Origin of the sequence: Parasphingopyxis sp., assembly GCF_028279465.1 — a bacterium.
In the GTDB taxonomy this organism is placed as follows: Bacteria; Pseudomonadota; Alphaproteobacteria; order Sphingomonadales; family Sphingomonadaceae; genus Parasphingopyxis.
In genome coordinates this window covers 53,752-165,761 of record NZ_JANQNS010000003.1, presented here as the reverse complement: position 1 = coordinate 165,761, position 112,010 = coordinate 53,752, and the positions used below count along the sequence as shown (strand labels likewise).

Below are 112,010 nucleotides of genomic sequence, written 5' to 3'. Positions count from 1 at the left end.
AAGAGGTCGCCGCGCTCGAGGCGTACCGCCCCGCGCCGACCTGCTGCTGAAGCGAGGTTGAGCGATGTCCGACACGCCGCGCAGCGTGCTCTTCCTGTGCACGGGCAACTCCGCCCGCTCAATCCTTGCCGAGGCGCTGCTCAATCATAAGGGCGGCGACAGTTTCCGTGGGCTTTCGGCGGGCAGCCAGCCCAAGGGCGCGCCCCATCCGATGGCGCTCGAAACGCTGGAGCGCCATGGCTTCTCCACCGCGGGCCTGCGGCCCAAAAGCTGGGACGAATTCGCCGAACCCGGCGCGCCGCAGCTCGATTTCATCTTCACCGTTTGCGACAATGCCGCAGGCGAGGCCTGCCCGGTCTGGCCCGGCCATCCAGCGAGCGCCCATTGGGGGATCGCCGACCCAGCGGCGATCGAAGGCGATGGCCAGCGCGCCGCATTCGAAGAGGCCCTGCGCCTTCTCGAAATGCGCATCGACGCTTTTCTCGCGCTGCCGCATGATAGCCTCGACCGCGACGCGCTGACCGGGAAACTCGCCGATATCGGCAAGAGCGAAGGATCGACCATTGTCTGAAGACATGATCCGCGACGAGCAGCCGCGCGCCACGGACCATCCCGGTCTGCCGCGCCGCCTCGCCGCTGAAGCCATCGGCTCTTTCTTCCTGTTCTGCACGGTGATCGGCTCGGGCATCATGGGCGACACGCTGTCCGGCGGGAACGTCGCCATCGCGCTGCTCGGCAACACGCTCGCGACCGGCGCGATCCTGTTCGTCATCATCCTCGCGCTCGCGCCGCTCTCCGGCGCGCATTTCAACCCGGCGGTCACGCTCGTCGCCTTCATCCGCCGCGAACTGCCGGCGAGCGAGGCCTTGCTGTACGTCCTCGCCCAGCTTGTGGGCGGGATCATTGGCGTATGGGCCGCGCATCTGATGTTCGATCTCGACATCCTACAATTCTCAACGAAAACGCGCACGGGGACCGGCCAATGGGCTGGCGAGGCGATCGCGACCTTCGGCCTGATCTTCACGATCCTCGGCGCGGTCCGCTTCCGCCCGAGCTGGGTCGCCCCCGCCGTCGGCCTCTATATCAGCGCCGGTTACTGGTTCACGAGTTCGACGAGTTTCGCCAATCCGGCGATCACGGTCGCGCGCGGCCTCTCCGACACCTTCGCCGGCATCGCGCCGGCCGATATCGGCCCGTTCCTGATCGCCCAGTTCGCGGGCGCACTGGCGGCCGGGTTCGTCTGCGGATGGCTGTTCGCAGAGAATCCCGGCCGAGCGACATCAAGTCGTTAACCAAATTTTTCCACGATTCCCCTAAGACCGTCTCGAAGACGGAAAATCGGTACAAATCACAGGCTAAGCTCCGATTTCAGGGCAATCGTTGGGGAATGATCGATGCGTGATTTCGACTGGCTGGTGCCCAGCATAGCACTGACCATTATGTCCGGTCTGATCGCTATTCTGCTCATTCCAAGCTATTCGGGCATTCTTCCTGCCATAGCAGTCTTGCCGATCTGGGTTCTGGCGGCTTGCGTCCTGGTCGGCGGTTACGGCCTTGTCTCCATGATGCGGGCCGGCGTTGACAGCCCGGTCGCGCATGTCCGCGAGACGATTGCCCTGAACTGGCGCAGCTACAGCATTCCAGCCCTTGGGATCGTAATCGCCGGCCTGAACATGACTACCTTCATGTGGACGAAGCCGCTGCTCAACTATCTCGTACCCTTCTGGGCCGATCCGCTCCTCGCCGATATCGACTATTGGCTGTTTTTCGGCAACGATCCGTGGGTTTTCCTGACCTGGCTCAACACCATGCCGATGGCCTTTTTCTATCATCGCGGCTGGTTCGTGATGATGCTCATCGTACTGCTGCTCGTGCTGACCGCGCGGCCCTCGCCGCAGAAATCGGCGCTTATGCTGACCTATTTCCTCATGTGGTCGGTCATCGGCCCGGTCATTCACATAATGCTGCCCGCGACGGGCCCGATATTTTACGCGGATATGGGCTATGGGGACAGGTTCGCCGATCTTGGCGCCGTATCTCAAACCCGCGAAGTCGCCGCCTATCTGTGGAGCCTGTATTCGGTCCAGGGTTTCGGCGCTGGCGCGGGGATCTCCGCCATGCCCTCTCTGCACATCACGACGACCGTGTGGATGATTGTGGCGGTCCAGCAGATCGCACCGCGCTGGAATGTGCCGATTGCGGCGGCGGGTTTCCTTATTTTCCTGCTGTCGATAGCGCTGGGCTGGCACTATGCGGTCGACGGCATCGTTGGCGGTGCGGCCGCTTGGGCCTGTTACAAATTGACCTATGCCTTCTACAATTCCTGGCGCGGCTTGGGGCGCGGGAAGTCACTGGCAGTCGGTTAAGGCCCTTGCTTAGCGCTTTTCCCATTTTCGGCAGAGAAAGTCGTGTCGCCGCATGGGCGATGGGCATCACGGCCGCCAATTTTCTCGCAGTACTCGGCAGCGGCCTCGTCGATCCGCGCGAACAGCTGCAGCTGTTCAGCGTCTATCTGTTCGGCGCCACGGCACTCTGGCTGTTCATAGTGTGCCCGGTCTTCCCGATCATCTTGTGGGAAGGCCGGCCCCGGAACGGCGTGACGCGTTCGGCGTTTACAGTGCTCCGCGAAGGCCTTGCCAAGCGCCTGCACGGCGAGCGTGTTGTCGTGCTTTTCTGGCCGCCGCTACTGTTCGCGCTGCTGATATCGGCGTTCAACGCCTTCAAACAGAAAATCCTCGCGACCCAGCCCTTCGCCCACGACCCCTGGCTGGCTGAGGCCGATCGCTGGCTGTTTTTCGGACAGGATGGTTGGGTGCTGTTCCACAACTGGTTCGGATCGCCCACCGCTACCTGGTTAATCGACCTCTCCTACCATGCCTGGTTCGTGCCGATGTCGATCGGCGTGATCGCCTGCGCCTTTCTTGGACCGAACAGCTATCGCCTGCGCACCCAATATCTGCTGACCTATGTCTTCGTCTGGATCGGGCTCGGCACATTCCTTGCCTTCCTGCTGCCCTCGGCGGGTCCGTGTTTTTACAATCCACTGGTCGGGCCACATGAAAGCTATGCCGATCTGATGGCGATCATCCGCGCGCATGACGAAATGCTCGGCGCGGGCGGCGGCAACCTCACCGCACTGCACAGCATGGACGTGCTGCTCAGCGCCCGCAATGCGGAGGGGCTGGTGATCGGCGGCGGTATCTCGGCGATGCCGTCTGTCCATAATGCGCTGGCCGTGCTCTTCGCGCTCGGCGCCTATCGGATCAACCGTATCTTCGGCTATGTGATGGCCGCCTATGCCGTGCTTATCTGGGTCGGCTCGGTCTATCTCGGCTGGCATTACGGATCGGACGGCATCGTCTCGGCGATCGCGGTCGTGATCTTCTGGAAGGTCGCGGGCCGGATCGCCGATGCGCTGGACAAGCCCGCAGCCAAGCGCGCACGCGTTACGCCGGTCGCCCAACCGGAAATCGGCTAGTTACCGAACGTCCAGCGCCGGTTGAGGTAGAAGCTGACCCAGGGCGTCACTAAGATGATCGGGATCAGTGGCAGCGAGGGCGACAGCGCCCAGTGTATGGCGATCAGCCATACCCAGAAACTGTTGAGCGCGAAGCCCGCCAGATTGACGAGCAGAAAGAGGATCGACGCGCGCACCGGCCGGTCGCGCCGCCCATGGCCGGCAAAGCTCCAGCGCGAATGGACGAAAAAGCCGATGACGACGGTTGCCAGAAAGGCGGCCGTGTTCGCGATCAACGGATCGATGCCCATCGGCACGGCGGCCACCCAATAGACGCCCGAATAGAAGAGCGTGAGCCCGCCGCCGCTGATCGCATAGCGGACGATCTGGCGGCCGAGGTCGCTGGAAAACATCATGCCGTTCGACATCATGACCATGCGCCTTAAGACAAGATGGTTAACCTTTCTTCACTATGACCTCATCAGCCACGAAGAACTGTGCTTTCCCGAGAAGCCGTTAGTCCTGAGCTTGTCGAAGGGCGCTTCTCCGCCGATAGACGTCCTTCGACAGGCTCAGGACTAACGGACTGACCAATATCGAGGGGCGAATGACCGAATTTTCAGAAGATGGCTGGCTGGCGAAACGCTGGAAAGCCGGCGTGTTGGCCGTATGGCTTGCCGTCGCCATATTGATGATTTTCGCGAAACTGCCCGACATTGCCGCGCTCGCGCTCGGCGATACCGACGATAATTTGCGGCTGGCCCAGGTCCGCGCGCTGCTCGGCGGGCAGGCCTGGTACGATCTCACCCAATATCGCCTCGCCCCGCCCGACGGTGCGAACATCCACTGGTCGCATCTGCCCGACCTGCCGATCGCGGCACTGTTCCTGCTGCTCGAACCGATGCTGGGCAGCGCTTGGGCCGAGCGCTGGGCCGTCGCGCTGGCGCCGCTCTTGCCCTTCGCCATCGGGCTTTTCGCGCTGGCGGCGGTTGCGCGGCGGATCATCGATCCGGTCGCCTGGCCGCTGGCGCTGCTGGCGGCGCTCTGCGCGGGCGTGCTCGTACCGATGTGGATGCCACTCCGGATCGATCATCATGGCTGGCAGCTCGCGATGCTCGCCGTGGCGCTGGCCGGGCTCGTCGATCCGAAACGCGCGCGCGGCGGCGTGACCAGCGGCATCGCAACCGCCGTCTCGCTGACCATCGGGCTCGAGATGCTGGTCTTCCTCGCATTGATCGGGGCCGCGACCGCGCTCTACTGGGTGCGCGACCGGGCCGAGAGCGCGCGCATTGCGGCCTATGGCGCATCGCTGGGCGGCGGCGCGGCACTCGGCTTCGCGCTCTTCGCCTCGAACGCCAACCGCCTGCCCGTCTGCGATGCGCTCTCCCCGGTCTGGTTGTCGGCGGTGGCGGGCGCGGGCGCGCTGCTCGTGCTGCTCGCCGTTCTGCCGCTTCCTGACTGGCGCGCCCGGCTCGGGGCCGGCGCAGTGGCCGGCGGCGTGCTCGCCATCGCGTTCGCGCTGATCTGGCCCGACTGCCTGAGCCGGCCCGAAGGCGTGAGCGCGGAGCTGCAAGCGATCTGGCTCGACAATGTCCGCGAAGCCCGGCCGCTCTATCAGCAGTCGCTCGGCCGCGCGCTGATCATCGTGGCGCTGCCGTTGTCCGGCCTTGCCGGCTATGTGGTGGCTGCATGGCAAGCGCGCGGCGCGGCCGAACGGCTTTTCCCGCTGCTCGCGCTGACCGGCATCATGGGTATCGCGATCCTGCTGCTCTTCTGGCAGGTCCGCGTCGCGCCGGCGGCGCAGCTTCTCGCCGTGCCCGGTGCGGCGGTCATCGGCTGGCATCTGCTGCCACGCTGGCGGCGCTCCGGGATCATGCTCCTGCGCGTCGGCGGATCGCTGGCGGCCGTCGCCGTAATGACCGGGCTATGGATCGTCGTGCCTTCCGCGATGGTCCTCGAGGCCGCCGAGACGGAAGACGATCTCGCCGTCGTCGCGAACGGCGTGGACGGGCAAGATTGTCCATCTGCAGCCGCGCACGCGCCGATCGGAGACTTGCCGCGCGGCACGGTGCTCGCGCCCGTCGATCTCGGCCCGCGCCTGATCGTGATGACGCACCATGACGCGATCGCGGGCCCCTATCATCGCAACGGCCCGGCGATGCTCGATATCTTCCACGCCTTTCGCGAGGATGCGGAGCGGATGGCCGAAACGGTCGCGCGCTATGATGTCGATTATGTCCTGCTCTGCCCGGGTATTTCGGGCCAGAAGCTTTACGGTTCGGACGATCCGGAGAGCATGTATGCGCAGCTGATGGCAGATACGCCGCCCGATTGGCTCGAACGAATCGAATTGCCGGAGGATTCGCCGTTCAGGATGTGGCGGGTACGCTGATCCCGAACGCGCCGATCGTGCCGGTGATGATGAATTGCGCGGCGAGCGCTCCAAGGATCACGCCGAGCAGCCGCGTAATCACCGCTTCGGTCCGCTGACCCAAGAGCCGCATCATCGGGCCCGCCGCGAGCAGCGCGAGCAGAGTCATCAGCAATATCGTGGCCAGTGCGCCAAGCACGACCAGCGTTTCCTCAATGCCCGTGCTGTGCGCCTGGAGCAGCATCACCGCCGCGATCGTACCCGGCCCGGCGATCATCGGGATCGCCATCGGAAAGGCCGAGACATCCTCGATCTCCGGTGTGTCGATAATCTTCTGCGCGCGGTCCTCGCGGCGCTGGGTGCGTTTCTCGAACACCATTTCGAGCGCGATGAGGAACAGCATGATCCCGCCCGCGATCCGGAACGCATCGAGCGTGATGCCGAGCGCGCTCAAAAGCTGCTCGCCGAGCAACGCAAAGAAAACCAGGATCAGTGTCGCGATGAGAATCGCGCGATAGGCCATGCCGCGCCGCTGCTTCGGCGTCGCGCCGGTCGTCAGGCTTGCGAAGATCGGCGCACAGCCCGGCGGGTCGATCACCACGAAAAAGGTGATCAGCGCCGAGATGAACAGTTCGGTCACAGACCCGCCACCGGATCGAGCCCGGCCCGGGCGCGGGCCGCGACTAGCGTGTTGCGCAGCAGTACCGCGATCGTCATCGGCCCGACGCCGCCCGGCACCGGCGTGATCGCCTTCACATGATCGGCCTCGGCAAAGGCGACATCGCCAACGAGCTTGCCCTTCTTGCCCTCTTCAGCGGGCGGCAGCCGGTTGATGCCGACATCGATGACCACGGCGCCTGGCTTCAGCCAGTCGCCCTTCACCATCTCGGCCCGGCCGACCGCCGCGACCACGATATCGGCGCGGCGCACGACGTCGGGCAGATCGCGCGTCCGGCTGTGCGCGAGCGTCACTGTGCAGTTTTCGCGAAGCAGCAGCTGCGCCATCGGCTTGCCGACGATGTTGGAGCGACCCACCACTATCGCATCGAGCCCCGAAAGATCGCCAAGCTTGTCCTTCAAGAGCATCAGACAGCCCAAGGGCGTGCAGGGAACCAGCGCATCCTCGCCGACCGCCAGCCGCCCGGCATTGACGACATGGAACCCATCGACATCCTTGGCCGGATCGATGGCCGCGATTACGGCCTTGTCGTCGACATGATCGGGAAGCGGTAACTGCACGAGAATCCCGTCCACGGCATCGTCCGCGTTCAGTTTTTCGACGAGCGCGATCAGGTCGTCCTCGGACGTCGTATCTGGCAGGCGATGCTCGAAACTCTCCATGCCCGCCGCAACCGTCGCCTTGCCCTTGGAGCCGACATAGACCTGGCTTGCCGGATCCTCGCCGACCAGCACGACCGCAAGGCCCGGCTTACGTCCCACCGCTGCGACAAAATCCGGCACATGGGTGGCAACACGTTCGCGCAGTTTCGCGGCGAAAGCCTTGCCGTCGATAATCTCAGCCGTCATGTGCGCCCCCGTTTGCGCGGTTTTACGCCAAAAGCGCCTGATATTGCAGATCACCTATCAGGCTTAGCAGCAAGTTCAGCAACAGGAGTACGATAAGGGGCGAAAAATCTATGCCGCCGAAATCGGGCAAGAACCTTCTTATGGGGCGATAGAAAGGCTCGGTGATGCGATCAAGAAACTCGAATAATTGACTAATGAAGCCATTGTGGGTGTTGATCACGTTAAACAGAATCAACCAGCTCAAAATGATCTGGACGAAAATCACAATCATCAGCGCCCAAACCGCAAAACCGGCGATACTCAGTAATGCGTGAGCAAAATTAGACATTCGAGTTTTCCCTTACGAACCCTTGGGCCAGATAGCGATTGTGCCTTACCGATTCAACACACCTGCCTTTCGGTGTTTGTCGACTCCCGGAACAGGACAGTGATTGCCAAAGAGCCCTCCCCCTTTGATGGGGGAGGGTTTGGGTGGGGGTGATCCATCAGCTAGCGATTTCGTTAGCGGCGACATCACCCCACCCCTAGCCCCTCCCCATCAAGGGTAGGGGAACATGCGCAAATCATTTACTGGAGAGTCCTAAATCGCCCGTACCATCGTGCCCGCGCCACGCCGGGTGAAGATTTCGAGCAGCATCGCGTGCGGCACGCGCCCGTCGAGGATGACGGCCGCATCCACCCCGCCCTCGACCGCCTTCACACAGGTTTCGAGCTTGGGGATCATGCCGCCCGATACCGTGCCGTCCGCCTGCAATTGGCCGATCATGTCGGGCGACAGATCGGTGAGCAACGCGCCCTCTTTGTCGAGCACGCCGGGCACATCGGTCAGCAGGAACAGGCGCGCCGCGTTCATCGCGCTCGCCACCGCGCCCGCCATCGTATCGGCATTGATATTGTAGGTCTGACCGTCCGCATCGACGCCGACCGGGGCGATGACCGGAATCATCCTGGCATCCGAAATCGTATCGATCACCGTGCGGTCGATCACCGCCGGCTCGCCGACAAAGCCGAGATCGACGGCCTTTTCGATCAGGCTTTCGGGATCGCGCACCGTGCGCGTCACCTTTTCGGCGCGGACGAAACCGCCATCCTTGCCCGATATGCCGATCGCCCGGCCGCCGGCCTGATCGATCCAGCTCACCAGCTCCTTGTTGATCGCGCCGGACAGAACCATCTCGGCGATGTTCGCGGTTTCCGCATCGGTGACGCGCAGCCCTTCGACGAATTCGCTCTCCACGCCGAGCTTTTCGAGCATTGCGCCGATCTGCGGCCCGCCGCCATGGACGACGATCGGATTGATACCGACCGCCTTCAAAAGCACGATATCCATCGCGAATTCGCGCGCGGCCTTGGCATCGCCCATCGCATGGCCGCCATATTTGACGACGAAGGTCGCGCCGGCAAAGCGCTGCATATAGGGCAGCGCCTCGACGAGGGTCTCCGCTTTGGCGAGTTGCGCCGGATCGGGGGCATGATCTTCGGTCATGGATCGCACCTCTAAAGGCCGAACCGGCCTTTGCGCAATCAGAAAGGCCAGAGATAGATGGCCAGCGCGATACTCGAAAAGGTGAGCGCAAAGGCGATCAGCATGACCAACCCATCGCGCGCGGTGAGGCCGACACCGAACAGCAGGACCGTCGCGCCCGGCAGCGCGACGGCAAAAGGGATCAGCTCGAGCGGGATCATCGTCGCCGCGAGAAAGACGAGGCAGCCCGCCGCGCCGATCATGCCGATCCGTCCCGCCGCCCATTCGAGGCGCGGGCCGATCTGCCGGTCGATCCTGTCGAGCACGCCGCGCGCCTTTTCGCGAAAGCGGGCGGCCTTGGCCCGATCGAAGCCCGTATCGAGCAGCCGTTTCGGCAGCCAGGGATGATCGCGGCCGATAACGATCTGCACCGCCATCAGCACAATCGCCGCGCCAAGCACCGCTGGCAGGCCGGGAATCGAACCGATCGGCGAAATAATGACGAGCGCAAGAACTATGAGCACCGGACCGAAGCTGCGCGTGCCGAATTCATCGAGCAGATCGCGCAACCGGATCGTATCACCATTGCTCGATGCCAAAGCCTCGTCCAGCACATCGCCAAGCGGATGTTCAGGGGCGGGGCGCGGTTCGCTCATGATCCCGCCTTTAGCGCAGCCCTATTGCATTTCGCTGAACGCCGCCCGCAATTCGGCGACGAACAGGTCCGGCCGTTCCATCGCGGCGAAATGGCCGCCGCGCTCGACGCTGTTGAAATAGACGATATTTTTAAACCGCGTCTCCGCCCAGCGGCGCGAGGCGCGCATGATCTCGTGCGGGAACAGGCTCGCGCCCATCGGTATCTCTACGGGATCGAGATTGGGACTGCCGAAACTGTGCCAATAGAGCCGGCCCGAAGAGGCGCCGGCATTGTTCAGCCAGTAGAGCATGACATTGTCGAGCAGCCGGTCGCGCGAGAAGACATTTTCCGGATGCGCGCCATCGCCATCGTCGCAATCCGACCAGTCGTGGAATTTTTCGACGATCCACGCCATCTGGCCCGCCGGGGAATCGGCCAACGCATAGCCAAGCGTCTGCGGCTTGGTGCTTTGCTGTTTCGAATAGCCCGCCCCCTTTGCGCGGTAGAGCGCGAGGCGCGCCATTGCCGCCTGCTCTTCTTCGGTCGGGCTTTGCATTACCTCTTTTGGCGGGGCGGCGACGACCATGTTGACGTGGATGCCCTTACAGCCACCCTTATTTTGCGCGCCGATCGCCGATGTCACCATCGCGCCCCAGTCGCCGCCCTGGGCGTACCAGGCATCATAGCCGACAGCCGTCATCAGCGAGTGCCAGCTCTCGGCGACCTTCTCGACTGACCAGCCGGTCTCGGCCGGTTTGCCGGAAAAGCCGTAACCGGGCAACGAGGGGATCACGAGGTGAAACGCGTCTTCAGTCTTGCCGCCATGGGCCACGGGATCGGTGAGCGGTCCGATGCAATCGAGAAACTCGACCACCGATCCCGGCCAGCCATGGGTGAGGATCAGCGGGCGGGCATCGGCTTCAGGCGAGCGGATATGCAGGAAATGGATATCGACGCCATCGATCTCGACCAGATGGTTGGGATAGGCGTTGAGCGCCGCCTCGCAGCGCCGCCAGTCATAACTGTCCCGCCAATAGCCGACGAGTTCCTCGACATAGGCGAGCGGGATGCCTTGGTCCCAATCCTCGACCGTTTCTTTCTCGGGAAAGCGCGTGCAGGCGAGGCGGTCCTTGAGATCGTCCAGTTCGGCTTGCGGAATATCGATCGTGAAATAGCGGATCGGGCCGGTTTCCATGCTCATTTCCCCTTTATCGCTGTCACTACATGCCATTCGCGTTCGATCCCGTCATAACCCCCGCCCGGTCCGCTGGCGATGGCGAGATCGGCCCATTCGGCAGCCGTGCGGTAGTGCCTTCGAGCCAGTCGGCATGCGGGAAGTTAAAATAGCGGCCGAACCGGTCGCGCCCCTCCTCGCCGCCGCCCTTGTAACTCGCGACGAACACCCCGCCCCGGCGCAGCGCGCGATGGATGCGGCCGAGGATATCGGCGAGGCCCGCACGCGGCACATGCAGCAGGCAGGCATTGGCGAACACGCCGTCATAGCCCTCGATCACATCGAGTTCCGCGAAGCGCATGACGCGCACCGGCCGTCCGATCCGCGCTTCGGCCTTGGCGGCAAGCGCCACACAACCGTCAGTCGCCTCGACATCGAACCCGGCTGCAATCATCGCCGCGGAATCGCGCCCGCCGCCACAGCCCAGCTCGAGAATGTGCGCGCCCGGTGACAGGGCGGCGAGAAAGTCTGGCAGGTGCCGGCTCGCGCCCTGGTCGCCGCTCGCCGCATAAACGGGAGCCTCTTTCTCATAGAAAGCCAGCGTTTCCAGATCGTATGTATCTCTTGGCGTTTCGCTCACCGCGTCGGCTGCGGCGTATCGCCCGAATAATCGTAAAAGCCCTTACCCGTCTTCCGCCCAAGCCAGCCGGCTTCGACATATTTGACGAGCAGCGGTGCGGCCCGGAATTTGGGATCGCCGGTCCCCGCATAGAGCACATTGGTGATGTGCAGGCAGGTATCGAGGCCGATAAAGTCTGCAAGCGTCAGCGGCCCCATCGGATGGTTGAGGCCGAGCTGGCAGGCCGCATCGATATCTTCGATCCCAGCCACACTCTCGCCCAACGCGAAACAGGCTTCGTTGAGCATCGGCAGCAACACGCGGTTGACGATAAAGCCCGGCGCATCGTTGGCATGGACTGTGCGCTTGCCGAGCGCGGTTGCATAGTGCTCGACCCGCTCGACCGTCTTGTCCGATGTCGCTAGCCCGCGGATCACTTCGATCAGCCCCATCAGCGGGACGGGGTTGAAGAAATGCACGCCAATAAAGCGTTCGGCATCGGTGGACGCCTGAGCGAGGCGGGTGATCGAAATCGACGAGGTGTTGGAAGCGAGGATTGCGTCATGCCCCAATATCTTGCCGACTTCTTCGAAGATTTTCCGCTTGATATCCTCGCGTTCAGTCGCCGCCTCGATGATCAGGCCTGCATTCGCCATCGGCGCGAACTCGCCGACCGGCTCGATCCGCTCGAGCGCCACGTCGCGCGCCTGGGCTTCGAGCTTCTCCTTCTCGACCAGCCTGCCGAGCTGCCGGGCGATCCCATCGCGCGCCTTCTCCGCGACCTCGAGGCTGACATCCGACAGATAGACGCGATAGCCGGCCTGCGCCGAAACCTGCGCGATCCCCGCACCCATCTGCCCCGCCCCGATAACACCGACTGCCTGCATGATTATCCTTCCTTCTATGTGACGCCGGTCACTACCGCGCAGGCGCAGGATCGGCTAGAGTTTTGCGCATGATCCAAACGCTCCTCGCGCTCGCCGCCGCCGCGCAAAGCCCCGCCCATGCACACCCCCTACCGCTGACGCCCGAACCCGGCACCGTCCGCTTGTTCGGCGACTGGGCCGTGGGCTGCGACAATGGTTGGGCCTGCGAAGCGATCTCGCTGCCGACCGAAGACTGGGAAATCGGCAATGGCTATTCGATTACCGTCCGCCGGGCGGGCGGCGCGGACGGCTATCACCGTATCGGCATTCGCGCCTTCGAGGACGAGGCGCCGTCGACGATGACGCTCCTCGTGGACGGCGAATTTGCGGGCACGGCGACACGCAACGAGGGCGACGAACTCTATCATTTCGATCCGGCGAGTGCGCAGCGTCTGGCCGGGCTCATGGCGCGGGGCGGCGAGGCCGAGCTGCGCGATCCCGATGGCGGGATGATCGAAAGCATATCGCTTGACGGGTCCTATGCGGCGATACTCTTCATCGAAGACCGCCAGCAACGCGCCGGGACGGTGACCGCGTCGGCGGCCGTCGGCGACCAGCCCGCATCGTTGGTCCCCGAGCCGCCGTCCGTTACCACCATCCGCGCCATGCCCATCGCCGACCGATCCGGCGACACCGCCATGGCCCTGCCCGCCGATCAGGCGATGCGGCTGCACGAGGCGCGCGAATGCGACGGGTTCGACGAGGAACTACGCCGCAACGAGGCGATGGTTCTCTCAGACGCGCGCGATCTGATCCTGATTTCCTGCAGCCGGGGCGCTTATAACTTCAGCGATGTCGCCTATGTCCGCGACGCGGACGGCGCGGTGACGCCAGCGCAGTTCGACCGGGCCTTCTCTTGGGGCGAGAACCGGGAGATTCCGCTGCTCGTCAATGTCTATTGGAACGCGGACGCGAACGAACTCAGCACCTATGCCAAGGGCCGCGGGATCGGCGATTGCGGGACCGCCGAACGCTTCGTCTGGGACGGCGCGATGTTCCGCCTCGTCGAGCGCCGCGAAATGAACAGCTGCCGCGGCAGCCCGCACTGGATCACGGTGTACCGGGCGAATGTCGAGTGGGTTGAGCCTTAATCTGTCAGACCTTCGGCTTCGCCTCAGGCGCGGCACCAGCCCGCTCCCCCTCCCGGCCTCCCATTCAGGGTACACTCGTGGGAGGCCGGGAGGGGGAGCGGGCTGACGCCGCGATTTTCTGCTAGGAAAATTCTGACGAACTAAGGCGCCGTGACCTCGGGCCGCGCTTCGGCCAGTAGCAGCGCGAACTGATCCGCGTCGTCCGTCCATTCATGCGTCACCGTCCAGCCGCCCGCACGCAGCAGGATGCGGGCATCGCGCGGGCCGTATTTGTGGCTGTTCTCGGTATGGATCGTCTCGCCTTCGGCCATCGCGAAATCGCGCCCGGACACCGAAAATTCGACGTCGCGCGCCGCCTCGATATGCATCTCGATCCGGGCGAGCATGTCGTTCCACACAGCCTTGTGGCGAAATGTGTCCAAAGGAATATCGCCGTCGAGTTCCCGATTGATCCGTTCAAGCAGATTGAGATTGAACGCCGCCGTTACGCCCGCCGCATCGTCATAGGCGCGGACGAGCACATCCTCGCCCTTGATCCGGTCCATGCCGATCAGGAGTAGCGCGCCTTCGCCCAGCGTCTCCTTCATTGCGCGCAGGAAATCGACAGCATGGGGCGGGGTGAAATTGCCGATCGTCGAGCCAGGGAAAAAGCCGAGCTTGGGCAAATCGGCAATCGCCGCGGGCAGCGACACCGGGTGGGTGAAATCCGCCTCGACCGGATGGACGGGCAGATCGGGAAAATCGGCGCTCAACGCGTCCGCGGATTCGCGCAGAAACTCTCCCGAAATATCGATCGGCACATAGGCGGCGGGGGAAATCGCGTTGAGCAACAACGGCGTCTTCGCCGACGAACCAGACCCGAATTCGACCACCGCCTGCCCCGCGCCGATCGCGTCGCCAATCGCCGCCGACTGTCCGTCCAGGATCGAACGTTCGACGCGCGTGGGATAATATTCGGGCAGATCGGTGATCTCCTCGAACAGTTCCGAACCGCGCAGATCGTAAAACCAGCGCGCCGGAATGGCCCGCGGCCGCGCCTCGAGTCCGGCGAGCACGTCGCGGCGAAAGGCGGGGTCGACGCCCGCATCGGTTTCGGTATCGGCCATGTCAGAGATCCCGTGCGAGACGCAGACCCGCAAATTGCCAGCGCATATGCGGGTAGAAGAAATTACGGTAGCTGGCCCGGCTATGGCCGCGTGGCGTGGCGCAGCTCGCGCCTTTCAGCACATACTGCCCGACCATGAACTTGCCATTATATTCGCCGACCGCGCCTTTGGCCGCGCGGAAACCCGGATGCGGCTGATAGGCGCTTGCCGTCCATTCCCACACATCGCCGAACATCTGACGCAGCCCCTTGGCGGGACGGACCGCCGCGGGCCGCGGCTCCATAGCCGCATCGAGCTGATTGCCCGCAAGGCTATCGAGCGGCGCGGCGGCGGCTTCCCATTCCGCTTCTGTCGGCAAGCGATATCCCGTCCAGCGGGCAAAGGCGTCGGCCTCATAATAGCTGACATGACAGACCGGCGCGTGCGGATCGATCGGCTGCGCGCCGGCAAGGCCAAAGCGATACCATTCCCCGTCGTCGCGCGTGCGCCAGTAGAGCGGGGCAGCGATCCGGTTGTCCTGCACCCAGGTCCAACCATCGGAGAGCCAAAGCGCGGGGTCCGCATAGCCACCATCCTCGATAAACGCGATCCACTCCCCATTCGTGACCGGCCGGTCGGCCAATGCGTGGGGGTTGAGATAGACTTTGTGCCGCGGCCCCTCGCAGTCGAACGCGAAACCGGTGCCATCGCAACCGATTTCGGCCTCGCCGCTACGGCCCTCGATCCAGCCCAGTTCGCCCGCCGCATCCACCGGATCGGCTGGCCGCGCGGCGAACATGGCAGGCTCCAGCGGGTTTTCCGCGAAGAGATGCTGGATATCCATCAGCAGCAATTCCTGATGCTGCTGTTCGTGATTGAGTCCCAGTTCGATCAGCGCCCGCGTCTCGCCGTCCAGACTGGGCAGCGCGGCGAGCAGTGCTTCATCAACATACGCACGATAGGCGCGGACCTCTTCAAGCGACGGCCGCGTGATCATGCCGCGCCGCGCGCGCAACTGCCGTTCGCCCTCGGCCTCGTAATAGCTGTTGAACAGGAACGGCCATTCGGCGTCGAACAGTTTATAGCTATCGACATGATCGCGCAGCACGAAAGTTTCGAAGAACCAGCTTTCATGCGCGAGGTGCCATTTGGCGGGCGACGCATCAGTCATCGACTGAACCGTGGCGTCGGCATCGGAGAGCGGGGCGGCGAGGTCTGCGCTCAGTTGCCGGACGGAATTATAGGAAGACGCCAGATCGTCTTGCGTTGCATCGCCGTGTGATAGGCTATCGTCGAGCATGGACGGGCTCATAAACGCCTCCGCTTTGAGGGGCAGGAGTTTCACTACCGGAAAGTACGGCAATCCGCTCGCGCGCGATAGCGGCCGATCGTTCGAGCAGGCTCTCGAGCCCATCGCGGATCGATGCGGGAATATTGGGGCAGTCGAAATCGAGTGCCGTATAGTCGCTCGCCACTTGCTCCAGATCGAGCACGTCCAGCGCGTCGCGGCAGGCTTCAATCGCGCAGCCGGACCAGCCGCGCCGCTCGGCGAGCCGCATGAACAGAGCCGCCTCGCGCGCCTGGCCGATACATTCGAAGGGCAGCTGGTCTTCGAGCCCGACAAGCTGACGATAGGTGAAGATATTCTCTTCGCGATCGAGCAGGTTCACATCGCCAAAGGTCGCGATCATCGTTTCGCGATCGAGGAAGGCCGCATAGCCGAGCCAGACATAGAGGCATTTGGGGCAGGCGAGACACCAGGGCTTGGAGATGTTGCAGCTATGCGTGGCGGGCACCGCATCTTCGACGCCGGTCAGCGCAGCAAAGATCGTCACGTCATAGACCGGCTTCAGGATGCTGAAATAATCGAAATCGGCAATCAGATGGTCGCGGATATAGCCGTTGAGCAGCGCCTCGGCGGCGAAGGATTTGCCCCATTGATGGTTGATGTCCTCGCCATTCCACTCGACCTGCCCGGTATCGGCGCTGCGCTCATGCGCAAGGCAGATATAGCGATGGCCGTGCGCCAGCACGATCGGCAGCGCGGCGAAGATCGAACTCGGCGTCTCGGCCGCAGTTATGTGTTCGACGCCGAAATCGGGGCGAAGCTCGGTGACCGGCACATCGAGAAACTGATCGCTGACCCATTGTTTATGGCGCCGCCTCGGCGCGCCATGATCGAGCAGCCGGTCAATCAGCGCATGTTGTTTCGGCGCCGTGCCGTAAAAGGAGGCCGAATAGGCGAGACTGTCATAGGACACGCCGAGTTCACCCAGCAGACTCAGCGTAAGCAGGCTGTCCTTCCCGCCCCCGCAAAAGGCGAGATAGCAATCGTCGGGCAGGTCGCGCGCTACGGGTTCGGCGGTCGGAGCGGCGGGCTCGGGCAGCTCGGGCACGCGATAGTCGGTGATCCGGTTTTCATAGCGCCATTGCGCCCAGACGTTCTCAAAAATACTCGCCCAGAGCCGGTTGAAATCGGCATCGGCGAAATGGCCATATTTGCCCCAATCGATTCGCGCGGGCTTGAGGCTCGCAACTTTGTTCATCTCAAAGGCGGCAATGTGAAAGCCGAGCCGTTCGACGAAATCCGCACCGAACCGCGCGCGCAGATCGTCGAAATCGACGCTGTCATACCAGATGGCGGTGCTGAAGGAGAGATCGGCGATCCGATAGCGCGCTTCGACCGCATTTCTGGCGATGGCGATATCGGCGAGCAGAAGCGTGGTATCGGAGGTCGGCATGGGCGCTTCTGACTATGGCAAGAGCGGCTTATGTATCTGGCGTGCCATGGCTAATCAACTCGTCGCACCGGGTTCCCACAGGATATCGCCACTGCCCGCCGCATTGATCGCGCGGGCCATAACGAATAGATGATCGGATAGCCGGTTGATATAGGCGAGCGCCTGCGGGTTGAGCCGGTTCTCGCCAGCCGCCGCAACCGCCATGCGCTCGGCACGGCGGACCACGGCCCGGGCGAGCATAACGCCGGCAGCCACGGCATCGCCACCCGGCAGGATAAAGCTGGTCAGCGGCTCCAGCACCTCGTTCATGTCGTCGATTTCGGTCTCGAGCCGCGTCACCTGACCCGCGGTGATCCGCAGCACCATCTCCGAGGGCGCGAAATCATCATCCTCGGCGGCGGGCGTCGCCAGATCGGCACCCAGATCGAAGAGCTCATTCTGGATGCGCGCCAGCATCGCGCGATAGGGCTCCGCCGGCCCCTGCGCCATCACGACGCCGATTGCGCTGTTCGCCTCGTCGACATCGCCGATCGCCGCCATGCGTGCATCGGCCTTTGACACGCGCGAACCGTCGACGAGCCCAGTCAGGCCGTCATCGCCCGTGCGCGTGTAGATTTTGGTGAGCTTGACCATTGTCCGTCAGACTCGACCTTGTGGTCGAGCGCGGCACCGGCCCGCTCCCCCTCCCGGCCTCCCATTAAGTATACCCTGTGGGAGGTCGGGAGGGGGAGCGGGCCGGTGCCGCGCCTGAGCGTAGCGAAGGTCTGACAAACGAAACTCCTATCAACGCGTCAGCAACAGCAGCAGCACGACGATCGCGACCGCCACGCCCTGCATGATGATGCGGCCCTGCATCGCCTTGTTCTGCTTGACGCCCGACTGATTGATCCCCTCGCCCATCAGGTCTTCCTCGGTCGTCTTGAGGAAAGCGACGATGCCGCGGATGAGGAAGAATACGGTCGCGGCCATGGCCGCGATCAGGAGGATGGTGAGGAATATCTGCATGGCTTGAATATAGTGGCGATACGCGCGAAAGCCAGCCTGCTTGGCGTTTGGAAGAAATGCTGGGCTATATACGATACGATCATTGGCCGGCACAAAAGGGGGCCTGAATACACGGAAGTTACGCAATGAGTGATACAGAGGAACAAGAGCCCGGCCTAACGGACCCAAATATAGGAGCACGCCCACAACAACTGTTCGGGCTCGCTATGCTCAAAAAATTTGAGGATATAGCGACGGTATTCGATATCGGCGTTTTTCGAGGCACGCCCGAGCTCTATACCGTGTTCACTGAAAGCAAATTTGTTCTTGTCGACCCGATAAAGAACGACCGAATCCATGCTCTTGACCCGCCTGAAAATTCGATTTTCGTCAATAAGGCGCTGGGGGCTCAACCAGGCTCTATGCTGCTGCACGAAATGGGACCGAAGACGGGTTTCGTCGAGCGCACAAAACTCAGTCAGGGCGTACTCAGGGATGAATATGACGTCGAGGTCGTGACGCTGGATTCGCTCATCGAACAATATGCGCCGACGGGGTGGATTGGCCTGAAGATCGATACAGAAGGCTTTGAGGAGCAGATAATCAAAGGGTTGAACGAGCACGCACACCGCATTTCTTTCGTTATCTGCGAAGCGAGCATACGGAAGCGCTTTATAGGCGGATATGTGTTCAGCGAACTGGTCGCCGCGATGCATGAGCGAGGTCTGGAATTCTTCAATATCATCGGGAAGCTCAAGCGCCGGCCTACCTATTATGACGTGGTTTTCCTGAGGCGCGATCACCCCCTTTTCGACTGAAGCCCGGCGGCAAGGCCAACGCCATCGCCTTTCAACATTTCGGCGACCTTTTCACCTGACCAGCCCGCATCACGCAAGGCCGCCAGCGAACGAGCATCGTCGCGCTTGGCGAGCCGTTTGCCCGTCTCGTCCGCGATAAGCTCGTGATGCCGATAGCGCGGCACCGGCAGGTCCAGCAGATGTTGTAGCAGCCGGTGCACATGCGTCGCGGCGATCAGGTCGGACCCGCGGATCACATCGGTGATACCCTGCGCCGCGTCGTCGATGGTGACAGCGAGATGATAGGATGTAGGCACATCTTTGCGCGCCAGTACGACATCGCCATGGATTTCGGGCTGCGCCTCGACTTCCCCGGCCTCGGCATCGGTCCAATAAAGCGGCCCGGTCAGCGCAGCCGCGCGCGTCATATCGATGCGCCAGGCATGCGGTTCGTTGGCCAGACGGTGCGCGCGCTCCCCGGCATCAAGCCGGCGGCATGTACCGGGGTATAGAGGGCCATCCGGGCCATGCGGCGCGCTCGCGCTCGCAGCGATCTCGGTAGCAATATCCTTGCGCGTGCAGAAACAGGGATAGACGACGTCTCCCGCCCGCAGATCTTCCAGCGCCTTCGCATAGATATCGAACCGCTCGGACTGGCGTATCGGCTCCTCGTCCCATGTGATGCCGAGCCAGTGCAGGTCTTCTTCGATCGCAGCATAATATTCGTCGCGCACCCGGCCGGTATCGATATCTTCGAACCGCAGCAGAAACTTCCCGCCCTCCGCGCGTGCGGCATCGAACGCCATCAGCGCCGAATAGGCATGGCCGAGATGGAGCCGCCCGGTCGGGCTGGGGGCAAAACGTGTCGTGAAAACGCCGCTCATCCGCAAATTCCTGCATCCGGCTCTTGACCGCGAGTCGCGGCTAGTGTTGTCATCATGCCGTCACGTTAATCTGTCTAATGGCGTGGCAACAGATGGAAGAGCCGGAATGCCGGTTTCTTTCGTCCTGAGTGCGACAGGTCGAAGGGCGCTGGCTTTGCGGTTTGCAGAGCTGGAGACAAGTCGGCCCATGTATCATCCCGATCTTATCCGCCATCCGGATAGCTGCCCGGCGCTTGTGTTGAACGCCGACTATACGCCGCTTTCCTATTATCCGCTGAGCCTGTGGCCTTGGCAGACGGCGATCAAGGCGATGTTCCTCGAACGGGTGAACGTCGTCGAGAGCTACGAACGCGAGGTACACAGCGCTTCGCTGACGATGAAAATCCCCAGCGTCATTGCGCTTAAACAATATGTGCGGCCATCCGAATATCCGGCCTTTACCCGGTTCAATCTGTTCCTGCGCGATCATTTTACCTGCCAATATTGTGGCAGCACAGAAGATCTGACCTTCGATCACGTCATCCCGCGGCGTCTCGGCGGCAAGACGACCTGGCAGAATGTCGCAACCGCCTGCGCGCCATGCAATCTGAAGAAAGGCGGCCGCACGCCCAAACAAGCCAATATGCGCCTGACGGTAGCGCCCCATAGACCGACGACCTGGCAGCTACAGCAGCACGGCAAGCAGTTCCCGCCCAACTATCTGCATGAGACATGGCGGGACTGGCTGTATTGGGATGTCGAGCTCGAGGCGTAGTTAGCGCCCGCGCGCCCGGCGCGTCGCCGCGTGAAAATCGGGCGGTTTGTTCGCCAGCCAGTCCACAAATTTTGCGATTTCGGGATGCGTTCTCAGCGCTTCGGAATCCGCGCCGCAGCGCGTCAGCTCGGCATTGGTGAAATGGCGATGGATCGTACGATGACAGATTGGATGCACGGGCACGCGGTCGCGCCCGCCCTTGGATTTGGGAACCGGATGGTGCCATTCGACCCGGCGGCCGAGCGGTCGCTCGCACAGGAAGCAGCGCCCTGGCTCTTCCGTCATACCGCTTCGCTCACTCGACCGGCGTCACCGTGACATAGACGGACAGCCCGGGCGCAGGATCGTCCGGCACATCGCTGACATTGACACGCTGTGCGTCAGCCCGGCCGCGATTGGAGATGGTCTGGGGTACGCCGGGCGCCAGATAGAGGGTATCGGCGCGTCCGAGCAGCAGGGTCTCGCCGATCGTGAGGTCATGCGGGTCGGCGGAGCGCAGCTGGACGATCTCGAACTGGTCCTTGCCGGCCGGAGCATCGTCATCCCCCTCAATCCAGCTATCGACGTCGCGCGGGACATGCGGAACCAGCGGATCGAGCGGCCCGCCTTCGTCGAGCGCCGCATCGATGGCGCGCCGCCGCGCATCGCCGTCCGGCCATTTCGCCTTGATGTCGGGCCGTTTGTCGCGCAGCCGCCGGGCGATGGCGCCGAGCCGCGCGGGTAGCATCTGTTCGAGCCGCTGGCGCAGCGATTTGGCCATGCCGGCCGATGCGCCTCCCGTGCCGATGGCGACGATCACCGGATCGCGATCGACAATGGCCGGTAAAGTGAAATCGCACAGTGACGGGCGGTCGACCGCATTGACCAGAATGCCGCGGGCCTTCAGTCGTTCGACCGCCGCTTTCGCCGCTTCTCCATCGTCGAGCGCGACGACCGCCAGTGCGGCCGTTTCGTCTTCATCCACGATTTCCGCACCCGCCCGCTCGAGAATCCGGCGCTTGGCATCGGCCGCATCTCCGTCGCCGAGCAGGATAACCGGGCGGTTCTGCAGGCGGATAAAGACAGGCAAATTCTGCATGGGCGCGAACCATAGCAGGCCGATCGGGCGGGGCGAAGCGCTTTGTCGCGCCGCGTTGAGGGTTTGTTGGGGAAGGTTTTGTTTTTCAGAATTTTCCTAGCGGAAAATCGCGGCACCGGCCCGCTCCCCGTCCCGGCCTCCCAGTAAGTGTACCCTGTGGGAGGTCGGGAGGGGGAGCGGGCCGGTGCGACGCCTGAGCGAAGCGAAGGTCTGACAAATCAAATCCCGCCGATAAACGCCCGAACATCGTCGGCGATATCGGCATGGTCCAGCGCCAGCGCGATATTGGCGTTGATGAAACCCGATTTGCTGCCGCAGTCGAAGCGCCGTCCGCCGAATCGATAGGCGTGGAACGGCTGGTCGCCGATCATCTGCGCCATCGCGTCGGTGAGCTGGATTTCGTTGCCCGCACCGCGCTCCTGATTTTCGAGCACCCGCATCACTTCGGGCTGCAGGATATAGCGGCCCGGGATCATAAGGTTCGACGGCGCCGTACCTTGAGGCGGCTTTTCGACCAAGCCCTTCACCTCGACCAGCGCGCCCTTTTCCGCGCCGGGATCGACCACGCCATAATTGTGCGTCTGATCGTCGGGCACTTCATAGCCGCACACCACATTGCCGCCGACTTCGTGATAGGCATCCACCATCTGTTTCATGCAGCCCGGTTCGCCGATCATCAGCTCGTCGGGCAGGAAGATCGCGAACGGTTCGTCGCCGATAATATAGCGCGCGCACCAGATCGCATGGCCGAGACCAATCGGCTCCTGCTGACGGACATAGGCGACATCGCCGGGGCGGAACCGGGTGCCTTCGATGGCGTCGAGCGATTTGCCGCGGTTCGCCATCGTGGTTTCGAGCTCATGCGCGATATCGAAATGATCCTCGATCGCGGATTTGCCGCGGCCGGTGACGAAGATCATTTCTTCTATGCCTGCCTCGCGCGCCTCTTCGACCGCGTACTGGATCAACGGCTTGTCGACGACGGGCAGCATTTCCTTCGGAATCGCCTTGGTCGCGGGGAGAAATCGGGTGCCGAGCCCGCCAACGGGGAAAACGGCCTTGCGAACGGCTTTCATAGGGTGTCCCTTCGAAATTCGATACTGTTCGAGCGTCAAGCGATTACAAGACCCGGCGTGACGAAAATGCGCTAGCGAAGTTCCAACGGAAACAAAACCGTGCTGTCGGCATTCGCCCCATCGAATGCCGACTTTGCCGCTCAAAAAGCTCAGTCGTTCAGAAAATCCGGCACATGCTCGGCGTCGATCAGCCGTTCGGGCATGACGCGCTCGGCGACGACCGCAAAACGATCGCCATCGACCATCACCTCGGGCACAAGCGCGCGGCTGTTATAGGTGCTGGCCATCGTCGCACCGTAAGCGCCGGCGGTGCGGAATATGGCGAGATCGCCCGCCTGCACCGCGTCGATATCGCGGCCCATGGCGAAGGTATCGCCGCTTTCGCAGACCGGCCCCGCGATATTGGCCTCCATGCGGTCTCCGTCCGGTTCGACCGCCTCGAAATCATGATACGCATCGTAGAGCGCCGGGCGGGCGAGATCGTTCATCGCCGCATCGACAATCACGAACGGCCGGACAACGCCTGGCTTCACCCAGATGACGCGCGTCAGCAGCACGCCGGCATTGCCGACGATGACGCGGCCGGGCTCGAACATCAGGGTTACGTCCCAGTCTTTCGTCACGCGCGCGACCATTTCGCCATAATCGGCGGGCGTGGGCGGCACCTTGCCGCGTTCATAGGGTACGCCGAGCCCGCCGCCGAGATCGACGCGATCGATCTTGTGCCCCGCGCCGCGCAGATCGCCAACCAGCCCGCCGACCTTGGCATAGGCCCGCTCGATCGGCCCGAGATCGAAAATCTGACTGCCGATGTGAAGCGCCAGCCCCTGCATATCGAGCCCGTCCAGCGCGGCGAGGCGGGTGTATATCGCCGGCGCCTCGTCGATCGGGACACCGAACTTGTTTTCCTTCATGCCGGTCGAGATTTTCGCATGCGTACCGGCATCGACATCAGGGTTGATGCGCAACACCGCGGTCGCAGTCTTGCCGTTGGCGCGCGCGAATTCGGCCAGCGCCACGCCCTCCTCTTCCAGCTCGATATTGAACTGGCCGATACCAGCGTCCAGCGCTTCACTCAGCTCGGCACGCGTCTTGCCAACGCCGGAGAACACGATATCCGGCGCCGGAACGCCGGCCGCCAATGCGCGTTTCATCTCACCAACTGACACGATGTCGGCGCCGAAGCCCTGGCGCGACAGCACATTCAGCACGGCGAGATTGGGATTGGCCTTGATCGCAAAGGCGATATGCACGCGCGGCAGGCCGCGCAGCGCCTCGCGGAACACGCGCGCATGCCGCTCCAGCGTCGCCCGCGAATAGACATAGACAGGCGTACCGACCTCTTCGGCGATACGCGTCAGCGGCACATCTTCGGCATGCAGGGTGCCGTCACGGAGCTGGAAGTGGTCCATCGCTCAGCCCGGCGGCGGCAGATCGAACGGATCGTCTTCGCGCTCCTGCGAGCGGCGGAGCAATTCGTCGACGCGTTCGGGGCGCTGCTGGGTCGTCGGCTCGAGCAGGTCGTCCGTGGTCGGCTCGTTCTGCGCCATGGCCGGCGCCACCGGCATGCCTTCACCCTGCGCCGGTTGGAGCGGCTCGCGCCCGCCACAGGCAGCAAGCAGGAGGGCCGCCGCACCGATGAGTATCGCTTGTCTCATGCGCCTTGCTCCAACTGCGCCTTTGCCTCGGCGATCCGCGCCCGGACCTGATCGGGCGCCGTGCCGCCATGGCTCGATCGACTGGCAACCGATGCGTCGACGGTCAGCACATCATATACGCTTTCGTCGATCCGGCTGTCGATGTCCTGCAGCTCCGCGAGCGACAGGTCAGCCAGCGCCACGCCGCGCGCATCGGCCAGCTTGACCGCGCTGCCGACGATGTGATGCGCCTCGCGAAACGGCACGTCCGCCTCGCGCACGAGCCAGTCGGCCAGGTCGGTCGCCGTGGCGTGACCGCTTTCGGCCAGCGCGCGCATCCGCTCCGGTACGAATACCGTCGTCTCCACCATCCCGGTCATCGCGGCGAGCGACAAAGCGAGCAGGTCATGCGCCTCGAACACCGGCGGCTTGTCATCCTGCGTGTCCTTCGCATAAGCGAGCGGCAGGCCCTTCATCGTCATCACGAGCGCGGTCATGCACCCGGCGATCCTACCGGCATGGCCGCGGACCAGTTCGGCGGCATCCGGATTGCGCTTTTGCGGCATGATCGACGAACCGGTCGAATAGGCGTCAGGCAGCGTCACGAAACCGAAAGGCTGGCTCGCCCAGATCACGAATTCTTCGGCTAGCCGCGAAAGATGGAGCGCGCATTGCGTCGCGGCCATCAGATAGTCGAGCGCGAAATCGCGATCGGACACGGCGTCGAGCGAATTGTCCGTCGGCCGGTCGAAACCGAGCGCTTCGGCCGTTGCCTCGCGGTCGATCCCGAAACCCGTCCCTGCCAGCGCCGCGCTGCCCAGCGGACTCTCGTTGAGCCGCGCCCGCGCATCGGCGAAGCGGCTGCGGTCCCGCCGCGCCATCTCATAATAGGCCATGAGGTGGTGGCCGAGTGTAACGGGCTGGGCGGACTGGAGATGCGTGAAGCCCGGCATGATCGTCTCGGCATGCTCTTCAGCCCGTGTGACGAGTGCCTGTTGGAACGCCGCGAGCCCGGCATCGACCGCGTCGATCGCATCGCGCACCCAGAGCCGGAAATCGGTTGCCACCTGATCGTTGCGCGAGCGGGCCGTGTGCAGCCGCCCGGCCGCCGGGCCGATCAGTTCGGCCAGCCGGTTCTCGACATGCATATGGATATCTTCGAGATCGAGATTTTCCGGCACACCATCGGCTTCATATTCAGCGGCGATCGCCTGCAATCCTTCGTCGATAGCCTGCACATCCTCGGCTGCGACGATCCCCTGCGCCCCCAGCATCGCGATATGGGCGCGGCTCGCGGCGATATCCTGCCGCCACAAGCGCTTGTCGAACGGTATCGACGCATTTATCTCGCGCATGACCGCGGCCGGGCCTTCGGCGAAGCGCCCGCCCCACATCTGATTGGAATTGCCTGTGCGCTTGTTGATCGCCCTGCTCCTTGGCTCCGCGCCGCTTTTCGCCGCCTGCGATAGGCAAAGCGGCGATGCCTCGCAAGAAGCTGTATCCGCGCCCGGGATGAACGGCGCGCAGATGGAGAGCTATGGCGGCTCGGAGGAAATGGGGCGCGTGAGCGTCGAATATCGCGGCACGCCAGCGCCCGATCTCGCCTTCTCCGATCCCGATGGCGACACGATCCGCCTCTCCGATTTCGAAGGCCGGCCGCTGCTCATCAACCTCTGGGCGACCTGGTGTCCGCCCTGCATCCGTGAAATGCCGACGCTCGACGCACTCGCCGAACGCGAAGGGGATGCGCTCAAGGTGCTAACCATCAGCCAGGATCTGCAAGGCGCAGAGGTTGTCGAACCCTTTTTCGCGGAGAATGATTTCGACAATCTCGAACAATGGCTCGACGAGGAAAACGCGATGATGATGGCGCTGGCCGCCGATACGCTGCCGATCACCATACTCTATGATGCAGACGGCCAAGAACTGTTCCGCGTGATCGGTGGCATGGACTGGGCCGGCGAGCGCGCCGAGACGCTGATTTCCGGCGCGCTCGGCGAAGAGTGACGGAGAGCGCGCAGCCGCAGCGGTTCACCGACCGCGTCGTCGCCCTCGCCCATTCCGTCTGGGTGTTGCCCGCGCTTTTTCTGCTCGAAATCGCCGAGACGACTTTCGTGCCCTTTCCCTATGAGGCGGTGTTCATCGCCTTGTGCCTCGCCGCGCGCAAGCGGATCTGGCTCTTCACACTTATCACGGTGCTTGGCAGCGCGGTCGCCGGCGCGATCATGTATAGCCTCGGCGCCTATTTCGCCGCGCCGGTGAGCGAATGGCTCGGCGTCGCCGATACGGTCGAGGCTTACCGGGCGAATTTCGCCGAGCGCGGCGCATCGCTGATCTTCCTCGCCGGGACAACGCCGCTGCCGAGCTACCTCGTCAACTTCGTTGCCGGCGCGAGCGGCTATCCGTTCGCGGAATTTCTGACCCTCTTCACGGCCAGCCGCTTTCTGCGCTTCGCGATACTGGGTGGTCTGATCTGGTTGTTCGGCGAGCGCATTACGCGCGGCTGGGCAAAACTGCCGCGCCCGCTGCGGCGCATATTCTGGGTGATCCTGCTCGTAGCGGTTGTCGCCTGGACCGTGGTCAGCCTCAGCGGCTAGCCGCGTAGCAATTCGTTGACGCTCGTCTTCGACCGCGTTTTTTCGTCCACGCGCTTGATGATCACAGCGCAATAGAGGCTTGGCGCGGCATCGCCATCCACAGTGGTGCGATTGGGCGTCGAGCCGGAGACAACGACCGAATAGGCGGGTACGCGGCCGGTAAAGGCCTCGCCTGTATAGCGGTCGATGATTTTCGTCGAGGCGGTGATGAAGACGCCCATACCGAGCACCGAGCCCTCCTCGACGATCACGCCCTCGACGACTTCGGAGCGCGCGCCGATAAAGCAATTATCCTCGATGATCGTCGGGTTCGCCTGCAGCGGTTCGAGCACACCGCCAATCCCGGCGCCGGCGGAAATATGACAATGCTCGCCGATCTGCGCGCAGCTGCCGATCGAGGCCCAGGTATCGACCATCGTGCCGTCGCCGACATGCGCGCCGATATTCACGAAGCTCGGCATCAGCACGACATCCTTGCCAATATGCGCGCCCTGCCGGACGATCGACCCCGGCACCGCGCGAAATCCCGCCGCGCGAAACGCCTCTTCGTCCCAGTCGGCGAACTTGGACGGCACTTTATCCCACCAATGCCCGCCGCCATGCGATCCTTCGATCAGCTGCATATCATTGAGGCGGAAGGAGAGCAGCACGGCTTTCTTCAGCCATTGATGGACGACCCAGCCTTCGCCGCCCGCCCTGGTCGCGACACGCGCTTCGCCATTGTCGAGCATGGCGAGCGCCGCTTCGACCGCCTCACGCAATTCGCCGCCGGTATCCGCATCGACGCTCTCGCGCCGATCCCAACCCTCTTCGATAATTTTTTCTAGCTTCTTGCTCATGCCGCCTCCACCAGGTCGTTCAGCCACGGCGTCACTGCCGCTATTTCATAGTCGATATAGGCCGAATCATGGTCATGTGACCCGCTTTCCGATCCGTTATTCACCCAAACCGTTACCATACCCATAGTCTTGGCCGGTATCAGGTTGCGGGCCATGTCCTCGACGAACAGCGCCTTATCCGGCGCAATATCGAATGTGCGGCACATGGATTCATAGCCGCTCACCTGCGGTTTGGGCACATAATCGCAGGCATGAATGTCGTGGACGGCTTCGAAGCTTTCGCCGAGACCGAGCTTGTCGAGCACGCGCCGCGCATAAGGCTCGTCACCATTGGTGAAGACGAATTTGCGCCCCGGCAGCGTGCCGATCGCTTCGACCAAAGCGCGATCCTCGTCGATTACTTCAAGATCGATATCGTGCACATAATCGAGGAAATGCGAAGGCTCGACGCCATGCGCCTCCATCAGCCCCGATAGCGTCGTGCCGTGCGTATGGAAGAAATGCTTCTGGATGCGCCGCGCCTCGACCCGGTCCACATCGAGCAGCCCGGCGATATAATCGCCCATCTTCACGTCGATCTGTTCGAAGAGCCGGGCGCTCGCCGGATAGAGCGTATTGTCGAGATCGAAGATCCAGGTCTCGATATGGGACAGAATCGGCGGCATTTGGCGGTCCTAGGGCGTGTACCTACAGCTGAGACAGCTGCGGTTTGAAGCGAAATGGCTCAGTGCAAGAAGGAGAGGCGCAGGAATATGTCAATATTTCAAGTCTCTCCGACGCAGCAATGGGCCATTTCGATCAAATCCCAGAGGGACGCCCAAATGGCTTCCCTCTCGAACCGAAAGACGCTTGCAAAGGCAACCAGCCTTCGCTGCGCGCCTTTCGGCCCGACAGGTTCGCCATTTGGGCGCCGAAGCTGTCTCAGCTGTAGGTACACGCCCTAACCGACCTTACGGTTAGCGCAAAATGAATTTGGGCTTAAAGTTATTTCAAGCGCGGAGCGCCTACTGACCGAGTCGGCGTGGGGCGCCTGATCAGGTGATTCGCCAACATGCCAACCAAGACGCCCCTCCTCATTGCCACCAGCCTTCCTGTATTTTTGACCCTTGCGGCATGCGGAGGCGGCGGTGGCGGAGGGGCCGGCGTCAACTCGACCCCGGCACCGCCGACGGCGAACGCGCCGACGCCTCCGGCACCGCCATCACCCCCGTCGCCTGCGCCAACAGCACCCACGATCAGTGCGAACACGATGGAGTTCGGCCGGTCCGACGGGATTGCCCACGCCAACGCACAAACTGCCTATGCAGAAGGCGCTACGGGCGAAGGCGTGACTGTCGCCCTGCTCGATAGCGGCATCGACCGCGACAACGCCGAATTTGCCGGCCGGATCAGCGCGGCCTCCCGTGACGTTGCCGGCAATCGCGGCATCGACGACGAGGGCGGCCACGGAACATCCGTCGGCGCGGTGATCGCGGCCAACCGGAACGACAGTTCGATCGTCGGCATGGCGTTCGACTCGACCCTTCTCGTCCTGCGCACCGACGAACCGGGTAGCTGCGCGGCAGGCGGCGATGAAGGCTGTACGCACAACACGGGCGATCTTGCGGAAGCGATCGACATCGCCGTCCAGAATAATGCGCGGGCGATCAATATCTCGCTCGGCGGCAGCGGAACCAGCCGCAGCTTTCGCGAAGCCGTCGCCCGCGCCGCCAATGCCGGAATCGTGATCGTGATATCGGCGGGCAATGACGGCGATACAGCCGATGGCGCCAATCCCGATGCGCTGGCCCAGGTCGCGATGACCGCGGAAGCCAATGGCCATGTGATCATCGCCGGCTCGGTGGACCGGAACGATGCGATCAGCAGCTTTTCGAACCGCGCGGGTGTCGGCGAAGATTTCTATCTCGCCGCGCTCGGCGAGCGGGTCCGCAGTTTCGACGAACGCGGGCAGAATTTCCTCTATAGCGGCACCTCCTATTCCGCGCCGCAGATCACGGCTGCGGTTGCGTTGCTCGCGTCGGCTTTCCCCAATCTAACCGGCGCGGAGATCGTCTCCCTGCTCTTCCGAAGCGCGCGAGATGGCGGCGCGGCGGGCGATGACGATGTCTATGGTCAAGGCATTCTCGATCTCGCCGAAGCTTTCCGACCGCAGGGCCAGATGAGCCTCGCCGGAACCAGCGAACCGATCAGTATGGCGAACAGCATGACTCTCTCAGCGCCGATGGGCGATGCCCGGCAGCAGGGCGTCGGCGTCGTGATTCTCGACGGGTTCGACCGGGCCTTCGCGATCGATCTCGCCCAGACCGTGCGCCGCACGGCACCGCAGACGCAACTCGCCGACAGCCTCGCCGTCAATCGTGGCGGCAGTTTCGCAACAGCGGCCGGCAGCAACACAATTCTCGCCTTCAACATCGATGCCCGGGCGACCCAGACGCGAATCGCCCGGCTCGCACTGCGCGGCGAAGATGCCGAGCGCGCCCGCGTCGCGGCCGGGATGGTCGCTGCGCAGATCGACGCCGATACGCGCGTCGTCTTCGCTTTCTCGCAGGATGGCGACAGCGTCGGCGCGCGGCTCAACGGCCGGGTGCAGCCCGCTTTCCTGATCGCGCGGCCAGCGATCGGCGATAGCGGATTTGCAAGCCAGGCCGATACGAGCTTCGCCATGCACCGGCAGTGGAACGGGCTTGGCGTCACGATCATGGCCGAGCGCGGCCAGGCGCTGTCCCGGCACGATCCGGAACTCTTTGTTGCGCGCGATGACTGGCTGGAATCACGCTACACGCGCATCGGCATCGCCGCCGACCGGCAATGGGGCAGCGTGCGGCTCGACGGCGGGCTGAGCCTGCTCGATGAAAGCGCGACCTTTCTCGGCGCGCGGTTCAGCGAGGCGCTGGGCGGTGGGCAGGGCGGCCAGTCGCTCTTCGCGGATATCGCGCTACGCTGGAGCGGACCCAATGGCTGGTCGGTTGGCGGCGATATGCGCCATGGCTGGAGCTTCGCCAACGGATCGAACGCCATAATGCGCGGCGGTACGCTGCGGACCTTCGCCGCGTCGGCCGATATCTCGAAATCAGGCGTGATGACCGACACCGACCGGCTTTCGCTACGCATCGCCCAGCCGCTGCGCGTCTATCGCGGCGGGCTGAGCCTCAACCTGCCGGCTGCTTACGATTATGCCACGCTCGAAACGCGCTACGAGAACCGCTTCTTCAATCTCGCCCCCGAGGGCCGACAGATCGACATGGAAGCCGCCTATTCGCGCACGCTCGGCGCCGGTTGGCTCGCCGCCCATCTCTTTTATCGCCGCGACCCCGGCCATTTTGCCACGATCGGCGACGATATGGGCGGCGCGATCCGCTTCACGCTGGTTTTCTAGGCGACCAAGGGCTTGAAAATATTCGCCGCGGGGCTTGCCAACAACGAAAACCGCTCCTATCAGCCGCGTCCCCCGATCAAGTGACGGGTCAGACATCAACGGTCAGGGCTTACCCGCCCGCCCGCATAAGGCATCGCTGATGCCGCTATGTACGGATGCTGTCTTGTCGTGTTCGGTTGCTTTGTAGCTCATTTGGATAGAGCGCTAGCTTCGGGTGCTAGAGGAACGGGTTCGAATCCCGTCTCAGACTTGGATAGCTCAGTGGGTAGAGCACAAGATTGTTAATCTTGCTGTCGCAGGTTCGACTCCTGCTCCAAATTGGTCCTGCGAAGACCAGACAGACTGAAAATCTGTTTTGCAACTTAACGGGTTCGGGGATCGGCATGTGAAAGGCGCAAAACCTGCGCCTCGAAATCGCCTGCGGGCGATGGACGGGCAAGGGCGATGCGTCCGCCACCATGCCAACTGGCTCGGTTGGCCGTGAAGGTTGCGCCGTTCCGGGGTCGAGACGGACCTGGTTTTCGAACCGTCCCGATCCGCCCCGGATACTGCAACACCCGCTCCGGCCCGCCCGCCATGCGGCATGCCACCGGTCCCCGGATCTTTTTTGATTCGGGGAAATGTGACGTGAAACCAATGAAAGGAAAACGAGCGTGAGCTAGTTTTAAGATGGAGTAAGAATGATGTTGCGATTGATTGACAGCCTGATGGGGCGCAAGCGCGTTCTCATCGACGCAAACGAACGGGCGATTTACCTGCACAAGGGTGAAGTGCGCGGCATATTGGGGCCGGGGGAGCATGTTCTCCCGAACCGGCGCGGTATGCTGAAGCTCGAATGGCACAATCTGGTCCGTCCGGAACTCTATTCGGACTATGAGCAGATTCTGTTCGAGAAAGCACCGGAAGACGTAGCCGCGCATCTCACGATGCTGCGCACGTCCGCCACCGAGATTGCTGTCATCGAGCGCGACGGCGTTCCGTACGCCGTTCTTGCTCCGGACCGTAAGCTCGCGCTCTGGACCGACGCGGGACCGTGGAAGGCAGAGACCATCGACATCGGCGAAGACGCTGCCGTCGACGGTACGCTGCTGAAGCGACTGCAGAAGTCCGGCTTGCTGGCGGACGTCGCGGTGATCGAGGTGGATCGGGACAAGGTCGCGATCCTCAGCATCGACGGCGTACTTGTCGGGCAGCTTGGACCGGGAATTTACGGCTATTGGAAGGCGGGCCGCAAGATCAGCCACAAGCTGGTCGATGTGACCCGTCAGCCGCTCGACGTAACCGGTCAGGAAGTGCTGACGCGGGATCGTGTGACTTTGCGGATCAACATTTCCGCCGAGTATCGCGTGACCGACCCGGTCAAGGCGACCACCGAGGTGAAGGATTTCACCGATGCCTTGTACCGGGCCTTGCAGTACGCCTTCCGCAAGACACTCGGCGCGATGACGCTTGACCAGATCCTCAAACAGAAGGTGACGGTGAATGCCGAAGCGGCCGAGAAGGTGCGTGCTGACATGGCCGAAATCGGCTTGGAGGTCTCTGAAATCTCGCTCAAGGACGTGGTCCTGCCGGGCGATATGCGGGAACTGCTCAACCAGGTGGTTTCCGCGCAGAAAGAAGCCGAGGCCAATGTCATCCGCCGGCGTGAGGAAACGAATGCCACGCGTTCGCTTCTGAACACCGCGAAGGTGATGTCGGAGAATCCGGTGATGCTGCGGTTGAAGGAGCTCGAAGCTCTGGAGACCATCGCCGGGAAGGTCGACCGCCTGACGGTCACCAACGGCACCAGCGGCTTGATGAATGATATCGTCAAGCTGTCGGACGACGAGGCCGCATAGCGCGGCGCAAATGGGGAAGGGCGCGGTAGCGATGCCGCGCCCTTTCTTGCATCAGGCCTTCCGGGCCATCCTCACTCCGCCGGCGACAGGAGCAGGACTCTCAAGTCTTGCTCGGGCCGCCAGTTCGTGCGGCGCATCTCGAACTGGGTGGGGGAGAGGCGGTTGAGGCCGCTGCCGCAGAAGCTGACGATATTGCGCGGATCGCCCTTGTCGACGACCAGCCGGAATTCGCCGATCGGTGCGCGCCAATTGGCGCCGGTCGTCAGCACATAGCCGAGCGTGCGTTCGACGACATAGCCATAGTCCGAGCGCTGCATCATCCGACGCGCGCCGGCGAGGAAGTTCGCGTCCATGCAATATTCTGCGACCATCTCCTGGCCCCATTCGCTGGCGATGAAATCGGGATTGCCGATGGCCGACCCCGCCGTTCCGCCAACCGAAGGGCGATAGCGATGTTCGATCTCGAGATTCTCTCCCGCCGGAAAGACCTGCTCCCAATAATAGGTCTGCCGCACAGTCCAGAGCGGGCGGATGTAGCGCCGGGTTTCGCCGTTCCGTTCATAGCGGTTTACCTCGACCAGGCCCAGCGCTTGGAGACGATCGGCCTGCGGATCGCTGAGCCGCTCGAGTGCCTGTTCGAACGCCTCCCAATCCGCTTCGGGCGAGAGCGGCAAACCATATTCGGCAAGTATCGCGCTGTGGTCCGTCTCCCCGAGCATCGCCTTGCGCTCGACAGACATCTCGACCGTCTGGCCGGCGACTTCGGTCTCGAAGTCTGAGGGGAAGGTGTAATCGCCCTCATAGTCGAGGGCGAGTTCGGGCAGCGGAAAGGCGACAATGGTCGTCACATCCGCATCGGCCGTATTATGAAAAGTGTAGCGGACGCGGATTTGCTCGGTCGAAATGTACAGGTCTTCCGAGCGCATATCGATCGTGTCGCTCTGACGCAGCACGAGCCCGCCGGCCGTCAGCTCGGCGGTACTGTCATTGGCGAAGGCGGGGGAGGCGATGGCAAGAGCCAGCGTGGCGAATGGGATCAGACCATATTTCATGCCCAGCGCATTAGCAGCTTTTGCAACGCTCCGACTAGACGGTGAAGCTCTCGCCGCAGCCGCAGCTTCCGGTCGCATTGGGGTTGTCGAAGACGAAACCGGCGGTGAAATCGTCTTCCTTCCAGTCCATCGTCGAGCCCACGAGATAGAGCACCGATGCGCCGTCGACATAGAAATCGCCACCGGGCGTCGCGATCTTCTCATCCATCGGATTGGCCGTTTCGACATAATCGACCGAATAGGCGAGGCCCGAACAGCCGCGGCGCGGGGTCGAGAGTTTGACGCCGATCGCGCTTTCGGGGGCTTTCGCCATCAGCTCCGCAATCCGCGCCTCGGCGGACTCGGTGAGTGTCAGCGCAGTGGGAATTTCACGGACAGTAGTCGTCATCACAGCATCCCCAGTTCGAGTTTCGCTTCGTCGGTCATCTTACCCGGGTCCCAGGGCGGGTCCCAGACCAGATTGACCTCGGCATGGCCGACCCCGGGCACCGAGCCGACGCGCAGCTCGACCTCGCCCGGCATGGTTTCGGCGACCGGGCAATGCGGCGTCGTCAGCGTCATCGCCACCGCCGCCTCGCCATTGTCCGTAACCTCGACGCCGTAGATCAGGCCGAGATCGTAGATATTGACCGGGATTTCAGGGTCGTAAATTTCCTTCAACGCTTCGATGATATCGGCGCGCAGATCGCCGCTACCGGTATCCGCGTCGCTCTCGTCCGACGACTGGCCAGCGAGAAAGCCTTCGAGATAATCCTTCTTGCGTTCGAGCTTGGAAGCATCGCTTTCCGCCTCGGCCGGAGACGGCGCGGCGACATAGGCTTTCTCGTCCGCTGCATCGTCGACGCGAGCCTTGGCGGGCTTATCGACCGCATCGACCTCCTCGACCATGATTTTGCGTTCTTCGTCCATTCGAAGACTCCTTACCCGAATATCCGCGTGACGCGTTTGACGCCCGAAACGAGCGCCGTCACATCCTCGCTGCTGTTGTAAACGCCGAAGCTCGCCCGCGCGGTCGCGTCGACCCCGAGATAGGCCATCAGCGGTTGCGCGCAATGATGACCGGCGCGGATCGCCACGCCCTCTTCGTCGAGGATCGTGCCGATATCGTGCGGATGAACGCCCTCAATCCCGAAGCTGACGATGCCCGCGCTGTCGTCCGGCCCGAACAGGCGCACCGAGTTGATCTGCGACAGCGCATCGCGTGTTTCGGCAACGAGCGTCGCCTCGGTCGCGTGGATCGCATCGAGGCCGATGTCCGATACATAGTCGATCGCCGCATGCAGGCCGAGCGCGCCGACGATATGCGGGGTACCCGCCTCGAAGCGCTGGGGCGGCGGCGCATAGGTCGTGCCGGTGAAAGCAACCTTGTCGATCATAGATCCGCCGCCTTCCCACGGCGGCATCGCGTCCAGTATCTCGCCGCGCGCCCAAAGCGCGCCGATCCCGGTCGGGCCGTACAGCTTGTGCGCGGAAAAGACGTAGAAATCGCAGCCCAGCGCCTGCACATCGACGGGGAGGCGCGGCACGGCCTGGCACCCGTCGAGCAGCAGCTTCGCGCCGACGCCATGGGCGAGGTCCGCCGCACGGCGCACATCGAGCACCGAGCCGAGCACGTTGGAGACATGGGCGAGCGCGACGAGTTTGTGCTGCTCGGTCAGCATGTCTGCCATGGCTTCGAGATCGATCCGGCCATCTTCGGTCAGCGGCGCAACGTCGATCTCCGCGCCGACACGCTCGGCGAGCAGCTGCCAAGGCACGATGTTAGAATGATGTTCGAGCTGCGACAGCATGATCCGATCGCCTGCGCGAACGTTCAGGTTTCCCCAGCTATGCGCGACGAGATTGATCGCCTCGGTCGCGCCCCGCGTGAAAACGATCTCGCTGTCGGACGCCGCACCAATAAAGTCGGCAACCCGCCGTCGCGCGGCTTCATAGGCCAGTGTCATATCGGCGGAACGCGCATAGACGCCGCGATGGACGGTCGCATATTTCTCGCCATAGCCGGATGCGATCGCGTCGATAACGGCTTGCGGCTTCTGCGCCGTCGCCGCCGTATCCAGATAGCGCCAGCTATCGCCGAGCCCCGGGAAATGGGCGCGTACGTCTATCGGTGCAGGGGCGGTCATAACGTTCATGTGATCGCCTCCAGCACGGCCAGCGCCTTGGCTTCGATCGCATCATGCGCGGCTTCGTCTTCGAGGCTGACAAAGGCGTCTGCGATGAAGGCCTGGAGCATCAGCCGCCGCGCTTCAGCGGGCGGGATGCCGCGCGAGGCGAGATAGAAGAGCGCCTGCTTATCAAGCTCGCCGACCGTTGCGCCATGCGCGCATTTCACATCGTCGGCGAAGATTTCGAGCTCAGGCTTGGCATTCGCTGTCGCCGTCCGGTCGAGCAGCATGGCTTTCACCGATTGCGATGCATCGATCTTCTGCGCATCGCGCGCGACCGACACTTTGCCAAGGAACGAGCCGGTCGCGGTTTCGCCGAGCACGCTGCGCACGACCTGATTGCTCGTGCCGCCGGGCTCGATATGGCGAACGTCTGTCACGATTTCGAGCGTCTGGTCGCCAGTGCCGAGGATCGCCCCGCCCAGCTCGAAATGCGCGCCTTTGGCCAAGGTCACTTCAACGGCAATGCGGCCATAGTCGGCACCAATGGCCAAGCAGTGCAGTGCAAAGCGCGCATTCTTCTCCAGCCTGATCGCAAGCGTCTCGACCGCGACATTGGGGTCGCTGGCTTCGAGGATGAGCTGGCGGCTCGCGGACTCGCCAGCGGAAACGAGAATCTCCTCTCGTTTGCCGGCGATATCGGGCCAGACCGGCGCGAGCGCATCAAGATCGGCATAGCGCCACGCCTCGTCGCGACGGGTGGGAAGCTGGAGAGTCTCGGTCATGCCGCTTCCGCTATCGCCTCATAGCCCTGCTCTTCGAGCTGGTGCGCGAGGTCCGCGCCGCCCGTGCGGACGATGCGGCCATCGACCAGCACATGCACATAATCAGGCTTCACCACGTCGAGCAGGCGCTGATAGTGCGTGATCAGCAGCACGGCCTTTTCGGGCTTTCTCATAATCGTGTTGATCCCCTCGCCCACGGTGCGCAGCGCGTCGATATCGAGGCCGCTATCGGTTTCGTCGAGGATCGCGAGCTTCGGGTCGATGATGCCCATCTGGACCATCTCGTTGCGCTTCTTCTCGCCACCCGAAAAGCCGACATTGACGGCGCGCTTCAGCATCTCGGCATTCATCTTGAGCGCGCTCGCCTGTTCGCGCGCGAGCTTCAGAAAATCGCCGCCGGACAGCTCCTCCTGCCCCCGCGCCTTGCGCTGGGCATTGAGCGCCGTGCGCAGAAACTGGACGTTGGAAACGCCCGGAATCTCGACCGGATATTGAAAGCCGAGGAAGAGCCCGGCCGCTGCCCGCTCGTGCGGGTCCATATCGAGCAGGTCTTCGCCATCATAAGTGGCCGAACCCTGGGTGACCTCATAGCCGTCGCGGCCGCCCAGCACATAGGCGAGCGTCGATTTGCCCGCACCATTGGGCCCCATGATCGCGTGGATTTCGCCAGCCGCGATTTCGAGGCTCAGGCCCTTGAGAATTTCGGTTCCGCCGATTTCGGCGTGGAGATTGTCTATCTTAAGCATCAGTTTCCGTTTCTTCTTCGGTTGCTTCGTCCGCGGAATCATCGTCTTCGGACGGTTCGGCATCTTCTGCGGTTTCGGTTTCGGCTTCCGCTTCGCGTTCGGCACGCAGGACCGTCACCTCACCGGTAACCAGCGCTGCCAACGCCGTATCGGACTGCGCGACCAGCCGCTCGGCGCTGGCGCGGACCGTCGCCTCCGGTGCATCGGGATAGCGCGGCAACAGACTGAAATAGAAGGCGTTCACATAGGCGGCGCGCTGGCCCGAACAACGCAGCAATGCTTCCTCGCCGATCTGGTCCAGCGCAAAGCCCTGTTCCTCGAGCGCCGCGCCGGCTTCGGACGAGCAGAGCGAATAGGCGTTGAAGGCGACCGTAAGATCGGACGGCTCGGGCGCGTCTTCCTCGTTTGTGGCCGCCTCTTCGCTACCGTCTTCCGCGTCCTCATCTTCAGACGCTTCGTCCGCGTCTTCCGTCTCTTCCTCCGCGGTATCGGCATCGTCGTCGCCGGTCACCTCCTGATCGCCGAGCAGCGCGTCGATGGCGTCAAGATTGACTTCGCCATCCGCCTCATCCGCGGTTTGCGCGTACAGCGCCGACGGCGCAGCCAAAGCGACGCACGCGGCAAGAGAGGCAAAGCGCCGCATCAGCCGACACTCCCCTCAAGGCTGATGCCGAGCAGCTTCTGCGCCTCCACGGCGAACTCCATCGGAAGCTGCTGCAGCACCTCTTTCGCAAAGCCATTGACGATCAGCGCCACCGCCTCCTCTTCATCAAGGCCGCGCTGCTGGGCGTAGAACATCTGGTCGTCCGAAATCTTGGACGTCGTCGCCTCATGTTCGATCTGCGCGCTCGGATTCTTGACCTCGATGTACGGAACTGTATGCGCGCCACACTGGTCACCGAGCAGCAATGAATCGCATTGCGTAAAGTTGCGCACGCCTTCTGCCTTGGGCCCGACGCGGACGAGGCCGCGATAGGTGTTGTCGGACTTGCCCGCGCTGATGCCCTTGGAGATGATCGTCGAGCGGGTGCCTAGCGCATTGTGGATCATCTTCGTGCCCGTATCGGCCTGTTGATAGTTATTGGTGAGCGCCACCGAATAGAATTCGCCGATGCTGTTCTCGCCATTCAGCACGCAGCTTGGATATTTCCAGGTGATCGCACTGCCCGTTTCGACCTGGGTCCAGCTGATCTTCGAATTCCTGCCTTGGCACAGCCCGCGCTTCGTGACGAAATTATAGATGCCGCCCTTGCCCTCGGCATCGCCCGGATACCAGTTCTGCACGGTCGAATATTTGATCTCCGCATCGTCGAGCGCGACGAGCTCCACAACCGCCGCGTGGAGCTGGTTCTCGTCGCGCATCGGCGCGGTACAGCCTTCGAGATAGGAGACGTAGGAGCCCTTCTCCGCGACGATCAGCGTCCGTTCGAACTGGCCGGTATTTTCGGCGTTGATCCGGAAATAGGTGGAAAGCTCCATCGGACAGCGCACGCCTTCGGGAATGTAGACGAAGGTGCCGTCCGAAAAGACCGCCGAGTTGAGCGCGGCAAAGTAATTGTCGTGAACGGGCACGACCTTGGCCAGCCATTTGCGGACGAGTTCGGGATGCTCGCGGATCGCTTCGGAGATCGACAGAAAGATAACGCCGGCCTTGGACAGTTCCTCGCGGAACGTGGTCGCGACGGAGACGGAATCGAACACCGCATCGACCGCCACCTTGCGCGCGCCCTCGACCCCGGCGAGCACCTTCTGCTCCTCAATCGGAATGCCAAGCTTTTCATAGGTCCGCCGGATTTCCGGATCGAGTTCGTCGAGGCTTTTCAGCGTCGGCTTCTTCTTCGGCTCGGCATAGTAATACGCATCCTGATAATCGATCGGCGGAATGTTGAGCTTCGCCCAGTCCGGGCTTTCCATCTGCTGCCAACGGCAAAACGCCTTCAGCCGCCATTCGAGCATCCATTCGGGCTCTTTCTTCTTGGCCGAAATGAAGCGAACCGTGTCCTCGTTCAGCCCCTTGGGCGCGAAATCCTGCTCGACATCGGACGAGAAACCCCATTCATAGGTTTCCGCCTTTTTCGCGGCCTCGAAAGCCTCCTCGTTGCGGAATTTTTCGTCCTCGACGTCTTTGGTCTGGGTTTCATCGGTCATGCTGTGGCGCCTTCGGTCACGGGAGCGGGTGAAGAATGGGCGAGGCTCGCCAGGCTGACATTGTCGAGCGCACCGCGAACGGCGTTGTTCACCACGCCCCAATGCGGTTTGACCTGACAGGTCGGTTCGAGCGCGCAATCATGGCTGCCCTGCTCGACACAGGCCGTCATCGCGATCGGCCCTTCCACGGCCTCGATGATATCGGCGAGGGTGATGGCCGCAGCAGGGCGGGCAAGCTGAATGCCGCCGCCCGCGCCGCGGATCGATTTGAGCAGGCCGCTGCGCGACAGCAGATGCACGAGCTTCTGCGTCGTCGGCAGGGGAATACCGGTCTCTGCGGCAAGCTGGGTCGCGCTCGTGCGCGCGCCGCCGCAATGCTGTGCGGCCGCCTGCATCGTGACGACGGCATAATCTGCCATACTGGATAAGCGCATGCCCAATCCTTAATCGGAGTGATTCGTTCCGATTAGGCATTTGGGCGCAAAGCGGCTGTAAATCAAGGCTGTATTGGCGTGCAATCTATGTGTCGGAGACGATCTTGCTGACCTTGCCCGCGAGTTTCTTGCGCCGTTCCTGAATATCCTTGGTCAGCGTTTCGGGCGTCTTCTTCATCTTGCCGGGCGTAACGCCGGTGAATTCCTTGATCTCCCGGATCAGGTGCGACTGATCGTAAAAGGCGTCTTCCGGCGCTTCCCCCTCTTCGTCGCCATCCTCGCGTACGAGTAGCGCCGCCGCACGCAGCGCCCGATATTTGCGGGCCAGCAGCTTCGGCGGCGCGCCGTAGAAGCGTTTGGTCATCCGCTCGACCTGACGCTTCGAGAGGCCGGACTGTTCGATCAGATCGTTAATGTCGGGAGAGGCGCTTGCGGTGAGCCATTCATCGACCACCCGGGTAAACCAGATCGGCGAGGATTCGGCATCCTTCATCAGTTCGCGGGCAAAGTCCGAAGCGATTTCGACTTTCTCGGCCAACGTTTCCGCGGCGCCGATCGCCGCATGCGTGTCCATTACCCCATCGCCGAGCATGGACGCCGCATCGATCAGGCGATTGATATGGCTCTCCGCGTCGGCGCCCATCAGGCTACCCCAGCCGGCCGGCTGCAGTCCGATGCCGAATATCTCCGGCGCGCCCTTGATATGACCAACCGTCGGTCCTGTCGTGGGGCCTATGATGCTCACCGGTGCCGCATCGAAATATTCACCGGTGCAGAATTCATAACCGCCGCTGCCGCGCAACAGGAACCGTATCTGCGCGCGATCGGCGCGTTCGGTCGGCTTGCTCTCTTCGACCTCGGTCGCGAAATGATAAAAAGAGGAAACCAGATCCTGAAGATCGTCAGGTGGCGGTGCGAATTCCAGCGAGAATTTCGACAAATCGGTCAAGTTGTGCGCCCCGAAGCTGTTTGTTTTTTGCTTCTGGCACAGGGACTAGCGCAATTTATCGACAAAAAAAAGCGGCCCACGACAGTTTCCTGTCGGGGCCGCTAGTCTTAAGCCTCCCCGGGTGGGGAAGCTTCGGGTCGCACCACCTCATTAGGTGGGATCGGCCCGCCAGTATTGGACAGAATCGACATGGGCCGAATCAATCTCCGGCATTCACGCTCCCGATCCAGGCATCAACCTGTTCCTCGAGAATATCGAGCGGCACGGGGCCGGGCGCGAGCACCGAATCATGGAAACCGCGCCAGTCGAAATTCTCGCCGAGCGTATCCATCGCGCGCTGCCGCAATTCCATGATCTTGATTTTACCGATCGTATAGGCCGTCGCCTGGCCGGGATAGACGATATAGCGCTCGATCGCCTTGCGGATATCGCCATCGGGATTGGGCGTGTTCTCGCGCAGATAGACAATCGCATCCTCGCGCGACCAGCGCAGGTGATGCAGGCCCGTATCCACGACGAGCCGGCAGGCGCGCCACAGCTCCATCCCCAGCCGGCCGAAATCGGAATAGGGGTCGGTATAGAAACCCATATCCTTGCCGAGTTCCTCCGCATACAGGCCCCAACCCTCGGTATAGGCGGTAAAGCCGCCGAAACGCCGGAAGGACGGGATGCCCTCGGTCTCGACCTGCAGCCCGCGCTGCAGGTGATGGCCCGGAGCGGCCTCGTGATAGGCGAGCGCCTCCATTTCGGTGCGGGACATATCGCGCAGATTGTAGAGGTTCACATAATAGGTGCCGGGGCGGGACCCGTCAGGCGTCGGGCTTTGATAGAACGCCTTGCCCGCCGATTGCTCGCGAAACGCTTCGACCGGCTGGATCACCACATCGGCCCGGGGCAGGCGACCGAAAAATTCGGGCAGCCGTTCTTCCATTGCCGCCATCGTCGCCCGCGCATCCGCCAGATAGGCTTCGCGCGTCGGGTAGAAAAATTCGTCGCTGGTCCGCACATGCGTGAAGAATTCCTGCAACGTCCCCTCGAACTCGACCTGATCCATGATCGCCTGCATCTCGCCATGGATGCGCTCGACCTCGTCGAGGCCGAGCTGGTGGATCTGCTCGGCTGTCAGATCGGTGGTGGTATAGTAGTGCAGCCGTTCGGCATAATAGTCCGCGCCATTGTCGAACCGCCATATGCCGTCCTCTTCGGGCGCGTTCGCCTGCTGGCGTTCAAGCATGGCAATCAGCCGCTCATAGGCCGGGCCGACGGATTCGAGCAGTGCCGCGCGGCCCCGCGCGATCAGATCGGCTTTCGCTTCGTCGCTGATCTCAAGGCTGTTCACCTTGCTCTGCAGATCGGCATAGAGCGGTGTGTCCTCGCCTTCGGTAAAGGGCGCACCGGTGATGACGTTGCGCGCATCCGATATCACGTAAGGAAACACCCAGTCCGGCGGGAGCACGCCATTGGCTTCGCGCGCTTCGGCTTCTGCGATCAGCTGATCCATCGCCGGACCAAGCCCCTGAAGCCGGCTGATATAGGCCTCTGCATGCTCGGGTTCGGACACGCGATGGATGTTGATGAGGAACGCTGGCAACTGGCTCTGCGCACCATTCATCTGGTCGAAGATGTAATCATTGCCGCGAAACTGGAACGCGGCCGTGCTGCGCTCGGCCATGCGTTCGAAGAGCCGGTAGGACAGCCGCGACTGTTCGGTGAGATCGGCATCGGCAAAGCGCGCGCGCATCTGATCGCGCGCAGCGAGCAGCCGCTCCTGCTCGGCGACCGCATTGGCGTCGCTGAAATCGCCCCATTCGCCATAATCCTCGTCGCGAATGCCGCGAAAGGATTTCGTCAGCGGCGAAAATTCCAGTTCGGCCTGATCGAAGGCCTCGAAAAACTCCGCGAGCGCTGCATCGGCGTCCTCTGCCGCTTCGACTTCGGCGGCCTGCGCCCAAGCGGTTGGTGGAGCCACGGCGACGGCACCCAAGCCGGCAATCATGGCGCCGGTGGACAACAAGAATAGATGGCGCATGAGCGAACTCCGTTTTGGCTGTTTGGTGCCATATCTGGACGATGTTCGCGCTTTTGACCAGCCGGTCCGGCGCTGCCATAGCGCCGCGCATGGCGATCTACCCCATTATCCGGCCGATGGTGTTCCTGCTCGATGCGGAGCGAGCGCACAGCCTGACGATTGCCGGCCTGAAAGCTGCGCCATTGGGCCCGCCGCCAGCATCGCCCCGGGCGCTCGCGATCCGCGTCGCCGGTCTCGATTTCCCCAATCCCGTCGGGCTCGCCGCAGGCTTCGACAAGAATGCCGAAGTGGCTGACAAGATATTGGCGCTGGGTTTCGGTTTCGCCGAAGTCGGTACGCTGACGCCTTTGCCTCAGTCCGGAAATCCGAAACCGCGCATGTTCCGGCTCGTCATCGAACATGGCGTCATCAATCGGCTAGGCTTCAACAATAACGGCCAGGCGGTGGCGGCCAAACGGCTGGCGAAGCGGGACCGGACCCGCGGAATCGTCGGCATCAATATCGGCGCGAACAAGGATAGCGAAGACCGGATCGCCGATTACGAGACCGGCGTAAGGGTTATGGCGCCGCTGGCCGATTATCTGACGATCAACATCTCCTCGCCCAATACGCCGGGATTGCGCGCATTGCAGGACGAAGGCGCGCTCGACGCGCTGCTCGAACGGGCGATTGCCGCGCGCGCTCCGGACGGCCCGCCCATCTTTCTCAAAGTCGCGCCCGACCTCGAGCCGGCCGATATCGACGCAATCTCCCGGATCGCAATGGACCGAAGCATCGATGCGCTAATCGTCGGCAACACGACGATCACCCGGCCCGAACTTACATCCCGCCATGCCGCGGAAACCGGCGGGCTGTCCGGCCGCCCGCTCGCCCGGCTCGCGCGACAAAGACTCGGCGATTTCCGAGACGCGACGGGCGGCGAGATGCCGATTATCGCCGTCGGCGGAATCGATAGCGCGAAAGAAGCCTGGGCGCGCATTCGGGCCGGGGCCTCGCTTGTGCAGCTCTACACCGCATTAGCCTATCAGGGACCTAGCCTCGGCCGCGATATCGTGCGCGGCCTCGAAAGGCTGCGAAAGTGCGATGGCTTTGCATCGATCGCCGAAGCCATCGGCAGTGAAAGACGAACGGACTAGGCGGTCCCGGATTCCAAGGTTAGAAAGCGGCGCATGAAACGTTCCATTGTTCTTGCCTTCGCACTGCTCATGTTGCCAGTCAGTGCATGCGCGCAACCCGATACCGCCCCGGCAAGTGTTTCGCACAATGCAGAATCGCAGCGCATTCCGGGCGTCGTGTCGGCGGCCGATCCGCGCGCGGCCGAAGCCGGACAGGAGATTTTGCGGGCCGGGGGATCGGCAACGGATGCGGCCATGGCGATGATGCTGGTGCTTACCGTCGTCGAGCCACAAAGCTCGGGCATCGGCGGCGGCGGCTTTTTCGTGCGCCATGATGCGGAAAGCGGCACTGCGACGACGATCGATGGACGCGAAACGGCGCCTTCGACCGCGACTGCCGCGCTTTTCCTGACCGAGGATGGCGAAGAGATGGGATTCCGTCAGGCGGTGCCGGGCGGGCGCTCGATCGGCATTCCGGGCAATATGCGGCTGATGGCCGAAGCGCATCGGCGCTGGGGCCGGCTCGACTGGGCGCAAATCTTCGCGCCCGCGATCCGGCACGCGGAAGAAGGCTATACGGTCAACGCCCGCATGGCGCGCTTCCTCGGCTTCTTCTCGGAAATCTGGAACGACTTTCCCGATACCCGCGCCATCTATTGGGAAGACGGCGCGCCCAAGGAAGAGGGCGATATCGTGCGCAACCCGGCGCTCGCCGCCCTGCTCCGCCGTCTCGCAGACGAAGGCGCGGACGCGTTCTACAGCGGCGAGAATGTTGCGGCGATCCAGGCGGCGGCAGGGAACAGCGTTCATAACCCGACGGTCATTCCGACAGAAGACTTCACCAACTACCGCGCGATCGAACGCGCCCCGGTCTGCCGGGAATATCGCGTTTACCGCATCTGCGGCATGGGCCCGCCCTCTTCGGGGGCGACGACCGTGCTGCAGATCCTTGGCATGCTCGAACGGTTCGACATGGGCGCGCTCGGCGCTCAGAGCCCCGAAGCCTGGCATCTGATCGGCGAAGCGATGCGCCTCGCCTATGCCGATCGCGCCATGTATCTCGGCGATATGGATTTCGTGTCCGTGCCGGTCGAAGGCCTGCTTGCAGACAGCTATATCGCAGAGCGCTCGGCGCTGATTTCCAGCGATTCAGCGATCGGCACTTACGAAGCCGGCACGCCGCCCGGCAGCGAGGCGCGCACGGCCGGGCTCGACGGCGAAATTGCCGGCACCACCCATTTCGTCGCCGCCGACAGCAGCGGTAATGTCGTGACCATGACATCCACGATCGAAGGGCCGTTCGGCAGCCAGCTCGTCGCCAATGGCTATTTCCTCAACAACGAGCTCACCGATTTCGATTTCACGCCCGAACGCGACGGCGCGCCCGTCGCCAATGCCGTAGCCCCGGGCAAGCGGCCGCTTTCTTCCATGTCGCCAACGCTCGTCTATGACGCAGACGGTAATCTCGTGCTCGCGCTCGGCTCCGCCGGCGGGCGGCGCATCATCATGCACGTCACCAAGACCCTGATCGGCGTTCTCGATTGGGGCCTGCCCGTCGACGAAGCCATCGCGCTCCCCAATATCTATTTTGGCGGCGACAGTTTGCGGATCGAGCAGGATAGCTATCTTGCCGAGATGCAAACCGAACTCTCCCAGCGCAGCGGCCTGGTCGTCGCCTCAAACCTCACGTCCAAGGTCAATGCCATCCAATGGACCGGCGATGGCTGGCTCGGTGCGGCCGATCCGCGCAGCCCGGGCATCGCGCTCACCGAATAAACCCATCCCCAGGAACCGCTAAACCATGCGCCAACTCGAAATCTTCCCCAATCTTCTGACGATGTTTTTCACGCGCGTGCGCGAGAAGGGCGACCAACCCTTCCTCTGGCGGCATGGCGAAAATGGCTGGGAATCGATGAGCTGGCGCGAGGTCGCCGAACAGGCTTGCGCGCTCGCCGATGCGCTGCAGCGGCTTGGCCTGCAGCGCGGCGACCGCGTCGTGCTAGTCTCTGAGAACCGGCCGGAATTTTGCATCGCCGATCTCGGCATCATGGCCGCGGGCTGCATCGCCGTCCCCACCTATACGACCAATACCGAACGCGATCATACGCATATCCTGGAAGACAGTCGCGCAAAGGCCGTGATCGTCTCGACGCAGAAGCTCGCGAAAACTGTCACCAGCGCGGCGCTCAACGCGACCCACTGCAAATCGATCATCGGCATCGAACCGATGCGCATGGCGCAAGGTGGCGACGTGCAGTTTCACGACTGGTCCTCGCTGCTCGGCGCGGAAACGCCGGATATCGAGGCGCGCGCCGAAGCGTGCGATTTCGCGCGCGAAGACACCGCCTGCATCATCTATACGAGCGGCACGGGCGGCGCGCCGCGCGGTGTGATGCAGCATCATGGCGCGATCCTGCACAATTGCGAGGGCTGCGCCGCCGTCATTTCCGAGGATTTCGGCTGGAAAGACGAGGTGTTCCTCTCCTTCCTGCCCTTGAGCCACGCCTATGAGCATAGCGCCGGGCAGTTCTTCCCGATCGGCCTTGGCGGGCAGATCTATTATTCGCGTGGGCTCGACAAGCTCGCCGCCGATATTCTCGAGACCAAGCCGACGATCATGGTCGTGGTGCCGCGCCTGTTCGAAGTGCTGCGCCAGCGCTTGCTCAAGACGATCGAGAAACAGGGCAAGTTTCCCAACTATATGCTGCAAAAAGCGCTCGATATTGGCGAGAAGGATTATGCGGGTTCGGTGCCGCTCAGGGACAAGCCGATGGACGTTCTGCTCGACGTCATCCTGCGCCCCAAAATCCGCAAACGCTTCGGCGGACGGCTCAAGGCGCTGGTATCGGGCGGCGCGCCGCTCAATCCGGAAATCGGCATCTTCTTCCACTCGCTCGGCCTGACGCTGCTACAGGGGTATGGCCAGACCGAAGCGGCGCCCGTCATCTCCTGCAACCGGCCGAAAACGGGCCTCAAGATGGATACGGTCGGCCCGCCGCTTCCCAAGACGGAAGTGAAGATCGCCGAGGATGGCGAGATCCTCGTCAAGGGCGAACTCGTCATGCACGGTTACTGGCGCAACGAGGAGGAAACGGCGCGCGTTCTTAAAGATGGCTGGCTGCATACGGGCGATATCGGCCATATCGACGAAGCTGGACGGATCGCGATCACCGACCGCAAAAAGGATCTGATCGTCAACGACAAGGGCGACAATGTCGCGCCACAGCGGGTCGAGGGCATGCTAACGCTCGAACCGGAAATCTCGCAGGCCATGGTCGTCGGCGATCAGCGGCCGCATCTGGTCGGCCTGATCGTGCCCGATCCCGAATGGGTGCGCGAATGGGCGCAGGCAAATGGCGTGCCGAATGACGAGGTTGCGCTGCGCGACAATCCCGATTTCCATCGCGCCGTGTCCGCTGCCGTTGACAGGGTCAACAAGGGCCTGGCGGCGGTCGAGAAAGTCCGCCGGACGATCCTCGCCGACGAAGCATTTACGGTCGAGAATGACCAGATGACGCCGTCAATGAAAATCCGCCGACATGTGCTGCGCGAAATCTATGGCGAACGGCTCAACGCGCTTTATCGCCATTAGGCGTATCACGACCAATAAGAACGCTGCCGAACGACCGGCAGCCGGCGAGCTTACTTATTCTTCCCGATACGGCACAAACTCGCCCAACGCACAACTGCCAAATCCAGCTCCGCTCAACGGATCGCGCACCTGAACGAGCTCGCCGCTGCAAAGCTGGCTCGAGCCGTAACGCTGGCTGACGATCGTGCTCGTCGAACGTAAAGTCGGGCAAATCCCATTGAGGTCGTTCCGGTATACGGTGCTGCCGACCCGATAGAGGATCATCTGATTGCCGATGATCGACGATTGGGTATTGGGGCGCGTGTTGATGCAGGGTTGAGGATCGCCGGGCGTCTTTCCGTCCAGCAGGGCCGCCATCCGGCGCTGGTCGCGCTCGGAGAGGGACTCAGCGCCGGCTTCATGGGTTTCCATCGCATTGGCCGTGCATCCGGCCAGCAGGGGAATGGCAAACGCCATCGGTATCAGTCGAACCATCACAGTTCCTTTCGCTTTTCGCCCCCGAAATTTCAGCAATATCACAAAAGCGCCTAAAACGCATCTTTCGCGGCACGGCGCTCGGCCAGTTCTTCGGCCGAAGCGGCGCGCATGAACGGATTGGTCGCCCGTTCCTCGCCGATCGTGGTCGGCACGGTCGCCTCGCCTTTTGCGCGCATCGCAACCACCTGATCCATCCGCTCCGCGAGCGCTGCATTGTCAGGTTCCGCCGTCACCGCATAACGGCCATTGGCCTCGGTATATTCATGCGCGCAATAAACGCGCGTGTCGTCGGGCAGCGCTTCGAGCTTGCGCATATTGGCGTACATCTGCTCCGGCGTACCCTCGAACAGCCGCCCGCAGCCCATGGCGAACAACGTATCGCCGACAAAAGCCGCTTTCTCTGTCGGAAAATGATAGGCGATATGCCCCGCCGTATGTGCGGGCACATCTATCACCTCGGCTTCGACGTCCCCGAGCCGCGCCGTATCGCCCTCCTTCACCAGCCGGTCGAGCGTCGGGATGCGCGCCTGCTCGGCCTCCGGGCCGGTAATCGTGCAGCCACTCGCCGCCTTGATATCGGCATTGCCACCCGTGTGATCGGGATGCCAATGCGTGTTCCATATCTGCGTGATGCGCCAGCCGCGTTTTTCGGCTTCGGCGAGCACGGGATCGGCGACGGCCGGGTCGACGACCATCGTCTCGCCGCAGTCCGGCTCATGCACGAGCCAGACATAATTATCGGAAAGGACGGGAATACGGACGATTTCGAGCATTTCCGGGATGTACCGTTTTCTGGCGTGCAAGTCGAATATTAACCGCAATTCAAGACGCTAGCGCTAGCATCTCCGTCTATCATGGTGTCCCCGCGCCTTCTGACCTGGTTTTGCGCCCTTGCGGCAGCATTGGCGGCGTTCGTCCTTGTCGCAGCACCAGCGTCGGCGACGGCTCTCGGGCCGCGTGTCTGTACGGTAGCGACAGGCACCGACATCGATCTCGAAGCCGCGCTTCGGGCGGAGTCGGAGTGCCGAATCGCCGACGACTCCATTGCGGGGCCACGCATCTGGGCATTCGTCGATGTCGCGGACATCGTCGACCCCGCTGAAAATCAGATGCTGATCGTCGACCCGTCCAGCTTCGACAGCTTCGCCCTTTACTTGCAGGACGCGGACGGCAACTGGTCGGGCCGCCGGTACGGTCCCGAAGTCGCAACCGAGAACTGGCGCGCCGGGATGCGCTTCGCCCTCCCGATCGACACCGGCGGCGAGGCGATCGCGCGTATGGCGATATCGTTCGACCGGCCGCAGCTGTCCGCCAATATCTCCAACCTCGCGATCGAGAGCGCCACCGAAACCGAGACGCAGCATTATTATACGAGCCTGTTCTATGCGATCTTCATCGGCGTCCTCCTGCTGCCCGTGGTCTACAATCTCGCTTTCTTCATCGTCCTGCGCGAGAAGTTCACGCTCTGGCATATCGGCATGGTTTCGGGCGCGCTCGGCTACACGATGTGCTCAGGCGGCTTCATTCACTTTCTCTTTCCCGCGATGCCGCTCGATCTGCGCTGGTCGCTTAACCTGTGGAGCATCGCGCTCGCGATATCCTCGGCCTGCATGTTCTTCCGCAGCTTTATCGAGCCCGACAAGCTTTCGACGGCGCTGCGCAAAGGGCTGGTCCTGTCGGCCGGCATCATTCCGGCCATCACGCTGATCATCACACTTGGCGGCGAGGCGATCCGACCGATCGGCCAGGATATCTTTCTCCTCGGCTTTGTCCCCGCGCTCGTCTGTTTCACGCTCGGCATCGCCCAGGCTCTCGGCCGCGGCAGCCGGGCGGCGCGGTTCGTATTCGTCGCCTGCTGCGCGCTCATCCTTTCGATGGGCGAGCGCGTCTTGCGCGGCATGGATTTCTACGAAGGCCCGGCCTGGCTCGATTTCATCATCTACGGCACGCTTGCCTTCGAAATGGTCGTGACGGCCCTCGGCATCGCGGACCGGCTGATGATCATCCGGCGACAGCGGGACAGCGCGCGCGAAAGCGAGGCGGCGTTCGAGAAGCTCGCGCAAACCGACTATCTCACCGGTCTCAGCAATCGCCGCGCCATCATCACGCAATTCAACGAAGCGACCGGCTCGTTCGGCGCGCGCGGCTTCGCCCTGCTCGATCTCGATAACTTCAAGCGGGTCAATGACGAATATGGCCATGACGTCGGAGACCGTGTGCTGCAGGCCGTGGCCCAGATCATGCGCAACTGGAGCAGCCTGACCGCCGGGCGTATCGGCGGCGAGGAATTTGTCGCGCTGATCCATAGCGCGGACCCGCGCGACACGGCCGAGCGGTTGTGCACGGCGATCCGCGAAAGCGTTCACGAAAGCGTTCCGGAACTCAGCGATCCCGTGACCGTCAGTATCGGCCTCGTATCGATCCTGCCCGGCCAGACCTTCAACCAGGCCTATCGCGCCGCCGATAGCTGCCTGTACGAAGCCAAGGAACAGGGCCGGGATCGCGTCATCTCGCTCTGGAAGGCGCCGAAGATCGGCAGCAAATCGCGCGCCGCCGCCTGAGGCCCGTTACCACTCGCCGACATTCTCCATCGACGCCCAGGGCTCGGCCGGCGCTTTCGCCGACCCCTTCTGCAAAAGCTCTATCGATATCGAATCGGGCGTGCGGACAAAGGCCATGCGCCCGTCGCGCGGCGGGCGATTGATCGTGACGCCGCCGTCCATCAGCCGCTGGCAAATGTCGTAGATATCGTCGACCGCATAGGCGAGATGGCCGAAATTGCGACCGCCGTCATAGTCTTCCGGTTCGCCATCTTCAGGCGGCCAATTGTAGGTCAGCTCGATTTGCGCATCCTCGTCGCCGGGCGCGGCAAGGAACACCAGCGTGAACCGGCCGGCTTCGACGTCATAGCGCTTCAGCTCCTTCAATCCGAGCAGATCGAAAAAGGCGAGCGTCGCGTCGATATCCGATACCCGGATCATCGTGTGGAGATATTTCATCGGCATATGCCCTCTATTCGATCAACGGTTCGTCGCAAGTCAGCAACGGTTCATCTCTGACGCTGCATAGCGGTTTTCGATATCGGGTCGCACGATAGCCGCAGGCCGGTACGAGGAAAAGCGCCGGCATGCGCCCAATAAGGGGTGAGACCGATGACCGAAGACACAAACGACACACCGAACTGGACATGGCGTAACCCCCCGACGCGCACCATCCTGATCGCAAGCGGCATGCTGGGCCTCAGCATTATCGCGGGCGGCTATCTGCTCGGCGACGGACTGCTGCGCGCGCAAATGGCCGAACGCTCGGTTACGGTCCGCGGCCTCGCCGAGCGCGAAGTCACCGCCGATCTCGCGACCTGGACCATTTCCTATTCGGCCCGCTCGTCGAACCTCGCCGAAGCGCAAAACGATATCGATCGCGATACCGAAGCGATCCGCGCTTTTTTCGGCGAACTGGGCTTTGAGGCCGAGGCGCTGCAGCCATCGGGCGTCAACGTCTCGCAATACTCCAACAATATGGGCCAGCAGACTTATACGATCCGGCAGCGGCTGCAGCTCCGCACCACCGATATCGAGCGTGCGCAAAACGCCGTCGCCCGTCAGTTCGATCTCGTGCGCCGCGGCGTGGTGCTCGAAGAGGGGTCGGGCATGAGCTTCACCTTCACGCGATTGAATGAGATCAAGCCCGAAATGGTCGCCGAAGCGACGCAGGATGCGCGCGCATCGGCCAACCAGTTCGCCGAGGATAGCGGCACCAATGTCGGCAGCATTCGCAGCGCGACGCAGGGCTATTTCTCGATCTCCGCGCGGGACGGTGATGCCGGCGGCTATGGCGTCGCGGACACGCCCTACAAGCTGGTCCGCGTCGTCACGACGATCGATTTCTATCTGGGTTAGGGCTGAGGAGCATCAGGTGCCGAAGAGGCGGGTTCCACATCATCCGCCTCCGGAAGCTCCACCGGCACCCCTGGAGCTGCGGCCAGCAGTGCATCGAGCCGTTCAATGTTGCGTGCGGCCGTTTGGCCGGCCGGGCTTTCGGGCTCGGCCGCAACCGCCTGACCCCAGGCTTCGCGCGCAATAGCATAAGCGTTGAGTCCGATCGCGATATTGCCGGCCTCGAGCAGGATCGCCGGATCGGTCTGATCGAGCTCGAGCGCGCGATCGATGAAATCGCCCGCGGTATCGAAATCACCCTGACGCCGCGCCAACGTAGCGGACAATAGCCAGACGATACTGTCGTTCGGGAGCAGTGCCTGTGCCGCGATCAGGTCTGTCTGCGCGGCGGTTCCGTTCTCCAGTTCCACATGCGCCTGCGCCCGTTCGAGCAGCACATTGCCGCGTACTTCATCGCTCAGCTCGGTATCGGCAAGCACGGTATCGAAACGCGTGCGCGCCGTCGCCGCATCGCCCTTGCGCAGCGTCATGCGCGCGGCATTGGCGAGGATACCGATAGCGCGCGTGTCGTCCGCCGACTCCGCGAGACCGTGCGCCCGCAGATAGGCGGTTTCGGCGCTATCCCAGTCGCCGCTATATTCATGGCCGACGCCGAGACAAAGCTCGGCCTCGATGCCGCCATCGGTCAGCGCCCAACGCGCGCCCTCGGCAATCGCCGCGCCGGGATCGCTCTCAGCCAGCCGCATGCAATTGAGCAATCGCTGGGCCGAGGCCATGGCCAGCGTCTGATCGCCCTGCTGTGCCTCTTCGCGCGGCGGAATGAGGATCGGATCGACGGGTGGCGGCGCCGCCTGGAACGCGGCAAGGAACAGGGCGAAACTCAAGTCAGGACGCTTTCAGGCTTTCGAGCAGCCATTCGATCTGGGCCAATAGCCGTGCGACATCTTCGATGCGCGACAGCCGGTGATCGGCATCCTTGACGAGCGTGACATGGACGTCGGCTGAACGCAGCTGCCGGGCGAGCCGGACCGAATATTCCCATGGGACATCGCGATCCTGCTGGCCATGGATCAGCCGCACCGGGCAATCGATGGCGATTTCCGTGCCGAGCAACCGGCTCGCTTCGCCGCTTTCGAAAAAGGTGCGCGTGGTGACATAGGGGGAATCGTCATAATCGGATGGCTGTTCGAGCCGGCCGTCGCGCAGGATCGTTAGCTTCTCGTCCTGCGTGAAGCCCCAGTCCGTGAAATCGGGCGCCGCCGCGATTCCGACCAGCGCCGACACCCGTTCAGGATGCGCAAGCGCGCAGAGCAGCATCAGCCAGCCGCCCATTGACGAGCCGATCAGCACGACCGGCCCGAGCACCAGCGCATTTACGAGATCCATCACATCGTCGCGCCAGTCGGTGAGTTTCTGCGCTTCGAAATCGCCGTCGCTCGATCCGCATCCGGCATAGTCGAGCAGCAGGCAGGCCCGGTTCTCCGCTTCGGCATAGGCCATGATCGCACTCGCCTTGGAGCCCGTCATGTCGGACATATAGCCGGGCAGGAAGACGAGCGTCGGCCCTATTCCCTCGCGATGACGATAGGCAAGGCGCGGCCGGTCGGCCCGCTCATGATAGCGCAGTTCGGTCATTCGGCAGCCTCTCCCGGTGCAGGCGATTCGCGCATGGCTGTAACCTCCAACAGCCCCGATGCGAAGCCCGGTCAGTCCGCAATTTTGGCGGCGCTAACAAAGGACCGACCATGCCCCTGTTTCGCACATTCTCTTATGGTGCCGCCTCAGCCATCGCATTGGCGGCCCTTGCGGTTCCGCTCTCCACCGGCGCGTCTCCATCTGCCGCAATCGCGCAGAGCGGCGCCGAGACCGTCGCGTCCGGCCAGTTCCGCGGTGTCGGCCGATCGCACCGGTCCAGCGGAACCGCGCGTCTCGTCCGCCGGGCGAATGGCGATCTCGTCGTGCAACTCGAAGATTTTTCGGTGACCGGCGGTCCGGACCTGCGCGTCTGGGTGACCGATGCCGCCAGCGTCCGCAGCGAACGCCATGCGCGCCGCGCCAACCATGTCGATCTCGGCCGTTTGCAGCGCAGTCGCGGCAATCAGAGCTATGTGATCCCGGCCGGCGCGCTCGACGGCAATCACCGTTCCGTCGTGATCTGGTGCCGCGCCTTCGGCGTCCTCTTCGCCAGCGCGCCGCTGAGCTAAGACCGCGCCGCTCAGCTAGCGGCTACTATCGCCTCTTCGAGCTGGCCGAGCCGTTCCTTGCCGAAGAACATGTCGTCGCCGACATAGAAGGTCGGGATGCCGAAAGCGCCGCGCTCAACCGCCGTGCTCGTATTGTCGATCAACTTCTGCTTGATTCCGGCATCCTGCGCGCCTTCGACGAGCGCCGTGCCATCGAAACCGGATTCGTCCATCGCCGCCGCATAGGCTTCCGGATCGTCCATCTTCTTCGGCGCTTCCCACATATGGTGGAGGCCGGCCTCGACATAGTCCATCAGCCGCCCGTCGCGCTCGGCGACGAGAGCCCCGCGCTGGAGCAGCACCGTGTTGACGGGGAAGTGCGGATTGAAGGTGAAGTCGGACAGTTGGTGTTTGGCAATGAAGCGTCCGAATTCGAGCTGCTCGTAGGCGAGCTTGTTGGGGATCGGCGCATAGGCGACCATCGGCGCCTTGTTCCCCGTCGCCTTGAAAATTCCGCCCAAGAGACAGGGGATATAGTTGAACGTCGCACCCGTCCGCTCCGCAATGCCCGGCAGCACGCGATGGACGAGATAGGCGTTGGGGCTCGCGAAATCGAAAATGAAATCGACGGTGGTGCTCATGTCTACCAATCCTCCTTCCAGGGCCTTCTCTCGCTAAAACGCGCGCGATGATGGCTGTCGGTCATCCCACCATGGTGCCCCATCGGTAGATGACCGACAAGCCACCGCCAACGGCCTAATCTTGGCCGTTAGTGACATCGCAACATAGCATCGCTATATGACGCGCATGGCCATTTTGCTGACCACGCGCACGACCACTACGACCTCGGATCCCCGGGGACGGATGGTCGCGGCCTAGGTCGCAGCATTCGCCACCCGGTTTCGGGTGGTGCGGTGTCCTCCCGAAAATCGGCAACCAAGCTTCACACCGCTCTTCAAGCGCGGGCCATGCTGTGCCATGGCGGCGCGCAAACAGGACGAGAAAATGTCATGAGCGAGATGTTCAAGATCAGCCTGCCCGATGGATCGGTGCGCGAGATGGAAGCCGGGGCCACGCCGGCCGATGTTGCCGCCGCGATCGGCCCCGGGCTCGCCAAGGCCGCGCTGGCCGCGCGCGTCGATGGAGAAGTGCGCGATATCGGCCGGCCCTTCGATGGCGATGCCGCGCTGGAACTGATTACCTCGCGCGACGAGGCCGATGCGCTCGAACTCGTCCGGCATGACTTCGCCCATGTGCTGGCCGAGGCCGTGCAAAACCTCTTTCCCGGCACGCAGATTACCTTCGGCCCCGCGACCGAGGATGGCTTCTATTACGATTTCGCGCCGAAAGAGCCGCTGACTGAGGAAGACCTGCCCGCAATCGAGGAAGAGATGCGGCGGATCATCAAGGCCGACAAACCGTTGCGCCGCGAAGTCTGGGAGCACGACGCGCTGATCGAGCGCTGGGAAAAGGACGGCGAAAGCTTCAAGGCCGAATGGGCCAAGGAATTGCCCGAGGGCGAGGAGATCACCGTCTATTGGTCGGGTGATGACTGGATGGACATGTGTCGCGGGCCGCATCTGGCCAGTACCGGCAAGCTCGACCCGCAGGCCTTCAAGCTCATGCGCGTGGCCGGGGCCTATTGGCGCGGCGATCAGAAGAACGCGATGCTGAGCCGTGTCTATGGCACCGCCTGGCTCAACAAGAAACAGCTCAAGGCGCATCTCCACCGGCTCGAGGAAGCCGCCAAGCGCGACCATCGCAAACTGGGCCGCGAGCTCGACCTGTTCCATTTCGAGGAATTCGCGCCCGGCGCGGTCTTCTGGCACCCCAATGGCTGGCACCTGTTCCGGGGTTTGATCGCCTATATGCGCCGCCGGCAGGAGCGCGCCGGTTATGTCGAGGTGAACACGCCCGACGTGATGGACCGTAGCTTGTGGGAAACCTCGGGCCATTGGTTCAACTATCATGAGCATATGTTCACGACGCAAACCGAAGATGACCGCGTCTTTGCCTTGAAACCGATGAACTGCCCCGGCGGCGTGTCGCTATTCGCCCATGGCCTGAAAAGCTATCGCGATCTGCCGCTGCGCATGGCCGAATTCGGCAAGGTGCACCGCTATGAACCGTCAGGAGCGCTGCATGGTCTCATGCGGGTACGGCATTTTACGCAAGATGATGCGCATATCTTTTGCACACCCGAGCAGCTCAATGATGAGAACCGAGACGTGGTTGCGCTCGTACTCGATATCTATCGCGAGTTTGGTTTTGAGGATGTGCGGCTCAAGCTTTCGACGCGACCGGAAAACCGCATGGGTTCAGACGCAGTCTGGGACGTGCTTGAAGGCTCGCTGATCGATACACTCGACGCTATGGACCTCGAATATTCAATCAATGAGGGCGAAGGCGCGTTTTACGGACCAAAGCTGGAGTTCGTGTTGCGCGATGCGATTGGCCGCGATTGGCAGTGCGGCACGCTGCAGGTCGATATGAACCTGCCCGAAGCCTTCGACATCGGCTATATCGGCGAGGATGGCGAGCGCCATCGCCCGGTCATGCTGCACCGCGCGCTCTTCGGTTCGCTGGAACGGTTTATCGGCATTCTGATCGAGCACTATGCCGGAAAATTGCCTCTGTGGCTGGCACCAGTGCAGGCGGTGGTTGCCACTATCGTCTCGGACGCCGATGACTATGCGCAAGAGGTTGTTGCCACGCTCAAGGCCGCGGGTATCCGCGTCGAATCCGATCTTCGGAACGAGAAGATCAACTATAAGGTGCGCGAACACAGCCATGCCAAAGTGCCAAATCTCCTCGTTGTCGGCAAGCGCGAGGCGGAAGAGGGTACAATCGCGCTACGTCAGCTGGGCTCCGACAAGCACCAGAAGGTGATGCCGCTCGATGAGGCGGTGGAGATGATTGGCGGAGAGGCAACACCGCCAGACTTGCGCTAGGTCGAAACCCTCTCAAAAAGGCACAGCACCAGCGGGCGCCGTCCAGCCGGCACGAGATCGCCCAGCTGCATGGCAGGGCTGGAACGGTGCACGGTTTCACGCGTCACATGCCAGCGCCCGTTAGGCAGGCGGCCGGACTGCGCATCACACTGCCCTTCGAACACGGCAATTAGCCGCGCCGCACGATCGGCATCGGTATGTGTGAGCGCATGAACGGCGGGCTCCAGTGTCAGGATGCGCCATGTCATTTCGTCGGTTGCCAGGCTGTTCCGGCCCTGCGCCGCCCAGTGACGCGCCTCGCGTTCCAGCGGCCGGATGTCGAGATACTGTGCGGATATCAACAGCGCATTCGCCCCGAAAAGCGCCATGGCGCCAAGCAATGGTAGCTTACCCCTGCTGCGCCACGAGGCACTGCCCACCGCGCCCATGATCGCGGCGCCCGCGGCGGCCACGGGGAAGAACATGCGGGGTTTTGGATCAACGGCCAGCCCATAGGCGAGAGCGGCGAAATAATAGGCGCCGAACAGGAACAGGCCGGCCACCACCGGCGTAAGAGGATGGAACCGGCCGGCCTGCGCTTTCCAGATCAGCGCGAAAATCACCGGCAGGACAAGAGCAAGCGCAACATGGGGATGGGCGAGAAGGTTCAGCAACGGATCGAGGGTCCAGTGCACCTCAATGCCACTGGCCGGACGCCATCCGTCAATAAAGTCTGGATTGAAGAGCGGCGATCGGCTTGTATCCGTACCCGGCAATAATTCGGTGGACGCAATGCGGGTATGGCCGAGCGCGAGGCGCCAATTGAAAAGCGGATCGCCGGTCGCCAACAGGTAGAAGCAGGATTGTAGCAATAGCGGCGCCAATATGCCGCCCACAAACGCCATCATCGCGCGTGTCGAAAACCCGGCGACGATGATTACGAGCAAAGCGGCAGGCGGCAGCAGCACGATGGATGTCGCGCGGCAGGCAATCGCGATGGCGAGCGACGCACCGGCCAATGACAGCAACACCATCATCCACCGATCGTTCCCCGCGCGTGCCGCGCCCTGGATAGCCAGGAGCGAGGCGAGGGCGAAACATAACTCAGGCAGGCCCGGATTGGGGCGCAAAAAACTCTGCGCGAGCGCAGGGGTCGCGATGAGGCAGAACAGGCCGATGCCCGCAGCGGCACGACCAAACTGCCGCACCATCAGCACGGCGAACAGCCCGAGCGCCGTTAGTGAGTAGAGAAGCGGCACCAGCGATACCGAAAGGCGGCTTTCGCCGAAAAGCGCGAGGCTCCAGCCTAGCGGGGCCGTGACCGGCCAGCGGGTTTCCCAATGCGTCGTCGGCAGGCACGCCCCACCCTCTGCCAAGCATCGCGCCGCCTCCAGATAATACCAGTCATCGCCGCCGGCACCACGATAGCCGCTGGGATTGAGCAGGTTGACGACCACGAAAAGGGCGATCGCGGGCACGAACAGGCCTATTTGCGACAGCTGCCGCGAAGCCGTATTCGGTGGGCCAAATGGCCCCATTGAGAGTGATGCGAACATGGGGCCTCGAACGAAGTTTCGCCGAAGAAACTAGAGATTTACGGTTAAGGACGGGTTAGCGACCCTATGGCCGATCGCCGTCCTAAAGCAGGCAGTCTTTGCGGTTGCGCATCTGTTCATAGATCGCCATCGCCGCCTCTACCGTTTCAGCGTCCGCATCAGGCGATCCGTCATAGCGCTTTATCGGTCTGATCTGCTCCTGCGCGCTCCGGACAACATCGGCGCAGGGATCGAGTTCGAGGCGCGCGAGCAGGTCTGCGATATGCCGTTCGTTCGTAAACCGCTCCATATCGACGATCTCGATATCGCTTTGCCCCGCCAGATGCCGGTGGGCTGCGATCCAGTAATGAAGCCAATAGGCATAGTCATCGGGGCTATAATCCCGAACGATCTCGGACATGCCTTCGAACAAAAAAGGGCGATGAACATCGCCAAATTCGAAATGCCCGATATCGGAAACGTAACTGCGCGCAAAGCCGCTTTCCGCATGCGATTGCGATGCGAGCTGGTGCTGTTTCAAAAGCGAGCGCGCATGATCGAGCGGATGCCGTAGCGGCACAACGACCCTGGCATCGGGAAAGGCGTTTTTGAGCGCCGGCAGCCGGGAAATGTTGCCGTTATTTTTGGAAAGATAGCGCGGCTGCGCACTGCCCTTGGCGTCCCGCGCGACAATCACGCGCTGCATATGACGACGGAAATCTTTGACAAACGCGCTCGGAAGCGTGTCCCAAAGCTTGATGCCATCCTTGCCAAAGTGATCGGGAAAGGCGCGCATCCACAACACCTCTTCAAAGGCTTCGGCGCTATCGGTGTTCACCTCCAGCCCGTCCTTGTGCGCGCGCTCCTTCTTTTCCTGCGCGACCTGGAACCGGCCGGACAGGTCGCGCCAGATAATCGGCGATATTACGAAAGGCATATCCCGATAGCGATGGGTGGCGAGTTGCGGGTGCCGCGCGAGCGTTTCGAGCACCAGCGTCGTTCCCGCCCGGGCGAGCCCGGTGACGAATATCGGCGAAACGATCTCTTGCCGCGCGATATGGTCGCCGTAGCGGCGCTCTTCCATGTCGAGCAGAAAATCCTGGGGCACCTTCGTGCCGAAAGCGATCCGGTGAATGGACCGGTCCAGCCAGCCATAATCTTCCAGCGCCATCGGCTCAGCTGGTCCTCAACCGCGCGATGGCCCAGGCATATCCGCCGAAAATCACGCATGTCCCGATCAGGACCAGCGGTTCGAGCGAAAACCATAAAAAGGCCTCGAACGTGTACAGATTCGCATAGAGCCCGGCAGCCACCGGTAGTGCGCCCGCAGCAGCCGTCACCAGGAAAAAGAAGGCGAGCTTCACCGCATCGCCCCCGGATCGCAAGGCGCCGCGCCGTATCGCGACTTCCTTTTCGAGATCGCTCATCGTGCGATCGGAGATGACGCGGAAAGATGCGTTGAGACTGGCGAGCAGTTCACGCGTCTTGTCGATTATGCGAAGATTATGAAATGCCAGCGCGAAGAGCAGACAGCTGGCGGCATAGGCCAAGATCATTGGTTGTTCCGGTCCTCCGCCGGTTCAGCCGGCGTGCCCTTTCCGCGCATTTTCGCAATGAGCCGCTTCAACGGATACCAGACGAAACCGACGATCATCAGCAGGATGACGCCGATAAAGCTCAGCGCCGATCCGATTGCGCTCAGGCCCAATCCCGGCCCAAGATAGGCGAAAGCTGGGCTGGCATTGAGCAGTAACACCGGCGCAGCCGCCAACAGTATGGCTTTCTTCATTCGGCTTGGGGCGGACATGTCCAATCCTCCTCTTCAAAATAGTTTTCCGGCAGGCGCATCGCATATGAAAATAGCGACGCGTATTCATCGTCATATTGCAGGCGATAATCCCACACGACCTCGCCTTCGGGGGTGGTTTCGAACACCCGTCCGGCAAGCGATTCAATAATTAAACGATTTCCGTTACCAAGTAATTGATGCTCGCCCATTATCCGCGTGTAGAAGCGATCATCTTCGGCCACAGGGTGCAGCGTCACGGTTTCTCCGGTGGCGGGATCAAGACGGACGATCTGGCTATCCCGCACAGTGGCACCGATCAGCCTTGAGCGATTGTTGAAGACGTCGATCATGCCAGCAGGCGTGATGTCCGGGTCGTGCTGACGCACCCACGGGCCCTGCTGGTACCATTTCAGCCTGCCATCATGCTCGTCCAAAATGGCCAGCATATGCATTTCGCGGATCGAAATGAGCAGGTCGCCTTCCTCCACACCGTCAATGCGTGCGGCAAGCTCAGGCGTCACGATCTCGATATCGTTTACATGCGTGGGATCGGACGCGGTTTCTTGCAGTGACGAATAGAGGGCATGCTCCAGACCGGCATCGAAAACGGATTCCAGCACAGATATTTCCCGTTCCACCTCGCCATCGGCCGTCACTAGGAGGAGGGAATTATTATATCCATCCTCTGTCAGCATTTCCTGAATGTCTTCGGCGGTATAGCCGCGCGGCAGATACTCGGCTGGTGTATCGAAAACCGAGATGTGCCCCGGTATCCAGAAGCGGCCATCGCCGGTTGGGGTCACGGAATGGTGCATCGGGCGATCCGACCGCCAGACGACATTTGAACAGGCATCAAGGCGGATTGCCCCGAGATCGCCGAAATTCATGATGATCGAGCCGTCGCGCAACGGATGCATACCCTGAATGAAGTAATTGAAACGCGATTTGGGCACCCTGTTTGCCGGAAAGACATCATCGGCATCCGGCCAGGCTTCGAAAAAATCTGCATTCCAGCGGTGCAATTCTTCGCCAGCGATGTCGATCAGCCGGATCTGCGTTCCGCCAGGCATCGTACCTTGAATGAGCGTGATACCGGGCTGCACGTCCCCGGGAGACGATGTGACAAGGCCATCGCCTGGGCGTGTGATCGGAGCAAGGATATCGGAGCGGCTTCGCGTGAGCTCAGCGAACATAAACACGGTGGAATTGAATCCACGTTCGAGCATGCCGAAAGGGAATGATCCCAGCGCGCCGAGTAGACCGCCCAGGACAAACCACGCGCCGATATGGACATATCTGCCCAAACCGCGCCTTTCGGAAACAGCTTTTTCGCCAACCTCGTCCGACATCGACACCTCTCTTGTTAAGAAAGCGCTACGGAATATGTCTTAAAAATTGTTAAAGCCGCGCGATGTCGCTCGGATGGCGTGTTGGCTTTCCGGAAATCGAACGCCGGTCGGGCGTCATGCATGCCGGACGTTTAGCGGACCTTGGCGATGCGCGAAAACATGGCCACCGATCGCTGTCTCTGAATTCACTTTGATTCTCGCCGCACGCGTCATATATTATGGGCTCAGCAACATGACCGAGCAGGAGACATAGACATACGCCAGCCACTTTCCCGCCGCCCTGCGGCGCCGCCGATGAACGGCCCCCGCTATAATCAGTTCATTCAATCGCCAAAGGTCCGCGTGATCGACGAAAATGGCGAAAATCTGGGCGTATTGCTGACCAATGAAGCGATCGAGCAAGCCGCCGATGTCGGCCTCGATCTTGTCGAAGTCTCCCCGAATGCCGATCCGCCCGTCGCGAAGTTCCTCGATGTCGGCAAATACAAATATGAGGCCCAGAAAAAGGCCAATGCTGCGCGGAAATCGCAAAAGACGCAGGACATCAAAGAGATCAAGATGCGCCCGAACATCGACGATCACGATTATGACGTGAAGATGAAGAAGGTGCACCAGTTCATCGACGATGGCGACAAAGTGAAGGTGACGCTGCGCTTCCGCGGCCGCGAGCTTTCCCACCGCGAACTCGGCATGGATCTCCTCCGCCGCGTGCAAGAAGACACCAAGGAAACCGCCAAGACCGAAGCCCATCCGAAGATGGAAGGGCGACAGATGCTTATGGTGCTGGCGCCCAAATGATCCGGCTGAAAATTGTGCGGTTCATGGTTCCGGCCAGCGCAATTCTCTTGGCCGGATGCATGGAGACGGCGCCCGAAACCGAAGAGCCGATGCCCGAGATGGATGCGCATATGAGCATGCCCGAGGGCGGCGATCCGGAAAGCGTGTCTGCGGCCGCTTTCAATGAATCGATGCAGCGCATGCATCACGACATGGGCACGGCGTCGGACGATCCGGACGAAACCTTCATGCGCATGATGATCCCGCATCATCAGGGCGCGATCGACATGGCGGAAATCGTGCTCGAACATGGAACAGACCCGGAAACGCGCGCGCTCGCCGAAACGATCATCGAAAGCCAGAGCGCCGAAATCGCGCAGATGCAAGCCTGGCTCGAACGATACGAGGCAAATTAACCTCCGTTTGCAAATCCCGGCTGGTTGTCTGCGGACAGTTCCCGAACCCACTCGATAAGGGCGTCGTCGGTCATCCGGCCGCCGGGCCAGACATGGGCAGGCGTGTAGAATTCATTGTTGCCGCGCAACCGATCGCGCCAAACTTTCATCGAGAGCGACAGACTGGCCAAACCGCTAGGCAAAACCACAGCGGTATTGTCGATATAGACGGTGTCGCCCGAGGTCGACAGACCGATATGGGTGACGCCGGGCAGGCGCAGGATCAGGTCGGCGAAATCGAGGCACGCGCTCGCACAGACATAGTCGGTGAGAAAATAGACATCGCCCGAGAAGGGCGATTCGCCTTGCGGGAGCGGCTGGCCTGCGCCGCCCTCGCCTTGCTGGTAATATTCCTCGCCGGCACGCATCGCCTCGGCGATGCCATCCGCTATCGCCGCAACTTGAGCGGCCGTTTCGGCGTCGTCGCCTGCAAGACGTTCGGCCAGCGTCCGGTTGTGGTTGAAGGCAGTCTCGGAAACGCGCCAATCGGCATAGGCGCTAGCATCGGTGTGTTCGCGCACAGCGGTAACGAAGTCGCTATCCCATAACGCGGCCGCCATGCGATCACCCCAGACACTGACGCCGCCCGTATTGCCTCGCACATCGATGACAAAGGCTCGCGCTTGGCGGATCGCATCGGCATTGACGCGTACGTCATCGAGCAGCGCACGATACTGATCGATCGAATCCGACGACCAATAGTTGAACGTCGGGATCGACAGCATCCAGATGTCACCATGGCGATGCAGACCGAGTTCGCCGCGTGCCAGCCCCACAGCCGCCCAGCGTTTGTCGAGTGCCTGCCGCCGATCGATCCGGCGCCACTGCAGGTCAACCTGCCGGCGCGCTTGCCCCTCGCCGATTGAGCATTGCGAGAATTCCGCATCAGCACTGTCCGCGAGCAGCGCATAGGAAAAATAGTAGTTTCGCTTCTGCGGAATATCTACATTGACATAATATGGGGCGACATTCTCATCGAAATGCGCGGTGAGCGGACGGCCATCGCATGAATGAATGACCTCGCCTTCCTCTGCGGACGCGGTTTCGCTGAGGCCGACCCGGACAGCGCCATCGGGTCCAAGTTGCGGTAGAAACCCCGGCCAGCGATAATAGGCGACATCGACCGGCCACGACAAACGCAGATGTCCGTCGCGAAACCCGTTCGCAAACCGCATCAGCACGCGTTTATAGTCCTGAAAGTTTTCGACATTTTGCGCCCGTTCACGCGCGTCGGCCAGACCGGCCTCCAAAAAGGTTCCGAAACGCGGATTCAACGTGTCGACAGGGCCGGGATGACTGACACGGATGGCCTCGGCAATAGTTTCGAGATCGCGCTCTGTGATCTCGGTCCACGGGTTGCTCGCAACGGTCGAAATCGGAGCGATGCTCGCGACAACCAACAGCAGCTTGACGAAATGCACGTGGCGAAGCATTGCTCCTCCCCCAGTAGTCCCAAATTTACGACATAAGTCGTTCTTAGAGTTATGGCAAATGCCAGCTAGCTGAATAGAGGTTGGTATTTCGACTGACGGTGTCCGAAATTGAGTGGCACGGACGAAGAGACGCGCACTCGCCGAAGCGATCATAGAAAGCCAGAGCGCCGAAATCGCGCAGATGGAAGCCTGGCTCGAAGCGCGTCAGGAGTGATCAGGCAGAGTTGGACGTCGTTTTAGCGGCGGATCAGGCTGCGTCGCGGAGTAAGCCCTGGGTGAATTCAGCCGCCAGCTTGAAGCTCTTCTCGGCATCTTTCGAGCGAAAGCGCTCAAGGTGGTGCCGGGGACTGTTCCAATAGTTCATCCGGATTGGCACACCCGCATCCTTGGCCTTTTCGGCCAACGTTACGGCGTCATCGAAGTGCATGTCATGCCGGCTGCAGTGAATGGCCAGCGGCGGGAAACCGGTGAGCGCGGCAAAGGCAGGAGACGCACGCGGATCGGTCGGCAGGGTATCACCGAGATAAAGCCTCGCACTAAAAGCCGCGGTTTCCATCCGGAAGGGGCTTTCGCTGGACAGGCTTTTCGTGATGTAAGACCATCCGCTGAGCGAGAGATCGGCCCAGGGCGAAAACAGCATGGCGCCGGCGGGCATCGGCAGTTTGCGCGCGCGTAGCTCGATCAGCATGGAGAGCGCCAACGTGGCGCCCGCGCTATCCCCCGATATGATGATCCGTTTGGCCGATATTCCCGAACTCAGCAGGCGTGCATATTGATCGACGAGGTCCTTAACGGGTGCCGGAAACGGGTTTTCAGGCGCAAGGCGATGCTTCCCGATGATCGCTTCGCATCCACAGCTTTCGGCAAGCCTGAACGCCAGCGCAACCTGTTTGGGCGATGGTGGCAGGATAAAACCGCCGCCGGGAATATACATCAGGATAGGATCATCCGGATCGACCTCATCCTCCCAAGCATTCAAATCGTGATCGACCGCCATTTCATCGGTTGCGGCCGCTCCCGGATCGGGCGTTATCATGGCCATTGGTGAGAAGATTCCGAACCGTCCTGCGGCGGTTGCGGACCTGATGCGTGATAGTTTTTCCAGCCCTTGTGCATCATTGCCGCCGGCTGCGGTTCCCGATTTTACAGCGCGCAACAATAATCGGCCGATAATCCAATTTTCAACGCGCGCGCCGGCATCGGAGATCATCTTGTATGCCGAGCTTGTTCGGACACGGACCAGCGATGCTATCTCATCGGCTTCCAGCTGCGATAACCGGAAATCGATTTCCGATGGCATTAGCGCAGTTCCGACCCGCATCCCCGCTCCCGCAAAAATATGCTAAAGATCGTACGTATCCTAGGCAAAGGAGCAGGCATGGGCAACGGTGACAGGGAGGCGAAACGCTCCACGGACGGCAATAGCCCAGTGGAATGGTTGCGCGACCAGCTTCGGATCGATGGCGAGAAGATCGGCTCCGAACCGGTTTGGAGTGACCGCGTTGCAGAGATTTTTGATATTCTGCCCGACGATCTCGTCCCCGACATAAACGCGCGGCTCATACAAGGCAGGGGGTCAGAAATCACTGATTTCAAAAACTTCGGCCAGAGATACGGCCTGACTGCCGCTGAAGTGAAGATAGTCGAAAGCATAGCGGAAGGCCTTTCCGTCCCCGACCATGCCGCCGCCAATGGCATTTCGGTAAATACCGCACGCGTCCATATGCAACGGGTTTTGGAAAAGACCGGGGCCAGACGCCAGACAGACCTGCTACGCCTCGTCCTGACCAGCTGAAACACGCTTCTGCCGGCCCGCAAGCCCGAACAGAACAATCACATAATACAAATGCCATAATACAAATGCCATAATACAAATGCATGATGCGCACCTCTTCGCGCCGTCGCTACCTTGTCTGGAAAGCTGAATATTCAGGTCTCACGGCAAGGGGGCATCATGCGGAAATCGGAAAAACTGGTCCTGGTGTTGATTCTGTCAGGCGCACTGGCGGGTTGCCAGACGATCAATCCCTCCGAAGAGCAGGATCTGAGCATTGACTCAGCGGCGGGTATGGACCTTGTCAGCCTTGCCGACACGCCGCAAACCAATCGCCGCGACGCGCAAAGCCTTATTTCCGAGCTGCGAGGCGCGCTGAACTTGTGCCCAAACACTTGGGCAGGCGAACAACCGCTATCGCCGGGCGAGCGGCAGATACTCATTGACCGCTATGGCCGGGATTATCGCGCGCTGCGCGCCATTCGAGACACATATCGGGAACAAGCCATTTCCGCAGACAACGCATCAGATCGCGAAGAACTGGGCGATGCTGCAAGAAACTATGACGAGATTCTGGAAGAATTCCCACATCCCTCTGAATTCTGCCCCGAATCAGCAGAAGATGAATCAGCAGAAGATACCGGATCGCTTACCAGTGGGCGCGACGATGGCGGCACGACAGTCAGCATTGGCTTTGGCTTGGGCGAGGTAGAACATCCGTCAACGGGAATAGGGTTCCAGCGCGATGGCGCACCGGGCACAGCGCCCGAACGCTTCGCCACCGAAGGCAGCGACAATTTCGGCTATAGCCAGTTCGAAGTCAGTGTCCGATCCCCCAACTGGTATGCGGACATGATCTATGGCGATGGTGACAGCCGCGCTTCCAGCAGCATCCCCGGTAACTCCGGTGTGGATTCCGGTATCGTCTATGGCGAGCTATCGCCCGGCGGAAGCTCGGGCATCGCGACGCCGTTCGGACTCGATAGCGAGATCGAGACGGATATCGAAACGATCGGCGTGCGCGGCGGTCACACAGTGCTCTCCGAAGAGAGCCTCAACCTTCTGTTCCGCCTGAGCGCCGAGTTCAGTGCGATGTTCGCCGATCGCGACTATGTGAGCATGGCCCGAGGCAGCGGTGTGAGCGGCGGCACGACCTTTTCGTTCCAACAGGACAGGGTACAGGATGTTGACGATTTCCGGGCGTTACTCGGCATAATGGCGCAGACTCAGTTCAACCCACGCGGAACATTCTCACCCTGGGTGCGCGGCAGAGTTGGCGCCTATTATTACGACACCGACTTGGATTCGGTCGAAAACAATAGCAGCAATTTCGGGCCCGCGGCGGACCAAGCCTTCACCGTGACGATCGAAGACAGCCGCTCGGGCGTCGGCTTCGCCGGTTCGGCGAGCGCCGGGATCGACGTCAATGTCGCCGATAATTTCACCATCGGCATCGGCGGCGGCATCGACTATCTTTCCGACGTTGGGGCGATCTTCAATCCCAATTCGGGCGACCAGGTATTCTTCGACGGCCGGACCACCGAATTGCAGACCGAGGATATGTGGAACTGGTATGGGATGATCCGCGCCATCATCCGCTTCGGCCAAAACAATTAGCGCGGCTGGCGGGGCCGCCTATTCTTCCGGCAGTGCGGCTGGCGGGGCCGCCTATTCTTCCGGCAGTTCGGCCGGCGGCTCCCACAGTTCGATGGCATTGCCTTCGGGATCGTGAATCCGCGCGAAACGGCCGTAACTGCCATCCATATCCCACTCGTCCTTGCGCAGCACCGCGATCCCGGCGGCTTCCAGTTTTTCAATCATTCCAGCGAGATCGTCGACGCGTAGATTGATCATGAAGGCCTTGTCTTCGGCGAAATAGTCGCTGTCCTGCTTGAACGGCGCGAATACGGTCGGGCCGGCCTGTTGCTGCCACCAGCTGTCGCCGCCGCCAAGATCGAAATGCTCCCGATACCATTGGGTGAGCGCGTCGGGGTCGTGCGCCCGGAAAAAGAGCCCGCCCATACCCGTTACCGCCATTATGTCTCTCCCTGCCCTGCGTGAGTCCTGACGCGCTTTGGTACGGCAAATGGCCCGATACGGCCAGATTCGACTGTGTTGCCCAAAGGCATCACTGATGCGCGCTTGCTTGTGCGGAGCGTTGGATTTGCTGGCGTTTCCCGGCGAAATCCTGGAAAGACGCGGGTCATAACAAAAGAAAATTCGTGAACTGGAGACGAACCCATGCGTAAATCCCTCTTGCTTGCGACCGCCGGACTTGCGGCGATCGCTTCTCCCGCCATCGCTCAGGACACTGGCGGCGCCACCGAAGTCGCCGATGCATCGACCAACGACAATGTCATCGTCGTCGTCGCCCAAGGCCGCGAACAGCGGCTGCAGGATGTTCCGATCGCGGTCAGCGCGGTCAACGCGGAAAGCCTCCAGAATTCGGGCGCAAACGATATTCGCCAGCTCAACCAGCTCGCGCCTTCGCTGCTCGTCTCTTCGACGGGCAACGAAGCGAACGGCTCGGCGCGTATCCGCGGTATCGGCACGGTCGGTGATAACCCCGGCCTCGAAAGCTCAGTCGCTGTGTTTATCGACGGCGTCTATCGATCGCGCTCCGGCGCCGGCCTCAACGAACTCGGCCCGATCGAGCGCGTCGAAGTGTTGCGCGGACCGCAGGGAACGCTGTTCGGCCGCAACGCATCGGCCGGTCTGATCAATATCGTGACCCAAGGCCCGAGCTTCGACATGGAGGGCTATGCGGCCGCCACGTACGGCAATTTCGACACCATCCGGCTTGAAGGCGGTCTGAACTTCCCGATCAGCAACACGGTCGCGGCGCGTGTCGACGGCGTGTATCTGGAGCGCGACGGTTTCTACACCGACCAAGTCAATGGCGGCACGGTCAACGATCAGGACCGCTATCTGCTCCGCGGACAGCTGCTCTGGGAAGCGACGCCCGATCTCAGCTTCCGCCTGATCGGCGATTATTCGAGCAAGGACGAGGAGTGCTGCGCGGCAGTCTTCGTAACGCCGGAAATCGCGCCGGGCGCAACGCGTAATGCGGCCCTGGACCCGTTTGCCGGGCCGGGCGGCAGCGGTTCGCTGCTCAGCACGCAGAATCCGATCATTCCGATTCTACTCGGTTTGGGCCAGGATCCGCGCGCCCTGACCGACGATCCCTATGACCGGAACATCTATCCGACCGCGGGCCGCTCCTATGCCGGCGAGACGGAAGACTGGGGCATTTCGCTGCAGATGGACTGGGATTTCGGCGGCGCCCAGCTGACCTCGATCACCGCCTATCGCGAATATGACAACAACCAGGCGTCCGACACCGACTATACCGGCGTCGACATCCTGTTCCGTGCGCCCGGCGACGATGCCGGCGCCCGGCGCTTCGAAACTTTCAGTCAGGAGCTGCGCTTGCAAGGCGAGGCCTTTGACGGTGTGCTCGACTGGCTGATCGGTGCCTATTATGCGAACGAAGATTTGACGGTTACCGACAATCTGCAGTTCGGCAGCCAGTATGGCGCCTTCGCGCCGTGCCGCGTAATTCTCGCCGTCAACCCGGCGCTTGCGTCGCCGGGCGATCAAGCCTGTCTGAGTGCAACCGGCCGGGCAATCCTCGATGGGACGGCGCCCGGCACAATGCCGGCATTCGGCGCGGCCACACCGGCAATCCTCGGCGGCCTCGACATCCTGTCGCAGGTCAACAGCGTCGGTTCGAACGGCACGCAATATATGCAGAACAGCGAAAACTTCGCTTTTTTCACGCATAATATCATCCACATCACCGATAATCTCGATCTGACGATCGGCGCGCGATACACGAATGAGACGAAGACGCTCGATATCGATTTCAACAATACGAACGGTTTCTGCCCGACGCAGCGCGCCTTGCAGACTCCGCTTCTCACGACACCGCTCTCCGGGCTTGCCGGGGCGCTCATTTCGCTGACCTGTCAGGGCAACTCTACAACCGAATTGAACGCCCTCAACATCAGTGACGAGCGCAACGAAGAAGAGTTCACGGGTACGGTTGTCCTCTCCTATCGTCCGGTCGACGACCTGCTGCTCTATGCCAGCTATTCGCGCGGCTATAAGGCCGGCGGCTTCAACCTGGACCGGTCCGCATTGACCGGTGCGTTCTACAATCCGGCCGATATTACGGGTCAGACGAACCTGTCCGTCATCGTCGGTCCGGCGGTCCTCAACAATCCGGCCAATCTGCAGTTCGACGAAGAAACCGTCGACGCGTTCGAAATCGGCGCGAAATATACGGGTCGTGACTTTACGATCAGCGCCGCTGCCTTCCGGCAGGAGTTCAGCAATTTCCAGCTGAACACCTTCAACGGCACCGTGTTCCTCGTGCAGAATATCAATAGCTGCGGCACCGATCTGGGTGGCGCGGATCGGGATACGGGCGGCCTGACCGGCGCCTGCGCTCCGGACGATGTCGAACCCGGCGTGATCTCGCAGGGTATCGAGGTCGAAGCGACGCTGAACCCGACCGATTATCTCGCCTTCAATGCCGGCTTCACCTATGTCGATACGGCCTATGAAAACGATCTGATCGGCCGCGACAATGGCACGCCGCTCGATCCGGCACTGCGCCTGCTGCCCGGCGATCAGCTCTCCAACGCACCTGATCTCGTGGTCACCGGCGCGATGAGCTGGACACCGCCGATAGGCAATAGCGGCCTCAGCGGTCTCTTCTATCTGAACACGCGCATGTCGAGCGGCTACAATACCGGCTCCGACCTGCTGTTCGGCAAGGAGCAGGAGTCCTTCATCGTCGTAAACGGCCGCATCGGAGTCCGCGGGCCGGACAATCGCTGGTCCCTGGAAGTCTGGGCACAGAACCTCTTCGACGAGGATTATACCCAGGTCGCTTTCAACACGCCGTTCATTGCGCCGCAGCAGACCTATTCGGCATTCCTCGCCGAACCGCGGACATATGGCGTAACGGTTCGCACGCGCTTCTAAACGCCGCGTACCTTCGCGAAACTCAAGGAGCCCGCGCCCGTCAAACGGCGCGGGCTCTTCTCGTGTGGCCGTAACAATAAGTTGAAGCGGCCCGCGTTCCCCGGCATGGACGGGTGATGGCGCTGGACTCCCTCATGGTGAAGATCGCGGTGATCGGGGTCGCCGGGGTCGGAGCACAATGGATCGCCTGGCGCACGGGACGGCCCGCCATCGCGCTGATGCTGATCGTCGGCATATTGGTCGGCCCGGTGAGCGCGATGATCCCGCACGAGTTTTTCCGCGGAGGCCTCATAAATCCCGAAAGAGATTTTGGGGCTCTGCAGGAGCCCATCATCAAACTGGCAGTGGCGGTGATCCTGTTCGAGGGAGGGCTGAGCCTCAATTTCCGCGAATTGCGCCAGGCCGGCTGGGCCGTGATGCGCGTCGTCGTGATCGGCGTACCGGTCGGATGGTTCCTCGGCACGCTCGCCTGCCATTATGGCGCGGGGCTTAGCTGGGAGGTCTCGGCACTGTTCGGCGGTATATTGGTCGTCACCGGCCCGACGGTGATCGGTCCGATGCTGCGCACGTTGCGCGTGGGACAACGCGCATCGAACATTCTGAAATGGGAAGGTATCGTCAACGATCCGATAGGCGCGCTGCTCGCGGTCTTCATCTTCGCGTACATCACCTATGGCGGATCGGGGACGAGCATCGCCGCGATCAGCTTCGATGTGATCGGATCGACTTTTATCGCAGCCCTGCTCGGCGCCGCGCTCGGCTGGGGCGTCACCTGGTTCTTTCCGCGCGGCTATGTACCCGAATATCTAAAGGCGCCCATACTGCTCATCATCGTCATTAGCGGCTTCGTCGTGGCGGATATCATCCAGCATGAGACCGGGCTGGTGACCGTCACCGTGATGGGCGTGGTGATGGCAAACCGGCCGATGTTCTCGAGCCAGGCCCTGCGCCGGTTCAAGGAAGACCTTGCGGTGCTGCTGATCTCCGGCGTCTTCATCATGCTGTCGGCGACGCTCGACTGGGAAGTCATCGCGAGTTTCCAGACGACCTCGCCCGATCCTATCGAGGGCGTGTTGCGTTTCGCCGGCTTCCTGGTGCTGCTGCTGTTCGTCGTCCGGCCGCTGACGATCCTCATTTCGCTGCTCTTTTCGAGCGTGCCGTGGAACGAGCGGCTGTTCATCGCCTGGATCGCGCCACGCGGGATCGTCGCCGTCGCCATCACCGGCCTCTTTGCAATCCGGTTGATCGATTATGGCATAGAAGATGCCGAAGCGCTGATTCCTCTATCGTTCGGCGTCGTCATCGCGACAATATTCGCCCACGGCTTTTCGGCGCGATGGTGGGCGCAGCGGCTTGGGCTGGACCAGGGCCCGGCCAATGGCGTGTTGCTTGTGGGCGCCAATCGCTGGACGATCGATTTCGGCGAATTGCTGAAAAAGATGGATATCCCCGTCACCATAGCAGACCCCTCGCAATATGCGCTGCGCGCGGCACGAAGACGGGAGTTGGACGTCTATCGCGGCGATATCCTCGACGAAGTCACCCAGGAAAATCTCGATCTCGGCCAGTTTCAGGAGCTGATCGCGGCCACCGATAACGACGCCTATAACGCGCTGATCTGCGACGATCTGGGTCCCGAAATGGGCTATGATTCGGTGAGTCAGATCGGCACGGACAGGGACCGGGCACCCTATCACTCACGCGGCCGCGTGCTCATACAGTCCGGCCCGACAATAGACGATCTGCTCAAATGCGAAGATGCCGACTGGGTCTTCACGCGCACCAAGATTACCGAGAAGTTCGGCGTCGAAGATCTGAAGAAAAATCTCGACCCTCAGGCTCTGCTGATCTGCGTGCTGAAGCCCGACGAGCGTCTGCTCTTCTATTCGACCGACGCCCGGCCCGTCGTCGAGCCCGGCGATATCGTTGTCAGCTACGCCCCGCCCGAAACGCCGCGCGAACAGCTGGAAAAGCGCGAACGGCCAAACACGCCACCGGCGGCCGAACCGGCCTAGGCGGCTTGCTTCTTGCCCTTCGGCGCCGATGCGGCTTTCAGCAACCGTTTCTGCAAGGCCTTCAGGCGCGACGGATCGACGATTTTTTCGCCGAACAGGTCGGTCAGGTAGAAGGTATCGACAGCGCGTTCACCATAGGTGGCGATATGGGCTGACCGGATCGTCGCCTTGGACTGGAACAGCGCATGGGTCAGGCTGTTCAGTAAGGCTGGCCGGTCCAGCGCGTTGACTTCGATCACCGTGTAGCGGTTCGACGCCTTGTTATCGATGAGCACCAGCGGCTGAATATGGAACGCCTCGGCCCGGGTCCGGGGCAGCGGGCGGGCCTCGAGCCGCTCGCGCATCTTGTGCTTGTTCGCCAGCGCGTCGCGGATAGCGGTTTCCAAGCGCTGAAGCTGGCCCGGATCGTCGAACGTGCCGCCCAGCGGGTCCTGTACGAGAATATTGTCGAGCGCCATGCCGTCGCGCGTCGTGTAGATGCGCGCGTCGATGACATTCGCCCCGGCCATGTCGACGGCGCCGGCGAGCCGATAGAAGAGCCCGGGGTGGTCGGCGGTATAGACGGTAACCAGCGTCGCGCCGCGATCGGGATCGGGCTGCGTCGCAATTGAAAGCTTGTCATCCTGCGCTCTGGCGTCCGCCATTTGCCGGGCATTGGCAGCAGCCGTATCCTCGTTTTCCGCGATCCAATAGGCCTTGGGCATCCGCTTGAAGAGATGTGCAAGGTCCGCCTCGGGCCAATCGAGTGTTTTGGCGAGAGCCTCCTGCGCCTCGGCGATACGCGTGCGGCGGCCATGATGTTTGTGGCCGAGCCGCAGCGTTTCCTCCGCCAGCTCATACAGATCGGAAAGGAGCTGGCCTTTCCAGTCGTTCCAGACGCCCGGGCCCACCGCGCGAATATCCACGACGGTAAGCGCAAGCAGCAGCTTGAGCCGTTCCGGGCTCTTCACCGCCAGCACGAAATCTTCGATCGTCTTGGGATCGGCGAGATCGCGCTTGAACGCCGTTGCCGACATCAGCAGATGCCAGCGCACGAGCCAGGCCACGGTCTGCGTCTCGCCGGCATCGAGACCGAGGCGTGGGCATAGCTTCTCCGCCACTTCCGCACCGAGAATCGAATGGTCCCCGCCTCGGCCCTTAGCGATATCGTGAAGCAGGACGGCGACATAAAGGACGCGGCGCGAAACCAGCTTGCCCATAAGCGCATGTGCGAGCGGATGATCGTCCTTGAGCCGTCCATTCTCGATCTTGGCCAAGAGGCCGATCGCCCGGATCGTATGCTCATCGACGGTATAATGATGGTACATGTCGAACTGCATCTGCGCGACGACGCGGCCGAAATCGGGCACGAAACGGCCGAAAATACCCGCCTCGTTCATCCATCGCAGCACAGTCTCGGGATCGCGCGGGCTGGTCAGCACATCGAGGAACAGTGCATTGGCGCGCGCGTTCTTGCGAATCTTCGCGACCAGCTTTTCATCGCGGCCGGCCTGACGCATCGCGACGGGGTGAATTTCGAGCTCATGCTGATCGGCCAACGCAAACAGCTCGATCAGGCGGACCGGGTCTTTGGCGAAGAAATCCTCGCCGGGGATCGAGAGCCGGCCGCGATCGAGCGTGAAACCGTTGAGCTTGCGGGGCTTGCGGCGCAGCGTCGGCATCACGAAGCGGCGCCCGCGCGGCCCATATTGCTCGTCGAGATGCGCGAGGAACACGCCGGTGAGATCGCCGACCTGTTTTGCCATCAGGAAATAATGCTGCATGAAACGTTCGACCGCCGATTTGCCGGTACGCTCGGCATAACTCATCCGCCTGGCGATTTCGGGCTGGACGTCGAAGGTCAGCCGCTCTTCCGGGCGATTGGCGATCAGATGCAGATGGCAACGCACGGCGAGCAGAAAGTCGCGCGCCTTGCGGAACTGCTTGAGCTCGTCAGACGTCAGCAGGCCATGCTCGACCAGTTCGCCGAGATCGCGCACCTTGTGGACGTAGCGCCCGATCCAGAACAGCGTATGGAGATCCCTGAGACCGCCCTTCCCGTCCTTCACATTGGGTTCGACGACATAGCGGCTGTCGCCCATCCGCTCATGCCGGCGGTCGCGTTCGGCCAGTTTCTCGGCGGTAAAGGCCTGCGCCGTACCCTCCACGACTTCGGCATAAAAGCGCCGCGTCGCCTCGTCATAAATGCCCTCATCACCCCAGAGATAGCGGGCCTCGAGCAGAGCGGTGCGGATAGTCATATCGCTTTTCGCCATGCGGACCATATCGTCGAGCGACCGGCTCGAATGGCCGACTTTTAGGCCGAGGTCCCAGAGCGTGTAGAGGATCGATTCGATGACCTGCTCGCACCAGGGCGGCTGCTTGTAGGGGGTCAGGAAACCGATATCGAGATCGGAGAAGGGCGCGAGTTCGCTGCGGCCATAGCCGCCAACGGCAATCAGGGTCAGCCGCTCCGCATCTGACGGATTGCTGTTCGAATAGAGCCGCTGGACCGTGAAATCGTAGATCAGCCGCAAGAGCTGATCGTAGAGAAAGGAATAGCTGCGCGCGATGATCGATCCGCGCGACGGTTTCGCCTCCAGCCGGGCGGCAATCTCCGCGCAGCCGGCTTCCATCGTCGTGCGCAGCTCGGCAACGGCCGCTTGCCGCAATGCCGCCGTGCCCTCGGCCTCGAGCGCATGCAGCCGGGCCGCGACCTCGCGCCGGTCGATAATTGCGCGCCGTTTGGGGATGGAGCTGTTCGGCATGAGCCCAATCTAGGCGTCGTCAGCTTCGTCCGCCAGCCGTTTGAGCCCATAGACGAGATCGAGCGCCTCGCGCGGGCTGAGATCGTCGGCGTGAATGGCCTCCAGCGCCTCGCGCAGCGGGTCAACCAAATCCTCTTCCTGCGCGACGTCCGCGGTGAACAGCGGCAGGTCGTCAAGGCCCGCGGCCAGCCCGCCGGTCGATGCGCGCCCGGCTTCAAGCTTGCTCAGAACCGATTTGGCACGCGCGACCGTGTCTTTCGGCAGTCCGGCGAGCTTGGCAACGGCCAGCCCATAGCTGCGGTCCGCCGGTCCATCGGCCAGTTCGTGCAGCAATACGAGATCGCCCTTCCATTCGCGCGCCCGGACATGATGCAGGGAGAGCGCGTCGAGCCTTTCGGCGAGACGCGTCAGCTCATGATAGTGCGTCGCAAACAGGCAGCGGCAGCGGTTCGCATCATGGACGGTTTCGACCACGGCCCATGCGATGGCGAGACCGTCATAGGTGGACGTGCCGCGCCCGACTTCGTCGAGGATGACAAGGCTGTTTTCGGTCGCCTGGGCGAGGATCGCGGCGGTCTCGACCATTTCCACCATGAAGGTCGACCGGCCGCGCGCCAGATTGTCCGAAGCGCCGACGCGCGAAAAGAGCTTATCAACGATCCCGAGTTCCGCCGACGCGGCGGGCACATAGCTGCCCGCCTGCGCAAGCACGGCGATCAACGCATTCTGGCGGAGAAAAGTCGACTTGCCGCCCATATTCGGGCCGGTCACGAGCCAGAGCCGTTTTTCTGGCGAAAGGCTACAATCATTGGCGACGAACCGCTCGCCTTGCTGTTCGACGGCGCGTTCGACGACCGGGTGGCGGCCGCCTTCGATCCGGAAACAGGCATGATCGGCGAGCTTGGGCCGCGTCCAGCCGCCCAGCGCCGCCTGCTCGGCCAGCGCCGAGGCAACATCGAGCCGCGCGAGCGCATCGGCCGTTGCAGCGATCCGGTCCTTGTCCGCCAACGTTGTCGCGATCAGGTCTTCAAGATGCGCGGCTTCGGCCGCCAGCGCATGCGCGCCGGCCTGAATGACCCGCTGGGCCTCGTCGTGGAGATCGGGCGCGTTGAAGCGCACAACGCCGGCAAGAGTCTGGCGATGGGTAAAGCCTGAATCGGCGCTCATCAGCGGATCGGCATGTTTCGACGGCACTTCGATATGATAGCCGAGCACATTATTGTGCTTGATTTTGAGGCTCTGAATGCCGGTGGTCTCGCGATAGCGCGCTTCGAGGGCGGCAATGGCCTTACGCCCGGCACCCGCTGTTTCGCGCAAATCGTCGAGCGCCGCGTCATAGCCTTCTGCGATATAGCCGCCCTTCGCGGCGTCGATCGGCGGTTCCGGAACGAGCGCGCGGAAGAGATGGTCGGTTAGCCGGCCATGGCCGGTCAGCGCGGGGAGCAGCTTAGTGAGCAACGCAGGCGCCTCTTCGGTCTGCGACAGGCGCATATGGAGATCGCGCGCCGCGGAAAGCCCGTCGCGCAACAGGCCGAGATCGCGCGGCGTGCTGCGTCCTGCCACGAGGCGGCCAAGCGCCCGCCCGATATCGGGCAGTGCCTTGAGCGCGACGCGCAACTCCTCCCGCTGTCCTGCATCACGTTCGAACAGTGCAACCAGATCGAGACGGGCGGTAATCGCCTCCCGCGCAGTAAGCGGCGCGGCGATATCGGCAGCGAGTAAGCGCGCGCCCGCACCGCTCACCGTCTGGTCGATACAACCGAGCAAGCTGCCCGCGCGCCCGCCGCTCGTCGCCTGGGTCAGTTCGAGGCTTTCGCGCGTCGCGGAATCGATCAGCATATGATCGCCGGTGCGATGGCGCTGCGGCGGCTGCAGGAACGGCAAATCGCCCTGTCCGGCGGTTTCGAGATAGGCGAGCAGCCCGCCCGCCGCGGCAAGCTCCGCCCGGTCGAAATCGCCGAACCCGTCGAGCGTCGCCACGCCGAACAGGGATTTCAGCCGTTTCTCCGCAGCGATGCTGCTGAAATCGCTCTTCGGGCAAAGCTGCGCATGTTCCGGCGCGTTCGAAAAATTCTCCGGCACGATCAGTTCGGCCGCCGACAATCGCGCGAGCTCTGCGTCGAGCATATCGGGGGCGGCAGCCGACAGGACGAAGCGGCCGGTCGAAATATCGGCCGCCGCGATGCCGATCTTGTCGCCGGTCTCGGTCGCCGCGACCAGCCAATTCTCCGCTCTCGCATCGAGCAGCGTTTCCTCGGTCAGCGTGCCGGCCGTAACGACGCGCACGATGGCGCGCCCGACCAGCGCTTTCGACGCCCTTCCCTCTTCCTTGGCGCGCTTCTTCGCCTCCTCCGGCGACTCGGTCTGCTCGGCGATGGCGACGCGATGGCCGGCCTTGATCAGCCGCGCGAGATAGGCCTCATGGCTGTGCGCCGGGACGCCGCACATCGGGATCGGCTCGCCCTCATGTTCGCCGCGCGATGTCAGCGCGATATCGAGCGTTGCGGCGGCCGCTTTGGCGTCGTCGAAAAACAGCTCGAAGAAATCGCCCATGCGGTAGAAGAGGAGGCAATCCGGCACGCTCTCCTTGAGCGCCAGATATTGCGCCATCATCGGGGTCGGACCGCCCTTCGCCGCCTGTTTCTTTTTCGCCTTGGTCGCCATGTCGAATACCGGGATAGCGTCTTGCCGCAGCCGCCGCCATGCCTCAAAAGGCGATCGGGCAGGCGCGCCCATTTATCCACTGGATCATCCACAGAGGAAAGCGATGAGCGACCACAGCAATGTCGAATTTTCGGAACGCGAGGCGCTGCTGTTCCATGCGCATGAGCGGCCCGGCAAGATCGAGATCGTCGCGACCAAGCCGATGGCGACGCAGCGCGACCTGAGCCTGGCTTACTCGCCCGGCGTCGCGGTTCCCGTGAAAGCGATCGCCGAGGATCCGGCCACGGCCTATGATTATACCGCCAAAGGCAATCTCGTCGCTGTCGTGTCGAACGGCACGGCGATTCTCGGCCTCGGTAATCTCGGCGCGCTCGCTTCCAAGCCCGTGATGGAAGGTAAGGCCGTACTCTTCAAACGCTTCGCCGATGTCGATTCGATCGATATCGAGCTCGCCACCGAGGATGTCGACAAGTTCATCAGCGCGGTCGAGATCATGGAACCGAGCTTTGGCGGCATAAACCTCGAAGATATCGGCGCGCCGGCCTGTTTCATTATCGAGCAGACGCTGCGCGAACGGATGAACATCCCGGTCTTCCACGACGATCAGCACGGCACAGCGATCATCGCCGCTGCTGGCGTGATCAACGCGCTACACCTCACCGGGCGCGATATTACCGATGTCGATATGGTCGTGTCCGGCGCCGGCGCTGCCGCCATCGCCTGCACCGAACTGATCAAGGCGATGGGCGCACCGAGCGATCGCGTACTCATGTGCGATTCCAAGGGCGTTATCTATCAGGGCCGCGAAGAGGCGATGGACCAGTGGAAATCCGCCCATGCCGCACCGACCGACAAACGCACGCTGCGCGAGGCGATGGAGGGTGCCGACATCTTTCTCGGCCTGTCTGTCGCCGGCGTCGTCGATCAGGAGATGGTGAAATCGATGGGCGAGAAGCCGATCATTTTCGCCATGGCCAATCCCGATCCCGAGATCACGCCTGAAGACGCCAAGGCCGTCCGGCCCGACGCAATCATCGCCACGGGCCGCTCCGACTATCCGAACCAGGTCAACAATGTGCTCGGCTTTCCCTTCATCTTCCGCGGTGCGCTCGATGTCCGCGCGACGACGATCAATGACGAGATGAAGATCGCGGCAGCGGAAGCCCTGGCCGCGTTGGCGCGCCAGCAGGTGCCCGAAGAGGTCGCGGCCGCCTATGGCAAATCGCACAGTTTCGGGCCGGATTACATTATCCCCGCGCCCTTCGATCCGCGCCTCATGGAGATCGTGTCGCCGGCCGTCGCCAAGGCGGCGATGGACTCAGGCGTTGCCCGGCAGCCGATCCTCGACATGGAGGATTATCGCCACTCCCTGAAATCACGGCTCAATCCTACCAATTCGGTCCTGACGCTCGCCTATGAGCAGGCGCGAGCCCAGCCGCGACGCGTGGTTTTCGCCGAGGGCGAGGAAGAGGTCGTGCTGCGCGCCGCTATCCAGTTCCACGATGGCGGCTACGGTATTCCGGTGCTGGTCGGCCGCGACGATGTGCCGGACCGGTTGCGCGAACTGGGCGTCGATGAGCCCGAAAGCTTCGAATATCACAATAGCCGCAAGTCGCCGCTCGTGCCGCAGATGGTGGATTTCCTCTACGACCGGCTGCAGCGACGCGGCTTTTTGCGCCGCGACTGCGAGCGCCTCGTCAATAACGACCGCAATATCTTCGGCGCGCTGCTGCTCGCGCTCGGCGAGGCCGATGTGATGATCACCGGCGTCACACGGCAGTTCAGCCAGTCCCTCAGCCAGGTCATGAAGGTGATCGATCCGGTCGCCGGGCGCCGGCCGTTCGGCATCCATATGCTGGTGGGGCGCAATCACAACGTTTTCATGGCGGATACGACGATCAACGAGCGCCCCTCGCCCGAATTGCTCGCCGATATCGCCGAGCAGACCGCTGCCGTCGCCCGCCGCATGGGCCATGAACCGCGCGTCGCCTTTCTCTCCTATTCAACCTTCGGCAATCCTCCAGGCAACTGGCTCGAAAATATCCGGGCCGCTGTCGCGCTGCTCGACGCGCGCGGCGTGAGCTTCGAATATGAGGGCGAGATGGCGCCCGATGTCGCCCTCAATCCGCAGCTCATGAAAAGCTATCCGTTCAGCCGCCTGTCCGAGCCGGCCAACGTGCTTGTCATGCCCGGCCTGCAATCGGCGAACCTGTCGGCGAAACTGCTGCGCGAACTGGGCGGCGATGCGGTGGTCGGGCCGATGCTCGTCGGCATGGCGAGCCCGGTCCAGATCGCGACGATGTCCGCCACAGCCAGCGAACTGGTCACGCTCGCGGTCCTCGCTGCAGGCGGAATCGCGCGCTGATCTATCAGACCTTCGCTTCGCTCAGGCGCGGCACCGGCCCACTCCCCCTCCCGGCCTCCCATAAGGTACAATGAATGGGAGGCCGGGAGGGGGAGTGGGCCGGTGGTGCCGCGATTTTCTGCAAGGAAAATTCTGACGAAGAACCTATCCGCCCGGATTATCCGCCGTGCCGCCGCCCTGGCTGACGCTGCCTACGCGGCCGATATTGCCGAAAAGCTCGTCGAAGAAGCCGCGGTTGCGGCCCAGGGTCGGGGTTTCGTCGCCCGACGGGCTGATCGAAGCGACCTGCTCCATCCCCATGACGTCGACAGACGCCACATTGCCGTCTCCAGCAAAGCGCACGGCCAGGATCATCTGATCGACCGGGCGCGGACGGGCAAAGGCCAGCTGCCGTGAATCGCGCGAAATATAGTACCAAGTCGGCGTTTCGTTGGCGCCGGTAAACTGGCTAGTGAATGTCGGACGACCTAGAGTCGCCTGCACCGAAGCGCGATTGTCGACGCCGGGCTGTATCGACTGGATCAGAATCGCCTCGCCAAGATAGCCCTGATGGGTGCGGATTTGCGCACAGCCGCTGGCGAGCATGCCGGTCGCGAACAGCGCGGCAACGCTTGCAAGGGCAGGCAGGCGCCGGGTTTTCCGGGGCATTTCAGTCTCCTTACGCGCAATACCCGTACAGCCGGCATTGCAACTTCATGTCCGGCTCTCAATATGCGGAAGGGGCCCATGATAGCAAGGCCACATCGCAGGAACGACAGACGAACGCCATGTCAATATTCAGCCGGTTTTTCAGCAGCAGCCGACCGCGCGACACGATGGTTCCACTGTATCGCGCCATCGTGACGCACGGGCGCGATCCGCAATGGTATGCGCAGGGCGGCGTGCCCGACACGCAGGATGGCCGGTTCGACATGATCGCCGCGATTCTTTCCGCCGTCTTGCTGCGCCTGGAAAGCGAGGGGGAGACGCATGCCTCGGAGAGCGCCCTGCTCGCGGAATTGTTCATCGAGGATATGGACGGCCAGCTGCGCGAACTCGGCATTGGCGATATCGTTGTCGGCAAGCATATCGGCAAGATGATGGGCGCACTGGGCGGCCGCCTAACCGCCTATCGGGACGGTTTCGGCGGTGATGGCGACGCCCATGGCGCGTTGCGCCGCAATCTCTATCGCGGCGTTGATCCGGCGGATGGCGAAGTCGACTATACAGTCAACCGGCTGCGACGCTTCATTGCGGCGTTGGCGGATGAGCCAGCCGCGGCTGTCGCCAGCGGCGCGTTGCCGGACCTTGCATGACGGCGGAACCGGAATTTTCGCGGCGCATCGCCATCGACTCGATTGGCAACGGCGCGGCGCGCCATGACATCGCCGCCAGCGATGCGGAATGCGCTGCGCTCGCCGAGCGCTTCGCCTTGCAATCGATCGCGCGCCTCTCGGCACATGCGGACGTCCATAGGGACGGCAATGCGATCTTCGCGAAAGGCACGGTCGATGCCGAGATCGTGCAAAGCTGCGTCGTGACGGGCGATGCCGTACGGGAGACGATCGCCGAAGCCTTCGAGCTGCGCTTCATTCCTGAGCACGCACCGGCGGATGAGGAAGAAATCGAACTCAGTTCGGAAGAGTGCGAGACGCTCACCTATTCGGACGGCGCGATCGATCTCGGCGAGGCAGCGGCGCAGACCATGGCGCTCGCGCTCGACCCGTTTCCGCGCGGCGCCAATGCGGACGAAGCGCTACGCGAGGCGGGCGTACTCAGCGAAGAAGAGGCTGGACCGTTCGGTGCGCTGAAAGGCCTGCGCGATCAGCTCGCGGCCAAGGGCGAATAGGTCGGCCGGGATTTATCTGTCAGAATGTTGCTATCGCTACGTCGCGGCACCAGCCCACTCCCCCTCCCGGCCTCCCTTTCATCGTACCCTGTGGGAGGCCGGGAGGGGGAGTGGGCTTGTGCCGCGCTCAACCGACAGGTTGAGTCTGACAAATATAGCCTGCTTTTAAAACGGAACGTCGTCGTCGAGATCGTCGTCGAACGCGCCGCCCGCCGGGCTCGAACCCGAAGACTGGCCACCACCATAGCCGCCGTCATTACCGCCCGAACCGCCCCAGTTATCGCCGCCCGAACCACCACCACCGCTGTCACCACGACCGTCGAGCATCGTCATGCTGCCGTTGAAGCCGTCGATGACGACCTCGGTCGAATAACGGTCGTTGCCGGACTGGTCCTGCCATTTGCGGGTGCGGAGCTGGCCTTCGATATAGACCTTGCTGCCTTTGCGCAGATAGCGTTCGGCGACGCCGGCCAGTCCCTCCGAAAAGATCGCCACGCTGTGCCATTCGGTCCGTTCGCGGCGTTCGCCGGTCTGCCTGTCCTTCCAGCTTTCCGAGGTCGCGATCCGCAGATTGCAGACCTTGCCGCCATTGTTGAACGTACGCGTCTCGGGATCGCGCCCGAGATTGCCGATCAGGATTACCTTGTTGACGCTGCCCGCCATGTCTTCGTCTCCTGTGAATGCGGTATCGCCGAGTCTCACGGCGGTTGTTTGCGTATGGCTTAGAAAAGAGGCCGGGCTACGACAAGCGTGGGCCGCACGCGAACTGGGTGTTATTCGCGCGTCCTGTCAGCGGCCCGGATAGCGCAGCCGCCCGAGGAACCGGCTGACACTGAACCGGCGGTCCGGATCGCCGCGGAACTTCTTCTTCAGCTTCTCGAACTGGGCGACATTGCCAAGGCGGCGATCGAGAAAGGCGGTCGTATCGGCATCCTCCTCGCTCTCATCGTCCATCCAGGCGAGGATCGTCGAACCGTAAACGCCGCCAAGAATGGTGCGCTTCGAATAATGGTTGAAATCGGTCGCCGTATCGCCGGCCAGCCGCCACATCGCATCCGCCGATCGCCAGCCGAGCCGGCCCGCGAGCGGTACATTCTGCGGCATCGCAAGTATCGCGATAGCCCGGCGCAACGCCTCTTTATGCGGCCGCACGATATCGAGGCGCTTGAGGATCGCGGCGCGAATCCGCTTGTGCACCGGCATCGCCTCCAGCTCTTCGGCCGTGAAGGATGCGGCCATCTCCGCATCGACATACGCGAACCAGGCATCGATCATATCGGTCGCACCATCGGGAAAGGCGAGGCGGGCGGCGCCGGGGTCGATATCGAACTCGCTTGCTGCGCGTTCGACCGCCTCGTCCGTCCACCCATCGAATGCCGCATGACCGGCGACTACCGGCGCGAGATGGCTGCGGATTTCGTCGAGCGTCGGGTCTGATCGTAATGCTTCGGCCATGGTCGCCGATATAGGGTGATTGCCGACCAACGCCAATGCCGGGGTATGCGCCCGCGAAACTTTACGGGCGTCTAGAAAAGTTTGGCTGCCCGCCTCTGGCCGAATACGCTCCAGGCCTTATGTCTATCGCGACAAAATACCGGCCAACCATCAGGGGATATTGCATCCATGCCTTCACTCTTCGATCCCATCACGCTCGGCGCCATCGAAGCGCCCAATCGCATTCTCATGGCGCCGCTGACCCGCGGTCGCGCGACCGGCGACAGTGTGCCGAACGCGTTGATGGCGGAATATTATACGCAGCGCGCCGGCGCCGGGCTGATCATCACCGAGGCGACGGGCATCAGCCGGCAAGGCTTGGGCTGGCCGGCGGCGCCCGGCGTTTGGAGCGAAGAGCAGGTCGAAGGCTGGAAAGAGGTGACCGGCGGCGTGCATGACGCGGGCGGGCGCATCATCCTGCAGCTCTGGCATATGGGCCGCCTCGTCCACCCCGATTATCTGGATGGCGAACAGCCGGTGTCTGCATCGGCAACAACCGCCCCAGGGCACGCCTATGCGCCCGATGGCAGCAAGAAGGAGTATGCCGAAGCCCGCGCGCTCGATATCGGCGAAATCCCGGACATTATCGACGATTATCGCAAGGCCGCCGCCAACGCGATGGCCGCCGGCTTCGACGGCGTGCAGATCCACAGCGCCAATGGCTATCTGATCGATCAGTTCCTGCGCGAAAACACCAATCTGCGCGATGATGAGTATGGCGGATCGCCCGACAACCGCACGCGCCTTCTGGACGAGATTGCACGCGCCATCGCCGCCGAGATCGGCGCGGGTCGGACCGCCGTGCGCCTCTCCCCCAATGGCGAAACCCAGGGCGCCTTTGACAGCGATCCCGATACGGTGTTCGGACTCGCCGCCGAAAAGCTCTCCGATATCGGCATCGCTTTTCTGGAGCTGCGCGAACCCGGCCCGAACGGAACGTTCGGTCAGACCGACCAGCCCAAAGTATCGCCGGTCATTCGCAAGGCGTTCGACGGGCCGCTCGTGCTCAACTCCGATTATGGCAAGGCCGAAGCCCAGGCCGATCTTGATACGGGCAAGGCCGATGCGATCGCGTTCGGCCGGCCGTTTATCTCGAACCCCGACCTCGTCGAGCGTTTCCGCAAGGATATTCCGTTGCAGGGCGTCGCCGAGGACAAGGGCGCCTGGGACTATGCGCCGACCTGGTACATGCCGGGGCCCAAGGGCTATACCGACTATCCCAAGGCGGAAGAAAGCGTCGCCGCCGAGTAGAGGCGCGGCCGCCTCGAATTGCTGCACCAGCGTCCGCATGATACGCTGGCGCGACAATCCGGGGAGGGAATCATGGGACTTATGCGCCTGGGCTTTGCTGTGGGCAGCTATCTGCTGTTCTTCCTCTCCTTCCTCTACCTGATCGGATTTACCGGCAATCTCTTCGATGAAGCCGCCGTCCTCACCGGGTTGGGCAGCCTCGCCGCCTTACCCAGCATCGATGTCGGACCCGATGCCGCGCTCGGCACGGCGATCGCCATCAATCTTGCCGTCATCGCGCTGTTCGGCATTCAGCACAGCGTCATGGCGCGCCCGGCGTTCAAGAGCTGGCTGACACGCTTCTGGCCGGCCGCGATCGAACGCAGCCTCTATGTCCTGGCGACGGTGGCGGTGCTCGTCGCGATCTTCGTGTTATGGCGGCCCATCACGCCGTTGGTCTGGTCGGCAGAGGCAGAGTGGTTGCGGATATTGTTGTGGGCGCTGTTCGTCGCGGGCTGGGTCATCCTCTTCATCGCGACCTGGCTGCTCAGCCATTTCGAACTGTTCGGGCTGCATCAGGCCTGGGCCGATTTCCGCGGAAAGGTCGTGCCGGAAATGCAATTCCGCACACCGCTCTTCTACAAGCTGGTGCGCCATCCGATCTATACCGGCATATTGCTGGCCTTCTGGGCGACACCGGACATGAGCCAGGGCCATCTGCTGTTTGCGGTGGGCATGTCTATCTATGTCGCGATTGGAGTGCGTTATGAGGAGAAGGACCTGATCGCGCATATCGGTGAGCACTATGTCGAATATCGCAAACGCGTCGGCGCCGTGATCCCGGGCGTCGGCAAGGTCCGATAGCAGCGTTGATGCGCTAATTTGCGCGTGGGCGTGTCCGCGCCAGCATGATGGTCGCGATCATCCCGACAACCGCGGTGACAAAGGCAAGGCCGATCAACGCCGTCAGCAGGCCCATGTCGAAATTGCCGGGATTGCTGGTTTCGGGGGCGAACACCTTGCCGAAGAAACTGCCGTAGAGCATTCCCGCATTGACGCCCCAGCCGGCGGCGAAAAAGGCGTGACGGAGCGGCGTCGGCCGGGCCATCATCAGGGCACCGGCGATCAGCATCGCGCCCATGATTTGATCGTCCATCCAGAACATGACCGGCCGCCCCGCGCCCCAGCTGCGATAGGCCTCGCCCAGCATCAGCGACAACGCGAGCAGCACACCGACGATACGCAACGCCTTCATCGGGACGCGAAACGCTGGCCAAGATCGTGAAGCGCGATCGCCGCCTGGGCCGCTTCGCCGCCCTTGTCCTTCTTGTCGGGCCGCGCACGGACTTCCGCCTGCGCATCATTCTCGACCGTCAAGATACCGTTGCCGATGGCGAGCCCATCCATGGTCAACGCCATCAGGCCGCGCGCGCTTTCGCCGGCGACGATTTCGAAATGATATGTTTCGCCACGGATGACGACGCCGATCGCGACGAAGCCGTCATAGCGGCCGGTCTCCGCCGCCATCGCGACGGCGCCCGGAATTTCGAGCGCGCCGGGTACGGTGATCGTCTCATGAATGTGACCCGCCGCCTCGAGCGCCGCCGTAGCGCCCTCGATCAGCCAGTCATTGAACTGGTCATAGAAGCGCGCTTCGACGATCAGGAAATGCGCCATTATGCGCCCTCCACATCGATGGCGCGTTCGCCGACGATCGACAGCCCATAAGCGTCGAGCCCTACAAGACTGTGATGCGTGTTGGTCAAGAGGATCATCTCATGCACGCCGAGCTCGGTAAGGATTTGCGCGCCGACACCATAGTCGCGCAGCTCCTCCATGTCCGGCCGCTCCTCGCCGGTCTTGAGCAGCAACGCCTTGGTAAACGCCCCCTGCATCGTCCGATTGATCACGACGACGACGCCCGCGCCCTCCTCGCCGATAATCTCCATCGAGCGCGAGAGCATCTGGCCGCGCGCGCCCTCTTCGCCGAACACATCGGTGAAGGCGGAGAGCGCGTGCATGCGCACAAGCGTCGGCTTTTCCGGATCGACGCGACCCTTCACCAGCGCGACCTGCTCGGTGCCCGTTGCTTTATTGAAGAAAGTCATCGCCTTCCAGTCGCCGCCCCAGCGGCTCGTGAACGGCGCCTCGGCCTTTTTCTCGACCAGATGGTCATGCTTGCGGCGATAGGCGATCAGATCCCGGATCGTGCCGATCTTCAGGTTGTGGAGCTGGGCGAAGGCCATCAGGTCCGGCATCCGGGCCATCGTGCCGTCCTCGTTCATGATCTCGCAAATCACACCGCTCGGATTGAGGCCGGCGAGCCGCGCGATATCGACCGCCGCCTCGGTATGGCCTGCGCGCACAAGCACACCGCCGGGTCGCGCGACGAGCGGGAAGACGTGGCCGGGCGTGACGATCTCCTCCTTGCCCTTCGATCCATCGATCGCGACCGATACGGTGCGCGCCCGGTCCGCCGCCGAGATGCCGGTCGTTACCCCGTCCTTCGCCTCGATCGACACGGTGAAAGCTGTCTCATGCCGCGTGCCGTTGTGGCGGCTCATGAGGTCGAGGCCCAAAGCCTCGGTGCGTTCCTTGGTCAGCGCGAGGCAGATCAGGCCGCGGCCATATTTGGCCATGAAGTTGATCGCATCGGGCGTCGCCATCTGCGCCGGAATCACGAGATCGCCCTCATTTTCGCGGTCCTCGTCATCGACCAGGATAAACATGCGCCCGTTGCGCGCCGTTTCGATAATCTCTTCGGGCGTCGCCAGCGCCTGCCCGCCGCCGGTCACCAGATAGCGTTCGAGCTTGAGCAGCGTCTCGGCGGTCGGATTCCAGTCATCGTCATCGAGCTTGCGCAAGGAGTTGGGGTGGAGCCCGGCGGCGCGCGCCAAGCCGGCCTTGCTGGCCTCGCCCGAGGTGACGAGGCTGCGGATATTATCGATAAGCGGTGTAGACATGCACCCCGTATTTCACACTGTAGTGTGATTTACAACACGAAAATCACATGAGCATGTTATCTTCCTGTCATTCGCGCCAGATAGCGCGCCAATATATCGATCTCGATATTGACCGGCCGGCCAGCGGCCACCGTATCGAAGGTCGTGACCTCGGCGGTATGCGGGATCAGGTTGATCGTGAAGTGACAGCCATCGCCAGTATGGCGCACTTCGTTGACCGTCAGCGATACGCCGTCCAGCGTGATCGATCCTTTCGGCGCGATCAGATTCGCCAGATCATCCGGCGCGCAGATCACGAGTTCCGTCGAATCGCCGACCGGCTCGGCTGAGACGATTTCGCCGATCCCGTCGACATGGCCGGTCACGATATGGCCGCCCATTTCGTCGCCGAGCTTGAGCGAGCGTTCGAGATTGAGCCGTCCGCCCTCGTTCCACTGGCCCTGCGCCGTCCGCGACACGGTCTCGGCCGACAGATCGACGGCGAACCAGTCTTCGCCCTTATCGACCACTGTCAGGCACACGCCCGAGCACGCTATCGAGGCGCCGAGATCGACGGTCACCATATCGTAGCCGCAGCGGACGGCAAGCCTCAGATCGCCGCGCTGCTCGGCCTTCGCGATCGTGCCGATATCGGTGATGATTCCGGTAAACATCAGGCGCGCTCGTAAACCTCCAGCCGGTCCTTGCCAAGCATGCGCGTTTCGATGAGCTGCCATTGATCGTGCGCATCTTCGAGCCGCGCCAGTCCGATATCGCCGAGCGCGCTTAGGCCGGTGCCGATCAGGATCGGCGCACGGTACAGTAGGAGCCGATCGACGAGACCGGCGGCGATAAAGGCTGCCGCCGCGCCCGCGCCGCCTTCGACCAGGACATGGTCGACGCCCTCCATGTTCGCAATCGCCTCGGGGCTTTCGAGATGGCGCCAGGCCGGCGTTTCCGCCTGCAGCCGCAACTGCGCGAACTTGCTGACATCGCTGGTCAACACCGCACGGCTCGGAGCGCGGTTGCCCAGCCCTTCGATGCGGACATTGAGTGTCGGGGAGTCGGCCTCGACTGTCCTCCGGCCGGCAACGATCATATCGGCCATGGCGCGCTCGATATGCGCATGCGCGCGCGCTTCGGGGCCGGTGATCCACTGGCTCGAACCGTCGGGCAACGCCACCTGCCCATCCAGAGATGTGGCGAGTTTCAGCGTGACATGCGGGCGGCCCTTTTGTTGGCGCATAAAGAACCCCGCCATGGCCCGCCGCGCATCCTCGGCGAGCATATCTTCGATAACCTCCATGCCCCCAGCGCGCAGCCGGTCGATCCCTTTGCCGTTGGTGCGCGGGTCGGGATCGCGCGCGGCGATAATGACCCGGGCCGGCCGCGCGTCAACCAGCAGATCGGAACAGGCCGGACCGCGATTGCTTTCATGCGCGCAGGGTTCGAGCGTCACATAAACGTCCGCGCCGGTCGCTTCGACGCCTTCCAGCGCCATCGCTTCGGCGTGCGGCCGGCCACCGGGCTGCGTCCAGCCGCGCGACAGGACGCGCCCGTCGCGGACGATCACACAACCGACATTGGGGTTGGGAGCCGTGCGGCCCCGGCCGCGCCAGGACAGCGCGATCGCGGACGCCATGAACCGCGCGTCAACGCTCGTCAGTTGCGGTCTCCAGCGTCATGCCGTCCATCCGCTCGCCGGGGCGGAGCAGATTGCGGCGGTTTTCCTCGGTGATGCGATCCGCCTCGGCGGCCGCCTCGCGATCATAGTCTACGCCGCTGCCTTCGGCCAGTTCCTGAAAGCGTTGGCGCGATATCGCCCGGCGTTCATTCTCTTCGAGCGCCAGGACGCGCTGACGCTCGATGATTTCCTCGTCCGTGCGGTTCGATCCCCAGACTTCGGCATAGATGACGGTGGGCCCGGTCGGCTCGGCATCGGTCTCGCTGCTCATCGCGAAAGTGCCGATCAGCACCACGGGGATCGCGACGGCGAAAAACAGAGCGATCCAGTTGTGCCGCTCGCGCCGCCGGAAGAAGGAGGCGACGTCGCGGGCGATAATGCGCGGCTTGGGCGGAAGCATGACCATCGGTCCAAGATAGGGCAGCTTGGCCGCCAGCGCCAGAGGCCGAGCGGATTCAGCGGCTCAGCTGATCCTGAACTCCACGGTATGCTCCTGCCAGCTCTCGATCGGGACGCCGTCCCGCGTCGCCGGTTCGAACCGCCAGTTGCGCAGCGCCTGCCGTTCGGTCGCATCGCAAAAGGCCGGATGTGTCGCGCTGACCGGGCGGGCCTCGACGACCCGGCCGCTGGGCGCGATCCGCACCCGGATCGTACAACTGCCCTCGACATCCTGCCGCAGCAGACTGCTTGGATAGCGCGGCTGCACATTGGCCCTGCTTGCAAAGCGCGCGGTGCGGATTACGGGATCGGGCATCGCTTCGGGCGTGGTCGGCAAGGTTTCTCCGCGCGGAATTTCCGGCGTGCGCGGTATGTCGAGCGGCGGCAATGAGTATGTCGGCACATCGACGATCGGATCGCTCACCGTCGGCGTGTTCGGCAGTCTCACTTCAGGCTCCATCGGATCAGTCTGCTGCGCCGGCGGCGGTGCGGACGGGACGACATTGACGACCTCGATAGGCCCAGGCTCGACAATCGCGGGCACGACGCCCGATTTGACCAGAAAGGCCGCCGCCAAGGCCGCGCCGTGCAATGCGATGACGATGGCAAGCCCCGACGAACTGTGCCGGGACTGGTTCAGATAACCCGATTTTTGTGTGTTATGGCCGCCCATTTCTTCTCTCCCAAGAACGTGAACGATCTCAGGAAGATACACCAATTCGGGCCAAAAGTGTAGGTGAGGGCCTGTTGGTGCGTCAGCTGACGCACGCCGCAGCCGTTGAAAACTGCGGTTTCCGGGGTGTTACCGCCGTCGCAGACGCATCAGCCCTTCTTGCGCGGCACTCGCGACAAGCCGGCCATCCTGCGTGAAAATCTGGCCGCGATTGAAGCCGCGCGCATGGCCCGTCCAGGGCGAGTCGGTTGCGTAGAGCAGCCATTCGTCAGCTCGGAATTCCTCGTGCAGCCAAAGCGAATGATCGAGGCTCGCCATTTGCAGCGGGTCTTTCATCCAGCTGATCCCGTGCTTGAGCGTGCTCGTGCCCAACAGGCTCATGTCCGACGCATAGGCGAGGATCGCCTGATGCAGCCGGTGATCGTCGCCGATAGGCGCAACGGCGCGGAACCAGGTATAGCTGCGCGGTTCGGACTTTTCCGGCTTGGCCGGATTGCGCCGTTCGACCGGGCGCAATTCGATCGAGCGCTGGCGCAGCATGCGCTTGCGGAACGGCTCGGGGATCAGCTCGATATTCTCGCGCCAATAGTCGGCCTCGCTCTGCAGCGCGTCCGGACCCGGCACGTCGGGCATGTCGAACTGATGCGCGAGCCCCTCTTCGGGGCGCTGATAATTGGCCGCCATATTGAGGATCGGCTTGCCACGCTGCAGCGCGATGATCCGGCGCGTCGAAAAACTTCGCCCGTCCCGGTCCCTCTCGATCCGGTAGATGATCGGGTAATTCTCGTTGCCGGGCCGCATGAAATAGGCGTGGAGCGAATGGGCCCAGAGCTCGTCATCGACCGAATGATTGGCCGCGACGAGCGCCTGGGCGATCACCTGCCCGCCGAACACCCGCCCGACACCGCCCGGCAGGCGCGGGCCGCGATAGAGATCGGTATCAAGCTCCTCGACCGTGAGCAGGTCGCACAATTTGCCGATCAGCTCTTCGGGCGTCTTCAGGGTCCGGCCATGTTCGTCGTCGCTATCTGCCACGCTCTGTCCTTTTGCGTTGTGCGATGCGGTATCCGCTGCCCTCATCCTTCAGTGCGGCGGCCAGATCAACCCCGGCGGTCGCGTGCTACGGCGCGCCGTGCAGATCCGCATAGACCGAACCGAGCACCCCGGCGCGGAACGGCGTGATCTCGCTCGGCAGGTTCTGGACATAACCCGATGCGCGCAGATTGTTCGCGCGGTCGACCCAGGCGACCGTGCCGGCAGCGCCGCCCCAGCCAAAGGTACCGACGCCCTCGCCGGCGGCACCGGGTTCGATCGTCACGCGCCCGCCCGCGCCGAAGCCCGATTCATAATACATGGCCGTCTTGTCGATATCGGGCGGCAGCAGGTCCGACATGGCGAGCCGCGCGGTTTCGGTCTCCATCACGCGCACATCGCCGAGCGCGCCTTCGCCGAGCAGCATGGCGAGGAAGCGGTCATAATCGTGCGCGCTCGATACGAGGCCGGCGCCGCCATAGGGATAGCGGGGCGGCAGTGCATAGACCGAGCTCTCAGCCGGATCGACCTGCACCAGATCACCCTCTCGCAGCGTGTAGCTGGCCGTCATCCGGTTCTCTTTCTCCGCCGGCACCTGAAAGAATGTATCGGTCATGCCGAGCGGCACGAACAGGCGCTGGGTGAGAAAATCTTCGAACGGCACGCCAGAGGCGATCTCGATGATCCGCCCCAATAGGTCGATGGATACCGAATAGCTCCATTTGGTGCCCGGATCAGCGATGATCGGCAGGGTGGCGAGGCGGTTCGCAAACTCCTCGAGGCTATCCGGACGATGCGCCACGGCCTCGGGCGCTTCATGCATGATCACGCCCGGCTCCAGCCCGAGTCTCTGATATTCGGCGAGCAGCGGGCCGGTGGTGACGATCGTATAGCCGAGCCCGGCCGTGTGGGTGAGCAGGTGCCGGATCGTGATCGGCCCGCTTGCGGCGCGCGTGTCGAGGCTGTTGTCGGGATCGGTCAGCACGCGCGGCTCGGCAAAGCCCGGAATGAAGTCGGCGATATTCTGATCGAGGCCAATTACGCCATCCTCGATCAGCATCATCGTCGCGATGCCCGTGATCGGCTTGGTCATCGAATAGATGCGCCACAGCGTGTCCGCATCCACCGCCGTTTCGCTATCCAGCGCCACCGTGCCGTCGGCGAAATAGGCTGGGGCCTCCTCTCCCCTGCCCAAGGCGATCAGCGCGCCGGGGATGAAATGCTCGGACACGAAGCGCGGTATGAAAGAGGCTACCGTTGGCCAGCTGGGGCCGCCATCCAACGCGGCGAGCGCGCGGCCCGGCAATGTCGTGAGCGCGAGCCCCGCACCGATACCCCCCAACAATTGCCGCCGGTCCATCCGGATCGCGCCCATACCGATTCCCCCTCAGTTTTTTGCGGAAAGAGCTTTGCCAGACCGCACGATTTTCGCAAGCGCGCGGGTTAAGGTGCGCGCTTGAGTCTCGCGATCGCACGGTCCTTGCCGATCAGCGGCAGCAGGGCGGCCATCTCCGGCCCATGATCGCGGCCGGTCAGCGCCTGACGGAGCGGCAGGAACAGCGCCTTGCCCTTGCGGCCGGTCTGCTCTTTGAGTTGCCCGGTGAGATTCTTCCATGCCGCGTCCGACCAATCGAGTTCGGCAGCATGTCCGGCTGCCTGATCGAGAAAGGCCGCCGTCTCTTTATCGAAATCGACCGAATCGACTGGCCCTTCGACGACATGCCACCAGTCGGCGGCTTCGGCGACGGTGGCGAGATTGGGCCGGATCGCTTCCCAGCCCTCGGCGCCCATGCCGTCCGGCAGGCGATCCGTCACCACGGCGAAATCGAGCTGATGCACGATCTTGGCGTTGAGCGCGGCGAGCTCCTCGCTGTCGAACCGAGCCAGGGCCCGCCCGAAGCGCGCAAAATCGAAACTCTCAATCAGCGGCGCAACATCGGTGAAGGGCTCGACCGGGTCGCTGGTGCCGATCCGCGCGAGCAGCGAGACGACCGCCATCGGCTCGATCCCCTGTTCGCGAAACACCTCGACTCCTAGCGATCCCAGCCGCTTGGAAAGCTTGCCCTCGCTACCGACCAACAAAGCCTCGTGCGCAAAGGTAGGGGCCGCCACACCCATCGCGTCGAACATCTGCAGTTGCAGGCCCGTATTCGTCACATGATCCTCGCCGCGTACGACATGGGTCACGCCCATCTCGGCATCGTCGACGGCGCTCGGCAGCATATAGAGCCAGCTCCCGTCCTCGCGCCGGATGACCGGGTCTGAGAGCAGCGCCGGATCGAAATGCTGCGGGCCGCGAATGAGATCGTCCCACTCGATCGGCGCATCATGATCGAGCTTGAAGCGCCAATGCGGCGTCCGGCCCTCGGCTTCGAAATCGGCGATATGCTGCTTGGTCAGATCAAGCGCCGCGCGATCATAGATTGGCGGCTTGCCCCGCCCAAGCAGAATCTTGCGCTTGAGCTCGAGTTCCTGCGCGGTTTCATAGGCCGGATAGATACGCCCCGCATCGCGCAGTCGCGCGAACGCCGCCTCGTAGCGGTGGAAGCGTTCGGACTGCCGCTCCTCGCCATCGATATCGAGTCCGAGCCAGGCGAGATCGGCGCGGATCGCTTCGACATAGTCCTCGTTGCTGCGTTCCGCATCCGTATCGTCAAGCCGCAGCAGGAAACGCCCGCCAAGCTTGCGCGTAAAGAGCCAGTTGTGCAGCGCGGTGCGGATATTGCCGACATGCAGGCGGCCGGTCGGCGCGGGGGCGAAACGGGTGATGGTCATGGCTCAGTGCGTCCGGAACGCATTGGTGATCGGATAGCGGCGGTCGCGGCCGAAATTGCGGACACCGATCTTCACGCCCGGCGGGGCCTGGCGGCGTTTATATTCGGCGATGTAAAGCAGCCGTTCGATCCGCGCGACGGTCTCCCGCTCGAAGCCGCGTTCGACCAGCGCGTCGATACCGACCTCCTCTTCTACCAGCCCCATCAGGATCGGATCGAGTACGTCATAAGGCGGCAGCGAATCGCTGTCCTTCTGATCGGGGCGCAATTCTGCCGTCGGCGGTTTGGTGATGACGCTTTCGGGCATGACCGGCCCATCCGGGCCCATGGCAAGGCTCGGCCGGGTATCGTTGCGGAAGCGCGACAGCGCGAAGACGGTCGTCTTGTAGGCGTCCTTCAGCACCGAATAACCGCCGGCCATATCCCCATAGATGGTCGCATAGCCGACCGCCATTTCGGACTTGTTGCCGGTCGTCAGCAGCATATGGCCGAACTTGTTGGAGAGCGCCATCAGCGTCACGCCGCGGATGCGCGACTGGATGTTCTCCTCGGTGATATCGACTTCAGCGTCCGCGAAACTGTCTTCGAGCATCGCGTCGAAACCCTCTACCGCTGGGTGAATCGGGATCGTATCGAGCTTGCAGCTGAGCATTTCCGCGCAGCCCGCCGCATCATCGAGGCTCTCTTGCGACGTGAAGCGCGACGGCATCATCACGCACCAGACCCGGTCCGCGCCCAGCGCATCGACGGCGACGGCCGCGGAGAGCGCGCTGTCGATCCCGCCGGACAGGCCGAGCACGACGCCCGGGAAGCGGTTGCGGTTCACATAGTCGCGCAGGCCGATCAGCATCGCATGGTAAATGTCCGCCGGATGATCGTCGAGCTGATGCTGCGGTCCGTCGGTGCAGGCCCAGCCATCTGCCTGCTTCTCCCACACCGTCGTCGCGACTTCCTCTTCCCAATCGGCATACTGCCACGCGATCTCGCCATCCTTGTTGAGGATGAAGGAGGAGCCGTCGAACACAATCTCGTCCTGCCCGCCGACCCGGTTGAGATAGGCGAGCGGCAGGCCCGTATCGGCGGCGCGACCGCGCGCCAGCGCCAGCCGGATATCGTCTTTCTCCACCTCATAGGGGCTGCCATTGGGCACGATGAACAGCTCCGCGCCGCGCGACGCGAGATGCGCACAGACACCATCGACCCAGATATCCTCGCAGATCGGCACGCCGATCTTTACACCGCGAAAATCGATCGGATCGGGCAAAGGCCCGGGCTTGAAGAGGCGCAGTTCGTCAAACGTGCCGTAGTTGGGGAGGCGATGCTTGCGGACGACCGCCGCGATCTCGCCGCCATCGAGCAGCGCCATAACGTTATGGAGCCTGCCCTCCTCGACCATCGCCGTGCCGACAAGCATCGCCGGGCCGCCGGAAGCCGTGGCCGCGGCCATCCGCTCCAGTTCGGCCCTCGCCCGTTCGATCAGCGCGGGTTTAAGGACCAGATCTTCCGGCGGATAGCCGATCAGCTGCAATTCCGGAAAGACGATCAGATCGGCCTCGGGGCAGTCGGCCCGCGCGCCGAGCATCGCATCGGCATTGCCGGCGAGATCGCCCATCACCTGATTGAGCTGCGCGAATGCTATGGCCAGCCGATCCGTCATGCGCCGCTCTTAGGCGCGGGCCGCGCGCGCCGCAAATCGAAACTGCGTGCCGTTCAGCCGAACAGCATCGTCCCGAACAGCCGGCCCGGAATGAAGGTGAAGGCGCCGGCGATGATGATGCCGATATAGACGCCTTCCATCGCCTTGTAATGCGCCTCGATATTGCCGCGCCGCGCCTGCCAGACGGCATAGGGGATCGAGACGATAACGATCGCGGAGAAAATGTGGATGAAGGAGAAGCTCTCGCCGACCCACAGGCTCACCACCGCCGTCGTCAGCATCAATGCCGCCCAGATTCGCCCGAGCAGCCTGTGGAGCGCATCGCCCTTGCGGCGGAACAGGACCCAGGCGCCAAGCGGCAAGGCCGGCACGACGGTGGCGATATGGAGGATCAGCGGCAACGGCAAATTCTCCATGGACCTCACCGATTCAGGTTCCGCCGCGCCGCCGAAGCTCAATGCGGTCAGAGTGAGGGTGAGTATGATCGTGCCGAGCGCGATAAGGAGGATCGTGCCCAGGCTCGATCGCTTTGGCAGGGGCCGGTTGGCGGTGGTCATGGTCGTGTTCCTCATGGCTGTGCGGCAAGACTGGCAGAGGCCCGTTCGCCGGCAAGCAAAGCTGCGTGAGGCGCGCAAATATTTCGCCAACCCCGCGGAAGTAGGCTATTCGCCCATTCACGAAGCGCGAACGGGACAGTCCGAAATCATGCAAATGCGCCAATTGGCCATCGAGATTTTCATCATTGCCGCGATCGGGCTTGTGCTCGGGCTGCTCGGGCCATTCGGTACCTATGAAATGCCGCCGGCTTTGCGGCTCGCCTATTGGGTCGGCTTCATCCTGATCGGCTATGCGCTGTACCGGCCTGTCTATGTCGTCGCCTTGTGGCTGTCCGAAGAAACGCCGGTGCCGCTATGGGCCGCGCTGCTGATTGCCGCCGCGCTGGCGGCGCTGCCGCTGACCCTGCTGATCGCCTATGCCATCGCTGGCTTCGCGATCGACGATCATTATTACGGCCCCGGTTTTCCGCTGCTCTATCTGCAGGTCTTCGGCATCGGGCTTGGCGTCCAGATCATCATGGGGACGTTGTTCGCGGGTCGTGACGAAAGCGATGCCGCGCCGGAAGCCGTGGCCGCGCCGAAACCGCTCGACGTGCGGGATATCGCCATGCCCGAGCGGCCCGACGCGCCTTTTTTCAAGCGCCTCCCGCCCGAGCTCGGCGATCATCTCGTCTGCCTCGAAATGCAGGACCATTATGTGAAGGCGCATACGCTGGCGGGCAGCGAAATGCTGCTGATGCGGCTGCGCGATGCGATGGCCGAGCTGGACGGGGTCGAAGGGATGCAGGTGCATCGCAGCTGGTGGGTGGCGCGCGATCAGGTGCGCGCGATCCGGCGCGAGGGGCGCGCGATCAAGCTCGAGCTCGCTAACGGCCTGCTCGCCCCGGTCGCGCGGAGCCGGCAGGAAAAATTGCGCGCCGAGGGCTGGCTCTGACGGTCCGATATCGCGGCGTACGCCACACTCCCCAGAAAAGCGCGGGCGACCGGTTTATTTTTTCCGGCCACGGCGTAAAACGCTACCGCAAAGGGGAGTGTGCTCATGAAATTGCTGTCGGGTAATTCCAATCTGCCGCTGGCGAGCGCGATCTCCCAATATCTCGAAATCCCGCTCACCGAAGCCAATGTCCGGCGCTTTGCGGACGAAGAGATTTTCGTCGAAATCCTCGAAAATGTCCGCGGCGAAGATGTGTTCGTCGTCCAGTCGACCAGCTATCCGGCGAACGACAATCTGATGGAGCTTCTGATCATCATCGATGCGCTGAAACGCGCCTCGGCGAAGCGGATCACGGCGGTCCTCCCCTATTTCGGCTATGCCCGGCAGGACCGGAAGCCTGGCCCGCGCACGCCGATCTCGGCCAAGCTCGTTGCCAATCTCATTACCACCGCCGGCGCCAATCGCGTGCTGACCATGGACCTGCACGCCGGCCAGATTCAGGGCTTTTTCGATATCCCGACCGACAATCTCTATGGCGCGCCGGTGATGGCGGCGGATATTTCCGCGCGTTTCTCGAAGAAAGACATCACCGTGGTTTCGCCGGACGTGGGCGGCGTGGTGCGCGCCCGCGCGCTCGCCAAGCGGCTCGACAATGCGCCGCTCGCGATCATCGACAAACGGCGGGAGAAGCCGGGCGAATCCGAAGTGATGAACATCATCGGCACGGTCGAAGGCCGTTTCTGCATTATCGTCGACGATATCGTCGATTCCGCCGGCACGCTGTGCAACGCCGCTGCGGCGATGAAGGAATCGGGCGCGGAAGAGGTGATGGCCTATTGCACGCATGGCGTGCTCTCGGGCGGCGCAGTCGCGCGGGTCGACGGTTCGGTGATGAAGGAGCTGGTGATCACCGATTCGATCGGCAATCACGATGCTATCGCCGAGGCCGAGAAAATCCGGCACCTGCCTATCGCGCCGCTTTTCGCAGAAGCGATCCGGCGCATCGCCGACGAGAGCTCGGTCTCCAGCCTGTTCGACTAAGCCGGCACCAGCGCGGAAATCACCCGGGCAAGCCCGTCGCGATAGGCGGCATGATCCTTGGCCGTGTGAAGCAGGCCTTTCGAGGCCCAATAGAGCGTATGCGCCATATCGACGGCGCGGGCGTCCGAAATCCCGGCCGATTGCCCGGCGAACAGCTTGGCCACTTTTGCGTTGATATAGCGTTCGGCCTGTTCCGACAGTTCAGCCGCCTCGCCGTGCACCATCGTGAGAATCTCGGCGGCATGCGGCGATGCGCGAAGCGTCTCAACATGTTGCCCGGCCCAGATGTCATAGGCCGCCATCAGCCGGTCCGGAATATCCAGCCCATCATCTTCCAGCATGGCCAGCGTTTCGGCGGCCGATTGCTCGATCAGCGTCTTCGTCGCCCAGCCGAACACGCCTTCCTTGGATGAAAAGCGGTTGTAGAGCGCCTGGCGCGAAATCCCCATCGCATGGGCAAGGTCCCCCATGGATGTCTTCCGAAAGCCATAGAGCGCGAAAACGCGCAGTACGGCATGGAGCGTATCGTTCTGGCTCATGATTACGAAATTGACATTTTTGTTCTTTTTTGTCAACTATGTCAAGACACCGATTCGCTACATTGATACGCCGCGCTAAGCGGCAAGGGAGAAACCCATGCTCGACGTGACCAAAACCGGCATTCGCAACTGGAAACCCGATGCGCTGCCCGATCTGACCGGCAAGCGCTACATCATCACCGGCGGCAATAGCGGGATCGGCTTCGACGCCGCGAAGATGCTGGCGGACAAGGGCGGCGATGTCGTGATTGCCGGGCGCAGCGAGCAGAAGATCAATGCCGCCGCAGCATCCCTACAGAGCAGCGCGACTGGCGAGATCGATACGGTTCAGCTCGACCTGTCCAATCTATCCAACGTCCGCAAGGCCGCCGAAACCGTGCGCGCGCGCTACGACAAGATCGACGGGCTGATCAACAATGCCGGGATCATGCAGACCCCGGAAACCCGCACGGTCGATGGCTATGAGCTGCAACTGGCGACCAATCATCTCGGCCATTTCCTCTGGGCCGGACTGCTCTTCGATCTCGTCGAACACGCGGACGGCCGCATCGTGACGGTATCGAGCATCGCCCATAAGTTCGGCACGATCTTCACCGACGATCTGATGTTGGAGAAGAGCTATTCGCCGACCCAGGCCTATGGCCAGTCCAAACTCGCCAATATGCTGTTCGGGCTAGAGCTGCATCGCCGGCTCGCTGCCAAGGGCAGCACCGTCCAATCGATCGTCTGCCATCCCGGCTATTCCAATACCGCGCTGCAGGACACGGGGCCGTCGGGTCTGCTCAACTTCGCTTACAAGTTTCTCAATCCGCTCTTGGCCCAACCCTCGGCGCTCGGCGCCATTCCAACCGTGCTCGCGGCGGCCGGTGAGGAGGCGCAATCGGGCGCCTATTATGGGCCGACAGGCTGGGGCGATGCACGCGGCCCGGTCGGCGATTCCTTCGTTGCCATGCGCGGCCGCAATGCCGAGCGCGCGCAATGGTTGTGGGAGGAGAGCGAAAAACTGGTCGATTTCGAGTGGGATTTCCTGAGCTGATCCGACCAGCGCGCGTTTGACCGGGTTTCGCGCGTCCGGTATTTGTCCACGCATGGCCAAAGCCGATATCTTCACCCATCCGATGCATCTCGGACTTGGCGCGACGGCGATCCCCCAACCCGAATTTACCGGTCTGCCCTGGTATGAAGACTATGGTGAGCGCACGGCTGCCGATGGCGCCGAAGGCCGCCTCGTCAGCGCGCACCGGTTCACGGAAGACTGGGATATGTGGGAAATGCATCCCAAGGGCGATGAGGCCGTTATCTGCCTGTCGGGCGAGATGACACTGCATCAGGAAATGGCGGATGGAACGAAGAAAAGTGTCACCCTCACCCCCGGCGAATATGCGGTAAATCCACCCGGCTGCTGGCACACGGCCGATATCGATAGCGAGGCATCCGCACTTTTTATCACTGCAGGCATGGGCACCGAACATCGGCCGCGCTAACAGGCAGCCACCATGCCGACACTGAATGATGATCTCGCCCTTGCGCAACGCCTTGCCGATGCGGCCGGCGAAGCGATCCGCCCCTTTTTCCGCGCCGAGTTCGAACGCGAGGACAAAGCCGATTCCTCGCCAGTCACCGAAGCAGACCGGGCCGCAGAAAGTGCGATCCGCGCGATCCTCAAAACGGAACGCCCCGAGGACGGCGTTATCGGCGAGGAATTCGGCCGAGAGCGCCAAGGCGCATCGCGCCAATGGGTGCTCGATCCGATCGATGGCACGGTAAGCTTTATCGCCGGCCGGCCGACTTTTGGCACGCTGATCGCGCTGATGCAGGATGGCTGGCCCGTGCTCGGCGTGATTGATCAGCCAATCGCGGGTGAACGCTGGGTCGGCGCGATGGGGCAGGCGACCGAATTCAACGGCGCACCGGCGGAAACCCGTCGCTGCCGAGCACTAGCCGGCGCAATGGTCGCGACGACGAGTCCGCACTGTTTCTCCGGAGAAGAGAGCAACGCCTTTCTCCGCGTCGTCGCCAAGGCGCAGGCACAGAAACGGCAGGGCCCGATCTATGGCGGCGATTGCTATAGCTATGGCCTGCTCGCCTCCGGCCATATCGACATCGTCATCGAGGCAGGCCTCGCGATCCACGATTTCGCCGCGCTGATCCCGGTCGTCGAAGGTGCAGGCGGCCATATGACCGACTGGTTCGGGGAGCCGCTATCCGGGTCGAGCGACGGCAATGTGATCGCACTCGGCGATCCGGCGCGACTCGACGATGTGCTGGAAGCGCTGCATGGGAATTGATTTGTCAGACTCGACCTGTCGACCGAGCGCTGCAGATTCTTTTTTCAGAATTTCCCTAGCGGGAAATCGCGGCACCGGGCCGCTCCCCCTCCCGCCCTCCCATTGACTGTTCCCTGTTTGGGGGGTCGGGAGGGGGAGCGGGCCGGTGCCGCGCCGAGCCTAAGGCGAGGTCTGACAAAAGACTCCACCCAAGCAATAATCTTGCTTTCCCGGCCGCACGTCGCTATGTCCGCCATCTTCCAAACGATGTGAGGAACTGTCCGGCCGGAATGGGCTGCCGAGGCCGTTCGCAAATCGTCAAATGCAAGGAGACGAAAATGCCCAAGCTGAAGACCAAGAGCGGTGTGAAGAAACGCTTCAAAATCACCGCCACCGGCAAGGTCATGCACGGCGTCGCAGGCAAGCGCCACCGGCTGATCAGCCATAACGCAAAATATATCCGCCAGAATCGCGGCACCGACGAACTGTCTGCCGCCGATGCCAAGGTCGTCAAGAAATGGGCGCCCTACGGACTGAGGAAATAGACCATGGCACGAGTAAAACGCGGAACGACGAGCAAGGCTCGCCACAAGCGGCTTCTAAAAGAAGCCAAAGGCTATTGGGGCCGTCGCAAGAATACGATCGGCGTCGCACGTCAGGCGGTCGAAAAGGCCGGCCAGTACGCCTATCGCGATCGCAAGGTCAAAAAGCGGAAATTCCGCGCGCTGTGGATTCAGCGGATCAACGCGGCGGTGCGCGCCGAAGACCTGACCTATGCCCGCTTCATGCACGGCCTGAAGCTCGCCGGCGTCGAGTTGGACCGCAAGGTTCTGGCCGATCTCGCGATGAACGAGCCGGAGGCGTTTAGCGCCGTCGTTGCCCAGAGCAAGGACGCGCTCGCAAAGGCCTGAGGCAGCGACAGCAATCGCCGGTAGCTAGACCGGCAAATCCAAAGTAAAGGGCGCGGGGAGCGGAACGGCTCCACGCGCCCTTTTGCATTATGCTCTTCGAAACGGACGGAATGATGGACCAGCAAAAGCCGGATCTGGAACAGCTGAAACAGGATTTATCCGCAGCGATCGATGTCGCCACGGGGCTCGACACGCTCGACGCGGTGCGCGTGCATGCGCTCGGCAAGAATGGCGTGGTGACCAATCTGCTCAAGACGCTGGGCGGCATGTCGCCCGAAGAACGCAAGGTGGAAGGTCCGCGGATCAACGGACTGCGCAGCGAGATCGCCGGCGCCATCGAAGCGAAGAAGGACGCGCTCGCGGCAGAGGAACTGGCCGAACGCATGGCCTCCGAAACGCTCGACCTATCGCTGCCACCGAAGGACACACCCAAAGGCTCGGTTCACCCGGTGAGCCAGGTGATGGACGAGCTTGCCGAAATTTTCGCCGATCTCGGTTTCGCCGTCGCGACCGGGCCGGAAATCGAGGATGATTGGCACAACTTCACCGCGCTCAACATTCCCGAAAGCCATCCAGCGCGCGCGATGCACGACACTTTCTATTTCGGCGAAAACCAGATGCGCGACGGCATGCCGATGATGCTGCGCACGCATACCTCGCCCGTGCAGATCCGGACGATGACATCGGGCGAGCCGCCGTTTCGCATTATCGCGCCGGGACGCACATACCGTTCGGATTCCGATGCGACACATACGCCGATGTTCCATCAGGTTGAGGGATTGGTGATCGATCGCGACATCACGATGGGGCATCTGAAATGGACGCTCGAAACCTTCGTGAAGGCCTTTTTCGAGCGCGACGATATCGTCCTGCGCTTCCGCCCCAGCTATTTCCCCTTCACCGAGCCATCGGCCGAGATCGATATGGGGTTCTCGGTCGAGAACGGCCGGCGCATCGTCGGCGGCGATCCGAACGGCCCGGATGGCGGCTGGATGGAGCTGGGCGGCAGCGGCATGGTCAACCGCCATGTGATCGCCGCCTGCAATCTCGACCCCGATGAGTGGCAGGGCTTCGCCTTCGGCTGCGGCATCGACCGGCTCGCCATGCTCAAATATGGGATGGACGATCTGCGCGCCTTTTTCGACGGCGATCTGCGCTGGATCGAGCATTATGGCTTTTCAGCGCTCGATGTGCCGACGCTGAGCGCGGGAGTGGGCGCATGAAGTTCACCCTGGGCTGGCTCAAAGAGCATCTCGATACGGATGCCGATCTCGATACCGTACTCGAGACGCTGACCGCGATCGGACTCGAGGTCGAAGGCGTCGAAAATCCCGGCGAAACGCTCGCCGATTTCAAGATCGCGCGCGTCGTCTCGGCGGACAAACATCCCAATGCCGACAAGCTGCAGCTGCTGCAGGTCGATACCGGAGACGGGATTCCCGTGCAGGTCGTATGCGGCGCGCCCAATGCGCGCGAGGGCATGGTCGGCGTCTTCGCCGCGCCCGGCACCTATGTGCCCGGGATCGACGTTACCCTGAAACCGGCGAAGATTCGCGACATCGAGAGCTTCGGCATGATGTGCTCCGAGCGCGAACTCGAAATGTCGGACGCGCATGAGGGGGTTATCGATCTCGACGCTGCGGCCGCCGAGCATGTCGGCGAAACCTATGCGCAATGGGCAGGGCTCGACGATCCGGTGATCGACATCGCGATCACGCCCAACCGGCAGGATTGCATGGGCGTGCGCGGCGTGGCGCGCGATCTGGCAGCCGCCGGCCTCGGGCGGCTCAAGCCGCTGGCCGAAGCCTATGCGCCCGCCGGCGCGGAAGCAGGCGCCGGCGTCAACGATGCGACGACTGGGCAGTGCGAAGCCGTGAAACCGATTGCCGGCGAAGGCGCGCCGTCCATCGAGATCCGCACCGACGATCCCGACGGATGTCCGGCCTTTTTCGGGCGCACCGTTGCAGGCGTCGCCAACGGCACATCGCCGGACTGGATGGCCAAGCGGCTGCGCGCGATTGGCCAGAAGCCGATTTCGGCGCTCGTCGACATCACCAATTTCGTGATGATCGATCTCGGCCGGCCGCTGCACGTTTACGACCGCGCGACGCTGGGCGATGCGATCTTCGCGCGCCGGGCCGAGAATGGCGAAAAGGTCGTTGCGCTTAACGGCAAGGAATATGTGCTCGACGACACGATGACCGTGATCGCCGACGAGCATGGTGTCCACGATATCGGCGGCATCATGGGCGGCGAGCATTCGGGCGTGCAGGACGGCACGACCGATATCGTGATCGAATGCGCCTATTTCGATCCGCCACGCATCTCCCGGACCGGGCAGAAACTCGGCCTGATGTCCGATGCGCGCGCGCGCTTCGAACGCGGGGTCGATCCGGCCTTTCTCGATGACGGGCTGACCGTCGCGACGCTGCTCGTTCAGGCGCTGTGCGGCGGTACGCCGTCCGAAGTCGTGCGCGCGGGCCAGCCGCCGCTCGACACGAAAACCGTTAGCTACGACCCACAGCTCGCCGAAACGCTCGGCGGGCTCGCCATCCCGGCCGACAAACAGCGCGCATCGCTCGAGGCGCTCGGTTTCACCGTCACCGGCGACGGTCCGTTCGAGGTCACGGCGCCGACCTGGCGGCGCGATGTCGATGGCGCGCCCGATCTGGTCGAGGAAGTGCTGCGGCTCGAAAGCTATGACGCCATACCCTCGACACCGCTGCCGCGCGCCGAGGGCGTCGCGACGCCGACCGCCTCGCCCGAACAGAAGCGCGAACGCACGGTGCGCCGTGCCGCCGCCGCGCGCGGGCTGAACGAGGCGGTAACCTGGAGCTTCATTCCCGAAGCCGAGGCCGCGCTGTCGGGCGACGCGCCCTGGATCCTCGCCAACCCGATCAGCGAGGATATGAAGGTCATGCGCACCTCGATGATCCCGGGTCTCGCCGCCGCAGCAAAACGCAATGCGGATCGCGGCGCGCACAGCATAAGGCTGTTCGAGATCGGCCGGCGTTACCTTGAGGAAGAAGAGCGCCCGACGCTCGGCCTGATCCTCGCGGGCGCAAAGGATGGCCGCCACTGGCAAGGCGGCGGCGCGCCGTTCGACGCCTATGACGTCAAGGCCGAGATTGTCACGCTGCTCGAGGCGGCCGGCGCGCCGACCGCCAATCTGCAACTCTTCGGCGATGCGAGCGCGCTCTATCATCCGGGCCGCTCCGGCCGCTTGTGTCTTGGCCCGAAGAACATGCTAGCCGAATTCGGCGAGCTGCACCCGAATACGCTGAAGGCGCTCGATCTCGACGGCCCAGTGATGGCCGGCGAAATCTATCTCGACGCGATCCCGATACCGCGCAGTTCGGGCCATATGCGCAAGGCCTTCACCCCGCCCGCGCTGCAAGTCGTCACCCGCGACTTCGCCTTCCTGCTCGACGCCGACACGCCGGCCGGCGACCTGCTCCGCGCGGTCAAGGGCGCAGACAAGCAGCATCTGGTCGATGCGCGTATCTTCGATGTGTTCACCGGTGAGGGCGTTCCGGAGGGCAGGAAATCGGTTGCGATCGAAGTGACGCTGCAACCGGCCGAGAGGAGCTTCACCGAAGACGATCTGAAAGCGATTTCGGAGAAGGTGGTGAAAGCGGCGGAGAAGGCTGGCGGAGAGCTCAGGGGCTAACGCCCTAACAAAAACACCGCTTGCTCCGCCAGCAAGTTTGCCGCGCCCGCGCCGCGCTGCGTATTGCCGCTCAGATACCAGGCGCGTTCCACCGCGAGGCCCTGCTCGCCGACCAGCGCGCGGAAATCGTCGATGGTGACGTGGTGGATATTCTCGGTCGCGTACCAGCTTAAGGGCAGCGCGCCGGTGACCGGCATCCGGCCGCCGAACATCAGGCTCGCGCGCACGCGCCAATAGGCGAAATTGGGGAAGCTGACGAAAGCGCGCGGCGCGATGCGCAGCAGCTCGGCGAGGATCGCGTCGGGCGCGCGCGTCGTCTGCAGCGTCTGGCTCAGGATCGCATAGTCGAACGCGTCGTCGGGATAGTCGGCGAGATCGGTATCGGCATCGCCCTGCACCACCGACAGGCCCTTGGCCATCGCCTGGGCGACATTGTCCGCATCAAGCTCCAGCCCTCGCGCATCCGCGCCTTTCGCATCCCGGATGGCCGCCATCAGGCCACCGTCGCCGCAGCCGATATCGAGCACCCGCGCGCCTGCGGGCACATGATCGGCGATAATCGCAAGGTCGGGGCGGAGCTGATTCATCTGTCAGGCCTTCGCTTCGCTCAGGCGCCGCACCGGCCCGCACCCCCTCCCGACCTCCCACTTGAGTGTACCGTGTTGGGAGGCCGGGAGGGGGTGCGAGCCGGTGCGGCGAATTTCCACAAGGAATTTTCTGACAAACAAAACGCTCACTTCCCCTCCCCCGCTTTCAGAAACCCGTCGACCGTCGCATTCATGCCGGGCGTATCGAGCAGGAAGGCGTCATGACCGAAGGGCGAGGAGAGTTCGACGAAGCTGACTTCGGCACCGCTGGCATTGAGTGCGCGGACGATCGTTTTCGCTTCGCTGGTCGGATAGAGCCAGTCGCTATCGAAGCTGATCACACAAAAGCGCGTCTTCGTACCCTTGAACGCGTTGGCGAGCAGGCCGCCATGCTCCTCGGCCAGATCGAAATAATCCATCGCGCGCGTGATATAGAGATAGCTGTTCGCATCGAACCGGTCGACGAAGCTGATCCCCTGATGCCGTAAATAGCTTTCGATCTGGAAATCGGCGTCGAAGCCGAAGCTTTTCGCGCCCGTTTCCTGCCCCGGCTTGGCCTGTAAGCGGCGGCCAAACTTTTCCGTGAGCCCTTCTTCGGAGAGATAAGTGATGTGCGCGGCCATCCGGGCCACGGCGAGGCCCTTGGTCGGCGGCTCGCCATCCGCATAATAATCGCCGCCGCGCCAGTTCGGATCGGCCATGATCGCCTGCCGCCCGACTTCGTGAAAGGCGATATTTTGCGCCGAATGCTTGGCCGCCGTGGCGATGGCGATCGCCGAGCGGACGCGCTCGGGATAGCAGGCCGCCCATTCGAGCACCTGCATCCCGCCCATCGAGCCGCCGATCACGGACTGCAGCGTATCGATTCCGAGATGATCGAGCAGCATCGCCTGGGCGCGGACCATGTCGCGGATCGTGATAACCGGAAAGCGCATCGCATAGGGCTTGCTGTCATCCGCCGAGCTGGCCGGTCCGGCGCTGCCCATACAGCTGCCGAGCACATTGATGCAGATGGCGAAATGGCGATCGGTATCGATCGGCTTGCCGGGCCCGACCATCGCCGTCCACCAGCCGGGCTTGCCGGTCAGCGGATGCGCCGACGCGACATATTGATCCATCGTCAGCGCATGGCAGATCAGGATGGCGTTCGATCTGTCGGCATTGAGAGCGCCATAGGTTTCATAGGCAAAATCAACGGGCGCGAGCACAGCGCCGCCATCGAGCGTCAACGGCCCGGGCAGGGTGACGGTGCGCGCGGCGCCGAAGAGAGACGTATCGTACACCATGGAAAGGCGGCGCTAAGGCGGAGAGGCGAACATTGTCAACGCGGAAACCCGGCCCCGTTCGGGCTGAGCCTGTCGAAGCCCTGTCTTTTCTCTTGAATCTTACCAAAGAAAACGCGGCCCTTCGACAAGCTCAGGGCAAACGGCTTTTTGGGTTTAACCGCACCAAAAACCGCTCTAGCGATACCCGCATGACCGGACCGACCCCGAAACCCTGGATCGCTGCGATGACGCCGTACAAGGCGGGGCGCGCGAAAACGGCGTCCGGTGGTCCGGTCGTCAAGCTCTCGTCCAACGAGAATCCGCTGGGAACGAGTGTAGATGCGGAACGGGCGCTGAGCGAAGCGCGGGGCAGTCTGGCGCGTTATCCCGATCCCGCATCGACCGCGCTGCGCGAAGCGATTGCCGAACTGAACGAGATCGAAGCGGAGCGGATCATCTGCGGGACGGGATCGGACGAGATTCTGCATTTGGCTGCTGGCGCCTATGCGAGCGCCGGAGACGAAATCCTCTATGTCCGCTACGGCTTCACCGTCTATCCACTGTCCGCACAGCGGGTCGGCGCGACACCGGTCGAGGCCGCCGACACGGATTATGCGACCGATATCGACGCGCTGCTTGCAGCGATCACGCCCAAGACCCGGGTGATATTCCTCGCCAATCCGAACAATCCGACCGGAACCTACACACCGATGACCGAAATCCAGCGGCTGCATGACGCCATGCCGCCGGATTGTCTGCTCGTGATCGATCAGGCCTATGCCGAATATCTCGAACCGGACGAGGCGCAAGCGCCACTGGAACTGGCGCATAACGCTTCTAATATACTGATAACGCGGACATTTTCCAAGATTTACGGACTGGCGGCGGAGCGGATCGGCTGGGGGTACGGGCCCGCCCCGGTGATCGATGCGTTGAACCGCATACGCGCGCCATTCAACGTCACCACGGCCGGACAAGCGGCCGCTATGGCCGCGCTGGCGGATCAGGGTTTCGTCGCGAAAAGCCGGGCGCATAACCGAAAATGGCGCAGCTGGCTGACGAACCGAATCGCGGCCATGGGCAATGCCGGGCTGCGCGCGATACCCTCGGAGGCCAATTTCCTGCTGATCCTGTTCGAGGGCAAGTTGACCGCCGAACAGGCCTATGAAGGGCTGATGGAGCGCGATTTCATCACCCGCTGGCTGCCGGGACAGCAACTCCCGCACGCGCTCAGGATCACGATCGGCACCGAAGACGAAACGCGCGGCGTCGCGGCGGCGCTCGAGGAACTAGTCGCCGCGCACCTCTAGGTCGTTGATCAGGCGATGGACTCGCGCCTCGACCTCTTCGCGCGGCAGGCCGGTCGGGATCGGGTCGAAAAACCGATAGGTTACGACGCCCGGCCGCTTGATCCAGCTATCGCGCGGCCAGACATGGCCGCTTTCGATCGCGATCGGCACCACGGGTAGCCCGACCATTTTATAGAGCCCCGCAAAGCCAGCCTGTAGCGGCGGGGTTTCGCCGGGCGCGACGCGCGTCCCTTCGGGAAAGATCACGACGGAACGGCCGGTCGCCAAAATCTCACGCGTCCGCTTCAGCATCGCCCGCATCGTCTTCGCGCCGCCCGAGCGATCGACCGCAATCCCGCCATAGCGAACCGAGAGCCAGCCCCAGCCCGGAATATTAGTCAGCTCCTTCTTAAGCACAGGCGCCGGCGTATCGAGCAGGTTCAGGAAATCGAGCGTTTCGAACATCGCCTGATGCTTGGCGGCGAACAGATATTGCCCGTCGGGAATCTCGCCCTCGATACGGACGGTGATGCCGAGAATCCAGCGCGCGCACCAGCGATGGAAGCGCACCCAGGCATATATTACGCCATGCATCGCCCGCTCGCCGAGCACAGCGCCGATCAATGCGGCGACCACCCAGGGAATCGTCATGCCGTAAAATACGAGCGCAAAAATTATCGTCCGTATTGCCGCCATGAAGGCTATAGCCCGATCATCGCGCTCAACCGGCGCAACAGATATTTGTTATATTCCAGAAAGAGTTGCATGAAGCTTGGCTCGCTGACCACGGCATCGGGCAGCAGAGTGACGCCATCGTCCAGCTCGCGATCGAATTCGAAGCGCGCGCGGGGCATATGCCAGTCGGTGGTGACCAGCCGCACGCTGGTGAAGCGGTTTTCGCGCATCCAGCGCGCCGCTTCCGCGCCGTTGCTCCGCGTATCGACGGCCTCCTGGCCGAGATCGATGCAGCAATCGAACAGCGCTTCGGGCTTGCCGATCTCCTCGGCCAGCTCGACCGGGCGGACCGTGCGGTTCACGCCGGAAATCAGCATGCGATCGGCCTGTCCGGCCTCCAGAAGCTCGATGCCGCGATCGATCCGGTATTCGCCGCCCGTCAGGACGATGATCGCATCGGTCCGCTCGAGCTCGGCCGGCCCCGGCAATCTGATCGCGAAAACCGCAAAACCCAGCGCCCAAAGCAGCACCAACAGAGATAAGATACGCCGCACCATGGAACAGGCTTATAACAGCTTTTTGAGGACGCCAATCACGGTATAGCGCGCGACGAGGGTCGATACGGCCGCGCCCGCCAGCGGCAAAAGGGCGAGAATGATCCAGGCCGAAAGCGGGAGGGTCGCCGATCCGAGCAGTTCCGAGCCCACTGCCCCGATCCGCTGGCCCAGCAACAGCAACACAACCACAGCGACCAGAAAACCGACCAGGCCGCCAAACAGTGCATCGAGCGCGATCCGGCGCTGAAACAGCCGCGCAATCTGCACGTCAGTCGCGCCCATAAGATGCAACACTTCGATCGTGCTGCGATGTGTGTTGAGTGCGGCGCGCACGGCCAGAATGACCGACGCCGCCAAGGCGCTTGCCGTCAGCAGCACGAGCGCAAAGGCGAGCCATGTGAGCGATCCGATCAGGCCGGCCAGTGGCGCGAGAAACTGCGCATGATCGTCGACGCGTGCTGCAGGCGCCGCATCGACAACCGCCGCCTCGATACGCTCCAGATCGTTATGCGCCGCCTCGGTCAGTGCCGCGTCGATCATCGTGGGCACAGGAATACCCTCTTCGTCCCCCGCCGCGCCGATCCAGGGCTCGATCAAAGCATCGATCTCCTCATCCGACACGCGCACGACTTCGGTCACACCCTCCATATCGCCCAATGCCGCCATGGCCGCAC

At 62.6% G+C, this 112,010-nt stretch carries 113 protein-coding genes and 1 tRNA gene (2 of these 114 only partly in view); 43 read left to right on the top strand and 71 right to left on the bottom strand.

Annotation, left to right across the window (positions count from 1 at the left end; genetic code table 11):
• From Q0974_RS01795 to Q0974_RS01775, 5 genes are all read left to right on the top strand, one after another.
• On the top strand, nt 1-50 hold the 3' portion of the coding sequence (locus Q0974_RS01795) for an ArsI/CadI family heavy metal resistance metalloenzyme (RefSeq protein ID WP_299321929.1). 391 nt of this gene lie to the left of the window's left edge; only the last 50 of its 441 coding nucleotides appear in the window; its start codon lies beyond the left edge, outside the window; it ends in the stop codon at nt 48-50.
• A gap of 14 nt (nt 51-64) precedes the next feature.
• Nucleotides 65-571 (top strand): arsenate reductase ArsC, encoded by a 507-nt coding sequence (locus tag Q0974_RS01790; protein WP_299321927.1) that lies wholly within the window; start codon nt 65-67, stop codon nt 569-571.
• A 4-nt stretch (nt 572-575) separates the two neighbouring features.
• A complete protein-coding gene (locus Q0974_RS01785; RefSeq protein ID WP_299322143.1) occupies nt 576-1,292 on the top strand; it encodes an MIP/aquaporin family protein in 717 nt (238 codons plus the stop codon).
• A gap of 102 nt (nt 1,293-1,394) precedes the next feature.
• Nucleotides 1,395-2,366 (top strand): phosphatase PAP2 family protein, encoded by a 972-nt coding sequence (locus Q0974_RS01780; RefSeq protein WP_299321926.1) that lies wholly within the window; start codon nt 1,395-1,397, stop codon nt 2,364-2,366.
• A 59-nt stretch (nt 2,367-2,425) separates the two neighbouring features.
• Nucleotides 2,426-3,478, top strand: coding sequence for a phosphatase PAP2 family protein (locus Q0974_RS01775; RefSeq protein WP_299321924.1), 1,053 nt, complete (start codon nt 2,426-2,428; stop codon nt 3,476-3,478).
• On the opposite strand, the gene Q0974_RS01770 is transcribed toward Q0974_RS01775, so the two are convergent.
• Nucleotides 3,475-3,888, bottom strand: a complete 414-nt coding sequence (locus Q0974_RS01770; RefSeq protein ID WP_299321922.1) for a GtrA family protein — start codon at nt 3,886-3,888, stop codon at nt 3,475-3,477. The two genes, Q0974_RS01775 and Q0974_RS01770, sit on opposite strands and share 4 nt — an antisense overlap.
• Before the next feature lie 176 nt (nt 3,889-4,064).
• Here Q0974_RS01770 and Q0974_RS01765 point away from each other — a divergent pair, with 176 nt between their 5' ends.
• Nucleotides 4,065-5,849, top strand: a complete 1,785-nt coding sequence (locus Q0974_RS01765; protein ID WP_299321919.1) for an AcrB/AcrD/AcrF family protein — start codon at nt 4,065-4,067, stop codon at nt 5,847-5,849.
• Here the strand turns inward: Q0974_RS01765 and Q0974_RS01760 are convergent.
• From Q0974_RS01760 to Q0974_RS01725, 8 genes are all read right to left on the bottom strand, one after another.
• Nucleotides 5,827-6,468, bottom strand: a complete 642-nt coding sequence (locus Q0974_RS01760; protein ID WP_299321916.1) for a MarC family protein — start codon at nt 6,466-6,468, stop codon at nt 5,827-5,829. The two genes, Q0974_RS01765 and Q0974_RS01760, sit on opposite strands and share 23 nt — an antisense overlap.
• Entirely contained in the window at nt 6,465-7,355 is an 891-nt protein-coding gene (gene folD / locus Q0974_RS01755; protein ID WP_299321914.1) for a bifunctional methylenetetrahydrofolate dehydrogenase/methenyltetrahydrofolate cyclohydrolase FolD, read from the bottom strand. The genes Q0974_RS01760 and folD overlap by 4 nt, the downstream gene beginning before the upstream one ends.
• A 22-nt stretch (nt 7,356-7,377) precedes the next feature.
• Nucleotides 7,378-7,683 (bottom strand): YggT family protein, encoded by a 306-nt coding sequence (locus tag Q0974_RS01750; protein WP_299321912.1) that lies wholly within the window; start codon nt 7,681-7,683, stop codon nt 7,378-7,380.
• 252 nt (nt 7,684-7,935) lie between these two features.
• Complete coding sequence (gene argB, locus Q0974_RS01745; RefSeq protein WP_299321910.1) at nt 7,936-8,841, bottom strand: acetylglutamate kinase; 906 nt, start codon at nt 8,839-8,841, stop codon at nt 7,936-7,938.
• 38 nt (nt 8,842-8,879) lie between these two features.
• Entirely contained in the window at nt 8,880-9,476 is a 597-nt protein-coding gene (locus Q0974_RS01740; RefSeq protein WP_299321908.1) for an exopolysaccharide biosynthesis protein, read from the bottom strand.
• 21 nt (nt 9,477-9,497) lie between these two features.
• Nucleotides 9,498-10,658 (bottom strand): epoxide hydrolase family protein, encoded by a 1,161-nt coding sequence (locus Q0974_RS01735; RefSeq protein ID WP_366943567.1) that lies wholly within the window; start codon nt 10,656-10,658, stop codon nt 9,498-9,500.
• Nucleotides 10,659-10,677: 19 nt separating this feature from the next.
• Complete coding sequence (locus tag Q0974_RS01730; protein ID WP_299321906.1) at nt 10,678-11,271, bottom strand: bifunctional 2-polyprenyl-6-hydroxyphenol methylase/3-demethylubiquinol 3-O-methyltransferase UbiG; 594 nt, start codon at nt 11,269-11,271, stop codon at nt 10,678-10,680.
• Nucleotides 11,268-12,137: a 3-hydroxyacyl-CoA dehydrogenase NAD-binding domain-containing protein gene (locus Q0974_RS01725; protein WP_299321902.1), complete on the bottom strand. Its 870-nt coding sequence runs from the start codon at nt 12,135-12,137 to the stop codon at nt 11,268-11,270. Before Q0974_RS01725 ends, Q0974_RS01730 begins: the two co-directional genes overlap by 4 nt.
• Nucleotides 12,138-12,205: 68 nt before the next feature.
• Here Q0974_RS01725 and Q0974_RS01720 point away from each other — a divergent pair, with 68 nt between their 5' ends.
• Nucleotides 12,206-13,267: a DUF1176 domain-containing protein gene (locus tag Q0974_RS01720; RefSeq protein WP_299321899.1), complete on the top strand. Its 1,062-nt coding sequence runs from the start codon at nt 12,206-12,208 to the stop codon at nt 13,265-13,267.
• Between the two features lie 140 nt (nt 13,268-13,407).
• On the opposite strand, the gene egtD is transcribed toward Q0974_RS01720, so the two are convergent.
• From egtD to Q0974_RS01695, 5 genes are all read right to left on the bottom strand, one after another.
• Complete coding sequence (gene egtD / locus Q0974_RS01715) at nt 13,408-14,373, bottom strand: L-histidine N(alpha)-methyltransferase (RefSeq protein ID WP_299321897.1); 966 nt, start codon at nt 14,371-14,373, stop codon at nt 13,408-13,410.
• 1 nt (nt 14,374) lies between these two features.
• Nucleotides 14,375-15,652 (bottom strand): ergothioneine biosynthesis protein EgtB, encoded by a 1,278-nt coding sequence (egtB, locus tag Q0974_RS01710; protein WP_299322140.1) that lies wholly within the window; start codon nt 15,650-15,652, stop codon nt 14,375-14,377.
• Nucleotides 15,639-17,093 (bottom strand): hypothetical protein, encoded by a 1,455-nt coding sequence (locus Q0974_RS01705; RefSeq protein WP_299321894.1) that lies wholly within the window; start codon nt 17,091-17,093, stop codon nt 15,639-15,641. The genes egtB and Q0974_RS01705 overlap by 14 nt, the downstream gene beginning before the upstream one ends.
• Before the next feature lie 54 nt (nt 17,094-17,147).
• Nucleotides 17,148-17,726, bottom strand: a complete 579-nt coding sequence (locus Q0974_RS01700; RefSeq protein WP_299321892.1) for a cob(I)yrinic acid a,c-diamide adenosyltransferase — start codon at nt 17,724-17,726, stop codon at nt 17,148-17,150.
• A 150-nt stretch (nt 17,727-17,876) separates the two neighbouring features.
• A complete protein-coding gene (locus tag Q0974_RS01695; protein WP_299321890.1) occupies nt 17,877-18,098 on the bottom strand; it encodes a twin transmembrane helix small protein in 222 nt (73 codons plus the stop codon).
• Nucleotides 18,099-18,223: 125 nt separating this feature from the next.
• On the opposite strand from Q0974_RS01695, the gene Q0974_RS01690 reads away from it, so the two are divergent.
• Nucleotides 18,224-18,895: an FkbM family methyltransferase gene (locus Q0974_RS01690; RefSeq protein WP_299321887.1), complete on the top strand. Its 672-nt coding sequence runs from the start codon at nt 18,224-18,226 to the stop codon at nt 18,893-18,895.
• Here Q0974_RS01690 and gluQRS read toward each other — a convergent pair.
• Nucleotides 18,877-19,758 (bottom strand): tRNA glutamyl-Q(34) synthetase GluQRS, encoded by an 882-nt coding sequence (gene gluQRS / locus Q0974_RS01685; protein WP_299321885.1) that lies wholly within the window; start codon nt 19,756-19,758, stop codon nt 18,877-18,879. The genes Q0974_RS01690 and gluQRS overlap by 19 nt on opposite strands.
• A gap of 187 nt (nt 19,759-19,945) precedes the next feature.
• Here gluQRS and Q0974_RS01680 point away from each other — a divergent pair, with 187 nt between their 5' ends.
• Entirely contained in the window at nt 19,946-20,512 is a 567-nt protein-coding gene (locus tag Q0974_RS01680; RefSeq protein WP_299321882.1) for an HNH endonuclease, read from the top strand.
• Here the strand turns inward: Q0974_RS01680 and Q0974_RS01675 are convergent, their stop codons facing one another.
• The 6 genes from Q0974_RS01675 to argH all read right to left on the bottom strand — a co-directional run bounded on the left by Q0974_RS01675 (nt 20,513) and on the right by argH (nt 25,697).
• Nucleotides 20,513-20,797 carry an HNH endonuclease gene (locus tag Q0974_RS01675; RefSeq protein WP_299321879.1) on the bottom strand — a complete coding sequence of 95 codons (285 nt, stop codon included), beginning with the start codon at nt 20,795-20,797 and terminating at the stop codon, nt 20,513-20,515.
• Between the two features lie 10 nt (nt 20,798-20,807).
• A complete protein-coding gene (locus Q0974_RS01670) occupies nt 20,808-21,590 on the bottom strand; it encodes a bifunctional precorrin-2 dehydrogenase/sirohydrochlorin ferrochelatase (RefSeq protein ID WP_299321877.1) in 783 nt (260 codons plus the stop codon).
• Nucleotides 21,591-21,808: 218 nt separating this feature from the next.
• Nucleotides 21,809-22,666, bottom strand: a complete 858-nt coding sequence (gene galU, locus Q0974_RS01665; protein ID WP_299321874.1) for a UTP--glucose-1-phosphate uridylyltransferase GalU — start codon at nt 22,664-22,666, stop codon at nt 21,809-21,811.
• A gap of 149 nt (nt 22,667-22,815) precedes the next feature.
• A complete protein-coding gene (gene lysA / locus Q0974_RS01660) occupies nt 22,816-24,078 on the bottom strand; it encodes a diaminopimelate decarboxylase (protein ID WP_299321871.1) in 1,263 nt (420 codons plus the stop codon).
• 3 nt (nt 24,079-24,081) lie between these two features.
• Entirely contained in the window at nt 24,082-24,324 is a 243-nt protein-coding gene (locus Q0974_RS01655) for a hypothetical protein (protein WP_299321869.1), read from the bottom strand.
• Nucleotides 24,321-25,697: an argininosuccinate lyase gene (gene argH, locus Q0974_RS01650; protein WP_299321866.1), complete on the bottom strand. Its 1,377-nt coding sequence runs from the start codon at nt 25,695-25,697 to the stop codon at nt 24,321-24,323. Before argH ends, Q0974_RS01655 begins: the two co-directional genes overlap by 4 nt.
• A 118-nt stretch (nt 25,698-25,815) precedes the next feature.
• On the opposite strand from argH, the gene Q0974_RS01645 reads away from it, so the two are divergent.
• Both Q0974_RS01645 and Q0974_RS01640 read left to right on the top strand, forming a co-directional pair.
• Nucleotides 25,816-26,310 (top strand): TlpA disulfide reductase family protein, encoded by a 495-nt coding sequence (locus Q0974_RS01645; RefSeq protein WP_299321864.1) that lies wholly within the window; start codon nt 25,816-25,818, stop codon nt 26,308-26,310.
• On the top strand, nt 26,307-26,900 hold the full coding sequence (locus Q0974_RS01640; protein ID WP_299321862.1) for a VTT domain-containing protein: 594 nt from the start codon (nt 26,307-26,309) through the stop codon (nt 26,898-26,900). The genes Q0974_RS01645 and Q0974_RS01640 overlap by 4 nt, the downstream gene beginning before the upstream one ends.
• Here the strand turns inward: Q0974_RS01640 and dapD are convergent.
• Entirely contained in the window at nt 26,897-27,739 is an 843-nt protein-coding gene (gene dapD, locus Q0974_RS01635; RefSeq protein WP_299321860.1) for a 2,3,4,5-tetrahydropyridine-2,6-dicarboxylate N-succinyltransferase, read from the bottom strand. The two genes, Q0974_RS01640 and dapD, sit on opposite strands and share 4 nt — an antisense overlap.
• Nucleotides 27,736-28,404, bottom strand: coding sequence for a pyrimidine 5'-nucleotidase (locus Q0974_RS01630; RefSeq protein ID WP_299321857.1), 669 nt, complete (start codon nt 28,402-28,404; stop codon nt 27,736-27,738). The genes dapD and Q0974_RS01630 overlap by 4 nt, the downstream gene beginning before the upstream one ends.
• Before the next feature lie 584 nt (nt 28,405-28,988).
• Here Q0974_RS01630 and Q0974_RS01625 point away from each other — a divergent pair.
• From Q0974_RS01625 to Q0974_RS01615, 3 genes are all read left to right on the top strand, one after another.
• A complete protein-coding gene (locus tag Q0974_RS01625) occupies nt 28,989-31,115 on the top strand; it encodes a S8 family peptidase (RefSeq protein WP_299321855.1) in 2,127 nt (708 codons plus the stop codon).
• A gap of 185 nt (nt 31,116-31,300) precedes the next feature.
• A tRNA-Pro gene (locus Q0974_RS01620) sits at nt 31,301-31,358 on the top strand.
• A 437-nt stretch (nt 31,359-31,795) separates the two neighbouring features.
• A complete protein-coding gene (locus Q0974_RS01615) occupies nt 31,796-32,953 on the top strand; it encodes a slipin family protein (protein WP_299321852.1) in 1,158 nt (385 codons plus the stop codon).
• Nucleotides 32,954-33,024: 71 nt separating this feature from the next.
• On the opposite strand, the gene Q0974_RS01610 is transcribed toward Q0974_RS01615, so the two are convergent.
• The 11 genes from Q0974_RS01610 to Q0974_RS01560 all read right to left on the bottom strand — a co-directional run bounded on the left by Q0974_RS01610 (nt 33,025) and on the right by Q0974_RS01560 (nt 43,204).
• A complete protein-coding gene (locus Q0974_RS01610; protein ID WP_299321850.1) occupies nt 33,025-34,005 on the bottom strand; it encodes a DUF4424 family protein in 981 nt (326 codons plus the stop codon).
• A 34-nt stretch (nt 34,006-34,039) separates the two neighbouring features.
• Nucleotides 34,040-34,393, bottom strand: a complete 354-nt coding sequence (locus tag Q0974_RS01605) for an iron-sulfur cluster assembly accessory protein (protein WP_299321848.1) — start codon at nt 34,391-34,393, stop codon at nt 34,040-34,042.
• The gene (locus Q0974_RS01600; RefSeq protein WP_299321846.1) at nt 34,393-34,914 is read right to left on the bottom strand and encodes an SUF system Fe-S cluster assembly protein; all 522 of its coding nucleotides are present in this window, start codon (nt 34,912-34,914) and stop codon (nt 34,393-34,395) included. The genes Q0974_RS01605 and Q0974_RS01600 overlap by 1 nt, the downstream gene beginning before the upstream one ends.
• A gap of 11 nt (nt 34,915-34,925) precedes the next feature.
• Nucleotides 34,926-36,140 (bottom strand): cysteine desulfurase, encoded by a 1,215-nt coding sequence (locus tag Q0974_RS01595; RefSeq protein WP_299321843.1) that lies wholly within the window; start codon nt 36,138-36,140, stop codon nt 34,926-34,928.
• Nucleotides 36,137-36,898: a SufD family Fe-S cluster assembly protein gene (locus Q0974_RS01590; protein ID WP_299321841.1), complete on the bottom strand. Its 762-nt coding sequence runs from the start codon at nt 36,896-36,898 to the stop codon at nt 36,137-36,139. The genes Q0974_RS01595 and Q0974_RS01590 overlap by 4 nt, the downstream gene beginning before the upstream one ends.
• On the bottom strand, nt 36,895-37,644 hold the full coding sequence (gene sufC, locus Q0974_RS01585; protein WP_299321838.1) for a Fe-S cluster assembly ATPase SufC: 750 nt from the start codon (nt 37,642-37,644) through the stop codon (nt 36,895-36,897). The genes Q0974_RS01590 and sufC overlap by 4 nt, the downstream gene beginning before the upstream one ends.
• Nucleotides 37,637-38,287 carry a hypothetical protein gene (locus Q0974_RS01580; protein WP_299321836.1) on the bottom strand — a complete coding sequence of 217 codons (651 nt, stop codon included), beginning with the start codon at nt 38,285-38,287 and terminating at the stop codon, nt 37,637-37,639. The genes sufC and Q0974_RS01580 overlap by 8 nt, the downstream gene beginning before the upstream one ends.
• Nucleotides 38,287-39,792, bottom strand: coding sequence for a Fe-S cluster assembly protein SufB (sufB, locus tag Q0974_RS01575; protein WP_299321834.1), 1,506 nt, complete (start codon nt 39,790-39,792; stop codon nt 38,287-38,289). Before sufB ends, Q0974_RS01580 begins: the two co-directional genes overlap by 1 nt.
• Entirely contained in the window at nt 39,789-40,226 is a 438-nt protein-coding gene (locus Q0974_RS01570; protein WP_299321833.1) for an SUF system Fe-S cluster assembly regulator, read from the bottom strand. The genes sufB and Q0974_RS01570 overlap by 4 nt, the downstream gene beginning before the upstream one ends.
• A gap of 85 nt (nt 40,227-40,311) precedes the next feature.
• Complete coding sequence (locus tag Q0974_RS01565) at nt 40,312-41,175, bottom strand: helix-turn-helix domain-containing protein (RefSeq protein WP_299321832.1); 864 nt, start codon at nt 41,173-41,175, stop codon at nt 40,312-40,314.
• Nucleotides 41,176-41,374: 199 nt separating this feature from the next.
• A complete protein-coding gene (locus Q0974_RS01560) occupies nt 41,375-43,204 on the bottom strand; it encodes a DUF885 family protein (protein WP_299321830.1) in 1,830 nt (609 codons plus the stop codon).
• 41 nt (nt 43,205-43,245) lie between these two features.
• Here Q0974_RS01560 and Q0974_RS01555 point away from each other — a divergent pair, with 41 nt between their 5' ends.
• From Q0974_RS01555 to Q0974_RS01545, 3 genes are read left to right on the top strand one after another with little or no spacing between them, the layout of a single operon-like run.
• Nucleotides 43,246-44,340 (top strand): quinone-dependent dihydroorotate dehydrogenase, encoded by a 1,095-nt coding sequence (locus tag Q0974_RS01555; RefSeq protein ID WP_299321828.1) that lies wholly within the window; start codon nt 43,246-43,248, stop codon nt 44,338-44,340.
• Between the two features lie 33 nt (nt 44,341-44,373).
• A complete protein-coding gene (gene ggt / locus Q0974_RS01550; protein WP_299321827.1) occupies nt 44,374-46,095 on the top strand; it encodes a gamma-glutamyltransferase in 1,722 nt (573 codons plus the stop codon).
• 25 nt (nt 46,096-46,120) lie between these two features.
• Entirely contained in the window at nt 46,121-47,911 is a 1,791-nt protein-coding gene (locus Q0974_RS01545; RefSeq protein WP_299321824.1) for a long-chain fatty acid--CoA ligase, read from the top strand.
• A gap of 54 nt (nt 47,912-47,965) precedes the next feature.
• Here the strand turns inward: Q0974_RS01545 and Q0974_RS01540 are convergent, their stop codons facing one another.
• The gene (locus Q0974_RS01540; protein WP_299321822.1) at nt 47,966-48,385 is read right to left on the bottom strand and encodes a hypothetical protein; all 420 of its coding nucleotides are present in this window, start codon (nt 48,383-48,385) and stop codon (nt 47,966-47,968) included.
• Between the two features lie 53 nt (nt 48,386-48,438).
• Nucleotides 48,439-49,161, bottom strand: a complete 723-nt coding sequence (gene gloB, locus Q0974_RS01535) for a hydroxyacylglutathione hydrolase (protein WP_299321819.1) — start codon at nt 49,159-49,161, stop codon at nt 48,439-48,441.
• A gap of 81 nt (nt 49,162-49,242) precedes the next feature.
• On the opposite strand from gloB, the gene Q0974_RS01530 reads away from it, so the two are divergent.
• Nucleotides 49,243-50,949 carry a diguanylate cyclase gene (locus Q0974_RS01530; RefSeq protein WP_299321816.1) on the top strand — a complete coding sequence of 569 codons (1,707 nt, stop codon included), beginning with the start codon at nt 49,243-49,245 and terminating at the stop codon, nt 50,947-50,949.
• A 6-nt stretch (nt 50,950-50,955) separates the two neighbouring features.
• On the opposite strand, the gene Q0974_RS01525 is transcribed toward Q0974_RS01530, so the two are convergent.
• Complete coding sequence (locus Q0974_RS01525; protein WP_299321813.1) at nt 50,956-51,393, bottom strand: VOC family protein; 438 nt, start codon at nt 51,391-51,393, stop codon at nt 50,956-50,958.
• 225 nt (nt 51,394-51,618) lie between these two features.
• Between Q0974_RS01525 and Q0974_RS01520 the strand changes: the two genes are divergently transcribed.
• Complete coding sequence (locus Q0974_RS01520) at nt 51,619-52,287, top strand: SIMPL domain-containing protein (protein ID WP_299322138.1); 669 nt, start codon at nt 51,619-51,621, stop codon at nt 52,285-52,287.
• Here the strand turns inward: Q0974_RS01520 and Q0974_RS01515 are convergent.
• Both Q0974_RS01515 and Q0974_RS01510 read right to left on the bottom strand, forming a co-directional pair.
• Nucleotides 52,284-53,168, bottom strand: a complete 885-nt coding sequence (locus Q0974_RS01515; protein WP_299321811.1) for a tetratricopeptide repeat protein — start codon at nt 53,166-53,168, stop codon at nt 52,284-52,286. The genes Q0974_RS01520 and Q0974_RS01515 overlap by 4 nt on opposite strands.
• Before the next feature lies 1 nt (nt 53,169).
• Nucleotides 53,170-53,919, bottom strand: a complete 750-nt coding sequence (locus Q0974_RS01510) for an alpha/beta hydrolase (protein WP_299321808.1) — start codon at nt 53,917-53,919, stop codon at nt 53,170-53,172.
• A gap of 110 nt (nt 53,920-54,029) precedes the next feature.
• On the opposite strand from Q0974_RS01510, the gene Q0974_RS01505 reads away from it, so the two are divergent.
• The gene (locus Q0974_RS01505) at nt 54,030-54,488 is read left to right on the top strand and encodes a DM13 domain-containing protein (protein ID WP_299321803.1); all 459 of its coding nucleotides are present in this window, start codon (nt 54,030-54,032) and stop codon (nt 54,486-54,488) included.
• An 11-nt stretch (nt 54,489-54,499) separates the two neighbouring features.
• Here Q0974_RS01505 and Q0974_RS01500 read toward each other — a convergent pair whose 3' ends face one another.
• Nucleotides 54,500-55,108, bottom strand: coding sequence for a 2-hydroxychromene-2-carboxylate isomerase (locus Q0974_RS01500; protein WP_299321800.1), 609 nt, complete (start codon nt 55,106-55,108; stop codon nt 54,500-54,502).
• Between the two features lie 369 nt (nt 55,109-55,477).
• Here Q0974_RS01500 and thrS point away from each other — a divergent pair, with 369 nt between their 5' ends.
• Nucleotides 55,478-57,418 carry a threonine--tRNA ligase gene (gene thrS, locus Q0974_RS01495; RefSeq protein WP_299321798.1) on the top strand — a complete coding sequence of 647 codons (1,941 nt, stop codon included), beginning with the start codon at nt 55,478-55,480 and terminating at the stop codon, nt 57,416-57,418.
• Here the strand turns inward: thrS and Q0974_RS01490 are convergent.
• The 5 genes from Q0974_RS01490 to Q0974_RS01470 all read right to left on the bottom strand — a co-directional run bounded on the left by Q0974_RS01490 (nt 57,415) and on the right by Q0974_RS01470 (nt 62,070).
• Nucleotides 57,415-58,875: a glycosyltransferase family 39 protein gene (locus tag Q0974_RS01490; protein ID WP_299321796.1), complete on the bottom strand. Its 1,461-nt coding sequence runs from the start codon at nt 58,873-58,875 to the stop codon at nt 57,415-57,417. The two genes, thrS and Q0974_RS01490, sit on opposite strands and share 4 nt — an antisense overlap.
• Before the next feature lie 160 nt (nt 58,876-59,035).
• Nucleotides 59,036-60,103, bottom strand: coding sequence for a sulfotransferase (locus tag Q0974_RS01485; protein ID WP_299321792.1), 1,068 nt, complete (start codon nt 60,101-60,103; stop codon nt 59,036-59,038).
• 4 nt (nt 60,104-60,107) lie between these two features.
• Nucleotides 60,108-60,488: a hypothetical protein gene (locus Q0974_RS01480; protein WP_299321790.1), complete on the bottom strand. Its 381-nt coding sequence runs from the start codon at nt 60,486-60,488 to the stop codon at nt 60,108-60,110.
• On the bottom strand, nt 60,485-60,739 hold the full coding sequence (locus tag Q0974_RS01475; protein ID WP_299321763.1) for a hypothetical protein: 255 nt from the start codon (nt 60,737-60,739) through the stop codon (nt 60,485-60,487). The genes Q0974_RS01480 and Q0974_RS01475 overlap by 4 nt, the downstream gene beginning before the upstream one ends.
• Complete coding sequence (locus Q0974_RS01470; protein ID WP_299321761.1) at nt 60,718-62,070, bottom strand: arylsulfotransferase family protein; 1,353 nt, start codon at nt 62,068-62,070, stop codon at nt 60,718-60,720. Before Q0974_RS01470 ends, Q0974_RS01475 begins: the two co-directional genes overlap by 22 nt.
• 294 nt (nt 62,071-62,364) lie before the next feature.
• On the opposite strand from Q0974_RS01470, the gene infC reads away from it, so the two are divergent.
• Nucleotides 62,365-62,868, top strand: a complete 504-nt coding sequence (infC, locus tag Q0974_RS01465) for a translation initiation factor IF-3 (RefSeq protein WP_299321760.1) — start codon at nt 62,365-62,367, stop codon at nt 62,866-62,868.
• Nucleotides 62,865-63,263: a DUF305 domain-containing protein gene (locus tag Q0974_RS01460; protein ID WP_299321758.1), complete on the top strand. Its 399-nt coding sequence runs from the start codon at nt 62,865-62,867 to the stop codon at nt 63,261-63,263. Before infC ends, Q0974_RS01460 begins: the two co-directional genes overlap by 4 nt.
• On the opposite strand, the gene Q0974_RS01455 is transcribed toward Q0974_RS01460, so the two are convergent.
• On the bottom strand, nt 63,260-64,735 hold the full coding sequence (locus tag Q0974_RS01455; protein WP_299321754.1) for a S41 family peptidase: 1,476 nt from the start codon (nt 64,733-64,735) through the stop codon (nt 63,260-63,262). The two genes, Q0974_RS01460 and Q0974_RS01455, sit on opposite strands and share 4 nt — an antisense overlap.
• A 112-nt stretch (nt 64,736-64,847) precedes the next feature.
• Between Q0974_RS01455 and Q0974_RS01450 the strand changes: the two genes are divergently transcribed.
• Nucleotides 64,848-64,949 (top strand): DUF305 domain-containing protein, encoded by a 102-nt coding sequence (locus Q0974_RS01450; protein WP_299321752.1) that lies wholly within the window; start codon nt 64,848-64,850, stop codon nt 64,947-64,949.
• A 33-nt stretch (nt 64,950-64,982) separates the two neighbouring features.
• On the opposite strand, the gene Q0974_RS01445 is transcribed toward Q0974_RS01450, so the two are convergent.
• Nucleotides 64,983-65,777 (bottom strand): alpha/beta hydrolase fold domain-containing protein, encoded by a 795-nt coding sequence (locus Q0974_RS01445; RefSeq protein WP_299321749.1) that lies wholly within the window; start codon nt 65,775-65,777, stop codon nt 64,983-64,985.
• Nucleotides 65,778-66,113: 336 nt separating this feature from the next.
• On the opposite strand from Q0974_RS01445, the gene Q0974_RS01440 reads away from it, so the two are divergent.
• Both Q0974_RS01440 and Q0974_RS01435 read left to right on the top strand, forming a co-directional pair.
• Entirely contained in the window at nt 66,114-66,530 is a 417-nt protein-coding gene (locus tag Q0974_RS01440) for a helix-turn-helix transcriptional regulator (RefSeq protein WP_299321746.1), read from the top strand.
• A gap of 159 nt (nt 66,531-66,689) precedes the next feature.
• The gene (locus tag Q0974_RS01435) at nt 66,690-68,126 is read left to right on the top strand and encodes a hypothetical protein (protein WP_299321744.1); all 1,437 of its coding nucleotides are present in this window, start codon (nt 66,690-66,692) and stop codon (nt 68,124-68,126) included.
• 51 nt (nt 68,127-68,177) lie between these two features.
• On the opposite strand, the gene Q0974_RS01430 is transcribed toward Q0974_RS01435, so the two are convergent.
• Nucleotides 68,178-68,546, bottom strand: a complete 369-nt coding sequence (locus Q0974_RS01430) for a VOC family protein (protein ID WP_299321742.1) — start codon at nt 68,544-68,546, stop codon at nt 68,178-68,180.
• Nucleotides 68,547-68,750: 204 nt separating this feature from the next.
• Here Q0974_RS01430 and Q0974_RS01425 point away from each other — a divergent pair, with 204 nt between their 5' ends.
• Nucleotides 68,751-71,501 carry a TonB-dependent receptor gene (locus Q0974_RS01425; protein ID WP_299321741.1) on the top strand — a complete coding sequence of 917 codons (2,751 nt, stop codon included), beginning with the start codon at nt 68,751-68,753 and terminating at the stop codon, nt 71,499-71,501.
• Nucleotides 71,502-71,617: 116 nt separating this feature from the next.
• Entirely contained in the window at nt 71,618-73,516 is a 1,899-nt protein-coding gene (locus Q0974_RS01420) for a sodium:proton antiporter (RefSeq protein WP_299321739.1), read from the top strand.
• Here the strand turns inward: Q0974_RS01420 and Q0974_RS01415 are convergent.
• Both Q0974_RS01415 and mutS read right to left on the bottom strand, forming a co-directional pair.
• Nucleotides 73,513-76,263, bottom strand: coding sequence for a [protein-PII] uridylyltransferase (locus Q0974_RS01415; protein ID WP_299321736.1), 2,751 nt, complete (start codon nt 76,261-76,263; stop codon nt 73,513-73,515). The two genes, Q0974_RS01420 and Q0974_RS01415, sit on opposite strands and share 4 nt — an antisense overlap.
• A gap of 9 nt (nt 76,264-76,272) precedes the next feature.
• Nucleotides 76,273-78,927, bottom strand: coding sequence for a DNA mismatch repair protein MutS (gene mutS, locus Q0974_RS01410; RefSeq protein WP_299321734.1), 2,655 nt, complete (start codon nt 78,925-78,927; stop codon nt 76,273-76,275).
• 103 nt (nt 78,928-79,030) lie between these two features.
• On the opposite strand from mutS, the gene Q0974_RS01405 reads away from it, so the two are divergent.
• Nucleotides 79,031-81,292 (top strand): NADP-dependent malic enzyme, encoded by a 2,262-nt coding sequence (locus tag Q0974_RS01405; RefSeq protein ID WP_299321731.1) that lies wholly within the window; start codon nt 79,031-79,033, stop codon nt 81,290-81,292.
• Between the two features lie 144 nt (nt 81,293-81,436).
• On the opposite strand, the gene bamE is transcribed toward Q0974_RS01405, so the two are convergent.
• Complete coding sequence (gene bamE / locus Q0974_RS01400) at nt 81,437-81,877, bottom strand: outer membrane protein assembly factor BamE (protein WP_299322135.1); 441 nt, start codon at nt 81,875-81,877, stop codon at nt 81,437-81,439.
• A gap of 182 nt (nt 81,878-82,059) precedes the next feature.
• Here bamE and Q0974_RS01395 point away from each other — a divergent pair, with 182 nt between their 5' ends.
• Both Q0974_RS01395 and Q0974_RS01390 read left to right on the top strand, forming a co-directional pair.
• Nucleotides 82,060-82,587: a ubiquinol-cytochrome C chaperone family protein gene (locus Q0974_RS01395; protein ID WP_299321729.1), complete on the top strand. Its 528-nt coding sequence runs from the start codon at nt 82,060-82,062 to the stop codon at nt 82,585-82,587.
• Entirely contained in the window at nt 82,584-83,120 is a 537-nt protein-coding gene (locus Q0974_RS01390; protein ID WP_299321728.1) for a DUF177 domain-containing protein, read from the top strand. The genes Q0974_RS01395 and Q0974_RS01390 overlap by 4 nt, the downstream gene beginning before the upstream one ends.
• 165 nt (nt 83,121-83,285) lie before the next feature.
• On the opposite strand, the gene ssb is transcribed toward Q0974_RS01390, so the two are convergent.
• A complete protein-coding gene (gene ssb / locus Q0974_RS01385) occupies nt 83,286-83,783 on the bottom strand; it encodes a single-stranded DNA-binding protein (protein ID WP_299321725.1) in 498 nt (165 codons plus the stop codon).
• A gap of 126 nt (nt 83,784-83,909) precedes the next feature.
• Nucleotides 83,910-84,575, bottom strand: coding sequence for a COQ9 family protein (locus tag Q0974_RS01380; protein ID WP_299321722.1), 666 nt, complete (start codon nt 84,573-84,575; stop codon nt 83,910-83,912).
• 168 nt (nt 84,576-84,743) lie between these two features.
• Between Q0974_RS01380 and Q0974_RS01375 the strand changes: the two genes are divergently transcribed.
• Both Q0974_RS01375 and mddA read left to right on the top strand, forming a co-directional pair.
• Nucleotides 84,744-85,865, top strand: coding sequence for an alkene reductase (locus tag Q0974_RS01375; RefSeq protein ID WP_299321719.1), 1,122 nt, complete (start codon nt 84,744-84,746; stop codon nt 85,863-85,865).
• A gap of 72 nt (nt 85,866-85,937) precedes the next feature.
• Nucleotides 85,938-86,708 (top strand): methanethiol S-methyltransferase, encoded by a 771-nt coding sequence (gene mddA, locus Q0974_RS01370; RefSeq protein WP_299321717.1) that lies wholly within the window; start codon nt 85,938-85,940, stop codon nt 86,706-86,708.
• Between the two features lie 13 nt (nt 86,709-86,721).
• Here mddA and Q0974_RS01365 read toward each other — a convergent pair whose 3' ends face one another.
• The 12 genes from Q0974_RS01365 to Q0974_RS01310 all read right to left on the bottom strand — a co-directional run bounded on the left by Q0974_RS01365 (nt 86,722) and on the right by Q0974_RS01310 (nt 97,601).
• On the bottom strand, nt 86,722-87,099 hold the full coding sequence (locus Q0974_RS01365; RefSeq protein ID WP_299321716.1) for a hypothetical protein: 378 nt from the start codon (nt 87,097-87,099) through the stop codon (nt 86,722-86,724).
• Nucleotides 87,096-87,521 (bottom strand): 6,7-dimethyl-8-ribityllumazine synthase, encoded by a 426-nt coding sequence (gene ribH / locus Q0974_RS01360; protein ID WP_299321714.1) that lies wholly within the window; start codon nt 87,519-87,521, stop codon nt 87,096-87,098. The genes Q0974_RS01365 and ribH overlap by 4 nt, the downstream gene beginning before the upstream one ends.
• Nucleotides 87,521-88,807 (bottom strand): 3,4-dihydroxy-2-butanone-4-phosphate synthase, encoded by a 1,287-nt coding sequence (gene ribB, locus Q0974_RS01355; RefSeq protein ID WP_299321712.1) that lies wholly within the window; start codon nt 88,805-88,807, stop codon nt 87,521-87,523. The genes ribH and ribB overlap by 1 nt, the downstream gene beginning before the upstream one ends.
• Nucleotides 88,808-88,863: 56 nt before the next feature.
• Complete coding sequence (locus tag Q0974_RS01350) at nt 88,864-89,460, bottom strand: riboflavin synthase (protein WP_299321710.1); 597 nt, start codon at nt 89,458-89,460, stop codon at nt 88,864-88,866.
• On the bottom strand, nt 89,460-90,428 hold the full coding sequence (ribD, locus tag Q0974_RS01345; protein WP_299321708.1) for a bifunctional diaminohydroxyphosphoribosylaminopyrimidine deaminase/5-amino-6-(5-phosphoribosylamino)uracil reductase RibD: 969 nt from the start codon (nt 90,426-90,428) through the stop codon (nt 89,460-89,462). Before ribD ends, Q0974_RS01350 begins: the two co-directional genes overlap by 1 nt.
• Nucleotides 90,429-90,438: 10 nt before the next feature.
• A complete protein-coding gene (locus Q0974_RS01340) occupies nt 90,439-90,876 on the bottom strand; it encodes a hypothetical protein (RefSeq protein ID WP_299321706.1) in 438 nt (145 codons plus the stop codon).
• Nucleotides 90,877-90,933: 57 nt separating this feature from the next.
• Complete coding sequence (locus Q0974_RS01335) at nt 90,934-91,581, bottom strand: energy transducer TonB (RefSeq protein ID WP_299321704.1); 648 nt, start codon at nt 91,579-91,581, stop codon at nt 90,934-90,936.
• Nucleotides 91,582-91,710: 129 nt separating this feature from the next.
• Nucleotides 91,711-92,583: an acyl-CoA thioesterase II gene (locus tag Q0974_RS01330; protein WP_299322133.1), complete on the bottom strand. Its 873-nt coding sequence runs from the start codon at nt 92,581-92,583 to the stop codon at nt 91,711-91,713.
• Between the two features lie 118 nt (nt 92,584-92,701).
• A complete protein-coding gene (locus Q0974_RS01325) occupies nt 92,702-93,988 on the bottom strand; it encodes a serine hydrolase (protein WP_299321702.1) in 1,287 nt (428 codons plus the stop codon).
• Nucleotides 93,989-94,056: 68 nt separating this feature from the next.
• On the bottom strand, nt 94,057-95,388 hold the full coding sequence (gene gltX / locus Q0974_RS01320; RefSeq protein WP_299321700.1) for a glutamate--tRNA ligase: 1,332 nt from the start codon (nt 95,386-95,388) through the stop codon (nt 94,057-94,059).
• 3 nt (nt 95,389-95,391) lie between these two features.
• On the bottom strand, nt 95,392-97,044 hold the full coding sequence (locus Q0974_RS01315) for an NAD+ synthase (protein ID WP_299321698.1): 1,653 nt from the start codon (nt 97,042-97,044) through the stop codon (nt 95,392-95,394).
• Between the two features lie 53 nt (nt 97,045-97,097).
• Nucleotides 97,098-97,601: a DUF2306 domain-containing protein gene (locus tag Q0974_RS01310; protein WP_299321696.1), complete on the bottom strand. Its 504-nt coding sequence runs from the start codon at nt 97,599-97,601 to the stop codon at nt 97,098-97,100.
• Nucleotides 97,602-97,755: 154 nt separating this feature from the next.
• Here Q0974_RS01310 and Q0974_RS01305 point away from each other — a divergent pair, with 154 nt between their 5' ends.
• Entirely contained in the window at nt 97,756-98,535 is a 780-nt protein-coding gene (locus tag Q0974_RS01305; protein ID WP_299321694.1) for a LytTR family DNA-binding domain-containing protein, read from the top strand.
• Nucleotides 98,536-98,640: 105 nt separating this feature from the next.
• Nucleotides 98,641-99,576 carry a ribose-phosphate pyrophosphokinase gene (locus Q0974_RS01300; protein ID WP_299321691.1) on the top strand — a complete coding sequence of 312 codons (936 nt, stop codon included), beginning with the start codon at nt 98,641-98,643 and terminating at the stop codon, nt 99,574-99,576.
• Here Q0974_RS01300 and Q0974_RS01295 read toward each other — a convergent pair.
• Entirely contained in the window at nt 99,573-100,115 is a 543-nt protein-coding gene (locus Q0974_RS01295; RefSeq protein WP_299321689.1) for a TetR/AcrR family transcriptional regulator, read from the bottom strand. The genes Q0974_RS01300 and Q0974_RS01295 overlap by 4 nt on opposite strands.
• A 97-nt stretch (nt 100,116-100,212) precedes the next feature.
• On the opposite strand from Q0974_RS01295, the gene Q0974_RS01290 reads away from it, so the two are divergent.
• The 7 genes from Q0974_RS01290 (at nt 100,213) to pheT (ending at nt 106,963) form a co-directional block, all read left to right on the top strand.
• A complete protein-coding gene (locus Q0974_RS01290) occupies nt 100,213-101,151 on the top strand; it encodes an oxidoreductase (RefSeq protein WP_299321687.1) in 939 nt (312 codons plus the stop codon).
• A gap of 52 nt (nt 101,152-101,203) precedes the next feature.
• Complete coding sequence (locus Q0974_RS01285; protein WP_299321685.1) at nt 101,204-101,599, top strand: cupin domain-containing protein; 396 nt, start codon at nt 101,204-101,206, stop codon at nt 101,597-101,599.
• A 12-nt stretch (nt 101,600-101,611) separates the two neighbouring features.
• A complete protein-coding gene (gene hisN / locus Q0974_RS01280) occupies nt 101,612-102,403 on the top strand; it encodes a histidinol-phosphatase (RefSeq protein ID WP_299321683.1) in 792 nt (263 codons plus the stop codon).
• Nucleotides 102,404-102,720: 317 nt separating this feature from the next.
• Complete coding sequence (gene rpmI / locus Q0974_RS01275; RefSeq protein ID WP_116236444.1) at nt 102,721-102,927, top strand: 50S ribosomal protein L35; 207 nt, start codon at nt 102,721-102,723, stop codon at nt 102,925-102,927.
• A gap of 3 nt (nt 102,928-102,930) precedes the next feature.
• Nucleotides 102,931-103,293 carry a 50S ribosomal protein L20 gene (rplT, locus tag Q0974_RS01270; protein ID WP_299321671.1) on the top strand — a complete coding sequence of 121 codons (363 nt, stop codon included), beginning with the start codon at nt 102,931-102,933 and terminating at the stop codon, nt 103,291-103,293.
• 110 nt (nt 103,294-103,403) lie between these two features.
• Nucleotides 103,404-104,516 carry a phenylalanine--tRNA ligase subunit alpha gene (pheS, locus tag Q0974_RS01265; protein ID WP_299321668.1) on the top strand — a complete coding sequence of 371 codons (1,113 nt, stop codon included), beginning with the start codon at nt 103,404-103,406 and terminating at the stop codon, nt 104,514-104,516.
• Nucleotides 104,513-106,963: a phenylalanine--tRNA ligase subunit beta gene (pheT, locus tag Q0974_RS01260; protein WP_299321666.1), complete on the top strand. Its 2,451-nt coding sequence runs from the start codon at nt 104,513-104,515 to the stop codon at nt 106,961-106,963. Before pheS ends, pheT begins: the two co-directional genes overlap by 4 nt.
• On the opposite strand, the gene metW is transcribed toward pheT, so the two are convergent.
• Nucleotides 106,960-107,550, bottom strand: a complete 591-nt coding sequence (metW, locus tag Q0974_RS01255; protein WP_299321663.1) for a methionine biosynthesis protein MetW — start codon at nt 107,548-107,550, stop codon at nt 106,960-106,962. The genes pheT and metW overlap by 4 nt on opposite strands.
• 146 nt (nt 107,551-107,696) lie before the next feature.
• Nucleotides 107,697-108,836 (bottom strand): homoserine O-acetyltransferase, encoded by a 1,140-nt coding sequence (locus Q0974_RS01250; RefSeq protein WP_299321660.1) that lies wholly within the window; start codon nt 108,834-108,836, stop codon nt 107,697-107,699.
• A gap of 188 nt (nt 108,837-109,024) precedes the next feature.
• Between Q0974_RS01250 and hisC the strand changes: the two genes are divergently transcribed.
• Complete coding sequence (gene hisC, locus Q0974_RS01245) at nt 109,025-110,125, top strand: histidinol-phosphate transaminase (protein WP_299321658.1); 1,101 nt, start codon at nt 109,025-109,027, stop codon at nt 110,123-110,125.
• Here the strand turns inward: hisC and Q0974_RS01240 are convergent.
• The 3 genes in view from Q0974_RS01240 to Q0974_RS01230 are tightly spaced (at most 9 nt apart) and all read right to left on the bottom strand, a layout consistent with a single transcriptional unit that may run on beyond the window.
• On the bottom strand, nt 110,105-110,800 hold the full coding sequence (locus tag Q0974_RS01240) for a 1-acyl-sn-glycerol-3-phosphate acyltransferase (protein ID WP_299321655.1): 696 nt from the start codon (nt 110,798-110,800) through the stop codon (nt 110,105-110,107). The genes hisC and Q0974_RS01240 overlap by 21 nt on opposite strands.
• 5 nt (nt 110,801-110,805) lie before the next feature.
• On the bottom strand, nt 110,806-111,336 hold the full coding sequence (locus Q0974_RS01235; RefSeq protein ID WP_299321652.1) for a YdcF family protein: 531 nt from the start codon (nt 111,334-111,336) through the stop codon (nt 110,806-110,808).
• 9 nt (nt 111,337-111,345) lie between these two features.
• Nucleotides 111,346-112,010, bottom strand: the 3' portion of a protein-coding gene (locus tag Q0974_RS01230; protein WP_299321648.1) for a cell division protein. 229 nt of this gene lie beyond the right edge of the window; only the last 665 of its 894 coding nucleotides appear in the window; its start codon lies off the right edge, out of view; it ends in the stop codon at nt 111,346-111,348.

Excerpts from the sequence above, each read along its gene's own strand:
- Q0974_RS01790 (WP_299321927.1), top strand. The coding sequence starts at position 65 with ATGTCCGACACGCCGCGCAGCGTGCTCTTCCTGTGCACGGGCAACTCC.
- Q0974_RS01785 (WP_299322143.1), top strand. The coding sequence starts at position 576 with ATGATCCGCGACGAGCAGCCGCGCGCCACGGACCATCCCGGTCTGCCG.
- Q0974_RS01780 (WP_299321926.1), top strand. The coding sequence starts at position 1,395 with ATGCGTGATTTCGACTGGCTGGTGCCCAGCATAGCACTGACCATTATG.
- Q0974_RS01775 (WP_299321924.1), top strand. The coding sequence starts at position 2,426 with ATGGGCATCACGGCCGCCAATTTTCTCGCAGTACTCGGCAGCGGCCTC.
- Q0974_RS01770 (WP_299321922.1), bottom strand. The coding sequence starts at position 3,888 with ATGATGTCGAACGGCATGATGTTTTCCAGCGACCTCGGCCGCCAGATC.
- Q0974_RS01765 (WP_299321919.1), top strand. The coding sequence starts at position 4,065 with ATGACCGAATTTTCAGAAGATGGCTGGCTGGCGAAACGCTGGAAAGCC.
- folD (WP_299321914.1), bottom strand. The coding sequence starts at position 7,355 with ATGACGGCTGAGATTATCGACGGCAAGGCTTTCGCCGCGAAACTGCGC.
- Q0974_RS01750 (WP_299321912.1), bottom strand. The coding sequence starts at position 7,683 with ATGTCTAATTTTGCTCACGCATTACTGAGTATCGCCGGTTTTGCGGTT.
- argB (WP_299321910.1), bottom strand. The coding sequence starts at position 8,841 with ATGACCGAAGATCATGCCCCCGATCCGGCGCAACTCGCCAAAGCGGAG.
- Q0974_RS01740 (WP_299321908.1), bottom strand. The coding sequence starts at position 9,476 with ATGAGCGAACCGCGCCCCGCCCCTGAACATCCGCTTGGCGATGTGCTG.
- Q0974_RS01735 (WP_366943567.1), bottom strand. The coding sequence starts at position 10,658 with ATGAGCATGGAAACCGGCCCGATCCGCTATTTCACGATCGATATTCCG.
- Q0974_RS01725 (WP_299321902.1), bottom strand. The coding sequence starts at position 12,137 with ATGCAGGCAGTCGGTGTTATCGGGGCGGGGCAGATGGGTGCGGGGATC.
- Q0974_RS01720 (WP_299321899.1), top strand. The coding sequence starts at position 12,206 with ATGATCCAAACGCTCCTCGCGCTCGCCGCCGCCGCGCAAAGCCCCGCC.
- egtD (WP_299321897.1), bottom strand. The coding sequence starts at position 14,373 with ATGGCCGATACCGAAACCGATGCGGGCGTCGACCCCGCCTTTCGCCGC.
- egtB (WP_299322140.1), bottom strand. The coding sequence starts at position 15,652 with ATGCTCGACGATAGCCTATCACACGGCGATGCAACGCAAGACGATCTG.
- Q0974_RS01705 (WP_299321894.1), bottom strand. The coding sequence starts at position 17,093 with ATGCCGACCTCCGATACCACGCTTCTGCTCGCCGATATCGCCATCGCC.
- Q0974_RS01700 (WP_299321892.1), bottom strand. The coding sequence starts at position 17,726 with ATGGTCAAGCTCACCAAAATCTACACGCGCACGGGCGATGACGGCCTG.
- Q0974_RS01695 (WP_299321890.1), bottom strand. The coding sequence starts at position 18,098 with ATGCAGATATTCCTCACCATCCTCCTGATCGCGGCCATGGCCGCGACC.
- Q0974_RS01690 (WP_299321887.1), top strand. The coding sequence starts at position 18,224 with ATGAGTGATACAGAGGAACAAGAGCCCGGCCTAACGGACCCAAATATA.
- gluQRS (WP_299321885.1), bottom strand. The coding sequence starts at position 19,758 with ATGAGCGGCGTTTTCACGACACGTTTTGCCCCCAGCCCGACCGGGCGG.
- Q0974_RS01680 (WP_299321882.1), top strand. The coding sequence starts at position 19,946 with ATGTATCATCCCGATCTTATCCGCCATCCGGATAGCTGCCCGGCGCTT.
- Q0974_RS01675 (WP_299321879.1), bottom strand. The coding sequence starts at position 20,797 with ATGACGGAAGAGCCAGGGCGCTGCTTCCTGTGCGAGCGACCGCTCGGC.
- Q0974_RS01670 (WP_299321877.1), bottom strand. The coding sequence starts at position 21,590 with ATGCAGAATTTGCCTGTCTTTATCCGCCTGCAGAACCGCCCGGTTATC.
- galU (WP_299321874.1), bottom strand. The coding sequence starts at position 22,666 with ATGAAAGCCGTTCGCAAGGCCGTTTTCCCCGTTGGCGGGCTCGGCACC.
- lysA (WP_299321871.1), bottom strand. The coding sequence starts at position 24,078 with ATGGACCACTTCCAGCTCCGTGACGGCACCCTGCATGCCGAAGATGTG.
- Q0974_RS01655 (WP_299321869.1), bottom strand. The coding sequence starts at position 24,324 with ATGAGACAAGCGATACTCATCGGTGCGGCGGCCCTCCTGCTTGCTGCC.
- argH (WP_299321866.1), bottom strand. The coding sequence starts at position 25,697 with ATGTGGGGCGGGCGCTTCGCCGAAGGCCCGGCCGCGGTCATGCGCGAG.
- Q0974_RS01645 (WP_299321864.1), top strand. The coding sequence starts at position 25,816 with ATGAACGGCGCGCAGATGGAGAGCTATGGCGGCTCGGAGGAAATGGGG.
- dapD (WP_299321860.1), bottom strand. The coding sequence starts at position 27,739 with ATGAGCAAGAAGCTAGAAAAAATTATCGAAGAGGGTTGGGATCGGCGC.
- Q0974_RS01630 (WP_299321857.1), bottom strand. The coding sequence starts at position 28,404 with ATGCCGCCGATTCTGTCCCATATCGAGACCTGGATCTTCGATCTCGAC.
- Q0974_RS01625 (WP_299321855.1), top strand. The coding sequence starts at position 28,989 with ATGGAGTTCGGCCGGTCCGACGGGATTGCCCACGCCAACGCACAAACT.
- Q0974_RS01615 (WP_299321852.1), top strand. The coding sequence starts at position 31,796 with ATGATGTTGCGATTGATTGACAGCCTGATGGGGCGCAAGCGCGTTCTC.
- Q0974_RS01610 (WP_299321850.1), bottom strand. The coding sequence starts at position 34,005 with ATGAAATATGGTCTGATCCCATTCGCCACGCTGGCTCTTGCCATCGCC.
- Q0974_RS01605 (WP_299321848.1), bottom strand. The coding sequence starts at position 34,393 with ATGACGACTACTGTCCGTGAAATTCCCACTGCGCTGACACTCACCGAG.
- Q0974_RS01600 (WP_299321846.1), bottom strand. The coding sequence starts at position 34,914 with ATGGACGAAGAACGCAAAATCATGGTCGAGGAGGTCGATGCGGTCGAT.
- Q0974_RS01595 (WP_299321843.1), bottom strand. The coding sequence starts at position 36,140 with ATGAACGTTATGACCGCCCCTGCACCGATAGACGTACGCGCCCATTTC.
- Q0974_RS01590 (WP_299321841.1), bottom strand. The coding sequence starts at position 36,898 with ATGACCGAGACTCTCCAGCTTCCCACCCGTCGCGACGAGGCGTGGCGC.
- sufC (WP_299321838.1), bottom strand. The coding sequence starts at position 37,644 with ATGCTTAAGATAGACAATCTCCACGCCGAAATCGGCGGAACCGAAATT.
- Q0974_RS01580 (WP_299321836.1), bottom strand. The coding sequence starts at position 38,287 with ATGCGGCGCTTTGCCTCTCTTGCCGCGTGCGTCGCTTTGGCTGCGCCG.
- sufB (WP_299321834.1), bottom strand. The coding sequence starts at position 39,792 with ATGACCGATGAAACCCAGACCAAAGACGTCGAGGACGAAAAATTCCGC.
- Q0974_RS01570 (WP_299321833.1), bottom strand. The coding sequence starts at position 40,226 with ATGCGCTTATCCAGTATGGCAGATTATGCCGTCGTCACGATGCAGGCG.
- Q0974_RS01560 (WP_299321830.1), bottom strand. The coding sequence starts at position 43,204 with ATGCGCCATCTATTCTTGTTGTCCACCGGCGCCATGATTGCCGGCTTG.
- Q0974_RS01555 (WP_299321828.1), top strand. The coding sequence starts at position 43,246 with ATGTTCGCGCTTTTGACCAGCCGGTCCGGCGCTGCCATAGCGCCGCGC.
- ggt (WP_299321827.1), top strand. The coding sequence starts at position 44,374 with ATGAAACGTTCCATTGTTCTTGCCTTCGCACTGCTCATGTTGCCAGTC.
- Q0974_RS01545 (WP_299321824.1), top strand. The coding sequence starts at position 46,121 with ATGCGCCAACTCGAAATCTTCCCCAATCTTCTGACGATGTTTTTCACG.
- Q0974_RS01540 (WP_299321822.1), bottom strand. The coding sequence starts at position 48,385 with ATGGTTCGACTGATACCGATGGCGTTTGCCATTCCCCTGCTGGCCGGA.
- gloB (WP_299321819.1), bottom strand. The coding sequence starts at position 49,161 with ATGCTCGAAATCGTCCGTATTCCCGTCCTTTCCGATAATTATGTCTGG.
- Q0974_RS01530 (WP_299321816.1), top strand. The coding sequence starts at position 49,243 with ATGGTGTCCCCGCGCCTTCTGACCTGGTTTTGCGCCCTTGCGGCAGCA.
- Q0974_RS01525 (WP_299321813.1), bottom strand. The coding sequence starts at position 51,393 with ATGCCGATGAAATATCTCCACACGATGATCCGGGTATCGGATATCGAC.
- Q0974_RS01520 (WP_299322138.1), top strand. The coding sequence starts at position 51,619 with ATGCTGGGCCTCAGCATTATCGCGGGCGGCTATCTGCTCGGCGACGGA.
- Q0974_RS01510 (WP_299321808.1), bottom strand. The coding sequence starts at position 53,919 with ATGACCGAACTGCGCTATCATGAGCGGGCCGACCGGCCGCGCCTTGCC.
- Q0974_RS01505 (WP_299321803.1), top strand. The coding sequence starts at position 54,030 with ATGCCCCTGTTTCGCACATTCTCTTATGGTGCCGCCTCAGCCATCGCA.
- Q0974_RS01500 (WP_299321800.1), bottom strand. The coding sequence starts at position 55,108 with ATGAGCACCACCGTCGATTTCATTTTCGATTTCGCGAGCCCCAACGCC.
- thrS (WP_299321798.1), top strand. The coding sequence starts at position 55,478 with ATGAGCGAGATGTTCAAGATCAGCCTGCCCGATGGATCGGTGCGCGAG.
- Q0974_RS01485 (WP_299321792.1), bottom strand. The coding sequence starts at position 60,103 with ATGGCGCTGGAAGATTATGGCTGGCTGGACCGGTCCATTCACCGGATC.
- Q0974_RS01480 (WP_299321790.1), bottom strand. The coding sequence starts at position 60,488 with ATGATCTTGGCCTATGCCGCCAGCTGTCTGCTCTTCGCGCTGGCATTT.
- Q0974_RS01475 (WP_299321763.1), bottom strand. The coding sequence starts at position 60,739 with ATGTCCGCCCCAAGCCGAATGAAGAAAGCCATACTGTTGGCGGCTGCG.
- Q0974_RS01470 (WP_299321761.1), bottom strand. The coding sequence starts at position 62,070 with ATGTCGGACGAGGTTGGCGAAAAAGCTGTTTCCGAAAGGCGCGGTTTG.
- infC (WP_299321760.1), top strand. The coding sequence starts at position 62,365 with ATGAACGGCCCCCGCTATAATCAGTTCATTCAATCGCCAAAGGTCCGC.
- Q0974_RS01460 (WP_299321758.1), top strand. The coding sequence starts at position 62,865 with ATGATCCGGCTGAAAATTGTGCGGTTCATGGTTCCGGCCAGCGCAATT.
- Q0974_RS01455 (WP_299321754.1), bottom strand. The coding sequence starts at position 64,735 with ATGCTTCGCCACGTGCATTTCGTCAAGCTGCTGTTGGTTGTCGCGAGC.
- Q0974_RS01445 (WP_299321749.1), bottom strand. The coding sequence starts at position 65,777 with ATGGCCATGATAACGCCCGATCCGGGAGCGGCCGCAACCGATGAAATG.
- Q0974_RS01440 (WP_299321746.1), top strand. The coding sequence starts at position 66,114 with ATGGGCAACGGTGACAGGGAGGCGAAACGCTCCACGGACGGCAATAGC.
- Q0974_RS01435 (WP_299321744.1), top strand. The coding sequence starts at position 66,690 with ATGCGGAAATCGGAAAAACTGGTCCTGGTGTTGATTCTGTCAGGCGCA.
- Q0974_RS01430 (WP_299321742.1), bottom strand. The coding sequence starts at position 68,546 with ATGGCGGTAACGGGTATGGGCGGGCTCTTTTTCCGGGCGCACGACCCC.
- Q0974_RS01425 (WP_299321741.1), top strand. The coding sequence starts at position 68,751 with ATGCGTAAATCCCTCTTGCTTGCGACCGCCGGACTTGCGGCGATCGCT.
- Q0974_RS01420 (WP_299321739.1), top strand. The coding sequence starts at position 71,618 with ATGGCGCTGGACTCCCTCATGGTGAAGATCGCGGTGATCGGGGTCGCC.
- Q0974_RS01415 (WP_299321736.1), bottom strand. The coding sequence starts at position 76,263 with ATGCCGAACAGCTCCATCCCCAAACGGCGCGCAATTATCGACCGGCGC.
- mutS (WP_299321734.1), bottom strand. The coding sequence starts at position 78,927 with ATGGCGACCAAGGCGAAAAAGAAACAGGCGGCGAAGGGCGGTCCGACC.
- Q0974_RS01405 (WP_299321731.1), top strand. The coding sequence starts at position 79,031 with ATGAGCGACCACAGCAATGTCGAATTTTCGGAACGCGAGGCGCTGCTG.
- bamE (WP_299322135.1), bottom strand. The coding sequence starts at position 81,877 with ATGCTCGCCAGCGGCTGTGCGCAAATCCGCACCCATCAGGGCTATCTT.
- Q0974_RS01395 (WP_299321729.1), top strand. The coding sequence starts at position 82,060 with ATGTCAATATTCAGCCGGTTTTTCAGCAGCAGCCGACCGCGCGACACG.
- Q0974_RS01390 (WP_299321728.1), top strand. The coding sequence starts at position 82,584 with ATGACGGCGGAACCGGAATTTTCGCGGCGCATCGCCATCGACTCGATT.
- ssb (WP_299321725.1), bottom strand. The coding sequence starts at position 83,783 with ATGGCGGGCAGCGTCAACAAGGTAATCCTGATCGGCAATCTCGGGCGC.
- Q0974_RS01380 (WP_299321722.1), bottom strand. The coding sequence starts at position 84,575 with ATGGCCGAAGCATTACGATCAGACCCGACGCTCGACGAAATCCGCAGC.
- Q0974_RS01375 (WP_299321719.1), top strand. The coding sequence starts at position 84,744 with ATGCCTTCACTCTTCGATCCCATCACGCTCGGCGCCATCGAAGCGCCC.
- mddA (WP_299321717.1), top strand. The coding sequence starts at position 85,938 with ATGGGACTTATGCGCCTGGGCTTTGCTGTGGGCAGCTATCTGCTGTTC.
- Q0974_RS01365 (WP_299321716.1), bottom strand. The coding sequence starts at position 87,099 with ATGAAGGCGTTGCGTATCGTCGGTGTGCTGCTCGCGTTGTCGCTGATG.
- ribH (WP_299321714.1), bottom strand. The coding sequence starts at position 87,521 with ATGGCGCATTTCCTGATCGTCGAAGCGCGCTTCTATGACCAGTTCAAT.
- ribB (WP_299321712.1), bottom strand. The coding sequence starts at position 88,807 with ATGTCTACACCGCTTATCGATAATATCCGCAGCCTCGTCACCTCGGGC.
- Q0974_RS01350 (WP_299321710.1), bottom strand. The coding sequence starts at position 89,460 with ATGTTTACCGGAATCATCACCGATATCGGCACGATCGCGAAGGCCGAG.
- ribD (WP_299321708.1), bottom strand. The coding sequence starts at position 90,428 with ATGGCGTCCGCGATCGCGCTGTCCTGGCGCGGCCGGGGCCGCACGGCT.
- Q0974_RS01340 (WP_299321706.1), bottom strand. The coding sequence starts at position 90,876 with ATGGTCATGCTTCCGCCCAAGCCGCGCATTATCGCCCGCGACGTCGCC.
- Q0974_RS01335 (WP_299321704.1), bottom strand. The coding sequence starts at position 91,581 with ATGGGCGGCCATAACACACAAAAATCGGGTTATCTGAACCAGTCCCGG.
- Q0974_RS01325 (WP_299321702.1), bottom strand. The coding sequence starts at position 93,988 with ATGGGCGCGATCCGGATGGACCGGCGGCAATTGTTGGGGGGTATCGGT.
- gltX (WP_299321700.1), bottom strand. The coding sequence starts at position 95,388 with ATGACCATCACCCGTTTCGCCCCCGCGCCGACCGGCCGCCTGCATGTC.
- Q0974_RS01315 (WP_299321698.1), bottom strand. The coding sequence starts at position 97,044 with ATGACGGATCGGCTGGCCATAGCATTCGCGCAGCTCAATCAGGTGATG.
- Q0974_RS01310 (WP_299321696.1), bottom strand. The coding sequence starts at position 97,601 with ATGACCACCGCCAACCGGCCCCTGCCAAAGCGATCGAGCCTGGGCACG.
- Q0974_RS01305 (WP_299321694.1), top strand. The coding sequence starts at position 97,756 with ATGCGCCAATTGGCCATCGAGATTTTCATCATTGCCGCGATCGGGCTT.
- Q0974_RS01300 (WP_299321691.1), top strand. The coding sequence starts at position 98,641 with ATGAAATTGCTGTCGGGTAATTCCAATCTGCCGCTGGCGAGCGCGATC.
- Q0974_RS01295 (WP_299321689.1), bottom strand. The coding sequence starts at position 100,115 with ATGAGCCAGAACGATACGCTCCATGCCGTACTGCGCGTTTTCGCGCTC.
- Q0974_RS01290 (WP_299321687.1), top strand. The coding sequence starts at position 100,213 with ATGCTCGACGTGACCAAAACCGGCATTCGCAACTGGAAACCCGATGCG.
- Q0974_RS01285 (WP_299321685.1), top strand. The coding sequence starts at position 101,204 with ATGGCCAAAGCCGATATCTTCACCCATCCGATGCATCTCGGACTTGGC.
- hisN (WP_299321683.1), top strand. The coding sequence starts at position 101,612 with ATGCCGACACTGAATGATGATCTCGCCCTTGCGCAACGCCTTGCCGAT.
- rpmI (WP_116236444.1), top strand. The coding sequence starts at position 102,721 with ATGCCCAAGCTGAAGACCAAGAGCGGTGTGAAGAAACGCTTCAAAATC.
- rplT (WP_299321671.1), top strand. The coding sequence starts at position 102,931 with ATGGCACGAGTAAAACGCGGAACGACGAGCAAGGCTCGCCACAAGCGG.
- pheS (WP_299321668.1), top strand. The coding sequence starts at position 103,404 with ATGATGGACCAGCAAAAGCCGGATCTGGAACAGCTGAAACAGGATTTA.
- pheT (WP_299321666.1), top strand. The coding sequence starts at position 104,513 with ATGAAGTTCACCCTGGGCTGGCTCAAAGAGCATCTCGATACGGATGCC.
- metW (WP_299321663.1), bottom strand. The coding sequence starts at position 107,550 with ATGAATCAGCTCCGCCCCGACCTTGCGATTATCGCCGATCATGTGCCC.
- Q0974_RS01250 (WP_299321660.1), bottom strand. The coding sequence starts at position 108,836 with ATGGTGTACGATACGTCTCTCTTCGGCGCCGCGCGCACCGTCACCCTG.
- hisC (WP_299321658.1), top strand. The coding sequence starts at position 109,025 with ATGACCGGACCGACCCCGAAACCCTGGATCGCTGCGATGACGCCGTAC.
- Q0974_RS01240 (WP_299321655.1), bottom strand. The coding sequence starts at position 110,800 with ATGGCGGCAATACGGACGATAATTTTTGCGCTCGTATTTTACGGCATG.
- Q0974_RS01235 (WP_299321652.1), bottom strand. The coding sequence starts at position 111,336 with ATGGTGCGGCGTATCTTATCTCTGTTGGTGCTGCTTTGGGCGCTGGGT.